This is a genomic window from Sphingobium indicum B90A, assembly GCF_000264945.2.
Taxonomy (GTDB): Bacteria; Pseudomonadota; Alphaproteobacteria; order Sphingomonadales; family Sphingomonadaceae; genus Sphingobium; species Sphingobium indicum.
In genome coordinates this window covers 1-111,969 of sequence record NZ_CP013070.1, presented here as the reverse complement: position 1 = coordinate 111,969, position 111,969 = coordinate 1, and the positions used below count along the sequence as shown (strand labels likewise).

113 protein-coding genes, 1 tRNA gene and 6 pseudogenes (1 of these 120 only partly in view) are annotated in these 111,969 nt (G+C 63.8%); 56 read left to right on the top strand and 64 right to left on the bottom strand.

Going from position 1 to position 111,969, the window contains the following annotated elements:
- The 6 genes from SIDU_RS00600 to SIDU_RS00575 form a co-directional block, all read right to left on the bottom strand.
- A protein-coding gene (locus SIDU_RS00600; protein ID WP_007687596.1) for a nitrate/nitrite transporter crosses the window boundary here: on the bottom strand, positions 1-32 show its start. It extends 1,225 nt beyond the left edge of the window; only the first 32 of its 1,257 coding nucleotides appear in the window; its start codon is at positions 30-32; its stop codon lies beyond the left edge, outside the window.
- A gap of 407 nt (positions 33-439) precedes the next feature.
- Positions 440-1,642, bottom strand: coding sequence for an ABC transporter substrate-binding protein (locus SIDU_RS00595; RefSeq protein WP_025160910.1), 1,203 nt, complete (start codon positions 1,640-1,642; stop codon positions 440-442).
- A 5-nt stretch (positions 1,643-1,647) separates the two neighbouring features.
- Entirely contained in the window at positions 1,648-2,226 is a 579-nt protein-coding gene (locus tag SIDU_RS00590) for an ANTAR domain-containing response regulator (protein ID WP_007687592.1), read from the bottom strand.
- 206 nt (positions 2,227-2,432) lie between these two features.
- Positions 2,433-3,962 (bottom strand): DHA2 family efflux MFS transporter permease subunit, encoded by a 1,530-nt coding sequence (locus tag SIDU_RS00585; protein ID WP_007687590.1) that lies wholly within the window; start codon positions 3,960-3,962, stop codon positions 2,433-2,435.
- 11 nt (positions 3,963-3,973) lie between these two features.
- Positions 3,974-5,125, bottom strand: coding sequence for an EmrA/EmrK family multidrug efflux transporter periplasmic adaptor subunit (locus tag SIDU_RS00580; RefSeq protein ID WP_007687588.1), 1,152 nt, complete (start codon positions 5,123-5,125; stop codon positions 3,974-3,976).
- Positions 5,118-6,659 carry an efflux transporter outer membrane subunit gene (locus tag SIDU_RS00575; protein ID WP_007687587.1) on the bottom strand — a complete coding sequence of 514 codons (1,542 nt, stop codon included), beginning with the start codon at positions 6,657-6,659 and terminating at the stop codon, positions 5,118-5,120. The genes SIDU_RS00580 and SIDU_RS00575 overlap by 8 nt, the downstream gene beginning before the upstream one ends.
- A gap of 88 nt (positions 6,660-6,747) precedes the next feature.
- Between SIDU_RS00575 and SIDU_RS00570 the strand changes: the two genes are divergently transcribed.
- On the top strand, positions 6,748-7,389 hold the full coding sequence (locus tag SIDU_RS00570; RefSeq protein ID WP_025161018.1) for a TetR/AcrR family transcriptional regulator: 642 nt from the start codon (positions 6,748-6,750) through the stop codon (positions 7,387-7,389).
- A 53-nt stretch (positions 7,390-7,442) separates the two neighbouring features.
- A complete protein-coding gene (locus tag SIDU_RS00565; protein WP_020821195.1) occupies positions 7,443-8,066 on the top strand; it encodes a response regulator transcription factor in 624 nt (207 codons plus the stop codon).
- 118 nt (positions 8,067-8,184) lie between these two features.
- Here the strand turns inward: SIDU_RS00565 and SIDU_RS00560 are convergent, their stop codons facing one another.
- The 5 genes from SIDU_RS00560 to argH are packed head-to-tail and all read right to left on the bottom strand — an operon-like array spanning position 8,185 to position 12,849.
- Positions 8,185-9,138, bottom strand: coding sequence for a zinc transporter ZntB (locus tag SIDU_RS00560; protein WP_007687583.1), 954 nt, complete (start codon positions 9,136-9,138; stop codon positions 8,185-8,187).
- Entirely contained in the window at positions 9,135-9,893 is a 759-nt protein-coding gene (locus tag SIDU_RS00555; protein ID WP_007687581.1) for a precorrin-2 dehydrogenase/sirohydrochlorin ferrochelatase family protein, read from the bottom strand. Before SIDU_RS00555 ends, SIDU_RS00560 begins: the two co-directional genes overlap by 4 nt.
- A complete protein-coding gene (gene lysA, locus SIDU_RS00550; protein ID WP_007687579.1) occupies positions 9,893-11,173 on the bottom strand; it encodes a diaminopimelate decarboxylase in 1,281 nt (426 codons plus the stop codon). The genes SIDU_RS00555 and lysA overlap by 1 nt, the downstream gene beginning before the upstream one ends.
- A gap of 33 nt (positions 11,174-11,206) precedes the next feature.
- Positions 11,207-11,470: a hypothetical protein gene (locus tag SIDU_RS00545; protein ID WP_007687577.1), complete on the bottom strand. Its 264-nt coding sequence runs from the start codon at positions 11,468-11,470 to the stop codon at positions 11,207-11,209.
- Positions 11,470-12,849 carry an argininosuccinate lyase gene (argH, locus tag SIDU_RS00540; RefSeq protein WP_007687575.1) on the bottom strand — a complete coding sequence of 460 codons (1,380 nt, stop codon included), beginning with the start codon at positions 12,847-12,849 and terminating at the stop codon, positions 11,470-11,472. The genes SIDU_RS00545 and argH overlap by 1 nt, the downstream gene beginning before the upstream one ends.
- 43 nt (positions 12,850-12,892) lie before the next feature.
- Here argH and SIDU_RS00535 point away from each other — a divergent pair, with 43 nt between their 5' ends.
- Complete coding sequence (locus SIDU_RS00535; protein ID WP_025161091.1) at positions 12,893-13,468, top strand: TlpA family protein disulfide reductase; 576 nt, start codon at positions 12,893-12,895, stop codon at positions 13,466-13,468.
- A gap of 76 nt (positions 13,469-13,544) precedes the next feature.
- Here the strand turns inward: SIDU_RS00535 and SIDU_RS00530 are convergent, their stop codons facing one another.
- Complete coding sequence (locus SIDU_RS00530; RefSeq protein WP_007687571.1) at positions 13,545-13,796, bottom strand: hypothetical protein; 252 nt, start codon at positions 13,794-13,796, stop codon at positions 13,545-13,547.
- Between SIDU_RS00530 and SIDU_RS00525 the strand changes: the two genes are divergently transcribed.
- Positions 13,766-16,327, top strand: a complete 2,562-nt coding sequence (locus SIDU_RS00525; protein ID WP_025161090.1) for a TonB-dependent receptor plug domain-containing protein — start codon at positions 13,766-13,768, stop codon at positions 16,325-16,327. The genes SIDU_RS00530 and SIDU_RS00525 overlap by 31 nt on opposite strands.
- Positions 16,328-16,391: 64 nt before the next feature.
- Positions 16,392-16,793 (top strand): RidA family protein, encoded by a 402-nt coding sequence (locus SIDU_RS00520; protein ID WP_007687568.1) that lies wholly within the window; start codon positions 16,392-16,394, stop codon positions 16,791-16,793.
- Between the two features lie 27 nt (positions 16,794-16,820).
- Here SIDU_RS00520 and SIDU_RS00515 read toward each other — a convergent pair whose 3' ends face one another.
- From SIDU_RS00515 to SIDU_RS00475, 9 genes are all read right to left on the bottom strand, one after another.
- Positions 16,821-17,216, bottom strand: a complete 396-nt coding sequence (locus SIDU_RS00515) for a hypothetical protein (RefSeq protein WP_007687563.1) — start codon at positions 17,214-17,216, stop codon at positions 16,821-16,823.
- A 93-nt stretch (positions 17,217-17,309) separates the two neighbouring features.
- On the bottom strand, positions 17,310-17,894 hold the full coding sequence (locus SIDU_RS00510; RefSeq protein WP_020821191.1) for a hypothetical protein: 585 nt from the start codon (positions 17,892-17,894) through the stop codon (positions 17,310-17,312).
- Between the two features lie 24 nt (positions 17,895-17,918).
- Positions 17,919-18,470: a demethoxyubiquinone hydroxylase family protein gene (locus SIDU_RS00505; protein WP_007687559.1), complete on the bottom strand. Its 552-nt coding sequence runs from the start codon at positions 18,468-18,470 to the stop codon at positions 17,919-17,921.
- Positions 18,467-18,952: a disulfide bond formation protein B gene (locus SIDU_RS00500; RefSeq protein WP_007687557.1), complete on the bottom strand. Its 486-nt coding sequence runs from the start codon at positions 18,950-18,952 to the stop codon at positions 18,467-18,469. The genes SIDU_RS00505 and SIDU_RS00500 overlap by 4 nt, the downstream gene beginning before the upstream one ends.
- A 202-nt stretch (positions 18,953-19,154) precedes the next feature.
- A complete protein-coding gene (locus tag SIDU_RS00495) occupies positions 19,155-20,504 on the bottom strand; it encodes a S41 family peptidase (RefSeq protein WP_007687555.1) in 1,350 nt (449 codons plus the stop codon).
- Between the two features lie 75 nt (positions 20,505-20,579).
- Positions 20,580-21,569, bottom strand: coding sequence for a nucleotidyltransferase domain-containing protein (locus tag SIDU_RS00490; protein ID WP_007687553.1), 990 nt, complete (start codon positions 21,567-21,569; stop codon positions 20,580-20,582).
- Entirely contained in the window at positions 21,566-22,429 is an 864-nt protein-coding gene (locus SIDU_RS00485) for an HprK-related kinase A (RefSeq protein WP_007687552.1), read from the bottom strand. The genes SIDU_RS00490 and SIDU_RS00485 overlap by 4 nt, the downstream gene beginning before the upstream one ends.
- Positions 22,426-22,707 carry an HPr-rel-A system PqqD family peptide chaperone gene (locus SIDU_RS00480; protein WP_007687550.1) on the bottom strand — a complete coding sequence of 94 codons (282 nt, stop codon included), beginning with the start codon at positions 22,705-22,707 and terminating at the stop codon, positions 22,426-22,428. The genes SIDU_RS00485 and SIDU_RS00480 overlap by 4 nt, the downstream gene beginning before the upstream one ends.
- A gap of 67 nt (positions 22,708-22,774) precedes the next feature.
- Positions 22,775-23,191, bottom strand: a complete 417-nt coding sequence (locus SIDU_RS00475) for a hypothetical protein (protein ID WP_007687549.1) — start codon at positions 23,189-23,191, stop codon at positions 22,775-22,777.
- A gap of 98 nt (positions 23,192-23,289) precedes the next feature.
- Between SIDU_RS00475 and SIDU_RS00470 the strand changes: the two genes are divergently transcribed.
- The 7 genes from SIDU_RS00470 (at position 23,290) to phoB (ending at position 30,627) form a co-directional block, all read left to right on the top strand.
- Positions 23,290-24,546 (top strand): ATP-binding protein, encoded by a 1,257-nt coding sequence (locus tag SIDU_RS00470; protein WP_007687548.1) that lies wholly within the window; start codon positions 23,290-23,292, stop codon positions 24,544-24,546.
- A 155-nt stretch (positions 24,547-24,701) separates the two neighbouring features.
- On the top strand, positions 24,702-25,754 hold the full coding sequence (locus SIDU_RS00465; RefSeq protein ID WP_007687547.1) for a substrate-binding domain-containing protein: 1,053 nt from the start codon (positions 24,702-24,704) through the stop codon (positions 25,752-25,754).
- Between the two features lie 10 nt (positions 25,755-25,764).
- A complete protein-coding gene (gene pstC, locus SIDU_RS00460) occupies positions 25,765-27,159 on the top strand; it encodes a phosphate ABC transporter permease subunit PstC (protein WP_007687546.1) in 1,395 nt (464 codons plus the stop codon).
- Positions 27,159-28,403, top strand: coding sequence for a phosphate ABC transporter permease PstA (pstA, locus tag SIDU_RS00455; RefSeq protein WP_007687545.1), 1,245 nt, complete (start codon positions 27,159-27,161; stop codon positions 28,401-28,403). Before pstC ends, pstA begins: the two co-directional genes overlap by 1 nt.
- 5 nt (positions 28,404-28,408) lie before the next feature.
- Complete coding sequence (gene pstB / locus SIDU_RS00450; protein ID WP_269466298.1) at positions 28,409-29,209, top strand: phosphate ABC transporter ATP-binding protein PstB; 801 nt, start codon at positions 28,409-28,411, stop codon at positions 29,207-29,209.
- Between the two features lie 18 nt (positions 29,210-29,227).
- Positions 29,228-29,923: a phosphate signaling complex protein PhoU gene (phoU, locus tag SIDU_RS00445; protein WP_007687543.1), complete on the top strand. Its 696-nt coding sequence runs from the start codon at positions 29,228-29,230 to the stop codon at positions 29,921-29,923.
- 2 nt (positions 29,924-29,925) lie between these two features.
- On the top strand, positions 29,926-30,627 hold the full coding sequence (gene phoB / locus SIDU_RS00440; RefSeq protein WP_007687542.1) for a phosphate regulon transcriptional regulator PhoB: 702 nt from the start codon (positions 29,926-29,928) through the stop codon (positions 30,625-30,627).
- Between the two features lie 48 nt (positions 30,628-30,675).
- Here phoB and SIDU_RS00435 read toward each other — a convergent pair whose 3' ends face one another.
- The 6 genes from SIDU_RS00435 to SIDU_RS00410 all read right to left on the bottom strand — a co-directional run bounded on the left by SIDU_RS00435 (position 30,676) and on the right by SIDU_RS00410 (position 34,747).
- The gene (locus SIDU_RS00435) at positions 30,676-30,855 is read right to left on the bottom strand and encodes a Trm112 family protein (protein WP_007687540.1); all 180 of its coding nucleotides are present in this window, start codon (positions 30,853-30,855) and stop codon (positions 30,676-30,678) included.
- Positions 30,852-31,460 (bottom strand): LON peptidase substrate-binding domain-containing protein, encoded by a 609-nt coding sequence (locus SIDU_RS00430; RefSeq protein ID WP_007687538.1) that lies wholly within the window; start codon positions 31,458-31,460, stop codon positions 30,852-30,854. The genes SIDU_RS00435 and SIDU_RS00430 overlap by 4 nt, the downstream gene beginning before the upstream one ends.
- A 13-nt stretch (positions 31,461-31,473) precedes the next feature.
- On the bottom strand, positions 31,474-32,385 hold the full coding sequence (locus tag SIDU_RS00425; protein ID WP_007687531.1) for a tetratricopeptide repeat protein: 912 nt from the start codon (positions 32,383-32,385) through the stop codon (positions 31,474-31,476).
- 248 nt (positions 32,386-32,633) lie between these two features.
- Positions 32,634-33,032: a DUF2141 domain-containing protein gene (locus tag SIDU_RS00420; protein WP_049775172.1), complete on the bottom strand. Its 399-nt coding sequence runs from the start codon at positions 33,030-33,032 to the stop codon at positions 32,634-32,636.
- A 35-nt stretch (positions 33,033-33,067) separates the two neighbouring features.
- A complete protein-coding gene (locus tag SIDU_RS00415; RefSeq protein WP_007687527.1) occupies positions 33,068-33,793 on the bottom strand; it encodes a sterol desaturase family protein in 726 nt (241 codons plus the stop codon).
- Between the two features lie 63 nt (positions 33,794-33,856).
- Positions 33,857-34,747 (bottom strand): prephenate dehydratase, encoded by an 891-nt coding sequence (locus SIDU_RS00410; RefSeq protein ID WP_007687525.1) that lies wholly within the window; start codon positions 34,745-34,747, stop codon positions 33,857-33,859.
- 186 nt (positions 34,748-34,933) lie between these two features.
- Between SIDU_RS00410 and SIDU_RS00405 the strand changes: the two genes are divergently transcribed.
- Positions 34,934-35,557, top strand: a complete 624-nt coding sequence (locus SIDU_RS00405) for a c-type cytochrome (RefSeq protein ID WP_007687523.1) — start codon at positions 34,934-34,936, stop codon at positions 35,555-35,557.
- Positions 35,558-35,654: 97 nt separating this feature from the next.
- Here SIDU_RS00405 and SIDU_RS00400 read toward each other — a convergent pair whose 3' ends face one another.
- Together SIDU_RS00400 and SIDU_RS00395 are read right to left on the bottom strand one after the other, a co-directional pair.
- Positions 35,655-36,458, bottom strand: coding sequence for a kinase (locus SIDU_RS00400; RefSeq protein ID WP_007687517.1), 804 nt, complete (start codon positions 36,456-36,458; stop codon positions 35,655-35,657).
- 1 nt (position 36,459) lies between these two features.
- Positions 36,460-37,776 (bottom strand): hemolysin family protein, encoded by a 1,317-nt coding sequence (locus SIDU_RS00395; protein WP_007687516.1) that lies wholly within the window; start codon positions 37,774-37,776, stop codon positions 36,460-36,462.
- Between the two features lie 151 nt (positions 37,777-37,927).
- Between SIDU_RS00395 and SIDU_RS00390 the strand changes: the two genes are divergently transcribed.
- Positions 37,928-38,608 carry an OmpA family protein gene (locus SIDU_RS00390; protein ID WP_007687515.1) on the top strand — a complete coding sequence of 227 codons (681 nt, stop codon included), beginning with the start codon at positions 37,928-37,930 and terminating at the stop codon, positions 38,606-38,608.
- Positions 38,609-38,649: 41 nt separating this feature from the next.
- Here the strand turns inward: SIDU_RS00390 and SIDU_RS00385 are convergent, their stop codons facing one another.
- From SIDU_RS00385 to SIDU_RS00370, 4 genes are read right to left on the bottom strand one after another with little or no spacing between them, the layout of a single operon-like run.
- Positions 38,650-40,164, bottom strand: a complete 1,515-nt coding sequence (locus SIDU_RS00385) for a Ppx/GppA family phosphatase (RefSeq protein ID WP_007687514.1) — start codon at positions 40,162-40,164, stop codon at positions 38,650-38,652.
- A gap of 5 nt (positions 40,165-40,169) precedes the next feature.
- Complete coding sequence (locus tag SIDU_RS00380) at positions 40,170-42,308, bottom strand: RNA degradosome polyphosphate kinase (RefSeq protein ID WP_007687513.1); 2,139 nt, start codon at positions 42,306-42,308, stop codon at positions 40,170-40,172.
- Positions 42,309-42,334: 26 nt separating this feature from the next.
- Positions 42,335-42,961: a P-loop NTPase family protein gene (locus SIDU_RS00375; RefSeq protein ID WP_007687512.1), complete on the bottom strand. Its 627-nt coding sequence runs from the start codon at positions 42,959-42,961 to the stop codon at positions 42,335-42,337.
- Positions 42,958-44,184, bottom strand: coding sequence for a translocation/assembly module TamB domain-containing protein (locus tag SIDU_RS00370; RefSeq protein WP_007687511.1), 1,227 nt, complete (start codon positions 44,182-44,184; stop codon positions 42,958-42,960). The genes SIDU_RS00375 and SIDU_RS00370 overlap by 4 nt, the downstream gene beginning before the upstream one ends.
- A 160-nt stretch (positions 44,185-44,344) precedes the next feature.
- Here SIDU_RS00370 and purM point away from each other — a divergent pair, with 160 nt between their 5' ends.
- The 5 genes from purM to nadB all read left to right on the top strand — a co-directional run bounded on the left by purM (position 44,345) and on the right by nadB (position 49,681).
- Positions 44,345-45,439 carry a phosphoribosylformylglycinamidine cyclo-ligase gene (gene purM / locus SIDU_RS00365; protein WP_007687510.1) on the top strand — a complete coding sequence of 365 codons (1,095 nt, stop codon included), beginning with the start codon at positions 44,345-44,347 and terminating at the stop codon, positions 45,437-45,439.
- A gap of 162 nt (positions 45,440-45,601) precedes the next feature.
- The gene (gene purN, locus SIDU_RS00360; protein ID WP_007687508.1) at positions 45,602-46,552 is read left to right on the top strand and encodes a phosphoribosylglycinamide formyltransferase; all 951 of its coding nucleotides are present in this window, start codon (positions 45,602-45,604) and stop codon (positions 46,550-46,552) included.
- Positions 46,553-46,685: 133 nt separating this feature from the next.
- Complete coding sequence (locus tag SIDU_RS00355; protein WP_007687506.1) at positions 46,686-47,627, top strand: ABC transporter ATP-binding protein; 942 nt, start codon at positions 46,686-46,688, stop codon at positions 47,625-47,627.
- Entirely contained in the window at positions 47,624-48,067 is a 444-nt protein-coding gene (locus tag SIDU_RS00350; protein WP_039980260.1) for an endonuclease domain-containing protein, read from the top strand. The genes SIDU_RS00355 and SIDU_RS00350 overlap by 4 nt, the downstream gene beginning before the upstream one ends.
- A 9-nt stretch (positions 48,068-48,076) precedes the next feature.
- Positions 48,077-49,681, top strand: coding sequence for an L-aspartate oxidase (nadB, locus tag SIDU_RS00345; RefSeq protein ID WP_007687502.1), 1,605 nt, complete (start codon positions 48,077-48,079; stop codon positions 49,679-49,681).
- Between the two features lie 130 nt (positions 49,682-49,811).
- Here the strand turns inward: nadB and SIDU_RS00340 are convergent, their stop codons facing one another.
- Positions 49,812-50,648 carry an alpha/beta fold hydrolase gene (locus SIDU_RS00340; protein WP_007687497.1) on the bottom strand — a complete coding sequence of 279 codons (837 nt, stop codon included), beginning with the start codon at positions 50,646-50,648 and terminating at the stop codon, positions 49,812-49,814.
- Between the two features lie 157 nt (positions 50,649-50,805).
- Here SIDU_RS00340 and SIDU_RS00335 point away from each other — a divergent pair, with 157 nt between their 5' ends.
- On the top strand, positions 50,806-51,975 hold the full coding sequence (locus tag SIDU_RS00335) for a serine hydrolase (RefSeq protein ID WP_007687495.1): 1,170 nt from the start codon (positions 50,806-50,808) through the stop codon (positions 51,973-51,975).
- Positions 51,976-52,092: 117 nt separating this feature from the next.
- Here the strand turns inward: SIDU_RS00335 and metH are convergent, their stop codons facing one another.
- The 4 genes from metH to SIDU_RS00315 all read right to left on the bottom strand — a co-directional run bounded on the left by metH (position 52,093) and on the right by SIDU_RS00315 (position 57,906).
- On the bottom strand, positions 52,093-54,705 hold the full coding sequence (gene metH, locus SIDU_RS00330; RefSeq protein ID WP_007687493.1) for a methionine synthase: 2,613 nt from the start codon (positions 54,703-54,705) through the stop codon (positions 52,093-52,095).
- A gap of 119 nt (positions 54,706-54,824) precedes the next feature.
- Positions 54,825-55,871: a homocysteine S-methyltransferase family protein gene (locus SIDU_RS00325; protein ID WP_007687491.1), complete on the bottom strand. Its 1,047-nt coding sequence runs from the start codon at positions 55,869-55,871 to the stop codon at positions 54,825-54,827.
- A 137-nt stretch (positions 55,872-56,008) separates the two neighbouring features.
- Positions 56,009-56,938, bottom strand: a complete 930-nt coding sequence (gene metF, locus SIDU_RS00320) for a methylenetetrahydrofolate reductase (RefSeq protein WP_007687489.1) — start codon at positions 56,936-56,938, stop codon at positions 56,009-56,011.
- Complete coding sequence (locus tag SIDU_RS00315; RefSeq protein ID WP_007687487.1) at positions 56,935-57,906, bottom strand: ArsR/SmtB family transcription factor; 972 nt, start codon at positions 57,904-57,906, stop codon at positions 56,935-56,937. The genes metF and SIDU_RS00315 overlap by 4 nt, the downstream gene beginning before the upstream one ends.
- A gap of 214 nt (positions 57,907-58,120) precedes the next feature.
- On the opposite strand from SIDU_RS00315, the gene SIDU_RS00310 reads away from it, so the two are divergent.
- A complete protein-coding gene (locus SIDU_RS00310; protein ID WP_007687485.1) occupies positions 58,121-58,348 on the top strand; it encodes a hypothetical protein in 228 nt (75 codons plus the stop codon).
- Between the two features lie 131 nt (positions 58,349-58,479).
- On the opposite strand, the gene SIDU_RS00305 is transcribed toward SIDU_RS00310, so the two are convergent.
- Positions 58,480-58,896, bottom strand: a complete 417-nt coding sequence (locus SIDU_RS00305; protein ID WP_007687483.1) for a glycine zipper 2TM domain-containing protein — start codon at positions 58,894-58,896, stop codon at positions 58,480-58,482.
- 230 nt (positions 58,897-59,126) lie between these two features.
- Here SIDU_RS00305 and SIDU_RS00300 point away from each other — a divergent pair, with 230 nt between their 5' ends.
- Positions 59,127-60,116 (top strand): esterase-like activity of phytase family protein, encoded by a 990-nt coding sequence (locus tag SIDU_RS00300; RefSeq protein ID WP_007687481.1) that lies wholly within the window; start codon positions 59,127-59,129, stop codon positions 60,114-60,116.
- Positions 60,117-60,379: 263 nt separating this feature from the next.
- On the opposite strand, the gene rpmB is transcribed toward SIDU_RS00300, so the two are convergent.
- Positions 60,380-60,673, bottom strand: a complete 294-nt coding sequence (gene rpmB / locus SIDU_RS00295; RefSeq protein WP_007687480.1) for a 50S ribosomal protein L28 — start codon at positions 60,671-60,673, stop codon at positions 60,380-60,382.
- A gap of 148 nt (positions 60,674-60,821) precedes the next feature.
- Here rpmB and SIDU_RS00290 point away from each other — a divergent pair, with 148 nt between their 5' ends.
- Positions 60,822-61,043: a hypothetical protein gene (locus tag SIDU_RS00290; RefSeq protein WP_007687479.1), complete on the top strand. Its 222-nt coding sequence runs from the start codon at positions 60,822-60,824 to the stop codon at positions 61,041-61,043.
- Positions 61,044-61,139: 96 nt separating this feature from the next.
- On the top strand, positions 61,140-61,598 hold the full coding sequence (locus SIDU_RS00285) for a nucleoside deaminase (RefSeq protein WP_039980268.1): 459 nt from the start codon (positions 61,140-61,142) through the stop codon (positions 61,596-61,598).
- On the opposite strand, the gene SIDU_RS00280 is transcribed toward SIDU_RS00285, so the two are convergent.
- Complete coding sequence (locus SIDU_RS00280; RefSeq protein ID WP_007687474.1) at positions 61,560-63,461, bottom strand: hypothetical protein; 1,902 nt, start codon at positions 63,459-63,461, stop codon at positions 61,560-61,562. The two genes, SIDU_RS00285 and SIDU_RS00280, sit on opposite strands and share 39 nt — an antisense overlap.
- Before the next feature lie 44 nt (positions 63,462-63,505).
- On the opposite strand from SIDU_RS00280, the gene SIDU_RS00275 reads away from it, so the two are divergent.
- Positions 63,506-63,922 carry a GtrA family protein gene (locus tag SIDU_RS00275; protein WP_007687472.1) on the top strand — a complete coding sequence of 139 codons (417 nt, stop codon included), beginning with the start codon at positions 63,506-63,508 and terminating at the stop codon, positions 63,920-63,922.
- Positions 63,923-64,030: 108 nt separating this feature from the next.
- Here the strand turns inward: SIDU_RS00275 and SIDU_RS00270 are convergent, their stop codons facing one another.
- From SIDU_RS00270 to SIDU_RS00255, 4 genes are all read right to left on the bottom strand, one after another.
- Complete coding sequence (locus SIDU_RS00270) at positions 64,031-64,324, bottom strand: GIY-YIG nuclease family protein (protein WP_007687470.1); 294 nt, start codon at positions 64,322-64,324, stop codon at positions 64,031-64,033.
- Between the two features lie 117 nt (positions 64,325-64,441).
- Complete coding sequence (locus SIDU_RS00265) at positions 64,442-65,242, bottom strand: LytR/AlgR family response regulator transcription factor (RefSeq protein WP_007687468.1); 801 nt, start codon at positions 65,240-65,242, stop codon at positions 64,442-64,444.
- On the bottom strand, positions 65,239-66,345 hold the full coding sequence (locus tag SIDU_RS00260; RefSeq protein WP_007687467.1) for a sensor histidine kinase: 1,107 nt from the start codon (positions 66,343-66,345) through the stop codon (positions 65,239-65,241). The genes SIDU_RS00265 and SIDU_RS00260 overlap by 4 nt, the downstream gene beginning before the upstream one ends.
- A 95-nt stretch (positions 66,346-66,440) precedes the next feature.
- Entirely contained in the window at positions 66,441-66,920 is a 480-nt protein-coding gene (locus tag SIDU_RS00255) for a winged helix-turn-helix transcriptional regulator (protein ID WP_007687456.1), read from the bottom strand.
- 111 nt (positions 66,921-67,031) lie between these two features.
- On the opposite strand from SIDU_RS00255, the gene SIDU_RS00250 reads away from it, so the two are divergent.
- Positions 67,032-69,137, top strand: coding sequence for a RelA/SpoT family protein (locus SIDU_RS00250; RefSeq protein ID WP_007687453.1), 2,106 nt, complete (start codon positions 67,032-67,034; stop codon positions 69,135-69,137).
- A gap of 82 nt (positions 69,138-69,219) precedes the next feature.
- Positions 69,220-69,519 (top strand): annotated as a pseudogene (locus SIDU_RS00245) (GIY-YIG nuclease family protein).
- Between the two features lie 142 nt (positions 69,520-69,661).
- Here the strand turns inward: SIDU_RS00245 and SIDU_RS00240 are convergent.
- On the bottom strand, positions 69,662-69,877 hold the full coding sequence (locus SIDU_RS00240) for a hypothetical protein (protein ID WP_039980257.1): 216 nt from the start codon (positions 69,875-69,877) through the stop codon (positions 69,662-69,664).
- A gap of 752 nt (positions 69,878-70,629) precedes the next feature.
- Between SIDU_RS00240 and rplJ the strand changes: the two genes are divergently transcribed.
- Positions 70,630-71,145 carry a 50S ribosomal protein L10 gene (rplJ, locus tag SIDU_RS00235; protein WP_007687448.1) on the top strand — a complete coding sequence of 172 codons (516 nt, stop codon included), beginning with the start codon at positions 70,630-70,632 and terminating at the stop codon, positions 71,143-71,145.
- A gap of 89 nt (positions 71,146-71,234) precedes the next feature.
- The gene (rplL, locus tag SIDU_RS00230) at positions 71,235-71,615 is read left to right on the top strand and encodes a 50S ribosomal protein L7/L12 (protein ID WP_007687446.1); all 381 of its coding nucleotides are present in this window, start codon (positions 71,235-71,237) and stop codon (positions 71,613-71,615) included.
- A gap of 218 nt (positions 71,616-71,833) precedes the next feature.
- Here the strand turns inward: rplL and SIDU_RS00225 are convergent, their stop codons facing one another.
- Positions 71,834-72,727, bottom strand: coding sequence for an N-formylglutamate amidohydrolase (locus SIDU_RS00225; RefSeq protein WP_007687444.1), 894 nt, complete (start codon positions 72,725-72,727; stop codon positions 71,834-71,836).
- 149 nt (positions 72,728-72,876) lie between these two features.
- On the opposite strand from SIDU_RS00225, the gene cpdR reads away from it, so the two are divergent.
- A complete protein-coding gene (gene cpdR, locus SIDU_RS00220) occupies positions 72,877-73,254 on the top strand; it encodes a cell cycle two-component system response regulator CpdR (RefSeq protein ID WP_007687442.1) in 378 nt (125 codons plus the stop codon).
- 3 nt (positions 73,255-73,257) lie between these two features.
- Here cpdR and SIDU_RS00215 read toward each other — a convergent pair whose 3' ends face one another.
- A complete protein-coding gene (locus SIDU_RS00215) occupies positions 73,258-74,592 on the bottom strand; it encodes a dicarboxylate/amino acid:cation symporter (RefSeq protein WP_025160594.1) in 1,335 nt (444 codons plus the stop codon).
- 127 nt (positions 74,593-74,719) lie between these two features.
- Here SIDU_RS00215 and SIDU_RS00210 point away from each other — a divergent pair.
- A tRNA-Val gene (locus tag SIDU_RS00210) sits at positions 74,720-74,794 on the top strand.
- A gap of 288 nt (positions 74,795-75,082) precedes the next feature.
- Here SIDU_RS00210 and SIDU_RS19590 read toward each other — a convergent pair.
- The gene (locus SIDU_RS19590; protein WP_025771631.1) at positions 75,083-75,337 is read right to left on the bottom strand and encodes a hypothetical protein; all 255 of its coding nucleotides are present in this window, start codon (positions 75,335-75,337) and stop codon (positions 75,083-75,085) included.
- Between SIDU_RS19590 and SIDU_RS00200 the strand changes: the two genes are divergently transcribed.
- The 4 genes from SIDU_RS00200 (at position 75,327) to SIDU_RS00180 (ending at position 80,106) form a co-directional block, all read left to right on the top strand.
- Entirely contained in the window at positions 75,327-76,364 is a 1,038-nt protein-coding gene (locus SIDU_RS00200; protein WP_073507104.1) for a tyrosine-type recombinase/integrase, read from the top strand. The genes SIDU_RS19590 and SIDU_RS00200 overlap by 11 nt on opposite strands.
- Before the next feature lie 728 nt (positions 76,365-77,092).
- Positions 77,093-77,227, top strand: a complete 135-nt coding sequence (locus SIDU_RS19925; RefSeq protein ID WP_007687434.1) for a plasmid pRiA4b ORF-3-like protein — start codon at positions 77,093-77,095, stop codon at positions 77,225-77,227.
- 393 nt (positions 77,228-77,620) lie between these two features.
- On the top strand, positions 77,621-79,543 hold the full coding sequence (locus SIDU_RS00185; RefSeq protein ID WP_233431856.1) for a hypothetical protein: 1,923 nt from the start codon (positions 77,621-77,623) through the stop codon (positions 79,541-79,543).
- Complete coding sequence (locus SIDU_RS00180) at positions 79,540-80,106, top strand: hypothetical protein (protein WP_007687430.1); 567 nt, start codon at positions 79,540-79,542, stop codon at positions 80,104-80,106. The genes SIDU_RS00185 and SIDU_RS00180 overlap by 4 nt, the downstream gene beginning before the upstream one ends.
- A gap of 250 nt (positions 80,107-80,356) precedes the next feature.
- Here the strand turns inward: SIDU_RS00180 and SIDU_RS20315 are convergent.
- A pseudogene (locus tag SIDU_RS20315) lies at positions 80,357-80,746 on the bottom strand (transposase); the annotation flags it as partial.
- A 278-nt stretch (positions 80,747-81,024) separates the two neighbouring features.
- Positions 81,025-81,171, bottom strand: coding sequence for a hypothetical protein (locus SIDU_RS19895; protein ID WP_200874904.1), 147 nt, complete (start codon positions 81,169-81,171; stop codon positions 81,025-81,027).
- 275 nt (positions 81,172-81,446) lie between these two features.
- Here SIDU_RS19895 and SIDU_RS00170 point away from each other — a divergent pair, with 275 nt between their 5' ends.
- From SIDU_RS00170 to SIDU_RS00155, 4 genes are all read left to right on the top strand, one after another.
- Positions 81,447-82,301 (top strand): phosphatase PAP2 family protein, encoded by an 855-nt coding sequence (locus tag SIDU_RS00170; protein ID WP_148663229.1) that lies wholly within the window; start codon positions 81,447-81,449, stop codon positions 82,299-82,301.
- 93 nt (positions 82,302-82,394) lie between these two features.
- Positions 82,395-83,903, top strand: a complete 1,509-nt coding sequence (locus SIDU_RS00165; protein ID WP_007687424.1) for an ArnT family glycosyltransferase — start codon at positions 82,395-82,397, stop codon at positions 83,901-83,903.
- 110 nt (positions 83,904-84,013) lie between these two features.
- Positions 84,014-85,492: a GtrA family protein gene (locus tag SIDU_RS00160; RefSeq protein ID WP_144240394.1), complete on the top strand. Its 1,479-nt coding sequence runs from the start codon at positions 84,014-84,016 to the stop codon at positions 85,490-85,492.
- 172 nt (positions 85,493-85,664) lie between these two features.
- Positions 85,665-87,233, top strand: coding sequence for a hypothetical protein (locus SIDU_RS00155; protein ID WP_233431855.1), 1,569 nt, complete (start codon positions 85,665-85,667; stop codon positions 87,231-87,233).
- Here SIDU_RS00155 and SIDU_RS00150 read toward each other — a convergent pair.
- Together SIDU_RS00150 and SIDU_RS00145 are read right to left on the bottom strand one after the other, a co-directional pair.
- Positions 87,207-87,932 (bottom strand): class I SAM-dependent methyltransferase, encoded by a 726-nt coding sequence (locus SIDU_RS00150; RefSeq protein ID WP_007687418.1) that lies wholly within the window; start codon positions 87,930-87,932, stop codon positions 87,207-87,209. The genes SIDU_RS00155 and SIDU_RS00150 overlap by 27 nt on opposite strands.
- Complete coding sequence (locus SIDU_RS00145) at positions 87,905-88,927, bottom strand: glycosyltransferase family 2 protein (protein WP_037508049.1); 1,023 nt, start codon at positions 88,925-88,927, stop codon at positions 87,905-87,907. The genes SIDU_RS00150 and SIDU_RS00145 overlap by 28 nt, the downstream gene beginning before the upstream one ends.
- Before the next feature lie 165 nt (positions 88,928-89,092).
- Between SIDU_RS00145 and SIDU_RS00140 the strand changes: the two genes are divergently transcribed.
- A complete protein-coding gene (locus tag SIDU_RS00140) occupies positions 89,093-90,607 on the top strand; it encodes a 6-pyruvoyl-tetrahydropterin synthase-related protein (RefSeq protein WP_158514620.1) in 1,515 nt (504 codons plus the stop codon).
- 275 nt (positions 90,608-90,882) lie between these two features.
- On the opposite strand, the gene SIDU_RS00135 is transcribed toward SIDU_RS00140, so the two are convergent.
- From SIDU_RS00135 to trbL, 6 genes are read right to left on the bottom strand one after another with little or no spacing between them, the layout of a single operon-like run.
- On the bottom strand, positions 90,883-91,107 hold the full coding sequence (locus SIDU_RS00135; RefSeq protein ID WP_007687413.1) for a DUF2274 domain-containing protein: 225 nt from the start codon (positions 91,105-91,107) through the stop codon (positions 90,883-90,885).
- 9 nt (positions 91,108-91,116) lie between these two features.
- On the bottom strand, positions 91,117-92,034 hold the full coding sequence (locus tag SIDU_RS00130; protein ID WP_335682221.1) for a TrbI/VirB10 family protein: 918 nt from the start codon (positions 92,032-92,034) through the stop codon (positions 91,117-91,119).
- Positions 92,004-92,378: a hypothetical protein gene (locus SIDU_RS20285; RefSeq protein WP_335682220.1), complete on the bottom strand. Its 375-nt coding sequence runs from the start codon at positions 92,376-92,378 to the stop codon at positions 92,004-92,006. Before SIDU_RS20285 ends, SIDU_RS00130 begins: the two co-directional genes overlap by 31 nt.
- Complete coding sequence (trbG, locus tag SIDU_RS00125; RefSeq protein WP_007687412.1) at positions 92,375-93,232, bottom strand: P-type conjugative transfer protein TrbG; 858 nt, start codon at positions 93,230-93,232, stop codon at positions 92,375-92,377. Before trbG ends, SIDU_RS20285 begins: the two co-directional genes overlap by 4 nt.
- Positions 93,229-94,005 (bottom strand): conjugal transfer protein TrbF, encoded by a 777-nt coding sequence (trbF, locus tag SIDU_RS00120; protein WP_025771640.1) that lies wholly within the window; start codon positions 94,003-94,005, stop codon positions 93,229-93,231. Before trbF ends, trbG begins: the two co-directional genes overlap by 4 nt.
- 1 nt (position 94,006) lies before the next feature.
- Complete coding sequence (gene trbL / locus SIDU_RS00115) at positions 94,007-95,257, bottom strand: P-type conjugative transfer protein TrbL (protein WP_073507103.1); 1,251 nt, start codon at positions 95,255-95,257, stop codon at positions 94,007-94,009.
- On the opposite strand from trbL, the gene SIDU_RS00110 reads away from it, so the two are divergent.
- Positions 95,141-95,605: a tyrosine-type recombinase/integrase gene (locus tag SIDU_RS00110; protein WP_335682219.1), complete on the top strand. Its 465-nt coding sequence runs from the start codon at positions 95,141-95,143 to the stop codon at positions 95,603-95,605. The genes trbL and SIDU_RS00110 overlap by 117 nt on opposite strands.
- 193 nt (positions 95,606-95,798) lie before the next feature.
- On the opposite strand, the gene SIDU_RS00105 is transcribed toward SIDU_RS00110, so the two are convergent.
- Positions 95,799-96,914 carry a polysaccharide pyruvyl transferase family protein gene (locus SIDU_RS00105; RefSeq protein WP_007681847.1) on the bottom strand — a complete coding sequence of 372 codons (1,116 nt, stop codon included), beginning with the start codon at positions 96,912-96,914 and terminating at the stop codon, positions 95,799-95,801.
- A 467-nt stretch (positions 96,915-97,381) separates the two neighbouring features.
- Here SIDU_RS00105 and SIDU_RS19120 point away from each other — a divergent pair.
- Positions 97,382-97,492: pseudogene (locus tag SIDU_RS19120) on the top strand (IS5/IS1182 family transposase); the annotation flags it as partial.
- Between the two features lie 200 nt (positions 97,493-97,692).
- Positions 97,693-98,408: pseudogene (locus SIDU_RS00095) on the top strand (IS110 family transposase).
- A 172-nt stretch (positions 98,409-98,580) separates the two neighbouring features.
- Here the strand turns inward: SIDU_RS00095 and SIDU_RS19920 are convergent.
- Positions 98,581-99,260, bottom strand: a pseudogene (locus tag SIDU_RS19920) (IS5 family transposase); the annotation flags it as partial.
- Positions 99,261-99,471: 211 nt separating this feature from the next.
- On the opposite strand from SIDU_RS19920, the gene SIDU_RS00075 reads away from it, so the two are divergent.
- From SIDU_RS00075 to SIDU_RS00020, 12 genes are all read left to right on the top strand, one after another.
- Entirely contained in the window at positions 99,472-100,275 is an 804-nt protein-coding gene (locus SIDU_RS00075; protein ID WP_025772850.1) for an ABC transporter permease, read from the top strand.
- A gap of 19 nt (positions 100,276-100,294) precedes the next feature.
- The gene (locus SIDU_RS00070; protein ID WP_025772851.1) at positions 100,295-101,467 is read left to right on the top strand and encodes an LPS biosynthesis protein; all 1,173 of its coding nucleotides are present in this window, start codon (positions 100,295-100,297) and stop codon (positions 101,465-101,467) included.
- 126 nt (positions 101,468-101,593) lie between these two features.
- Positions 101,594-102,367: a glucose-1-phosphate cytidylyltransferase gene (gene rfbF, locus SIDU_RS00065; protein WP_007682148.1), complete on the top strand. Its 774-nt coding sequence runs from the start codon at positions 101,594-101,596 to the stop codon at positions 102,365-102,367.
- Between the two features lie 37 nt (positions 102,368-102,404).
- Entirely contained in the window at positions 102,405-103,505 is a 1,101-nt protein-coding gene (rfbG, locus tag SIDU_RS00060; protein ID WP_007682147.1) for a CDP-glucose 4,6-dehydratase, read from the top strand.
- A 59-nt stretch (positions 103,506-103,564) separates the two neighbouring features.
- A complete protein-coding gene (locus SIDU_RS00055; protein WP_007682139.1) occupies positions 103,565-103,936 on the top strand; it encodes a hypothetical protein in 372 nt (123 codons plus the stop codon).
- Between the two features lie 4 nt (positions 103,937-103,940).
- On the top strand, positions 103,941-104,816 hold the full coding sequence (locus tag SIDU_RS00050) for an SDR family oxidoreductase (protein WP_073507099.1): 876 nt from the start codon (positions 103,941-103,943) through the stop codon (positions 104,814-104,816).
- Complete coding sequence (locus tag SIDU_RS00045; RefSeq protein WP_037508300.1) at positions 104,813-106,090, top strand: protoporphyrinogen/coproporphyrinogen oxidase; 1,278 nt, start codon at positions 104,813-104,815, stop codon at positions 106,088-106,090. The genes SIDU_RS00050 and SIDU_RS00045 overlap by 4 nt, the downstream gene beginning before the upstream one ends.
- A gap of 156 nt (positions 106,091-106,246) precedes the next feature.
- Positions 106,247-107,011, top strand: coding sequence for an IS6-like element IS6100 family transposase (locus tag SIDU_RS00040; protein ID WP_001389365.1), 765 nt, complete (start codon positions 106,247-106,249; stop codon positions 107,009-107,011).
- A 74-nt stretch (positions 107,012-107,085) separates the two neighbouring features.
- Positions 107,086-107,349: a GNAT family N-acetyltransferase gene (locus SIDU_RS00035; protein ID WP_231567919.1), complete on the top strand. Its 264-nt coding sequence runs from the start codon at positions 107,086-107,088 to the stop codon at positions 107,347-107,349.
- 76 nt (positions 107,350-107,425) lie between these two features.
- Positions 107,426-108,238: an RHO alpha subunit C-terminal catalytic domain-containing protein gene (locus SIDU_RS00030; RefSeq protein ID WP_233431854.1), complete on the top strand. Its 813-nt coding sequence runs from the start codon at positions 107,426-107,428 to the stop codon at positions 108,236-108,238.
- A gap of 46 nt (positions 108,239-108,284) precedes the next feature.
- Positions 108,285-109,046 carry an SDR family NAD(P)-dependent oxidoreductase gene (locus SIDU_RS00025; RefSeq protein ID WP_007682039.1) on the top strand — a complete coding sequence of 254 codons (762 nt, stop codon included), beginning with the start codon at positions 108,285-108,287 and terminating at the stop codon, positions 109,044-109,046.
- A gap of 27 nt (positions 109,047-109,073) precedes the next feature.
- The gene (locus SIDU_RS00020) at positions 109,074-109,760 is read left to right on the top strand and encodes an EthD domain-containing protein (protein WP_011627728.1); all 687 of its coding nucleotides are present in this window, start codon (positions 109,074-109,076) and stop codon (positions 109,758-109,760) included.
- Here the strand turns inward: SIDU_RS00020 and SIDU_RS19585 are convergent.
- Positions 109,705-109,998 (bottom strand): hypothetical protein, encoded by a 294-nt coding sequence (locus SIDU_RS19585; RefSeq protein ID WP_145907151.1) that lies wholly within the window; start codon positions 109,996-109,998, stop codon positions 109,705-109,707. The two genes, SIDU_RS00020 and SIDU_RS19585, sit on opposite strands and share 56 nt — an antisense overlap.
- Before the next feature lie 161 nt (positions 109,999-110,159).
- Between SIDU_RS19585 and SIDU_RS00015 the strand changes: the two are divergent.
- Positions 110,160-110,855 (top strand): annotated as a pseudogene (locus SIDU_RS00015) (IS5 family transposase); the annotation flags it as partial.
- Between the two features lie 461 nt (positions 110,856-111,316).
- On the opposite strand, the gene SIDU_RS00010 reads toward SIDU_RS00015, so the two are convergent.
- Together SIDU_RS00010 and SIDU_RS00005 are read right to left on the bottom strand one after the other, a co-directional pair.
- Positions 111,317-111,649: a BrnA antitoxin family protein gene (locus SIDU_RS00010; RefSeq protein WP_007682049.1), complete on the bottom strand. Its 333-nt coding sequence runs from the start codon at positions 111,647-111,649 to the stop codon at positions 111,317-111,319.
- Positions 111,630-111,929: a BrnT family toxin gene (locus SIDU_RS00005; protein WP_013041561.1), complete on the bottom strand. Its 300-nt coding sequence runs from the start codon at positions 111,927-111,929 to the stop codon at positions 111,630-111,632. The genes SIDU_RS00010 and SIDU_RS00005 overlap by 20 nt, the downstream gene beginning before the upstream one ends.
- Positions 111,930-111,969 lie beyond the last annotated feature (40 nt).

The following is a 111,969-nucleotide window of genomic DNA, read 5'->3' as shown; positions in this document are numbered from 1 at the left end:
CCCTCCGGGCGCTCCCAATAAGCAGTTGCCATGATGTCGTCCCTCAATCTTTATGAAATGGGCATGAAAAAAGCCGCTTCCGGACCTCGCTCCTTGCGAAATCCGGCCAGCGGCTTTGCTGTAGAATCGAAGGGAGAACGCGATCCCGACCTTGGGAAGGGCTCATCCCGGAAAACGCGCCTCGTCGCGCGACTCCGATATTATCTCGCGATTCGACCTATGTTGCAAGGCACAAATTTCGGGAAGCAGAGGGGAGTTACGCCGCAGGTCGGAAAATGGCCAATCCAAGACATTCCCCTCCCGTAAACGGGAGGGGTTAGGGGTGGGTGCGAGCGGAGCGAGCTTCTGACTTGGCCGTTGCGAAACAACGCCGATGTTGCGCCAGCCCACCCCCTAACCCCCTCCCGCCTGCGGGAGGGGGAATGACGGCAAACCACCCTTAAAAGCTCGCCAGGAAATCCTCTATCCGTTCCGGATCGAACACCCGGCCGTCGAAGAAACTGTCCGGACCCAGCGTCAGTTCGCCCCGCTTCGATCCGACCGCCAGCGGGGACGCCACCGCCCCTTCCACCTTCATGCTGGCCCCCGGCATCGCCACATCGCTGTCGGCCAGCGCCCGGCGGAAGATGTCGGGGCGGAAGACCGAGGCGGCCTTGGCGGCGTTTTCCGCGCTATGGTCCACCATCTTCCAGCGGACGAGCTGCGAATATATCCACAGCGCCTGGCTGCGCCACGGAAAGGGCGTCGCCTCCCGCGAAAAGAGCATGAAATCGGGCATGGAGAGCGGCGCCATGTCCACCCGCGGGACGATCCTGCCCGACAGGGCGCGCAGGATCAGGTCGGCGGGCTGGTCGACATAATGCGGTTGCGACAGGAGATGCGCCAGCGCCTCATGATGGTCCGGATCGTCGCACCAGGCGCCCGCCCTTACCAACGCCCGCAGCAGCCGGTCGACGCTGTCGGGATTCTCCTCCAGCCAGGGGGTGCGGAAGGCCAGCACCTTCTCAACCCCGCGCCGCCAGATGCGCTCGCCAATGGCGACCCCCTCCGCCAGGCCCGCATCCACCGCCGCGCTGCCCCAGGGTTCGCCCGCGATGAAGCCGTCGATCTCCCCGGCGCGGATCGCCTCCACCGTCAGCGAGGGCGGCAGCACGCGCAGGATGACGTCGCGATCCGGGTCCACCCCCGCGCTCGCCAGCCAGTAGCGCAGCATGACGGCATGGCTGGAATAGCGATGGACGACGCCGATCACCGGCTTGCGTTTCCACAGGCCAATGGCGGTCGCGAAGTCATGCGCGGTGCCCAGCGGATCGTCCAGCCGCGCCGCCACGTCCGGGGCCAGCGCCTGGGCGAATTCGCTGGCCATCACCAGCATGTTGCCGTTGACGTTGAGCTTGTAGGGGGCGGACAAGGGCGCGGCCTGCTGGCTCAATCCCAGCGTCACCGCGACGGCCAGCGGCGCCAGCATATGCGCCGCCTGCACCTGGCCGAACACCAGCCGGTCGCGCAACGTCGCCCAACTGGTCGTGCGGACGAGGTCGAGATGCAGCCCCTCCTCCTCCGCGAAGCCCCTTTCCCGCGCCACGGCGAGCACGGCGACGTCGGTCAGCGGCAGGAAGGCGATGCGCAGGTCGGTCGTCATCACCATCACATCCCTCCCAACAGGTCGCTGGCCGTGATGAGGGCCTGGGCGACGTCCACGATCTTCTTCCCTTGATTCATCGCGCTCGACCGCAGCAGCGCATAGGCCTCCGGCTCGCCAAGGCCGCGCTGGCTCATCAGGATGGATTTGGCGCGGTCGATGATCTTGCGGTCGGACAGCGCCGTGCGCGCCTCGTCCAGTTCGCTCTGGAGCCGGGCGAAGGCGTTGAAGCGGCGCACCGCGAGCTCCAGCACCGGCTTCACCCGTTCCTTGCGCAGCCCGTCCACGACATAGGCGGAGACGCCCGCGTCGATGGCGGCGCCGATCATGCTTTCGTCCGACTGGTCCACGAACATGGCGATGGGCCGGGCCAGAGCGCGGCTGACCGTCAGCATCTCCTCCAGCGTGTCGCGGCTGGGGCTGCCCAGGTCCATCAGCACCACGTCGGGCGCCATGCGCTCCAGCCGCGCGACGAAGCCGCCGCGCGGGGGGACGATGTGAATATCGTCATAGCCCGCCTCGCGCAGTCCTTCCTCCAGGACCGTCGCGCGCAGGCCGCTGTCGTCGATGATGACGATTCGCATGAGACCCCAAGCCTTTTTTGCCACTCAGTGACCGCGATGTCGCGCCGCGTCAATCGGGCGCGGCAGAGGGGAGACGCCGACGGCGGCGCGCCGCCCTGTTCCCGCCCCCTCCGGCGGAGGATGCCGCGATGGACAAGTCGCTGATCGCAAAGCCCGATCACGCCGCTTCCGGGGGCAAGGGGCCGTCCCTGCCCTCCGCCCTCCGTTCAGTGCGCCGAGGACGTATCGACCTTCGCCATGGGGCGCGGCGCCAGCCACACCAGGGCGGCCGCCGCGAACATGACCAGCGCGGCGATGAAGAAGACGTGGTTCATCGACACCACCATCGCCTGCGCGTCGACCAGGTTCGCCACCATCTGCCGCGCCTGTTCCTGCGTGAAGCCGCGGCTCGTCAGGTCGGCCAGGGTCGCGTCCGGATGGAGCGTGCCGACCATCTCGTTGCGCGACACGCGCTGCCCGTCGCCCCAGCCAGTCAGCACGATGGAGGTGGAAATGGCGATGGCGAGCGTGCGCAGGAAATTCTGCATGCCAGCGGCAGAGGCGGTTTCCTCCGGCCGGACCGATCCCAGGGTCAGCGTCGTCAGCGGGATCATGAACAGCGGCATGCCGAAACCCTGGACCAGTTGCGGCAGCGCGACCGTCCAGAAATCCGCGTCGGTCGTCCAGTGCGCCCGCCACAGCGTCACGGCGCCGATCCAGAGCACGCCGCTGGAAATCATCAGGCGCACGTCCAGCTTGCCGACGACGCGGCCGACGATCGGCGCGATGACCATGGCGGACATGCCGACGAAGGATGCCGCCAGGCCTGCCCAGGTGGCGGTATAGCCCATCGAGATCTGCAACCATTGGGGAATGATCACGATGCCCGCGAAATAGGCGCCGAAGCACAGCGCCAGGGTGAACACGCCCGATGTGAAGCCGATATGGCGGAACACGCGCAGGTCGACGATCGGATGTTCCTCGGTCAGTTCCCAGATCAGGAAGATGCAGAAGCCGATTCCCGCCATCAGCGCCAGCGCGACGATCATCGGATCGCCGAACCAGTCATGGTCCCGCCCGATGTCCAGCATGATCTGGAGGGAACCGATCCAGAAGACCAGCAGGGCAAGGCCGATATAGTCGATGGGCAGCTTCACCCGCTCGGTTTCCACCGGGCGCAGCAGCGTCAGCGCCGAAAAGATGCACAGGGCGGCGATGGGCAGGTTGATGAAGAAGATCCAGTGCCAGCTCCAGTTGTCGCTGATATATCCCCCGACGATCGGCCCCAGGGCGGGGCCCAGCATGGTCGTCATCGCCCACAGCCCCATCACGCGCCCGCGCTGCTGCGGCGGGAAGATGCGCATCAGCAGGGTCTGCGACATCGGCATCAGCGGCCCGCCGCACAGGCCCTGGCCGATGCGGCAGGCGACGATCATGCCCAGCGTCATGGACAGGCCGCACAGCAGCGAGAAAAGGCCAAAGCCCAGCATGCTCATGGTGAACAGCCTGACGGCGCCGAAACGCTGCGCCAGCCATCCGGTCAGCGGCACGCAGATCGCCTCCGCCACGGCGTAGCTGGTGATGATCCAGGTGCCCTGATCGGGCGAAATGCCCAGATTGCCCGCGATGTGCGGCACCGAGACGTTGGCGATGGTCAGGTCGAGCACGACCATGAAATTGCTGAGCGCCAGCGTCATCCCCGCCAGCAGGCGATGACGGGGCGACAGGAGCGTGAACGTCTCGGTCGGGCGGCTCACCGGCGGCTTCCTTATTCGCCGGAAAGGTCGATTTCGGCTTCCATGGAAAGCCCGATGCGCAACGGATGCTCGGCCAGTTCGCGCGGGTCGAGCGCGATGCGCACGGGCAGGCGCTGCACCACCTTGATCCAGTTGCCGGTGGCGTTCTGCGCGGGGATCAGCGCCATCGACGCGCCCGTGCCGCCGGAAAAGCCGACCACCTTGCCATGATAGACGACGCCGCCGCCGTAAAGGTCCGACGTGACCGTCGCCGGCATGCCGATCTTGACCCGGCGGAGCTGGCGTTCCTTGAAATTGGCGTCGACATAGACCCTGGCGAGCGGCACGATGGTCATGATCGGGCTGCCCTGCGCGACGCGCTGGCCGACCTGCACCGACCGCCGGGTCACGACGCCGTCGATCGGGGCGCGGATGACGGAGCGGTCAAGGTCGAGCCGGGCATTTTCCAGCTTCGCCTTGGCGGCCAGCACGGCGGGGTCGGTGTCGATGGTGGACCCGCGCACCAGCGCGTCATTGGCGGCAAGCTGCCCGCTGGCCGCGCCCCGCGTCGCTTCGGCCGTCGCCACCCCGGCCTTCGCCAGGTCGAGCGCCGCCTGCGCCGCGGCATAGGCCTTGCGCGCGCTGGTCAGTTCCTCGCCGGAGACGGCGCCGTTGGGGGCCAGCGCCTCGCGCCGCCGCAGGTCGATGCGCGCCTTTTCGAAATCGGCCTGCGCCGTCGCGAGCTGGGCCCGCGCCTGGCTGATGTCGGCGCCCCGCGCCTCCACCTGCGCGGCCAGCGAACCGCTGGTCGCGACGGCCTGGCGGAAACGGCGGCGGGCCTCGGCCAGGTCGGCCTCCGCCTGCGCCACGGCGATGCGGGCGTTGGTGGGGTCCAGCTTCACCAATATGTCGCCGCGCTTGACCGCCTGGGTGTCCGTCACCAGCACCTCGACCGCCTGGGCGGAAATGAGCGGCGTCACCTGCGCCACTTCGGCATTCACATAGGCATTGTCGGTGCTGACATGGTTGCGGCCGACCAGCAGGTACCACAGGGCATAGGCCGCGCCGACGGCCAGCACGGCCAGCGCCAGCCGCAGCAGCCATTTCTTCCGGGCTTCCATGCGCTGCGCCGCGGCGTCGGCCTTGCTCGCGTCGGACGTGAATTCGGGCTTGGCGTCAGCCATGGGGCGTATCCTTGGACAACTGGAGCTGTGTCTGCGCGCCGTTTCCGGCAAAGCCGCCGCCCAGCGCGCGAATGAGGGCGATGTCGAGCGTGAAGGCGCTCGCCTCCAGCTCCGCGACGGCCTGGCGGGCGGCCAGAAGCTGGTCCTCCACGTTCAGCACGTCAAGATAGGTGTTGAGGCCGCCTTCATAGCGCTGGCGGGCGATGCCATAGGCTTCCTCCGACGCGGTCAGCGCGGCGCGGGCGTCGGCCAGCCGCCGGTCCAGCGCCTGGCGGCCGGTCACGGCGTCGGCCACCTGCTGATAGGCGCCGAGCACTGTCTTGTCATAATTGGCCACCGCCTGGTCATAGACGGCGCGGGCGCCGCGATACTGGCCGCTGAGCGCGCCGCCGTGGAAGATGGGCAGGCTGATCGCCGGGCCGGCATTGCCGAACAGCGAATCCTTCTTGAACAGCGTGTCGGTGAAGGGGCTGGGGCCGCCGGCAAAGCCGCCGTTCTGAAGCACTGTCTGGTAGCCCAGCGACTGGACGCCGATCAGGGCGTTCAGGCGGATGGCGGGGAAGAAATCGGCGCGGGCCACCTTGATCCGCTTGGCCGCCGCCTCCGTCCGGGCGAGCGCGGCGGCGATGTCCGGGCGGCGGGCGACCAGATCGGTGGTCACGTCCGCGGGCAGGCCGAGGGGGCCGGGCCTGCCCAGGCGGGGACGGGCGATGGCAAGGCCGCGGTCAGGCCCCGCGCCGATCAGCGCCGCAATCTGATGCCGGCGCACCGCGATAGCCTGGTCGGCGGCGGCGAGTTGCGCCTTGGCGGAGGAGACGGTGGCGTCCGCCTGCCGCTCGCTGCCGCGGGTTTCCAGCCCGTTGGCGCGGCGGTCCGCGACCAGTTTCCGGCTGGCGGTGCGGATTTCGAGCGCCCGCGCCTGGATGTCGCGCTCGTCATGCAGGCGGGCAAGGTCGGCATAGGCGTCGGCCACGCCGGTCGCCAGCGCCAGCCGCGCCTGCCGCGCGTCGATCTCCGCCGCCCGCGCTTCGGACGTCGCCGCCGCCAGCGCCGCCCGGTTCCTGCCCCACAGGTCGAGGTCGAAGCCGAAATTCAGCGCCACCCGGCCCGTGCCCAGCCAGCCCTTGGGCACGAATTCCTTGGGCATGCCCATATTGTAGCTGGACTTGGTCACGCCGCTATTGGCGTCGAGGTCTATCGCGGGCAGCAGCGGCGCGCCCGCCTGCTGCGCGGCGGCATTGGCCTCAGCGAAGCGGGCGGCGGCGGCGGCGACGTCCGGCGATCCCTTCAGCCCTTCCTCTATCAGCGCGTCGAGTTGCGGATCGCCATAGGCCTTCCACCATCCTTCCGCCGGCCATTGGGTGGCATTGTCGGCCTGCAGGCTGCGTTCCGCCGCGATGCTGGCCGGCCCGCGCGCGACCGGCTGCGGACCCAGGTCCGGCACAGCCGCGCAGGCGGACAGCAACGCCGCGCCGGCGAGAAGCCCGGTCCGGGCGGAAAAGCGCGAAGGATTCGGATGGCGACTCGCGGGCATAAAAACCGTACCAGATAGTATGAAATCAGGCTTTGCGCCGGTTGCGAATCCTTGTCAACAGAAATAGCGTACTATATGGTACGATTTCATGACAAAGTCCCTTCCCCCGCTCAGCCGCAGAGAGGCACGGCGTAGAGATCGACGCAAGGCCATATTGGACGTGGCGTCGCGTTCCTTCATGGAAAATGGCTATGCCGCGACGACGATGTCGTCGATCGCCGCGACGCTGGGCGGATCGAAGGGCACGCTCTGGAGCTATTTCCCGTGCAAGGAGGCGTTGTTCGCCGCCGTTCTGGACGACGCGACCACCGCCTATCGGGCGCGCCTCGCCGAAATCCTGGATCCTGAGGGCGACCTTGCGGGAACGTTGCGGACGCTGGGGTTGAACCTGCTCACGAAAATCACCTCGCCCGAAAGCATCGCGCTCTATCGGCTGGTGGCGTCCGAATCGGGCCGCTTTCCCGAAATGGGCGCGATCTTCTACCAATATGCGCCCGGCAGTACGCGGCGGCTGATAGCCGAATTCCTGGAAAGGGCGATGGACCGCGGCCTTTTGCGCCGCGCCGATCCCGAGCTGGCGGCACGCACCTTCGCCGTCCTGATGCTGTCGGGCTGTCACCAGTCGCTGGTCTGGGGACAGATCGAACGGGCGACGGCGGAACAGATCGAGGCCGATGTCGAACATGGGCTGGACTGTTTCCTGCGCGCCTATGCGCCGCCGGCCCGTTAACCATTTCTTTGCCCGCCGATCCTATGCTGCGCGCCTGCAACAGGTGGGACGCCATGCAATTCTGGAAACGCGAAAGCATCAGCAGGCCGCAACGGGCGCAGGCCCAGGCAAATGGGCGGGCGCCCCGACGATTGCGCCTTCTGCTGGTCGATGAAGACGCCACGTCCCGCGCCGTCGTGGCGCGGCGGCTGTCGCATCTGGGCTATGACGTCGCGCTGGCGGAACATGGCTTTTCCGCGCTCAACATGCTGGTCACGCGGCCGGTGGACATCATCCTGATCGACATGGGGCTGACGCTGCTGCCCGCCCTGACGACGATGCGGAAGATCCGGGCGGCGGGCCTGGCCGACAATGCCTGCTTCGTCATGATCGGCGGGCGGAACGACAGGGTCTCCGCGGTGGAGGCGCTGGACGCGGGCGCCGACGACCATGTGGTCAAGCCGTTCGATTTCGACCTGCTGGATGCGCGGCTGCGCCATCTGTGCGCGCGGGCCGAGCAGGTGGGCGCGCTGGCGCGGCACAATGCCGAACTGGACGCCCGGATCGCCCGGCGCGCCCTGGAACTGGGCGAAACGCGGGACGCGCTGGCGGAAATGCAGGCGGACCGGGCGCGGCTGGTGTCGTCGATCCAGGCGCTGCATGACGAGATTGCGCGGTTGAACGCGGCGCGGAATTAGGGCTGGGGAGCGATTTTAGGCGGGTTGGGCGGAAGAGGCTCGACCTGCGCAGTTCCCCTCCACCACTCGCTTCGCGAGCGGTCCCCCTCCCCATCTGCGATGGGGAGGATTTACGCCATCACTTCAACCATTGCGTTGCCGCGAACCAGCCGCTGATGCCGGCGGCCATGGCTACGCAGACGCCGACCACGCCCCAGAAGGCCCAGGGTTCGTGGGCATAGGGGATGCCATCGACATTCATGCCCAGCAGGCCGGTCAGGAAGGTCAGCGGCAGGAACACCAGCGCCACCACCGATATGATCAGCGCCTGCCGGTTCATCTGTTCGGCGCGCAGGTCGGTCAATTCTTCATGGGCGAGCGCGGAGCGTTCGCGCACCGCCTCCAGTTCCTCGGCCATGCGGGCGCAGCGGTCGGCGGCTTCCTGCAGGTGCAGCCGGTCGTCCGGCTCCAGCCAGGGCGCGTCCGCGGCGGACAGTCTTTCCAGCGCCTGCCGCTGCGGCGCGATGAAGCGGCGATAGCCGATGGCGGTGGCGCGGATTTCCGACACCCGCCGCCGCGCCTCCGCCGGGCCATGTTCGGTCAGCGCGCTTTCGATCTCGTCCAGTCCGTCGCCCAGATCGGCGACTTCGGGGTCCAGCGCTTCGGTGATCTGCTGCGCGAAGGCGGCGATCAGGTCGCCCGGATCGCGTATCCTGCCCGCCAGCATCTGCGCCGCCACCGGTTCCATCGCGGCGAGCGGACGATAGCTGACGGAGATCACCCGCGCCTGTTCGGCCCAAAGGCGGATCGACACCAGCGGATCGCCCACCCCGTCCTCCGCCGCGCCTAGCCCGCGCAGGTTCACCAGCGCGCCATGCCCCATCAGCGTGCAGCGGGGGCGGGTTTCCTGCGCCAGCAGCGCGGACAGGGCGGCTTGCGGCATATGGTCGCAGCGGGACACAACCGTGCGGGCATCCTCCCGCCAGCCGTCGGCATGCACCCAACTGAAGGGCGCGTCCTCCGTCCGCTCGCAGAAGGCGTCCAGCGAGATTTCCCGCGCCTGCCCGCCCTCGAAAAGGAAGACCCGGCTCATGGCGCCATCTCCAGCCAGAGCGACAGGCCTGCGCCCGGTTGGCCGGGTGGTGCGCTTGCCGCGACGCGCGCCGCGTCGGCGCGGGCGCGGTCCAATATGGCGGCGGGCACGCCGGGCGCGTGATAGACGCGATCCGCTTCGCCCAGCAGGCGGGCGGCGCGCAGCGTCAGATCGTCGGGATCGGCGGACAGCAGGCGGATCGTCTCCAGCCGGTCGGCATCGGCATCGCCGCTTCCGGCCAGCCAGTCCGGCACGGCGTCCGCCCCAACGTCCGACAAGGGATCGATCGGGCCGCCAGCGGCCAGTCCGGCGTCGATGCCGCGCCGCCGCGCCGCCGCGTCGGGCCAGCGCTTGCGGATCGCGGCCCGCGCATCGCGCAGCGCCGTCGCCAGCGCGCCCAGCCGAGCGGGCAGCAAAGCCTCCAGCCGTTGCCGCAGCGCCTTGGCCAGCCCGGCCGAAGCGCCGCCGGTGCCGATGGCGATCAGCACCGGATCGCGGTCGACGATGGCGGGCAAAGTGAAGTCGCACAGGTCCGGCCGGTCGGTGGCGTTCACCCATATGCCGCGCGCCTGGAGCCTCTGCACGGTCGCCTCGTCACCGTCCGCGACGATGGCGAGCGCGGCCTCCTCCCCCTCGCCCACGATGCGCGCCCCGGCCCGTTCCAGCAGGCGGCGCTTGGCGTCCGCCGCCTCGCCCTCGCCGGTCAGGATGACGGCCCGCCCTTGCAACCGCAGGAAGACGGGCAGGCTGTGCATCAGTCCTGCACGCCTTCCGACGCTATCCAGGCGGGAATGCTGTCGCCCTGGATCAGCGCCTCTATCGGCGGACGGGCGCGGACCACGGCCCATTTGTCGCCCGACACCAGCACTTCGGGCGTCAGGGCGCGGCTGTTATAGGTGCTCGCCATGGTCGCGCCATAGGCGCCCGCGGTCATGAAGGCGACCAGGTCGCCCGCGCCCACCACGTCCATGTCGCGATGCATGGCGAAGGTGTCGCCGGTCTCGCACACCGGCCCCACGACATTGGCGGCGGCACGCTCCCCCTTCGGATGGACGGCGCGGATGTCGTGCCATGCGTCATAGAGGCTGGGGCGCAGCAGGTCGTTCATGGCGGCGTCGACGATGACGAACGGGGCCTGCGCGCCCTGCTTCACCCGCACCACCTGCGACAGCAGCACGCCCGCATTGCCGACGATCAGGCGGCCCGGTTCGAACATCAGGCGGACGTTCCAGCCCTGCGTGATCCGCGTCACCATCGCGCCATAGTCGGCGGGGCTGGGCGGCGGCGGCTGCGACGGGTCATAGGGGACGCCGAGACCGCCCCCCAGGTCGGCGGTGCGGATGTCGTGGCCCGCCGCCCGCAGCCTTTCGATCAGCGCGCCGACCTTGATGAAGGCGGCCTCCAGCGGCGTCAGGTCGGTCAACTGGCTGCCGATATGCACCGCCACGCCCTGCACGTCCAGGCCGGGCAGGTCGCGGGCGGCGGCATAGCTGGCGAGCGCCCGGTCATAGGGGATGCCGAACTTGTTTTCCGACTTGCCGGTGGAGATTTTCGCATGGGTGCCCGCGTCGACATCCGGGTTGATGCGGTAGGCGACCGGGGCCTTCCTGCCCATCGACAAGGCGACTTCGGAGAGCATTTCCGCTTCGGGTTCGCTTTCCAGATTGAACTGGTAGATGCCCTGTTCCAGCGCGATGCGCATTTCGTCCGCCGTCTTGCCGACGCCGGAAAAAACGATGCGCTCCGCCGGGATGCCCGCCGCGATGGCGCGCAGCAATTCGCCCGCCGACACGACGTCCGCGCCCAGGCCCAGCTTCGCCAGCGTCGCCAGCACGGCGGCGTTGGGATTGGCCTTCACCGCGAAGGCGATCAGCGGATCGTGGATTTGCGACAGCCCCTCGCGAAACACGGCGACATGGCGGGTCAGGGTCGCGGTGGAATAGATATAGACGGGCGTGCCGACCTGCGCGGCGATGTCCGCCATCGGCACCTGCTCCGCCAGCATCGCGCCATCGACATAGGTAAAATGGTCCAAGTCAGTCTATCCTAGAAATGCCGGCGCCAAAATCTAGCGCGGGTCGCTTTCGGGCGGCAGGTCGAATTCGTCGTCGCCGCGCACCCTGGACTGGGTCAGCAGTTCGACATTGCGTTCCGGCCGCGCCTGAATGGGGGGCGTGGTCAGCTCCGCCGCGGTCGGCGCGGCCGCAGCGCCCACCGGCACGGCGGGCAGGCGCTGACCCTGCAGGGGCTTCAACGGCTGGCGGCCGCCGCAGGACGCCAGGGTCAGCGCCAGCGCGGCGAGCGCGCATGCCTTGGCGATCCGTGCGGTCATCACTTGCCCTGCCCTTTCGCCTTCTTCCGGGCCTCGGCAATGCGCGCGCGCACCTGATCGGGCGCTGTGCCGCCATGGCTCCTGCGGCTGGCGATCGAGGCGTCGACCGTCAGCACCGCATAGATACGCTCATCGATCCGCGCATCAATGGCCTTGAGCGTTTCCAGCGGCAGATCGGCAAGCTGCACGCCCGCCGCCTCCGCCGCCGCGACGGCGCGGCCGGTGATGTGGTGCGCCTCGCGGAAGGGGACGTCGCCTTCGCGAACCAGCCAGTCGGCCAGGTCGGTGGCGGTGGCGAAGCCGCTTTCCGCCAGGCCGCGCATGCGGTCGGTGCGGAACGTCACCGTCTCTATCATGCCGGTCATCGCCGCGATGGAAAGGCCGAGCAGGTCGTGCGCCTCGAACACCGGCGGCTTGTCGTCCTGCATGTCCTTCGAATAGGCGAGCGGCAGGCCCTTCATCGTGACGCAGAGCGCGTTCATGCAGCCCATGATCCGCCCGGCATGGCCGCGCACCAGTTCGGCGGCGTCGGGGTTGCGCTTCTGCGGCATGATCGAGCTGCCGGTCGAATAGGCGTCGGGCAATTTCACGAAGCCGAAGGGCTGGCTCGCCCAGATGATGAATTCCTCGGCCAGGCGCGAGAGGTGCAGGCTGCACTGGGTCGCGGCCATCAGGTAATCGAGCGCGAAGTCGCGGTCCGACACGCTGTCGAGGCTGTTGTCGGTCGGCTTGGCGAAGCCCAGCGCCGCCGCCGTGGCGTGACGGTCTATGGGAAAGCCCGTCCCGGCCAGCGCCGCCGCGCCCAGCGGGCATTCGTTGAGGCGGGCGCGGGCGTCGGCGAAGCGGCTGCGGTCGCGGCGGATCATCTCATGATAGGCCATGAGGTGATGGCCGAGCGTCACCGGCTGCGCGGACTGGAGATGGGTGAAGCCAGGCATTACCGCGTCGGCATGTTCCTCGGCGCGGGTCAGCAGCATGTCCGACAGGCCCTGCAGGCCCGCCTCGACCTCATCGATGGCGTCGCGCACCCAGAGGCGGAAATCGGTCGCCACCTGGTCGTTGCGGGAGCGGGCCGTGTGCAGCCGCCCGGCCGCCGGGCCGATCAGTTCCGCGAGGCGCGACTCCGTGACCATGTGGATGTCCTCCAGGTCCAGGTTCACCGGCACGCCGTCTGCCTCATATTCGGCGGCGATGCGGGTCAGCCCCTCGGTGATCGCCTGCGCGTCCTCGCCATCGACGATACCCTGCTTGGCCAGCATCGCGACATGCGCCTTCGATCCGACGATGTCCTGTTTCCACAGGCGCTTGTCGAAGGGGATGGAGGCATTTATCTCCCGCATGACCGAAGCCGGACCGGCCGCGAAGCGTCCGCCCCACATGCTGTTGGAGCTTTTTCCCGTGCGATCTTCCTTGCCCTGCGTAATGACACTGCTCCTGCTGGCTGGCCTTGGCGCGTGCGATAAGCAATCCCCGCCCGCCGGGCAAGGGCCGAACGCCACCAGCGGCGAGGCGACCGGGCCGGCGCAGAGCGGGAAGGGCGCGTTCAGCTATACGCTCGACAGGTCGAAGGCGGGGACGCCTGCCCCCGGCTTCACCTTCCAGAACCCTGACGGGAGCGATGCGAAGCTGAGCGATTTCGCGGGCAGGCCGATGCTGGTCAACCTCTGGGCGACATGGTGCGCGCCCTGCGTGGCGGAGATGCCGACGCTGGACGCGGTGGCGGCGGAATATGGCAAACAGGGCCTGGCCGTCCTCACCATATCGCAGGACAGCCAGGGCGAGGCGGTGATCAAGCCCTTTTTCGAAAAGCATCCGCTGCCGCATCTCAAGGGCTGGATCGACCCGGAAAACCAGTTCGGCTTCCACTACAACACCGGCATGCTGCCCACCACGGTGATCTATGACGCGCAGGGCAGGGAAACGGCGCGGGTGGTCGGCGCGATGGATTGGAACAGCAGGGAAGGCCGCGCATTGATCGAGGCGGCGATGGCGAGTTGATCCCCCCCCCCGCTCGTCATGCCGACCATGGCAGGCATGACGGCTGAGGGCGGAATTTCATTTAAACGAACTTCGGTCAAAAATCCGCCATGCGCGCCGCTTGCAAAATGCGCAGCGCCACATGCGCCCTAATCAATTGCCATTTCGCCGCGCAGCATGGCAGCCTGTCCTGATTTTTAGCGGAAATGAAGAAGAAATATTTAATTTTTTCTATCATTTTGTGCGGTGCGGTAGAGGTTTCGTCCAGGAACTTCGTTGAGCCCCTTGTCATAAATAAATGCAGAACAGGGGGCATAGATGACAAGATTATCCGCACTTCGCCTTTCATTGGTGCTGGCCTCGTCCTGGTCGGCCTGCGCGATGGCCCAGGAGGCGCAGTCGCCGCAGGTCGATGACGGCGGCGCCATCATCGTCACCGGCACCCGCGCCGTCGGCATGCAGGCAGCCGAAAGCGCCGCGCCGATCCAGGTGCTGAGCCAGGAGGCGATCAGCCATGTCGGCCAGCCGAACCTGAACCAGGTGCTGACCCAGATCGTGCCGAGCTTCACCGCCCAGACGCAGGGCACCGACCTTTCCAGCTTCTCGCTTTCCGCCCGCCTGCGCGGCCTCAGCCCGAACCACACGCTGGTGCTGGTCAACGGCAAGCGCCGCCACGGCAACGGCATCCTGCAGGTGATCTCCGGCGCGTTCCAGGGTTCGGCCGCGCCCAGCATCGACCTGATCCCGCCGGACGCCATCGCCCGTGTCGAAGTGTTTCAGGAAGGCGCGGCGGCCGTCTACGGCACGGACGCCATTGCGGGCGTCATCAACTTCATCCTCAAGGACAACAACGAGGGCGGCAGCTTCAAGATCACGGGCGGCCAATATTATGACAGCGAAGGCGAGCTGTTCTCCGCCTCCGGCAATATGGGCTTCAAGCTGGGCGAAGACGGCTTCTTCAACCTGAGCCTGTTCCACCGCCGCCAGGATTACACCACCGTCGGCACCGGGCAGGTACAGATCACCAGGCCGGACGGCACGCTTCAGCCCAACACCCCCGCCCAATGGTCCAACCTGGCGGGCGACGCCCTGTCGGGCATCAACGGCGGCCAACCCAAAACCTACCTGACCGAAGCCTTCTACAATATGGGCTATGATTTCGGCGGGATCGAACTGTACAGCTTCGGCGATTATGCCCGCCGCATCGGCTACGCCAAGCAGGGCTACCGCCATCCCAAGCGCATCTGCTACGAAACCGGCAACCTTAGCGGCGGCATCACGCCCGCGGCCTATAATCCCAATATCTGCTACAGCAACACCGGCACCTGGGGCATGGTTCCGCTCCAGCATGTGATCGAGGACGAATATAGCTTCACTGTCGGCGCCAAGGGCGAGGCTTCGGGCTGGAACTACGACCTCAGCACCACCTATGGCTATCAGAAGGACGACATCTGGACCGAAGCGTCGGCCCATCGCGAAGTCTGGCAGGAAAGCTACGCCGCGTCGTTGCAGGGAATCGGCGTCCCCAACACGGTGGACAAGGCCTATGACGGCGGCTTCCGCCTGAGCCAGACCACGGTTACCGCCGACATCCGCAAGGAATTCGAAGTCGGACTGGCTGGTCCCCTCACCTTCGCGTTCGGCGGCGAATATCGCCGGGACACCTATGAGATCGTCGCGGGCGATTATTATTCGACCTACAAGACCGGCGTTCAGTCCTTCCCCGGCTACAAGTCGACCGACGCGGGCAAGTTCCGCCGCAGCTCGCGGGCGGGTTATATCAACCTGATCGCGGAACCCATCGAAAACTGGTCCATCGACCTTGCCGGCCGTTATGAGGATTATACCGACTTCGGCGACACGACCATCGGCAAGATCACGACCCGCTACGACTTCAGCGACGCCTTCGCGCTGCGCGGCACGGTCAGCACCGGCTTCCGCGCTCCCACGCTGGCGGAGCAGAAATATTCGACCATCAACGTCGGCCCGACCAGCGCCGTCGCGCAACTCCCTGCCGGCACGCCTGCTGCCGTGCTGTTGGGCTTCCAATCGCTCAAGCCCGAAAAATCGACCAATTTTTCGAGCGGCGTCGTGCTGCGTCCCATCCCCAAGCTCGCCATCACCTTGGACGGCTATTATATCAAGATCAAGGATCGCATCGCCGGCACCGCTCCCCGCTTTGCGGTGCAAGGCGGCGTGACGCAGCCCGGCGGCGCCGCCATCTTCAGCGCGTTGAACGCTGCGGGTATCGTCCTTGATCCGGCACTTCCTAACGTGGGCGTGGCTAGCTTCACCAACGGCATTGATACGCGCACCTGGGGAATCGACTTCGCCGCCGCTTATCCGATCGCGCTGGACTTCGGCAAACTCGACCTGTCGCTGACAGCGAACTACAACAAGACGAAGATCACGCAGAACAAAATCCCGACGGTCTTCAGCGCCGTATCCGAAAGCAATATTGAAAGGGCCTCGCCGGAATATAAGATCGTCGCCGGCTTCCTCTTCACCAGTGGTCGCTTCACGTTCAACGCGCGCGAAACATTCTATGGCAAGACCAGCGTGCTCGTCACGCCCCAGGTGTCCTGCTCCACGCTGACGGCAGCCAACCAACCCTGCACCTATGAAGGCGTCGTCAAGGCGACGGCGCTTACGGACGTGGAGGCCAGTTACGATTTCACCGATTTCGTGACCTTCTCGGTCGGCGCGAACAATCTGTTCGGCAAGCGTCCCGAAACGCCCAGCCTGTTGCAGGGCGTCACCATCCCGGCGGGCACGTCACCGTTCATCAACGGCGCCGGGTCCTACAACAGCTATTATGGCCACAGTCCCTACAGCACGTCAGGCGGCTATTATTACGCTCGCCTCGACTTCAAGTTCTAAAGCGTCACGAAGGGAGGGCCGGTCCGGAAAGGACCGGCCCTTTTTGTATCGGGGAAATAGGCATATGAAGAAATGGCTCGCCCTGTTCCTGGCCCTCGGCGCCACGCCGCTGGCCGCGCAGCAGCCCCCTTTCTCCCCCGCCGTGCGGGCGGGCGACATTCTCTATCTTTCGGGCCAGATCGGCCGGGTGCCGGACGGCATGGACCCCCATAAGGAGGGCTTCGACGCGGCGGTTCGCGGCGCGATGGATTCGATCGGCAGGATCCTCAAGGACAATGGCCTCGACTTCGGCCATGTCGTCAAATGCACGGTGATGCTGGACGATATGGCGGACTGGCCCCGGTTCAACGGCACCTATGTCAGCTATTTCCAGGGCAAGCGGCTGCCCGCCCGAAGCGCATTCGGCGCGGACGGGTTGGCCATGGGCGCGCCGCTGGAAATCGAGTGCATCGCGAGCCTCAAATAGAAGCGCCGATGGCGACGACCGAAGGCCCTAAGGTTCGCCCTTCGACTCCCGCATCCGCCGTTCCGCGAACCATTGTTCCAGCATCTTGGCGGTGCAGCCGGTGAAGCCGTTGCTGCCGATGGCGGAGCAACCGCCCGGCAGGGCCTGCCGCTGCACCTGCTCCATGGTCGCGACCTGGCTGCCCCAGCCGGGGCTGCCGGCCGGCTCCGGCTTTTCGCGCAGTTTCCGGGGAATGCGATAGCGTTCGGATTCGGGCTTGCGCGCGCAGACGATGATCTCGTCGCCCTGCCCCTTGGGGCAAGGATCGTCGCCATAGACTATCAGGTTGAAGATTTTTTGGGGCGGTTGCGCATGGGCCGCGCCGGCGAAAGTCAGGGGCGCCAGCGCGACGGCGGCGAGGGGAAGGGCGGTGAGGAGGCGCATCGATCCATATTCCTTGTTCGTCCCCTGTCCCGCCGTCCGGATTGCCCGGTTTGCGGCAGCCTTCTTCCAGACGGCGCGCCGCGGCGCATGCCGTCACTGCTGCGGCGTCGTTCCCTGCGGCGTCGCTTCAGCCGCACCTTGCTGCTGTTGCTGGGCGGCCCGCGCCTTTTCCTCCGCAACGGCCTGCGCCTCGATCGCCTTGCTTTCCGCATCGATGGTGGAGAGGCGCCGGGCCCGCTCCGCCTCCACCAGATCCTTCCAGTTCGCATTGTCCGCGGCCTGCCGCTCCGCCTTGGCGAGCCGCGCCAATTGCGCGAAGCAGCCGGTGGCCCCGCCGCCGCCGACCGGCGAGCAGCTTTCGGTGCCGCTGCGGCCGACATATTCCATCGACCTCACCCGTTCTCCCCAGGCCTGGTGGCTGGGCTGGTTCGGATCGCCGCGCAACGGTTCGGGAATGCGATAGCGTTCCTCCTCGCCCTTGCGCGCGCACACGACGATGTCGCTGCCCTGGCTCTGCGGACAGGGATCGTCGCCATAGACGATGACCAGGTTGACGCGTTCCGACCCCGCCTGCGCGGCGGGGGCCTGTTCCTGCGGCACGCTTGGTCCCTGCTGCGCCAGCACGGGGGAAGCCGTGCCCAGCAAAAGCATGGCGGCGATCAGGCTGGTCTTCATCATGCTTCTCCTCAGATGCGCTTCGCCTTAGATATACTTAGAAAGGGCGATGGCGGCACGACAGCCCAATCGGATGGCGCCCGACAATAAGGGATAGGCCGGAGCCTGCTCCGCGCCATGGGCGATGGCGGTTTCGCGATGCTCCACCTCCTCCGCCTGGAAATCCGCGATGACGGTGGAGAGTTCCGGATCGTCCTCTCCCAATTGCTCCAGCTGCTCGGCATAGTGCCGGTCGATCTCCGTCTCGATCGCGGCGGTGCAGGCCATGGCGGCGCGCGGCCCGATCGCCGCCGTCACCGCGCCCAGGGCAAAGCCCGCCAGGTTCCAGACCGGCTGCAAGGCGGTCGGCCGCACCCCCCGCCGCGCGATCATCGCGTCGAAATGCTTGCGGTGCCGTTCCTCCTGCGCGGCCATGCCGGCGATCAGGCGGGAATCGGGATGCCGATCCCCCATGACGGCCAGTTGCCCGGCATAGATGCGGGTCGCGCCGAATTCCCCCGCCTGATCGACGCGCAGCATGGAGGCGCGCTCCGCGTCGGTCACGCGGCGGCCGGGGCGCGGGAAGTCCTTTACGCTCATGCCTTGCTCCCTTTTCCGATCAGCAGCGCCAAGATGAGGAGCGCGGCCACGCCCGACAAGAGGCCGTTATAGCCCGCCATCGAAATGCCCAGCAGGCTCCAGGGCGCCACGTCGCAGCGGGTGATCGGCGTCGCCATGATCTGGTTGAGGATGTCTGCCGGATTGCCGCCGGCCGGGCTGGTCGAGCAGGCGGTGAGCCCTTCCCACCAGCCATATTCGACGCCTGCATGGAACAGGCCGATGCCGCCGCCGATGCCGATGGCAAGGCCCGCCAGGCCCGTGAACAGCGCGCTCACGCAGGCCTTGCCGCGCATCGCATAGGCGACCAGCGCCAGCGGAATCGCGGCGAAATGGGCGTAACGCTGCCACCAGCACATTTCGCAGGGGTGCATCCCCCCAACATATTGGAAGGCATAGGCGCCCGCCAGCATGGCCAGGGGAAAGATCAGCGCCAATGCGCGGGCGAGGGGCAGGTTTGTCATAGCGTTCGCTTAAACCGTCCCGCGGCTTTCGTCATGCTGAACTTGCGGTGGTGAAAGGGAGCGGGGAAGGTTCTATCCGTTTTATGTAACGTGCTCCTGCGAAGGCAGGAGCCCAGTCCCGCCCAATGAAAAACCGGGCAACATCTGAACTGGGCTCCTGCCTTCGCAGGAGCAGGTTGGTTTGTGGGGGTCGCCCTCGCTATCAGTGCGTGGCGGGTTTGCGGGCGGGAGTGGCCTGCGCCACCGCCCCGCCCGGCCTGGCCGCCAGGCGGGCGATGGTCTTCAACGCATAGTCGAGCTGGAAATCCTCGATCCCCTTCTTCTTCAACTCCTCGGCCGTGGCGGCGAAGCGGGGGTCGTCCTTGCTGTCCTCTTCCAGCGCCGCATTGTCGGTCTTGATCTCGTTGATCAGGTGCCGGCGCAGGTCGCTTTCGCGGAATTTCGGGCGATTCTTGTAATCGGGGTCGCTCAGTTGCGGCACCCTGACGTCCGGTTCGATCCCGCCTTCCTGCACGGATCGGCCCGACGGCGTGTAATAGCGCGCCGTGGTCAGCTTGAGCGCCGTGGTGTTGCTGAGCGGCAGCATGGTCTGAACGCTGCCCTTGCCGAAGCTGCGTTCCCCCATCACCAGCGCGCGATGCTGGTCCTGCAGCGCGCCCGCGACGATTTCCGATGCGGAGGCGGAGCCCGCGTCCACCAGCACGATCACCGGCAGGCCCCTCGCATCGTCGCCGGGCTTGGCATAATAGCGCTCGACATCGCCCTTGTTGCGGCCGCGCTGCGACACGATCTCGCCGCGTTCCAGGAAGGTGTCGCTGACCGACACGGCTTCGTCCAGCAGCCCGCCCGGGTTGGACCGCAGGTCGAGGATATAGCCGGTGGGCTTGCGGCCCAGCGACTTGTCGATGCTGCGGATCGCCTGGCGCACGTCGGCGCCGGTATTGGCCGAGAAGCTGACGATGTTGATGACGCCGATGCCGTTCTTCACCTCCCACTTCACCGGCTTCAACTGGATGATCTCACGCGTCAGGGTGAGGTCGATCGGCTTGTCGCGGCCGGGGCGGACGATGGTCAGCTTGATCTGCGTGCCCGGCGCGCCGCGCATCTTGTCGACCGCCTCGTCCAGCGTGCCGCCATAGATGAGTTGCCCGTCGAGATGGGTGATATAGTCGCCCGCCTTGATCCCCGCGCGCCAGGCCGGGGTATCCTGCGTCGGCGCGATCACCTTCACCGCGCCGTCCTCCTGCGTGACGGAAAGGCCAAGGCCGCCATAGCTGCCCTCCGTCTGCGTGCGGAGATTCTGGAAATCGCGGGCGTCGAGGAAGCTCGAATGCGGGTCCAGGCTGGCCAGCATGCCGTCGATGGCGCCCTTGATCAGCTTTTCGTCGTCGACCTTCTCGACATAGTCGCTGCGGACCTTCTGGAACACGTCCATGAACTCGTCGAGCGCCTTGTAGCTGCTTGCCTCCCCATCGGCGAGCGCCGCGGTGGTGGCAGGGATGAGCGCGAGCGCGCCAAGGGCGACGGCGCCCCGGAAGAAATTGGATTTCATGCGTGTCCTGAGTCCTGGCATCGAAACGGCAATATAGGGCATTTCCGTGCAGACGCAAAAATCTTGCTCGCGCCCCTAAACAGGCCGATGCCCCCTGCGCCATTTGGCGAACAGGTGCCGCGCCAGCATGGCGGGCGGCATCCGCAGCCAATGGGACCGCAGGTAGAAGGCGAAACGCAGCAGCCTGCGCCTTTCCCGTCCCCACCCGTCGCGCGCCAGCAGCCGGGCCATGACGATCCGGTCCCAGAGCGTGAGCCGCGCCCCTTCGCCATAGAACGCGTTGGCCAGCCGCCGCGCCTGCCGCACATGGGGCAGCAGGCCATGCCGCGCCGCCCGCGCCTCCAGCGCCGCGCCGTCAACGCCGTCGAGCAGGCAATATATGTCCCAGAGGTTGCGAAGCCCCCCCGCCAGATCGCCGTCCGCCAGCAGATGCGCCGCCGCGTGGCAGACCCGGTCCTCGGGCGAGAGCATGGACAATTGGTTGGCGATGGGAACCGCCTGCGCGATCATTGCCGCCGCATCCGGCGTCTGCCGCGCCGTCAGCGGCAGGACCGTGTGGTGCACGTCGATCATCCGGTCCCGCGCCGCATGGATCATCGGCGGCAGTTCATGCATCCACTGCCGGTAATAGGCGTCGTCATAGGGGTCGTCCTTGACCCATTCCCATCCGGCGTCGATCAGCGCCCGCTCCACCCGCTCCATCGCATCGCGCGGCACCAATATGTCGAGATCGCCGATGAAGCGCCCCTGCCCGGCGCGCAGCCCCGCCGCCGCATAGGCCGTGCCCTTGAGCAGCACGACCGGCACGTCCAGGCCGGCAAGCGCCTCCGCTGCGCGATCCGCCTCCCACAATGCCTGCCGGGCCTCGCGCTCCGCATCCAGCCGGGCGTCGGACAATATCGGCCGCACCGCCGCGGGCACGGGCCGATCCCCGATTCGCAGGGCGAGCGTGCCGATCAGCCGTTCCGCCCTCGCCATCGCGACAAGGGCGTTCCACCCGCCCGCATCCAGCGCCGCCACCCCGTCGGGGTCGCGCAGGGCCTGCGCCAGCCGCCGGGCATTCATGCCAGTTCCTCCCAGAGCCGCTCCACCAGGGCGATGGCTTCGTCGCCCGACGGAAAGTCGATGGCGCGCGCGGGGACATTCCCGACAAAGCGGCTCAACGCCGCAAAGCCCGGCTCGCCCAGCGCGACATAGTTGGTCGATGCCTGGGTCAGCCGCATGAAGACCTCCCCCTGGCCGACCGGACGCACGTCCGCTTCATGGCCGAAACGCGGGAACAGCAGCAGCGCGGGCGGCGCGCCTTCCGTCATCCGCGCCACCGCTTCCCCGCGGGGGACGAGGTGGCGAATATCGCCCTTGGCCGTCCCCGCGAGCATCGGCCCCATGCGCTGCGCCGGCGCCTCCGCCGCGATGACGTCGATGGCGCGGTTCTTGAGCGAGACGAGGCGGGGAAAGGGAAAGATCGCCCCGGTTTCCAGGTCGAGCAGCGCGAATTCGTCGCCCATCAGCCGCCAGCCCCGCTCGCCCAGTTGCGCGGCCAGCGTCGACTTGCCGGAACCCGATTCGCCGGTCATCACCAGCGCCCGCCCATTCTTTTCCACGCTGGAGGCATGGAGCAGCAGGTGCCGCCGCCAGCCGAGCGCCATTTGCAGGTTCATCCCCATTTCCGCCGCCAGCAGCCCGTGGGCAAGGCTCATCGGCGCGGCGTCGGCCAGCCCATGATCGCCGGTGATGAAGATGGATGGCCGAAACCAGCGCCGGAACGGCCCCGCAGGCTCCAGCCGCACGGTGAAGTCGGCTATCGCGTCGGCCGGCATGGGATAATCGGCATAGAGCCCCGCCAGCGCCTCCACCGGCTGCCGCCATGCCGATCCGATGCGGAAGGTCGCCGGACCGATCGTCAGGGTCAGGTCATGGTTCACGCGATGCGGACCAGTCCAAGCGCGGCCAGTTCCGCCAGATGCGCCTCCACCAGCGGCAGGGCCTCCCCCGGCTCGCCCGGATCGTAGCGCCGGGCCAACTGCCCCAATATCTCGTCCGCCGTCAGCGCCGCGCCATCGTCCAGCGTCGCCAGTATCTCCGGCACCGGGCTGATCGTCATATGGGTCTGCCCCGATGGGCGGTGATAGAGCAGCACCATATCCTCCAGCGCGCAGCATAGGATGGCGTCGGGGCTGTCCTGGCAATAGCGGGCTGGCATGGTCGCGGAATTCGGCCTTCGGATGGGACTGTCGCGCCATCCTTAGGGCATAGGAGTAGCCAAGTGCCTAACGCGGCATTTGCAGCGACGCGTAGCAGGTGAAGCCGCTCGTCCCCGACTGGAGGCGGCGGATATAGTTCAGATAGGCCTGATTCTGCTCATAGCCGGTGCCCGGCAGCCGGCCGCCGCGCATGGCCTGGCGGACCTGTTCCCCGCTGAAGCTCTTGCCGGCGGGGAACGCGCCCTGGGTGCCCGCCGGCACCACCTGACCGTTGGCCGCGATATAATTGCCGGCCCTGCCCTGGTCGGGAACGGGTATCGTGCAGTTGAGCACCGACGCGGCCGTGTTCGCCAGCGCCGGCCGGATCGATATGATCGCGGATGCCGCGACGGCGCCGCCCATCAGCAACTGGCGGCGCGACGGCGCGGCAGGGGCATCGTCCCGCGACTCGGCTTCCTTCTGTGGGGGGAACGGCTCGCTCATGTCATCCTGATCCGCTATCGCGCTTGCCAAATTGTAAAAATTGCCGGCTACTGCGGCCCTCTTTGCAGCAAATGCCTCAAATTTCCAGCATGGTAACCATGAATCGCCTGACCGCTTCCCAGATCACCGCCTCGCTGGCCGTTCTGCTGCTCGGCACCGGGGGCGCGTTGATGATGGGGGCGGGGCCGCTCGACATCCTCCTGCCGGTGCTGGCGGCGCTGCTGGTGCTCGCCATCTGCGCGGCCGGGCCGGATCGCGCCGAACCCGCACTGTCGACCATGCTGGCGGAGGTGCCGGACATCGTCGCCCATCCCGACGCGCGCGACCTGATGGAGGCCATGGCCGACCCGCTGATGCTGATCGAGCGGGGCCGGATCGTCGCCGCCAACCGCGCCGCGCAGCGGCTGCTGGGTGCGCATATAGAGGGGGAGGATGCCCGCATCGCCATCCGCCATCCCGCCGCCGCCGAACGGCTCGCCAGCCAGGCGCCGCTGGCCGAGCCGGTGACGATCGAACTGGTCGGCCTGGGCGCCCGCGACCAGCGCTGGCAGATGCGGATCGCGCCGGTGGGGGAGGACGGCCATGCCCGGCGGCTCGTCCATCTGGCCGACCATAGCGGCGCCCATGCGGCGGAAAAGATGCGCGTCGATTTCGTCGCCAACGCCAGCCACGAACTGCGCACCCCGCTCGCGGGCATATTGGGCTTCATAGAGACGCTGGCCGACCCGGAACTGGGCAAGGACGACGAAACCCGGCAGCGCTTCCTGAAGATCATGGACGGGGAGGCGCGGCGGATGCAGCGGCTGATCGACGACCTCATCTCCCTCTCCCGCATCGAGGCGGAGAAACACAGGCTGCCCGAAAGCGCGGTCGACCTGTCCGGCCTGGTGGCAGAGGTGGTGGGCGTGTTCCGCGCCAGCCACGGCGAACGCGGGCGCGACGTGGAGATGGAGATCGCGCCCGGCCTGCCCGAAGCGCAGGGCGACCGCGCCCAACTGTCCCAACTGCTCCATAATCTGATCGGCAATTCGGTCAAATATGGCCGGGCCGGCACGCCGATCCGCGTGTCCCTGTCCGATGGGCCGAACGGCCTGTTGCGGCTGACCGTCGCGGATGAGGGCGAAGGCATCGGCCCCGATCACCTGCCGCGCCTCACCGAACGCTTCTACCGCGTCGATTCGGGGCGCAGCCGGGCGGTGGGCGGCACGGGGCTGGGCCTCGCCATCGTCAAGCATATCGTGGAACGGCATCGCGGACGGCTGGACATCGCCAGCGTGCTGGGCAAGGGCACCACCATCTCCATCCTGCTTCCCCGCTTCGCCGCCGAGGAAAAGGCGGTCGCGGCAAAGGCCTGAACGAAAAAAGACGGCGACAGCGCGGCCTTCCGCCGTCAATGTCATAAAAGTGCAATCCCATTGTCACAAAGGCGCGACGTACCGCGGCTACGGCGCGTGCCCAGAGGGGGGCGGCGAAAAGCGAATCGCGGCCTTTTGACGAAGGAGATTTTCCGGTGAAGCATTTTGCCCTGATGACCGCGACCGCCGCCGCACTCACTCTTGCCGGCTGCGGCCAGCAGTCCGGCGGCGGGGCCGGCGCCACCCGCGACCAGATCCGCGCCGTCGGCTCCTCCACCGTCTACCCCTTCGCCACCGCGATTGCCGAGATGTTCGTTCAGGGCAATCCCGGCATGAAGTCGCCCATCGTCGAATCGACCGGCACCGGCGGGGGCATGAAGCTGTTTTGCCAGGGCGTGGGGGCGCAGCACCCCGACATCGCCAACGCCTCGCGCCGCATGAAGAAGTCGGAATTCGAGGATTGCCGGAAGAACGGCGTCACGGACATCGTCGAAATCCAGATCGGCGTGGACGGCCTGGCCTTCGCGGAATCGAAGAACGGTCCCGGCCTCAAGCTGACCCCCAGGATCGTCTATGAGGCGCTGGCCGCCAATCCCTATGGCAAGGGTCCGAACAAGACGCAAAGCTGGAAGGATGTCGACCCCAGCCTGCCCGCCACGCCGATTTCCGTCTTCGGCCCGCCGTCCACCAGCGGCACCCGCGATTCGCTGGCCGAACTGATCCTGACCAAGGGCTGCGAGAGCGACCCGGCGATGAAGGCGCTCAAGGAAAAGAGCGAGGACGAGTTCAAGGCCACCTGCACCCGCATCCGCGAGGACGGCAAATATGTGGACTCCGGCGAGAACGACAATCTGATCGTCCAGAAGCTGGGCGCCAATCCCAACGCGCTCGGCGTGTTCGGCTACAGCTTCCTGGAGGAGAACAAGGACAGGCTGAAGGACGTTTCCATCAACGGCGTCGAGGCGACCTATGAAACCGTGTCCACCAGCCAATATCCCGGCGCGCGCCCGCTCTACATCTACGTCAAGAAGGCGCATATGCAGGCCATTCCGGGGCTTCAGGCCTATCTCGACACTTTCGCGGCGAACTGGGATCCCAACGGCGCGCTGACCAGGCGCGGCATGGTCGCCGCGCCGGAGGACGTGCGCAAGGCGAGCGCGGCAACCGTCAAGTCGCTGGCGGTCCTCGACGGTTCGCAGCTCAAGTAAGACAGGCGAGATGACAGGTTCCGCCACCTTCCTGCTGCTGGCTGGCCTGGGCGCCATAGCCTGGGTCAGCGCCCGCGCCCGCGCGCTGCGGCTGCAAGGCGCGGCGCGGGCCTCCGGCCGCCGCGACGCCGTGCATAGCCTGCCGGGCTATCATGGCTGGTATGTCGCGCTCTGGACGCTGGTGCCCGCCGGCATCTTCCTGGCGGTCTGGGCGAATGTCGCGCCGGGCCTGGTCACGCAGGACGTGCTAGGCAGCCCGGCGGCGCAGGCCCTGCCCGCCGACGATTTCTCGCGCTCCGCCATATTGGGCGAGGCGCGGGCCATCGCCACGGGGATGCAGGCGGGGGCGTTCAACCCGCTGTCGCAGGGCCTGGTCGAACCATATAGGGACGCCATCGGCAAATATGGGTTGGCGGGCACGGCGCTGGCGATCATGCTGGCCTTTGCCGGGGGGGCCTATGCCTTCACCCGCGTCCGCCCCGATTTCCGGGCGCGCACGCGGGTCGAGCGGCTGGTGATGGCGACCCTGCTGATCGCTTCACTGCTCGCCATCGTTACGACGCTGGGCATCGTCGCATCCCTGCTGTGGGAGAGCTTCCGCTTCTTCTCCATGGTCAGCCCCCTCGATTTCCTGTTCGGCGCCAAATGGAGCCCGCAATCGGCCGCGCTCGGCTATGGCAATGACGACGCCTTCGGCGCGGTGCCCCTGTTCTGGGGGACCATCTTCATCGGCGCGATCATCGCCATGGCCGTCGCCATCCCGCTCGGCCTGATGAGCGCCATCTACCTCACCCAATATGCCAGCCCGACCGTGCGCAGGTGGATGAAGCCGACGCTGGAGATGCTGGCGGGCGTCCCGACCGTGGTCTACGGCTATTTCGCGGCGCTCACCATCGCCCCGGCGCTGCGCGACTTTGCCGTGACGATCGGCATCCACGGCGCCTCTTCGGAAAGCGCGCTGGCGGCGGGGCTGGTGATGGGCGTGATGATCATTCCCTTCGTCTCCTCCATGGCGGACGACAGCATCGCCGCCGTGCCGCAGTCGATGCGCGACGGCAGCCTCGCCATGGGCGCCACCACCAGCGAGACGATCCGCCGCGTGCTGATCCCCGCCGCGCTGCCCGGCGTGGTCGGCGGCGTGCTGCTGGCCGTCAGCCGCGCCATCGGCGAGACGATGATCGTGGTGATGGCGGCGGGCCTGGCCGCCAACCTGACGCTCAACCCCTTCGCCAGCGTGACGACGGTGACGACGCAGATCGTCCAGCTTCTGACCGGCGACCAGGAATTCGACAGCGCCAAGACGCTCGCCGCCTTCGCCCTGGGGCTGGTGCTGTTCATCGTCACGCTGCTGCTCAACATCGTGGCCCTGCGGGTCGTGAAGAAATATCGCGAGGCTTACGAATAATGACCGCCGAACGCCTCCCCACCGACTGGAAGTCGGACGCGATGCGCAGGCGGATCGCCCGGCGCTACGCCGCCGAGCGCCGGTTCAGAGCCGCAGGGCTGTTCGCCGTGCTGCTGTCCGCCGCTTTCCTCGCCTTCCTGCTGTTCACCATGGTCGGCAATGGCCTGCGCGGCTTCACCGGGACGGAGATCGCGGTGAAGGTGGACTTCCCCGCCTCCCCGCTGCTGCTCGACCCCAACGCCATCACCGACCAGGCGCTCGCCAACGCCAACCTGCCGATGGTGACGGGCGAGGTCGTGAAGAAGGCGCTGGGCGCCGATGCCGAACAATGGGTGGCGCCCACCGCCTGGACCGCGCTGCGCGACGCGATCAAGGCCGATCCGAAGATCCTGGCGCAGACGGTGACGATCAGGCTGCCCGCCGCCACTGCAATCGACCTGGCCGCCAAGGGCGACGGGTCGCCCGAAGCGGAAGCGGCGGTGGCACGGCTGGACAAGGCGGGCCTGCTGACGACCGGCATCAACTGGGGCTTCCTGACCGCCAGCGACGGCACCGATCCGACCCAGGTCGGCATCTGGGGCGCGTTCAAGGGGTCGCTGCTGACCATGCTGGTGACGCTGGCGCTCAGCTTTCCCATCGGGGTCGCGACTGCCGTCTATCTGGAGGAATATGCGCGCAAGAACTGGATGACCGACATCATCGAAGTGTCGATCAACAACCTCGCCGCCGTCCCGTCCATCATCTTCGGCCTGCTGGGCCTGTCGATCTTCCTCAACTTCCTGCACCTGCCGCGATCGGCCGCGCTGGTCGGCGGCATGACGCTGGCGCTGATGACCATGCCGGTCATCGTCATCGCGGGCCGCAACGCCATCAAGTCCGTGCCGCCCAGCATCCGCGACGCGGCGCTCGGCATCGGGGCCAGCCCGGTGCAGGTGGTGTTCCACCATGTGCTGCCGCTGGCCCTGCCCGGCATCCTCACCGGCACCATCATCGGCATGGCCCGCGCCTTGGGGGAGACCGCGCCGCTGCTGATGATCGGCATGCGCGCCTTCATCGCCACGCCGCCCGGCGGGATCACCGATCCGGCGACCGTGTTGCCGGTGCAGATCTTCCTCTGGTCCGACGAAGTCTCCAAGGGCTTCGTCGAAAAGACCTCCGCCGCCATCATCGTCCTGCTGGTCTTCCTGCTCGCGATGAACGGCCTCGCCATCTACCTGCGCAACAAGTTCGAAAGGCGGTGGTGACCGCGATGACAGCCATGATGCATGAACAACAGACGCTGGCCCCTGCCGCAGAGCCCAAGATGACGGCCCGCGACGTCAAGGTCTTCTATGGCGACAAGCAGGCCATCAAGGGCGTGTCGATCGATGTCGACATGGACAATGTCACCGCCTTCATCGGCCCGTCGGGCTGCGGCAAGTCGACCTTCCTGCGGACGCTCAATCGCATGAACGACACCGTGGCCAGCGCGCGTGTCGAAGGCGCGATCACGCTGGACGGGGAGGACATCTACGCCCCCAGCATGGACGTGGTGCAACTGCGCGCCCGCGTCGGCATGGTGTTCCAGAAGCCCAACCCCTTCCCCAAGTCGATCTACGAGAACATCGCCTATGGCCCGCGCATCCATGGCCTTGCCCATGCGAAGGCGGACCTGGACGTGATCGTCGAGAAATCGCTGCGCCGGGCGGGGCTTTGGGACGAGGTGAAGGACCGCCTGCACGACAGCGGCACCGCATTGTCGGGCGGCCAGCAGCAGCGCCTGTGCATCGGCCGCGCCATCGCCGTCGAACCGGAAGTGATCCTGATGGACGAGCCATGCTCCGCGCTGGACCCCATCGCGACGGCGAAGATCGAGGAACTGATCCACGAACTGCGCGGCCGCTACGCCATCGTGATCGTGACGCACAATATGCAGCAGGCGGCCCGCGTGTCGCAGCGGACCGCCTTCTTCCACCTGGGCGAACTGGTCGAATATGGCGTGACGTCGGACATATTCACCAATCCGAAGCAGGAACGGACGAAGGATTACATCACCGGACGCTACGGCTGAGACCGGGGGAGAACGGACATGGCAGAACATACGATCAAGGCGTTCGATCAGGAGATGGACAAGCTGCGCGGCCTGATCGCCGAAATGGGCGGCCGCGCCGAATCGGCCATCGAAAAGGCGATGCTGGCGCTGCAACGCCATGACGAGGCGCTGGCGGCGGAGGTCGTCGCCGACGACAAGCGCATCGACGCCATAGAGGCGGAGGTGGAGAAGCTCGCCATCGAGATCATCGCGCTTCGCGCCCCGATGGCCAACGACCTGCGCGACGTGATCGCGGCATTGAAGATCGTCGGCGTGGTCGAGCGGATCGGCGACTATGCCAAGAACATCGCCAAGCGCGTGCCCCTGATCGCCGCCAACCAGCGGACGCAGGAACCCATCGCGCTTCTTCCCTCCATGGGGCAGGTCGCGGCGGAGATGGTGCAGGATGCCCTCAACGCCTTCGCGGCGCGGGACGCGGAACTGGCCATCGCCGTGGTCGAGCGCGACACGGTGGTGGACGATTTCTACAACAGCGTCTTCCGCACGCTGGTCACCTTCATGGTCGAAAATCCCAAGACGATCAGCGAATGCGCCCATCTGCTGTTCATCGCCAAGAATATCGAGCGGATCGGCGACCATGCCACCAATGTGGCGGAGATGGTCTATTATGCCGCGACCGGCCAGACCCTGCCCGACCGCGAACGCGGCGGCGCGGCGGCGGCGGAGGGCTGAACATGGCGCGGGCCAGGATGCTGCTGGTGGAGGATGACGCGGCGTTGGCCGAACTGCTCATCTGGCACTTCAAGCGCGAGGATTTCGAGGTCGTCCATACGGTGGACGGCGAGGAAGCGCTGCTTCTGGCGCAGGAGAATGTGCCCGACATCGTGCTGCTCGACTGGATGGTGGAAAGCCTGTCGGGCATAGAGGTCTGCCGCCGCCTGCGCCGCATGAACGGCACGGCCAACGTGCCGATCATCATGCTGACCGCGAGGGGCGAGGAGGAGGATCGCGTGCGCGGGCTGGAAACGGGCGCGGACGATTATGTGACCAAGCCCTTCTCGCCCCGCGAACTGGTGGCGCGCGTCGGCGCGGTGCTGCGGCGCGTGCGCCCCGCGCTGGCGGGCGAGACGCTGACCTTCGCGGATGTGGAGATGGACACGGTGGGGCACAAGGTCCGTCGCGGCGGCCAGGTGATCCCGCTCGGCCCCACGGAATTCCGCCTGCTCAAGCATTTCCTGGAGCATCCCGGCTGGGTCTTCTCCCGCGAGCGGCTGCTGGACAGCGTATGGGGGCAGGACAGCGACATCGAACTGCGCACGGTGGACGTGCATATCCGCCGCCTGCGCAAGGCGATCAACGCGGACGGCCGCCATCGCGACATCATCCGCACGGTGCGCTCGGCCGGCTATGCGCTGGATACCGACGGAGCGGCGTGAACCGGCGCTTGGGATCGCTGGAGACGGAAATAGGCCGGTAGCGCCGCGTCACTCCGGCATGGGCCGCGCCTCCCGCACCACCAGCACGGGGACGCCATCCCGCACCGGAAAGGCAAGCCCCGCCGCATCGGACAGCAATTCGCTCCGCTCCGCATCCCAGCGCAGCGGCATGCGCGTCACCGGGCAGACCAGCTTCGCGAGCAGCGCCGGGTCGAGCGTGGCGTTCATTGCATGGTCGCGCCGCCGTCGCGTTCGATCCGCCCGACGATCTGCATCAACTGGATGATCCGGTCGGCCCTTTCGCCCAGCGTATCCGCCTCCAGCAGGGTCTGCTTGGCCGCCGGATCGAAGGGCACGATCTGGGCGATCCCGTTCACCAGCGCCATGTCGTCCAGCCGCGACACCGCCGTCCAGTCGACCACATAGCCCAGCGCATCGGCAAAGCGCCGCGATTCCTGCTCCAGCGCCGCCCGTTCCACGGCGGAGAGGATTTCATCCTCCTGCGCAACCGGCTCCACATCCGCCTCGATCTGGCGGAAGGCGGTCGGCACCGCCAGTTCCCGCACCACCCGAAAGCGCGCAATCCCCTTCAGCAGGATATTGTAGCGGCCGCCGTCCAGCGCCTCGATATGGGTGATGTGGCCCAGGCATCCCATGTCGAACAGCGCGGGCTTCACCCCTTCTTCCCTCGGCTGGATCATGCCGATGCGCCTGTCCCGCGCCATGGCGTCATGGATCATCGCCTGATAGCGCGGCTCGAAGATATGGAGCGGCAATTCCATGCCCGGCAGCAGCAGCGCGCCCGGCAGGGGAAAGATCGAGACGCGCGCCATGCCGCAGCGCCGGTCAGGAAAAGAGAATCTGCGAAAGCCTACGCCGCTGGGCCGCGACCCAGGGGTCTTCCAGCCCCGTCGCCTCGAACAGCTTGAGGAGCTGCGCCCGCGCCGCGCCGTCGTTCCACGCCCGGTCGCGCCGCACGATCTCCAGCAGTTGTTCGGCCGCGCCGTCGCGGTCGCCATTGGCCATCAGGCCGTTCGCCAGTTCGAAGCGGGCTTCATGATCGTCCGCGTCGGCAGCCACTTTCGCTTCGATGCCCGACAGGTCGGCCACCGGCTTCGCGTCGCGGGCGAGCGCGATGGCGGCGCGGGCGCGCTCCACCGCCTGATCCTTCGCCACGTCGGCGGGCAGGGCCGCCAGCGCCGCCTCCGCCTCGTCCAGCCGCCCCAGCGCCACCAGCGCCCGCGCCTCGCCCGAAGCGACGTCGGCATTGTCCGGCACCATCTGCGCGATCTGCTGGAACACGGAAAGCGCCCGTTCCGGCTCTCCGCCCGCCAGCATCTCCTCGCCCATGGCGATCAGCGGCGCGATTTCCTCAAGCTGCGCCTTCTCCTCCGATTCGATCGGCAACTGGCTCAGCAACTGGTCGAGATATTGCTTGAACTGCCCCTCGGTCCGCGCCTGGCTGAGGTCGGCGACAGGCTGGCCCTGGAACACGGCATAGACGGTGGGGATCGACTGGACGCGGAACTGGGCGGCGATGAACTTGTCCTCATCGACGTTGATCTTGACCAGCTTGACGCCCTTGGCCGCATAGTCGGCGCACACCTTCTCGATCACGGGCGCAAGCTGCTTGCAGGGGCCGCACCATTCGGCCCAGAAATCGACGATCACCAACTGGTTGCGCGACGGCTCCACCACATCGCGGCGGAAAGCCTCCACCGATGCCTTGTCGGCCTCGCTCAGTCCAAGGGTCGCCACTTCACTCATCTCCTGCTGCAAACGCGGTTTTCAAGCCGCCCTCATACAGCGCCTTATGTGGGGCGTCACCCCATTGGAACAAGGGAGGGTGGGCGCTTGATCTTCCCCTCCCCTTCAGGGGAGGGGATTGAGGGGTGGGGGCGTGCCTTACAGGCCAAGTCGGATGGTTGGCGCGCCCCCACCCCAAGCCTTCAACGAGTCACGTGCCTCGTTTGAACCTAAAGGGGAGGGGCTTTGATGGTCGTTTCTCAGAGGAAATATTTGACCTTTATGTCCTGCCGCACCGCCGCGCCCGTCACGGCGAACTGCGCCGAGCGGAAGCTGGGCGCGCCGAAGCGGATCGCGGGGTTGCGGGAAAAGCCCACGCCCTCCCGCGGGATGCCTGCGAACGTGTCCAGTTTTCCGTTGCCGTTCTCGTCGTGGATGATCGCGATGGCATAGGTGCCCGGCTCCATCCGGCCAAGCGCGACGGCGCCGGAGGTTACGGGCAGGGTGAAATGCCGTCCCTCCGGATCTTTGCTGCAATCGGGGAAATGGGCCGCCTGCCGCGTGACGCAGATCAGGAAATTGCCTCTGGCCGAGCGCAGGCCCTGCACGTCCATGCTGAGCGGCTGGCCCATGTCCGGCGGGGCGGCGGCCACCGCCATCGCCGCCGCCGCGACCAACAAGACCGTTCCGATTCTCACGCCGCCTCCCTGAAGCTGCCCAATCCCGCGTCGGTGCCGCACAGCCGATCCCAGAATCGGAAATAGAGGCCGTAATTGCACGCATATCGTTCATGGTGCCGCTGGTGATGGCTCGCGGTGATCAGCCAGCGGCCCGCAGGCCCCCGCACCATCCGGCGCGGAAACATCTCCCACCCCATATGGTTGCTGACGCCCATCACCGTCATGATCGTCAGCACCACGCCCAGCGTGCCGACATGGATGGGGATCAGGAAGACCAGCGCGGGGATCACCACAGCGCCGGTAACGGCCTCCCAGGGGTGGAAGCTCATCGCGGCCCAGGCCGTGGGCGGGCGGCTGGCATGATGCACGGCATGGGCGATGCGGAAGGGCCGGGGCCGGTGCATCCACCGATGCGTCCAGTAGAACCATGTGTCGTGCGCGGCGAGGTAGAGCAGCACCGAGAGCGGCAGATACCAGAGCGGCCGGGCGTGGAGGTCGGTATAGACCAGCGTCCAGCCATGCGCCTGCCAGCCCCAGGCGACGATGCCCGCGGGCGCGCCATAGATCAGCGCGGACGCCAGCGACCAGGCGATTTCGCGCCGGATCTGGCGGTCCAGCCCGGTATAGAGGCCCGGCCTGCGATGGCGCGTGGCCAGCGCGAAGGCCCCGCTCGCCAGCAGGTAGCGCGCGCCCACGATCAGGCTCATGGCGAGGGCGGACAGAAGGATCGCGGCGAACATGGGCCGACCATAGGCAGTCCCGCGCCCGCCGTCACGCGCCGTTCAGGTGCGGGGACGCGGATTTTAAGTGCGGGGACGCGCCTGGCGATAGCTGCCGAGGATGCGCACCCATTTGGTGTGGAATTCCAGTTCCGCCAGCGCCCGGTCTATCGCGGGATCGCCCGGCATTCCCTCTATGTCGCAGTAGAATTCGGTCGCCGCGAAGCTGGCCCCGCGCTGGTAGCTTTCCAGCTTCGTCATGTTGACGCCGTTGGTGGCGAAGCCGCCCATCGCCTTGTAGAGGGCGGCCGGGATGTTCTTCACCTCGAACAGGAAGGTGGTCATCACCGGGCCGACGCCCGCGGCCGGCATCTTCGGCTCTCGCGAGAGCACCAGGAAGCGCGTCATATTGTCGTCGCTGTCCTCGATATTCTCCGCCACCAGCCGCAGGCCATAGAGTTCCGCCGCCAGATACGGGGCGATGGCCGCTTCGCCGGGAACCTTCGTTTCCGCGACCAGCGCCGCCGCGCCCGCCGTGTCGGCATAGCTGACCGGCTGGATGCCGCGCTCGCGCAGATAATGGCGGCACTGGCCCAGCGCCTGCGGGTGGCTGACCGCGCTCGTCACCGGCGCGGTGTCGGCGGCCATCAGGCAGTGCCGGATGCGCAGGAAATATTCGTCGACGATGTGCAGCCCGGATTCGGGCAGCAGGAAATGCATGTCGGCCACGCGGCCATGCAGGCTGTTCTCGATCGGGATGATCGCCCGCGCCGCGCGCCCTTCCCGCACGGCGTCTATCGCATCCTCGAACGCGAAGCAGGGCAGCGGCACGCAATCGGGCGCATAATCCAGCGCGGCCAGGTGCGAATTGGCGCCCGGCGCGCCCTGGAAGGCGACGGCGCGAGCGGGATCGACGGCGGCCTTCGCGGCGAGGTCCGCGACCAGGTCGCGGGCGGGGGCGGGATAGTTTTCCATGGGCGCCTGCGCGCTTATTCACTTCATCGCGCCCGCGCAAGCATCCTCTCCGGCCGCAAAGCCATGAAAAGCGTGCGCGATCCCGTTCAAGCCCGCTTGCGCGTTCGCGCTTGCGCCATTATGGCAGCGCGCTAGAGGGGACGCGACACTAGCGGCCAGAACAGAAATCCAGGGGAATTCGAGCGAATGGGCGATCGTTTCAACACCGCTGCCGGTTGGGCGTTGTTCGCGGGTATCATCGCGCTGGGCGGTGCCATCGTCAGTTCCAAATTCTTCCATGAGGAACGGCCCGAGAAAATGGGCTACGCCATCGAAGGCGTCGAAGCGGAAGGCGAAGGCGGAGCGGCCAGCGGCCCCGGCCTTAACACCCTGCTCGCCAGCGCGGACGTCGCGGCGGGCGAAAAGGTCTTCGCCAAGTGCGCGGCCTGCCACACCGTCAACCAGGGCGGCGCCAACGGCATCGGCCCCAACCTCTACGGCACGGTTGGCGAGCCGATCGGCCAGGGCAAGGGCGGCTTCGCCTTCTCCGACGCGCTCAAGAGCAAGGGCGGCAACTGGACGTTCGAGAATCTCGATCACTGGCTGACCAGCCCGCGTGAATTCGCGCCCGGCACCAAGATGACCTTCGCGGGCCTGGGCAACCCTGCCGACCGCGCCAATCTGATCGCCTGGCTGAACACCCAGGGTTCGAACCTGCCGCTGCCCGCCGCCGATGCGGCCCCGGCAGCCGGCGGCGACAATGCCGCTGCCGAGGGCGGCAATGCCTCCGCCAACGCGGCAGAGGCGCCCGCCGCCAACGCCGCCGAATAAGGACTGACGGCGCGGTCCCTGCCGGCCGCGCCCTCCTCCATCCCGTCGCCTGGATCGGGTCCGGCGCGACGGGCATGCACTGCCCGGAAACAGCCCGTCAGCCGCCGCGAATCGCGACCGCCCGGCGCATCTCGTCCAGCGCGATCGTCAGTTCGGCCCGGCCCGGCATCTCCGTCAGGATATGCCGGGTCAGCCTCTCATAATGCTGGATGAAGCGCGCCACCCCGGCATCCGACATGCCGCCTCCCCTTTCCTTGCGCAGTTCATGCTCCTGCTGCGTCCGCCAGCGCCGGACGATCCCGAAGCCGGGCGCGGCCAGCAGCACCAGCCGGTCCAGCCGCCCGAACAGCGGCCGATAATCCTCCGCCAGCGCGCGATTCACGAAAGCGCGCCAGACGCCGTCCGCATCCTCCTCCCGCTCCAGCGCATTGACCGGCTCCGCCAGCGCCGCCGGCGCCTGCGGCAGCGCCCCGACGCACCAGCCCTCCAGCAGCAGCAGCCGCGTCCCCGCAGCCGCCCTTTCCCAGCGCGCCTCCGGCAAGCGGTCGTCGGACGCCTTGTCGAAGCGCGGCAGCAAGGCCGCCTCTCCCCGTTCCAGCGCGTCGATCACCCGCAGCCCCAGCGCCACGTCATGCGTCCCCGGCACGCCGCGGGTGCGCAGCAGCGGATGGATCGACCGCGCCATCGCCTCCCGCTCCGCCCGCGTCAGATACAGATCGTCGATGGAAAGGACAGCGACGGGAACCCCGCCGCTTTCCAGCCTTTGCCGCAATCCCGCCGCCAGCGTCGACTTGCCGCTGCCCTGCGCCCCGCACAGCCCGATCGCCAGCAGCCGATCGCCCGACCCCGCCAGCGCCCGCCGCGCCAATCCCTCCACCGCGTCCAGCGCAGCGCCGTCCATGCTATCGTTCCGCGATCAGCAGCTTGTCGATCTTGCGTCCGTCCATGTCCACGATCTCGAACCGCCAGCCCTGATCGTCGATGAAATCGCCCACCTCCGGCAAGCGCTTGAGCAGCCACAGCGCATGGCCGGCGACCGTCGCATAGTCGCGATCCTCCGGCAGGTCGATGCCGATCCGGTCCGCCAGCAGGTCGACCGGCATCTGCCCCGACACCAGCAGGCTGCCATCCTCCCGCTCGACCAGTTCAGGCTCGTCCGCGCTGTCCAGGTCGGACACGAAATGGCCGGCAATGGCCGACAGCAGGTCGGCGGGCGTCGCGATCCCTTCGAAATGCCCATATTCGTCATGCACCATGACCATCGGCACCTCGGCCCGGCGCAGCACCTCCAGCGCGTCCATGGCGTCGACCTGGTCGGGCACCACCTCCACCTTGCGCATCAGGGTTTCGAGGTTCAGCCCCTCGCCCCGGAACAGCGCCGTCATGATGTCGCGCGCCTGCACGACGCCTATGATGTCCTCCACCGTGCCCCGGCCCACCGGCAGGCGGGTGTGCGGCGTGTCGAGCAGCTTGGCGCGAATCGCATCCTCATCGGCGTGGATGTCGATCCAGTCCACGTCCATGCGCTGGGTCATCACCTCGCGCACCGGCCGGTCGACCAGCCGCACCACGCCGGAGATGATGGCCCGCTCGCTCTCCTCGATCACGCCGGACCTGCTGGCTTCGGCGACGATCAGGTGCAGTTCCTCCGCCGTCACATGCTGTTCCGATTCGCGGGTCATTCCCAGCAGGCGGAAGATGAGGGCGCTGGACCCGTCCAGCAGCCAGACGATGGGCGCGGTCAGCTTCGCCAGCCACAGCATCGGCCCGGCGACCAGCACCGCGATCGGTTCCGGAGCGCGCAGGGCGAACTGCTTGGGCACCAGTTCGCCGACGATCAGCGAGGCATAGGTGGTAAGGCCGATCACCAGCGCGAAACCGGCATTTTGCGCGGCGTTGGGCGACAGGCCCAGCATCTGCAATCGTTCGCCGGTCGGCCCGCCCAGGCTGGCCCCGGAATAGGCGCCCGCGACGATGCCGATCAGGGTGATGCCGATCTGCACGGTGGAAAGGAACTTGCCGGGATCGCTCGCCGCCGCCAGCGCGGAGCGCGCCCCGCGCCGCCCGGCCTTCTCCATCGCCTGAAGGCGCGGCCTGCGGGCGGAGACGATGGCCAGTTCCGACATGGCGAACAGGCCGTTCAGCGCGACCAGCGCCAGGATGATGACGAGGTCGACCCAGGGAAAGGGCGTCGGAGCGTGCGGGGGGATATTGGCCATGGCGGTCGGCGGCCACCTATAGCCTTGATTCTGTCAATTTCACAACCGTCGCATCATGTGCAGTTCAGTTCGCTTGTGGAACAAAGGCCCCGTCTCAACCATTGGGGGTGCATCCGATCCGTTCGGGCGCACGAGAAAGGGAAACATATCCATGCGGAATTTTCATCGCATCGTCGGCGCGACCGGCCTGGCCGCCATGCTGGCGACCACGGCCTGCACCACCGATCCCAACACCGGCAACCGCACCATTTCGAAGGCCGCGATCGGCGGCATCGGCGGCGCGCTGGGCGGCTATCTGCTGGGCGACCTGGTCGGCGGCCGGCATGACCGCACCGAAAAGATATTGGGCGCGGGCATCGGCGCGGTCGCGGGCGCGGGCATCGGCGCCTATATGGACGCGCAGGAACGCAAATTGCGGGAGGAAACCGCCGGCAGCGGCGTGGACGTGATCCGCGACGGCGACAATCTGGTGCTGCGCATGCCGTCGGGCATCACCTTCGCCACCGACAGTTCCGCCGTGCAGCCGCAATTCCAGCCGACGCTGAACGACGTCGCTTCGGTGCTGGCGCAATATCCCAAGACCTATATCGACGTGTACGGCCACACCGACAGCGACGGCACCGACACCTATAACCAGGCGCTGTCGGAACGGCGCGCCCAGGCGGTGGGCGATTATCTGACGACCCACGGCGTCCAGTCGGCGCGCATCGCCACCCGCGGCTTCGGCGAGACCCAGCCGATCGCATCCAACGCCACGGCGGAGGGCAAGGCGTCCAACCGCCGCGTCGAAATCAAGATCGCTCCCGTGACGGAGCAGGACGTCCGGAGCTGAGGCGCCAGCAGCCGATGCCCCGTTTCAGCCGGGGCATCGGCCTACCAGGCCAGCCGGTGCTTCACGCCCATGGCCTGGGCCAATTGCCGCTGCCGCCGCTCGACCGCTTCCCCGAAAAGGTCGGCGTCCACGCTCCGCAACCGCAGTTCGAGCACATTGCCCTCCATCCCCAGCCGGGACGCCAGCAAAGGCCCCTCCACCCCGCCGGACAGCCTTTGCCCCAGCCTGATCGCCAGACCCCATAGGGTCGCGCGGCGCAGCGCTTCGGGCGGGGCGAGCCGTTCGATGCCGGGCGGGGTGGACAGGCCGCCGCCGAAATTGCTGTGCAGCGCCTGCGCCAGCATGGCGCGCTCTGCGGCGTTGATGCCCACCCAATTGCTGTGCAGCGCGATCTCCACGCCCCGTTCGGACCGGAAATCGGGATTGGCGCGCCAACCGACATCGGCCAGCAGACAGGCGGCGCGGCGGATGCGCCGCCAGGCGTCGCCGTCATCCAGGAACAGCGGCGCGATCCAGCGTTCGATCATGTCGCCATGGCCGGTGAAGCGGGCCTGCGCCTCCCCCTCCGCCTCCGCCGCGACCAGCAGCGGGTCGTGCGCCCGGATGTCCGGCGGCAGGTCGCCGAACAGCAGGCCTTCGCGCAGGCCATAGGCCGAAACCACCAGCCTGCTCGACTTCAACTGGCGGACGATCACCGACAGCAGCGCCGCCGCGTCCGGCAGGGTGGGCACGCGCGATCCGGTGATCTGGGGAATATCCTTGAACCGCGCCTTGCCGACATGGGACACGATGCGCGTCAACTGTTCGGCGCGGGTGGCGGGCATTTCATATTGGTGGACGACCGGCAGCGGGAACCGGGTCAGTTCCATGTCGAACCGGGCCAATGCGCGCCACGACCCGCCGACCAGGTAGAAGGGCAAGTCCGCAGGCGCGTCCCAGCCCGCCTTCGCCAGCATCTTCCGCACCATCCGTTCCAGCACCGCCGGACCCTTGGCGCGGATCTGCGGCAGGCGCAGCACGCCCAGCGGCAGCGATATCGTCTCATGCACCGCGCCGTCGCGGATGCGGGCCAGTTCCAGGCTGCCGCCGCCCAGGTCGCCGACGATGCCGTCCGCGCCGGGAATGCCCGACAGCACGCCATGGGCCGCCGCAACCGCTTCCTGCCCGCCGGTCAGCAGTTCGACCTCCAGCCCCATCTCCCTGGCGCGGCGGATGAATTCGTCGCCATTTTCCGCGTCGCGGACGGCGGCGGTGGCGACGCAGCGCACCTCCTGCACCTCCATCTCCCGGCAGAGATGGGCGAATCGGCCGGCGGCGCGCAGGCCGCGCTCCATCGCCTCCGGCTCGATCCGGCCGGTCCTGCCCAGCGACGCGCCCAGCCCGGCCATCACCTTTTCGTTGAAGAGGATGAAGGGAATGCGGCGCGGCCCGTCATAGACGACCAGGCGCACGCTGTTGGAGCCGATGTCGATGATCGCCGTGCGCGCCTTCGCCTGTTGGGGCGAGGTCGCCATGCCCGGCGCGATCGCCCGGACCTGGCTCAGCATGGAATTCATGCGCGTCAGGCCCGCCCGCGCAGGCGCAGCGTCGGCACCGCCACGCTGTCCAGCGACGCGCCGCGGCCCGAAAGCGACGGGTTGGTCATGAAATAGCGGTGCAGGTTGAAGGGGCGGTCGGTCGCCTCCACCCGGCTGTAATGGCCCTCGCTGTCCAGCACCCAGCTTTGTTCGGTGTCGATCAGGTTGGCGACCATCACCTGGTCCAGTATCTGGTCGTGCACAGTGGGGTTTTCGACCGGGGCCAGGAACTCGACGCGCCGGTCGAAATTGCGCGGCATCCAGTCGGCCGAACTGATATAGACTTTCGCGCCGTTGTTGGGCAGCGCCTTGCCATTGCCGAACACGGTGATGCGGCTATGTTCCAGGAAGCGGCCGACGACCGACTTCACCCGGATATTGTCCGACATGCCCGGCACGCCCGGCCGCAGGCAGCATATGCCGCGCACGATGAGGTCGATCTGAACCCCCGCATTGCTGGCCGCATAGAGTTTTTCGATGATCGCCGGATCGACCAGCGAATTCATCTTCGCCCAGATGGTGCCCGGCCGCCCGGCGCGGACATGCTCGATCTCCGCATCGATCAGATTGCACAGCCGGTCGCGCAGGTCGCGGGGCGACATGACCAGCTTTTCCAGCCGCTGCGGCTCGACATAGCCGGTGATGTAGTTGAACAGCGCCGCCGCGTCGCGGCCATAGGCGGGGTCGGCGGTGAAGAAGCTGAGGTCGGTATAGATGCGCGCCGTCACCGGATGATAGTTGCCGGTGCCGAAATGGCAGTAGGTGCGGAACTGCTCCCCCTCCCGCCGGACGACCATCGACACCTTGGCATGGGTCTTCCAGTCGATGAAGCCGTAGACCACCTGCACGCCCGCGCGTTCCAGCGCGTCGGCCCACATCAGGTTCTGCTCCTCGTCGAAGCGGGCCTTGAGTTCGACCACGGCGGTCACGGACTTGCCCGCCTCCGCCGCGTCGATCAGGGCGCGGATGATCGCGGACTGCTTGCCGGCGCGGTAGAGCGTCTGCTTGATCGCGACGACATCGGGGTCGCTGGCCGCCTGCTTCAGGAAGGAGACCACCACGTCGAACGCCTCATAGGGATGGTGGACGACGATGTCCTTCGCCCGGATCGCGGCGAAGCAATCGCCGCCATATTCGCGGATGCGTTCGGGGAAGCGGGGGGCATAGGGTTCGAACTTGAGGTCGGGCCGATCCTCCTCGACGATGCCGCTGAGGTCGCCGATGCCGACGAAGCCCTCCACCTCCGCGATGATCGCCTCATGGCCCTGGAGCATGTCCTGGAGCATCTCCTCGACGGGTTCGGGGATGCGCTCCTCTATCTCCATGCGGATCACGCGGCCCCGGCGCCGGCGCTTGATGGCGCTGCGGAAATAGCGGACGAGATCCTCCGCCTCTTCCTCTATTTCGATGTCGCTGTCGCGGATGATGCGGAACACGCCGCTGTTGCGGACGCGGTAGCCGGGGAAGAGATCGGCGGAGAAGCGCCGGATCACCGCCTCCAGCGCCATGTAGCGCGCTATGTCGCCCGGCATGCGCACGAAGCGGGCGAGCGAGGAGGGGATCATCACCAGTTCGCGGATCGATTCCTTGTCCGACAGCCGTTCCAGGTCGAAGACGATGGACAGGCCCTGATTGGGGATGAAGGGGAAGGGATGCGCCGGGTCCAGCGCCTGGGGCGTCAGGATGGGGAAGATCTGGGTCAGGAAATGGTCGCGCAGCCAGTTTTCGCAGCTTGCGTCCAGCGGGGTCGAAGGGCCGATCACCTCTATCCCCACCCGCCCCAGTTCGCCGTGCAGCGCGCCCCACACCTTCTGCTGCGCGCCCATCAGCCGGGCCGTCTCCTCCGTGATGGCGGCAAGCTGCTGCGCGGGGGTCAGCCCGTCGGCGGAGCGCATGTCGACATCCTGCAACTGCTGCCCCTTCAGGCCCGCCACGCGGACGGAGAAGAATTCGTCCAGATTGGCGCCGGAGATGGACAGGAAGCGCAGCCGTTCCAGCAGCGGATGGGCGCGGTTCATCGCCTCCTCCAGCACGCGCTGGTTGAACGCCAGCCAGGACAGTTCCCGGTTGAAATAGCGATCGCCGGGCAGCGTCAGGCTGGCGGAGGGGTCGGCTTCGGCCACATGTCTCTCATCGTTTCAGAACCGGGTCAGTCCGGGACTATAGGCAAAAATCCCGCGCCTTGCAGGACATGTTTCGCCATAGCGGTAGAAATCTTGCGTCCTGATGACAATGCAGCCTCGTCCAGCAGGCGCGTCGCCGCCGCGATGGCGGCATAGCTGCGTTCGATGCGGCGCAGCAGCCATTCGGGCAGGTCGGCGGCATAGCTGGCCCCCGCCGAGGACAGGGAACGTTCGATCAGGGCGCGGGCCAGCGCCTCGTCCGGTTCCTCCAGCGCGACGTGCGGCGCGGCGGCCAGGCGGGAACGCAGGTCGGGCAAGGCCACCTGCCAGATCGCGGGCGGCGCGTCGGCGATCAGCAGCAGGGGGCGCTGCGCCGTCTGCGCGTCGTTCCAGGCATTGAACAGGGTCCGCTCGTCCTGCCGCTGCGCATCGTCGATCACCGCGCCGCCGCTCTGCGCGGCGAAATGGCGGCCCAGCGTCGAACGGCCGGACAAGGGCGGGCCGCTCAGCACGCTGACCGCCAGCGGCCAGCCGCGCCAGTTCTCCAGATGGCGGACGGCGATGCGGTTGGCTTCGCTGACCAGGAATTCGTCGGCCTTCGCCTGAGAGCCTGCGTGTATTGGCCGGTCGAACGGCAGGCTGATCTGTCTCATTGCGCCGGGGCGGTTCCGGCGGCGGCGCGGCGGATGCGCAGCGTGTTGCCGGACACCGCCACGCCATAGCCCCTGGCCGTCAGCGCGGCGCGCAGCGCGTCGACCGTGCCGTCGAAGCTGACCTGCATGACCGACGTGCCGCCCAGCGCCAGGCTGCTGGTCGCGGCGGAGCGGACGCCGGGGATGGAGCGCAGCGCCGCCTCCCCCTGCGCCACCGATCCAACGTCGGGCGTGTCGAACTGGATCGCGAAGCTGCCGGTCGCGGCGGCGGGCGTCGGCGCGTCCAGCATCTCCACGGGCAGGTCGGCGGCGTTTTCGATGGCCAGCGCGTCGGGATCGACCGGCTCCTCGATGATCAGCGACGGATCGGGGCGCAGGCGGCCGTCGTTCAGCGCCTGGGTGTAGAGCTGGTCGATCCGCTGCGCCGCCTGATCCATCATCTGCGGGATCGCGCTGTCGCTGGAGGCGCGCAGGGAAAAGCTGCCGATCAGGAAATTGTCGGGGCCATAGCGGGCGGTGAAGGTGCCGGTCACGGGGCCGCCGGGATATTGGCGGTCGAGCCGGGCGATGGGGATCACCACGTCCGCCGCGCCATATTGGTCGAGCAGCACGCGCCACCACAGCCGCCCGCGCCGTCCGGTCTGTCCGGCGTTCAGCAGGATCGGATCGGCGATCGACCCGGCCACGCGCACATAGTCGATGGCGCTGTCCCCGGTGCGGAAGCGCGCCCAGGCCTTCTGCCACTCATTGATCCGTTCATAGGACACGGCCGAACCGCCGTCCCACAGCACCGGGATCACCAGCAGCGGCGGCGAATGCACGACATTGCTGCCGGTGACGCCCAGCACCTGCCCGGTGCGCGCCCGGTCGAACATGACGCCCAGCGTCGCGACATAGCGGTTGGGACCGGCCTGCTCATATTCGATCTCTATGCCGGAGATCATGCCTTCAAGCTGCGAATCGGACAGGCCCGGCGCGCCGGTTCCGCCATGGGTGCGAGTCCAGAGCATCTGCCACGCCCGCCGCTGCGCCAGCCGCCAGCCCGCCTGCCGGGCGCTGAACGCATCCCTGGCGAAGACGTCGACCTTCACATGGCTGACCTGAAAATCGCCGCCGCTGGCGATGGGCGGAACGCCGCGTTCCCCCTCCATCTGCGCGAACAGGGCCGCCGCCGCGAGGCCGAGCGCGACGGCGCCCAGAATCTGGAGCGGTCGCGACAGCATCCGCATTGGGGCGCGAATCAGGTTCAGAGGCCGAAATCGAAGGCCGCGAAGGACAATGGGCAGGCTCACGCGCGTCCTTTTGGCGGGATTTGCCTGCCCTGCCAAGCGGCAACCCATTTCCCGTTCCGTTTTCCTGTACATTGCTCTAGTGGCGCTCAGCATGAGCGACACCGAATCCTACAGCTACGCCAAGGCTGGCGTCGACATCGCCGCGGGCAATGCGCTGGTCCGCGCCATCGCCCCGCTGGCCAAGGCCACCCGACGCCCCGGCGCCGACGCGGAACTGGGCGGCTTTGGCGGTTTCTTCGACCTGAAGGCGGCCGGTTACGACGATCCGCTGCTGGTCGCGGCCAATGACGGCGTGGGCACCAAGCTGAAGCTGGCCATCGATCATGACGCCCATGACGGCGTGGGCATCGACCTGGTCGCCATGTGCGCCAACGACCTGATCGTGCAGGGGGCCGAGCCGCTCTTTTTCCTGGACTATTACGCCACCGGCAAGCTGGAGAGCGGCGTCGCCGAACGGGTGATCGCGGGCATCGCCGAAGGGTGCAGGCAGGCGGGTTGCGCGCTGATCGGCGGCGAGACCGCCGAGATGCCGGGCATGTATGGGCCGGGCGACTATGATCTGGCCGGTTTCTGCGTGGGCGCGGTGGAGCGGTCCCAGGCGCTGACCGGCAACCGGGTGAAAGCGGGCGACGTGCTGCTGGGCCTTGCTTCATCGGGCGTGCACAGCAACGGTTTTTCGCTGGTGCGCCGCCTGGCCGCCGACAAGGGCTGGAAGCTCAACCGTCCGGCGATCTTCGACAATGAAGTGCTGCTGATCGACGCGCTGATGGCGCCGACGCGGATTTACGTGAAGTCGCTGCTGCCGCTGGTGCGGGCGGGGAAGATCCATGCGCTGGCCCATATCACCGGCGGCGGCCTGCTGGAGAATATTCCGCGCGTGCTGCCCGAAGGAACCCATGCGGTGGTCGATGCCGATGGCTGGGAACAGCCGCGCCTGATGGCCTTCCTGCAGGCGCAGGGGAATATCGAGCCGGAAGAGATGGCGCGCACCTTCAACTGCGGCGTCGGCATGGTGCTGGCGGTGGATGCGGATGGCGCGGACGCCGTGGCGGCTGAACTGGAAGCGGCGGGCGAGACGGTGGTTCGCGTCGGCACCGTGGAAGCGGGCGAGAAGGGCTGCACGGTCAAGGGATCGCAGGAAACATGGAGCGCCAAGGCGGACTGGACCGCGACGCATCTGGGGTAAATTTCCCCCGTTCGTGCTGAGTAGGGACTGAGCGAAGTCGAAGGCCCGTATCGAAGCATGGCTCTGGGCGCAAAACATCCTTCGATACGCCGCTTCGACAAGCCTGTCCTGAGCCTGTCGAAGGGCTCAGCGGCTACTCAGGACGAACGGAGGTCGCAAGAAATGACCAAAGCCAAAGTCGGCGTTCTGATTTCCGGGCGCGGTTCGAACATGGCGGCCTTGCTTTATGCCGCCAAACATCCGTCCTGCCCCTATGAGATCGTGCTGGTCGCGGCCAACGATCCCGAAGCGCCCGGCCTGGCGCTGGCGGCCGCCGAGGGCGTCGCCACCTTCGGGCAGAGCCACAAGGGGATGAAGCGCGCCGAGTTCGACGCCGTCATCGACGCGGAACTGCGCAAGGCGGGGGCGGAATATGTGGCGCTGGCGGGCTATATGCGCCTGCTCTCGCCGGAGTTCGTCGCGGGGTGGGAGGGGCGGATGCTCAATATCCATCCCAGCCTGCTGCCCAAATATAAGGGTCTGGACACCCACCAGAAGGCGCTGGACGCGGGCGATACCCATGCGGGCTGCTCCGTCCATATCGTCACCGCCGAACTGGACGACGGGCCGGTGCTGGGCCAGACCGAAGTCGCGATCCTGCCCGGCGACACCGCCGAGAGCCTGGCGGCGCGCATCCTGATCGCCGAGCATCAGCTTTATTCCCGCACGCTGGCCGATTTCGTGACTCGCGAGCGGCAGCCCGAATGGCTGCTGAACAAGGTGCGGGAGCGCGCCCTGGCCCTGCCGCAGGCGGATGAGGTGACGTCGCACGGCATGCCCTGCTTCGGGATCGAGAAGGGCAAGAAATTCGCCTATTTCACGCAGGACCGTCATGGCGACGGCGTGATCGCCATCCTCGTCAAGACCACCGCGCCCGAGGAGCAGGCGATGCTGATCGAAAGCGATCCGGCGCGCTATTACCGGCCCGCCTATTTCGGGGACGGCTGGGTGGGCATCCGGCTCGACCTGGGGGATACGGACTGGGACCAGATCGGCGAGCGGCTGCATCGTAGCTGGCGGGAGGTGGCGCCGAGGAAGCTCACCGCCCTGCTGGACGCCGCCGACGAATTTTAGAGGACGCCTTGGCTTTACAGCCTGCCGTGCTCCTGCGAAGGCAGGAGCCCAGTTCCGATGTTTGATCTAGGCTCCTGCCTTCGCAGGAGCACGCAGCTTTGATTTTCTGCTGTTTCGCACCAGATAGGCAGCCATGACCGACACTTTCCCCTCCCCCGCCCCGCAAGCCGCCATCGAGATCACAAACCTTTCCAAGGTCTATAAGGGCGGCAAGCGCGCGCTCGACAATATCAGCCTCTCGATCCCGCGAGGGCAGATTTACGGCCTGCTGGGGCCGAACGGCGCGGGGAAATCAACCACGATCAACATTCTCGCAGGGCTGGTCAACAAGACCGGCGGCAGCGCCAGGATATGGGGCTTCGACATCGACCAGAATCCCCGCAACGCCAAGAACAGCATCGGCATCGTGCCGCAGGAGATCGTCTTCGATCCCTTCTTCACGCCGTTCGAGACGCTGGAGAATCAGGCGGGCTATTATGGCGTGCCCAAGGACCGCCGCCGGTCGATGGAATTGCTGCGCGCCGTGCATCTGGAGGACAAGGCGGACGCCTATGCCCGCACCCTGTCGGGGGGCATGAAGCGCCGGTTGCTGGTGGCGAAGGCGATGGTGCATTCGCCGCCGATCCTGGTGCTGGACGAACCGACCGCCGGCGTCGACGTGCAGCTTCGGCAACAGCTCTGGGCCTATGTGCGGGAATTGAACCGGCAGGGCGTGACCATCGTGCTGACGACCCACTATCTGGAGGAAGCCGAGGAGCTGTGCGACCGCATCGGCATCATCAACCATGGCAAGGTGATCACCGACAAGCCGACCCGCGAACTGATCGCCATGGCGCAGGAGAAGGTGGTGCAGGTGACGGTGGACCGCGACATCGCGACGCCGCCCGCCGACCCCTGTTTCGAGAAGGTCGAACTGTCGGACGAGCGCACGCTGACCATCACCTATATGAAGAACCGCGCCAATGCCGGGCAGGTGCTGAGCGCCGTGCAGGCGAGCGGGCTTTCCATCGTCGACGTGGTGACGCGCGATCCGGACCTGGAGGATGTGTTCCTGAACCTGACCGCGGCGGCGTGAGGGAGAGCGATGCCTCTCCCCCTCCCGCAGGCGGGAGGGGGTTAGGGGGTGGGCAGGCGCGACCCTTCAGAAGCAGGAATACGCCTCGCGCAAAATCCCTGAGGAACGAGGCCTCTCCGCCTGAGCGGTTCCTTTGGCAGCGCCTGCGCAACCGCCAACTCAATGGCCATAAATTCAGCCGCCAGATGCCGCTCGGTCCCTATTTCTGCGACTTCCTCTGTCGCGAAGCGAAGCTCATCATCGAACTGGACGGCTCCACCCACGACGACAGTGCGGAATATGACGCCCGCCGCGACGCCTGCTGTCGCGAACTGGGCTTTACCGTCTTGCGCTTTCAGAATGCGGAAGTGATAGGGAATATCGAAGGCGTGCTGTCGCATATCATGGCAGCCCTCGTGCAAGCCCACCCCCAACCCCTCCCGCCCGCGGGAGGGGAGTAAGAAGACCCTATGCCCATCACCACCTATGACGTCGTCATCATCGGTTCCGGCGCGGCGGGGCTGACGGCCGCCATCAACCTGGCGCAGGACCGCAAGGTCGTGGTGCTGGCCAAGGGGGCGCTGGACGGCGGGTCCACCAACTGGGCGCAGGGGGGGATCGCCGCCGTGCTCGACGCCGGGGACAGTTTCGAGGCGCATATCGAGGATACGATGGTCGCCGGCGCGGGGTTGAACGACCGCAGCACCGTCGAATTCGTCGTTTCCGAAGCCCCCGCCGCCATCGAGCGGCTGGCGGAACTGGGCGTGCCCTTTAACGGGGGCGAGGAATTCGGGGAGCGCTGGCACCTGACCCGCGAAGGCGGCCACAGCCACCGGCGCATCGTCCATGTCGACGACGCCACCGGCCATGCCGTGCAGGTCGCCCTGTTGAAGGCGGCCCGCGCCAATCCCAACATCACCCTGCTGGAGGACCGGGTCGCCGTCGATCTGATCACCAGCCGCCATGGGGAGCGCTATTCGGGCGACGGCCATGTCTGGGGCGTCTACGCCTTCAACAAGCAGAGCGGGCATGTCGACGCCATTTTGGGCCGCGCGACCATCCTCTGCACCGGGGGCGCGGGGCGGACCTATCTCTTCTCCACCGCGCCCAGGGGCGCGACCGGGGACGGCATCGCCATGGCCTGGCGCGCGGGATGCCGCGTCTCCAACATGGAGATGAACCAGTTTCACCCGACCTGCCTCTACAATCTGGAGGTCAAGAATTTCCTGATCACCGAGGCCGTGCGCGGCGAGGGCGGGCATCTGAAGCTGCCCCCCGGCGTGCCCGGCGGCGGGGAGCGGTTCATGCCCCGCTTCGACAAGCGCGCCGAACTGGCGCCCCGCGACGTGGTGGCCCGCGCCATCGACCATGAGATCAAGCGGCTGGGCCTGGACTATGTCCATCTGGACATCAGCCACAAGCCGCCGGAATTCGTGCGCACCCATTTTCCGACCATCTATGCGCGCCTGCTGGACCTGGACATCGACATCACGAAGGAGCCGATCCCGGTCGTCCCGGCGCAGCATTATACCTGCGGCGGGGTGGTGATCGATCTGGACGGGCGCACCGACCTGCCGGGCCTCTATGCGGCGGGGGAAGTGACCGAGAGCGGGCTGCACGGGGCCAACCGCCTCGCGTCCAATTCGCTGCTGGAATGTTTCGTCTTCGGGGAGGCCGCCGCCCGGCATATCCGCGCCCATTGGGATGAACTGCCCGCGCCCCCGCCGGTCCGCCCGTGGGACGAAAGCCGCGTCACCAATTCCGACGAAGAGGTCATCGTCCAGCATAATTGGAAGGAAATCCGCCGCTTCATGTGGGACTATGTCGGCATCGTCCGCACCACCAAGCGGCTGGAGCGCGCCCAGCACCGCATCGACCTGCTGGCGAAGGAAGTGGACGAATATTACGGCCATTTCCGCGTGACGCCCGACCTGATCGAATTGCGCAACCTGCTGGAGGTGGCGCGGCTGGTCGTGCGTTCGGCGTTGCATCGCAAGGAGAGCCGGGGGCTCCACTATACGCTCGACTATCCGAACATGCTGCCGCAGGCGGTGGATACCGTGCTGGCGCCTTAGGCTGTATCAACCTAATGCACGAAAAAAGGTGGCGCAGCGGTCCATCGCGCTGCGCCATGAGGAAGAGGAGTGACGCTGCAAGCGCCGCGCCCCTTATGCGCCGGCCATGCCTCCCCCGCTTTGATCGGCGTCAAACCGTCTTCAGAAAATCGCCCAGCACCGCGTTGAAGCGCGCAGGCTGGTCCGCCATGACGACATGGCCGCTGGGACCGATGGGCACCAGCCGAACGCCGCGCTTGGCGGCATAGGCCGTGCGGAAGGTGCGGCCGATCTCGCCCGCCTGCTTCGCGTCGCCGCCCACGGCATAGACCACCTCCATCGGCGCGGTCAGCCGCGCCAGTTGCGGGCCAAGGTCGACGTTGGCGAGGTCGCGCAGCGCATTGGCGATCACGTCCGGATCGCTGCCCCTGGCCCCCGGCATTTCCGCCAGCATCTGCGCCAGATAGGCGCGTCCCGCCTTTGTCCCCGTGAAATATTGGCCTAGCTGGTCGGCCAGGAAGCCCAGCCCCTGCGCCGTGCCGCCGACCATCGCCGCCCCTTCGGGCAGCATGTCGACCACCATCAGCCGCCCGGCCAGCCCCTTCAAACCCAGCATCATCGCCAGCGTGCCGCCCATGCTGTGGCCGACGATGGCGGGCCGGTCCAGCCCCGCCGCCGCGATATAGCGGGCGATCTCGTCCGCCAGCGGCTGGACCAGCGGGCCGCTGGCGTTGGCGTCGGCGGGCAGGCCCGCGAAACCCCGCACATGGACCAGATGCCAGCGATAGCCGGGCAGCGCGCCGACCACTCCGTTCCACAGCCCCGGCCCGCTCGCCAGCCCGGCGATCAGCACGACGTCGCGCCCGGCCCCCCGCACCGTCACCGCGATCCGGCGGGAGACGAAGGGCGCCGCCCAGGCCTTCGCGGGCAGCATGCCGCCAGCGATCAGCGCCGCCGCGCCCCGCATCATGGTTCGCCGGTTCATCATGGACGCTTTCTTGCAGGCCTTCGCCTGAACCTCAACTGAGTTAAGGCATGTCCCGTTCAGCCTCCTTACATCGCATTTGTGGAATCGTTCGTCGCATGATTCTTGTCACCCGTCGCGGGTCTGAACCCTAATGGACAAGGAGAGTGCGGGGATTTCGATGATCATTTCCAAGGAAGGGCGCGGCGGGCGTCCAAATGGCGGCGGCCCGAATGGCGGCAGGGGCGGCTGGGGCCGTCCCGTGCTGTTGATGGCGGCGCTTTCGGCCTGCGTCAGCGCGCCGCAGCAACCCTATGCGGCGGTCCAGCAGCGGCCGCAGCCCTCCACCGCGACCTTCCCGATCAAGCCGGTCGCCAATCCGCCCAAGCCCTTCGAGGCGCTGAAGGTCGACCAGCGGGAAACCCCGCCGCCCGGACTGGTCAGCGTGGTCCGCAATCTGGGGCAAAGCTTCAACGGCAAGGTCGGCATCGCCGTGCGCCGCATCGGCAGCGACTGGACGGTCGCGTGGAACGGCAATCTGCTCTTCCCGCAGCAGAGCGTGTCGAAACTGTGGGTGTCGATGACCTTCCTCGACGCGGTGGACCGGGGCAAGATCCGCCTGAGCGACAGCACCACCATAACGAAGAAGGATCTGACCCTCTTCCACCAGCCGACCGCCGCGCTGGTGGGCAATTCGGGCTGGACGACCACCTATTCCGACCTGATGCGCCGCGCCATGACGCAGAGCGACAATACCGCCAACGACGCGCTGCTGCGCGCCGTCGGCGGGCCGGACGCGGTGCGCGGCTATCTGGCGCGTCGCTACATCAAGGACATCCGCTTCGGCCCCGGCGAGCGGCTGCTGCAATCCACGACGGCGGGGCTGGAATGGCGGCAGGATTATTCCATCGGCCGCAATTTCTACGCGGCGCGGGCCAGGCTGCCCATGGCGGTGCGGCAGAAGGCGCTGGACAATTATCTCGCCAGCCCGCCGGACGGGGCCGCGCCCTCCTCCATCGTGCAGGCTCTGGCGAAGTTGAAGCAGAACGACATGCTCTCGCCCGCGTCGTCGCAACTGCTGATGTCGATCATGAGCGAGGCGAAGACCGGGCCGCAACGGATAAAGGGCGGCGTGCCGGCGGGCTGGCATTATCTGCACAAGACCGGCACGGGGCAGGAACTGGGCGCGCGGTCGACCGGGTTCAACGACATCGGCATCATGACCGCGCCGGACGGCACCAGCTATGCGGTGGCGGTGATGATCGGCAGCACCACCGAGCCGATCCCCACGCGCTGGCAGTTGATGCAGGCGGTGGCGAAGGCGGTCGCGGCGAACCACGAGGCGCGGTGAAGAATGCACATCGCGTTCCTGCGAAGGCAGGAACCCAGTTCCGGCGTCCGTCTATCATCGAACCGTCTGAACTGGGCTCCTGCCTCCGCAGGAGCACGGTGTTCATAAGGCCAGGGTTCAGTCCAGATTGGGCCGCAGCCAGCGTTCCGCCGTTTCCAGGTCCACCCCGCGCCGCCGGGCGTAATCCTCCAACTGGTCGCGCCCGATCCGCGCCACGCCGAAATATTCGGCCTGCGGGTGCCCGAAATAGAAGCCGCTGACCGCCGCCGTCGGCAGCATCGCGAAGCTCTCCGTCAACGAAATCCCGGTCGCGTGATGCGCGTCCAGCATGTCGAACAGCAGCGGTTTCAGGCTATGTTCCGGACAGGCGGGATAGCCCGGCGCGGGGCGGATGCCGCGATATTGTTCCTTGATCAGCGCCTCGTTGGTGAGCTGCTCGCCCTCCGCATAGCCCCAGAGCGCGGTGCGGACATAATGGTGCAGCCGCTCGGCGAAGGCTTCGGCCAGACGGTCGGCCAGCGCCTTGAGCAATATGTCCGAATAATCGTCGATGGCGTTCTTGAAGCGGGCCAGATGCGGCTCGATGCCGTGGATCGACACGGCGAAACCGCCCATCCAGTCGCCGTCATGGCTGATGAAGTCGGCGAGGCACATATTGGCCCTGCCCTCACGCTTGGCGATCTGCTGGCGCAGCATCGGCAGGGTGACATGTTTCTCATCCTCGACATGGACGATGATGTCGTCGCCCTCCCGGCGGCACGGCCACAGGCCCGCCACGCCCCGCGCCGTCAGCCACTTCTCGTTGACGATGCGGTCCAGCATCGCCTGCGCGTCGTTGAACAGGCTGGTCGCGCTTTCGCCGACCACCTCGTCGTCCAGGATCGCGGGATAATTGCCCGCCAGTTCCCAGGCGCGGAAGAAGGGCGTCCAGTCGATATAGTTGCGCAGATCCTTCAAGTCCCAGTCCGGGAAGCGGTGGACGCCGGGCAGGCGGGGCTTGCCGGGTTTCAGGCTCTCATCGATCTCGAAGGCGTTGGCCCGCGCTTCCTCGATGTCGAGCAGCTTGCTCTGCCCCTTGCCCTCGCGCGCCTTGCGGACATGGTCGTAATCGTCCTTGGTCCTGGCGACGAAATCATCCTTCTGCGTTTCGGACACCAGCGCCGTCGCCACGCCCACCGCCCGGCTGGCGTCCAGCACATGGACCACCGGCCCCTTGAACGCGGGATCGATGCGCAGCGCGGTATGCACCCGCGATGTCGTCGCGCCGCCGATCAGCAGCGGCATGGTCATTTCCGCCCGCTGCATTTCCGCCGCGACCGTCACCATCTCGTCCAGCGAGGGGGTGATGAGGCCCGACAGGCCGATCATGTCGGCGTCATTCTCGTTCGCGGCCCTGATGATGTCCTGCCACGGCACCATGACGCCCAGGTCGATCACCTCGAAGCCGTTGCACTGGAGCACGACGCCGACGATATTCTTGCCGATGTCGTGGACGTCGCCCTTGACCGTCGCCATCACGATCTTGCCCTTCCCCTTCGCGCCCGGTTCCTTCGCCGCCTCGATGAAGGGGAGGAGGTGCGCGACCGCCTTCTTCATGACGCGGGCGGACTTGACGACCTGCGGCAGGAACATCTTGCCCGCGCCGAACAGGTCGCCGACCACGTTCATGCCGTCCATCAGCGGGCCTTCGATCACCTGGATGGGCTTTTCGGCGGCGAGGCGGGCTTCCTCCGTATCCTCGACCACATACATGTCGATGCCCTTGACCAGCGCATGTTCCAGCCGCTTGGCGACCGGCCAGCCGCGCCATTCCTGCGAAGCCTTTTCGGCGGCGGCGTCCTTGCCCTTGTAGCTTTCGGCCAGCGCCACCAGCCGCTCGCCCGCTTCGGGATCGCTGTTCAGCAGCACATCCTCGCACGCCTTGCGCAGCGCCGGGTCGATGGCGTCATAGACGTCTAGCTGGCCGGCGTTGACGATGGCCATGTCGAGGCCGGCGGGAATGGCGTGGTAGAGGAAGACCGAATGCATCGCCCGCCGCACCGGCTCATTGCCGCGGAAGGAGAAGGAGAAGTTCGACAGGCCGCCCGAAATATGGACGTGCGGGCAGCGCTTCTTGATCTCCCGACAGGCCTCGATGAAGTCTACGCCGTAATTATTGTGCTCCTCGATCCCGGTCGCCACGGCGAAGATATTGGGGTCGAAGATGATGTCCTCCGGCGGGAAGTCGATGGACAGCAGCAGCTTGTAGGCGCGTTCGCAAATCTCGACCTTGCGGTCCTTGGTGTCGGCCTGGCCGGTCTCGTCGAACGCCATGACGACCACCGCCGCGCCATAGGCCATGCAGAGGCGGGCGTGATGCAGGAAGGCCTCTTCGCCCTCCTTCATGCTGATGGAGTTCACGACCGGCTTGCCGCTGACGCATTTCAGGCCCGCCTCGATCACTTCCCATTTGGAGGAGTCGATCATCACCGGAACCCGGCTGATGTCCGGTTCCGACGTCATGAGCTTGAGGAAGGTCGTCATCGCCTCGACCGCGTCGAGCAGGCCCTCGTCCATGTTGACGTCGACGATCTGCGCGCCGTTCTCCACCTGATCGCGGGCGATGTCGATGGCCGCGGCATAGTCGCCCGCCATGATCAGCTTCTTGAACTTGGCCGATCCGGTGACGTTGGTGCGTTCGCCGATGTTGACGAAATTGGCGCGGGAAAGATCGGGGGAGGTCTCAGTCATTTTACTACCTGCTCCCCTCCCGCAAGCGGGAGAGGCTGGGGGTGGGCTTTTCCGGGGACAGCGCCTGGATCGGCCCACCCCCCTAACCCCCTCCCGCCTGCGGGAGGGGGAACATTATTTTACGCCGCGATATGCATGGGTTCCAGGCCCGCGAGCCGCGTCACCACCGGCAGTTCCGGCACCTGGCGCGGCTTCTGCCCCGCCAGCGCCTTCGCCACCGCGCCGATATGCGCGGGCGTGGTGCCGCAGCAGCCGCCGACCATGTTGACCAGCCCCTCATCCACCCACTGGCGGATCAGCTTCGCCGTCGTTTCGGGCAGTTCGTCATATTGCCCCAGTTCGTTGGGCAGGCCCGCATTGGGATAGGCCAGGATCAGCGTGTCGGCATTCTTCGCCAGTTCGCTGAGATAAGGCCGCAGCAGGTCCGCCCCGAAGGCGCAGTTCACGCCGATGGTCAGCGGCTTCAAATGCCGCAGCGAATACCAGAAGGCGTTGATCGTATGGCCGGACAGGTTGCGGCCCGACATGTCGGTGATGGTGAAGCTCAGCATCAGCGGCACGGGCCGTCCGGCCCCCGCCTCCGCCTCCCGCGCCGCCATGCCCGCCGCCTTGGCGTTCAGCGTGTCGAAGCAGGTTTCCACCAGCAGGAAATCCACCCCGCCCTCGATCAGCGCGTCGCATTGTTCGCGATAGTCGGCCTTCAGCGTGTCATAGTCGACCTCCCGATAGGCGGGGTCGTTGACGTCGGGCGAAATCGACAGGGTCTTGTTCGTCGGGCCGATGGACCCGGCCACGAAGCGCGGGCGGCCGTCCTTCGCGCTCGCGGCTTCGCATGCCTTGCGGGCGATTTGCGCGGCGGCGACGTTGATGTCCCGCACCAGATGCTCGCAGCCATAATCGGCCATGGCGATCTTGGTGGAGGAGAAGGTGTTGGTTTCGATCATGTCCGCGCCGGCATCCAGATAGGCGGCGTGGATGCCCTCCACGATGTCCGGGCGGGTCAGGCACAGGAGGTCGTTATTGCCCTTCTGGTCCTTCGCCAGGTCGAGCGACCCGCGATAATCCGCCTCTGTCAGGCCGTGCTTCTGGATCGACGTGCCGTAGCCGCCGTCGAAGATCATGATCTTTTCCGCCGCCACGGCGCGGAATTGTTGTTCGGGCGTCATTCCACCAAACTCGCTTCCTGAATAACCACCGTTCGTCCTGAGTAGGGGCTGAGCTTGTCGAAGACCCGTATCGAAGGGCGGTCCTTCGATACGCCATTTCGACGGGCTCAATGGCTACTCAGGACGAACGGAAAATTTCAAACCGCATTTGTCGCCACCGGCCGCAACCCCAGCAGATGGCAGATCGCATAGCTCAGTTCCGCCCGGTTGAGCGTGTAGAAATGAAAGTCGCGCACCCCGCCCGCATAGAGTTTGCGGCACAGTTCCGCCGCCAGCGTCGCGGACACGAGTTGCCGGGCCGCCGCATGGTCGTCCAGCCCCTCGAACAGCTTGCCCATCCAGCCCGGCACGTCGGTGTTGCACATGGCCGACATGCGCTGGACCGCCGCGAAATTGCTGACCGGCATGATGCCGGGGATGATGTCCGCGTCGATCCCCGCCGCCGCAACCGCGTCGCGGAAGCGGAAGAAGGTGTCCGGCTCGAAGAAGAATTGGGTGATCGCCCGCGTCGCGCCCGCGTCCAGCTTGCGCTTCAAATTGTCGATGTCGCTCTGCGCGCTCTGCGCGTCGGGATGGGTTTCGGGATAGGCGGCCACGGAAATCTCGAACAGGTGACGCTTGCGCAATCCCTCGACCAGTTCGGCCGCGCCCTTGTAGCCTTCCGGATGCGGTTCGAACTTCGCGCCCATTTCCGGCGGATCGCCGCGCAGGGCCACGATATGCCGCACGCCCGCTTCCCAATAGGCGTCGGCCACCTCGTCGATTTCAGCTCGGCTCGCCGCCACGCAGGTCAGGTGCGCCGCCGCCGACAGGGGCGTTTCCTTCGCGATCCGGGCCACCGTGTTGTGCGTCCGCTCCCGCGTCGACCCGCCCGCGCCATAGGTGACGGACACGAATTTCGGGCCGAGCGGCGTCAGCGTCTGGATGGCGGACCATAGCTGCTCCTCCATCTTCTCCGACTTGGGGGGGAAGAATTCGAAGCTCACATTCACGTCGCCCGCCAGATCGGCGTAGAGCGGCGCCTGCCAGGCCTGGGCCGCTTCGACGGAGGGGAAACCAAGGGTCATGCGGAAAGTCGTCCTTCGATAGGCAGGACGCGCGCGCCGCGGCGCCGCCCCAGCCATAATTGCACCGTCAGTTCCTGGCCGGGCAGCACCTCCACCCGCTCCAGTTCCAGGCCCGCGTCCGCGAACCAGCTTTCGATCTGATCGTCGGAAAAGCCCAGGCGCGCATGCTGGTCGCGCAGCCGCAGTTCCTCCCGTTCATGCGCCGCGAAATCGGCGATCAGGACGCGGCCGCCCGCCGCCGTCACCCGCGCCGCTTCCTCGATCACCGCTTCGGGCGCCTGCGCATAGTGCAGCACCTGATGCAGCACCACCGTGTCGGCGCTGCCCGGCTCCAGCGGCAGCGCGCCGAAATCGCCCAGCACCAGCGCATATTTGTCGCCCGCATCCTCCGGCAGCTTGGCGCGGGCCAGCCGCAACATGTCGGGGCTGCGGTCCAGCGCCGTCACCTGGTCCGCCGACGGGCCGAACAATTCGATCATGCGCCCGGTGCCGGTGCCGATGTCGAGCAGATGGCCGATGGGTTCCGCCGCCAGCAACGCGGTCATCGCCGCCTCCACATCCCCCTCCGGCACGTGGAGCGACCGGATCGCGTCCCATTCCTCGGCATGTTCGGCGAAATAGCTTTCCGCCGCCTGGGCGCGGTCCGCCCGCACCGCGGCCAGCCGGGCCAGGTCCGCCTTCTGCCACAGCAATTCGCCCTCCGACGGGACAAGCTGGTCGAAAAGCGTCAGGAAAGGCGCGATTTCCGCCTTTTTGCCCAGGCGCAGGAAAACCCAATTGCCTTCCTTGCGCCGTTCGACCAGATCGGCTTCGGCCAGGATGCGGACATGGCGCGACACGCGGGGCTGGCTTTGCCCGACGACCTGCGCGATCTCGCCCACGGCCAGTTCCATGGCGCGCAACAGATGGATGATGCGCAGCCGCGTGGGATCGCCCAATGCCCGGAAAATGTCGAGTGCCGCGCTCATGACAGGATCATATAAAGAAATCTTTATATACGTCAATGGCCGTTCGGAACGGCGCCGTTCGACCCCTTGCAGCCCCAAATCACGGGCTTGGCGCATGATTGGGATTGCCATGAGTCGCCGGATTCATTACGAATCGCGGCGCAGACGCAATGGGGGGTGAACTTTTCTCCGAGAGTGGTCTGCGCCGTTATTATTCTCAGAGAGGGGTTAACCCATGACCAAGTCGATTGCTCTTTCGCTCGTTCTCGCCGCGTCGCTCGGCCTGGCCGCCTGCTCGGGCGGTGCGGAAAATGCCGCCAACGCGTCGGCCAATGCTGCCGAGAACGCGTCGAACGCTGCCGACAACGCCATGAACGCCGCGATGAACGCCGCCGACAACGCTTCGAACGCCGCTTCGAACGTTGCCAACACGGCCGGCAACGCTGCCGCGAACGCGATGTAATTCCCTACCCGGGAATTGTCTGGAACGGGCCGCGCCGGAAACGGGGCGGCCCTTTTCTTTGCCTTGCCCGAACAAAAAAGGGCCGCCCCGGTGGAGCGGCCCTTTTTTTTCGTTCATCTTTCGGCGATGGATCAGCAATCCCGGTCGATCGCCCGCCCGGCCAACGCGCCCACGCCCGCGCCGATGATGGCGCCCGTGGTGCCGTCGCCGCGACGGCCATAGCGGCCGCTGCCCTTGCCCACTTCGTTGCCCAGCAGCCCGCCGGCGATCGCGCCGATGATGGTGCCGCCCGTGCCGTTGTCCCGGCAGCGATAGCCGCCGCGATAGCCGCGATAGCCCCGATAATAGCGATCGCCGCGATAATAGCCGCCGCCCCGGTAATAGCCGTCGCGATAGCCGCGATAACCCCGGTCGCCGCGATAATAGTCGCCGCGTTCATAATGGCGGCCCCAACCGTCGCGGGCCATGGCCGGCGTTGCGGTGACGGCAAGAGAGGCAGCGCCCATCGCCAGCGCCGCCCCCAGATTGATCAGAAACTTCGTCTTCATGGCGTTGCTCCTCATTAGCCCTCGATCCCGGCAGGGTCTTCCCAAGCGGGGACTCGCCATCGATTGAAGCCCTTTCTGCCCGATTCGCATTGAGCCAAGCCTGAATGGCGATGTCAGCCGCCGTTCAGCATCGGAGCGACCGCCCGACAGCTTATCGCGCTTTTCGCGTGCCGAGGCCAGCGCCGCGAAAAACCCTGCACGGCGGCCGATTATCCCCTATGGCAGGGGCGATGCGCCGAATCCTGATCGTCCTGCTGCTCGCGATCCTGCTGCTTCCCGCGCCGCACAAGAACAAGCCCGAACCCTTCGGCCCCGGCCCACTGCTGGTGAGGGCGCGCCCCCTGCCGCTGAACGCCGCCGATCCCGGCCAGCGCGACCTGGGGCCGCTTCATTATCTGGGCGGATGGCAATTGAGCAGCGCGCATCATGGGTTTGGCGGCATATCGTCCCTGCTGGCGGAACCGGACGGGCAGATTTTGGCGCTGAGCGATTCCGGCACGCTGATGGGGTTCCACGTCGGTTCCGGCAGGGGGGAGCGGCGGCCGTTCATCGCCCCCCTCCCCATCCGGCCGCAGGACCGCGACCGCCCCTGGTGGGCCTGGGATTCAGAAGCGATGGCCCGCGACCCCGCCACCGGGCGCTATTGGGTGGGTTTCGAATTGCAGCAGATGGTCTGCCGCTATTCGCCCGGCTTCGCCCGCGTGGAGGCCTGCCGCACCTGGCCGGAGATGGAGGCCTGGCCCGAAACCGGATCGATCGAATCGCTGGCGCGGCTGCCCGATGGGCGTTTCCTGGTGCTGGCGGAAATGGGCATGACCGCCGACGGCAGCCACGACGCGCTGCTGTTCGCGGGCGACCCGGCGGAGGCCGCGACCGCGCACCCCATGCACCTGCGCTATGTGCCGCCGCGGGGCTATCGCCCGACCGACGCGGTGGCGCTGGACAAGCGGCATGTGCTGGTGCTCAACCGGCGGCTGACCCTGCAATCCTTGTTCACCGCGACGCTGGCGATGGTCGAACTGCCGGAACGGCCGCGCCCCGGCGACCGACTGAAGGCGCGGGCGCTGGCCCGGCTGGCGCCGCCGCTGCTGGCCGACAATTTCGAAGGGCTGGCCGTGACGCGGGAGGGCGGGCGCCGGATCGTCTGGATCGCGTCCGATGACAATCATGAATTCTTCCAGCGGACTTTGCTGCTGAAATTCGGGTTGGATTGGGAATAAGGCCTCTTGGGAGTTGACCTACCCTATTCCTCCCCATCGGTAGATGGGGAGGGGGACCAGCCGAAGGCTGGTGGAGGGGAATGGGCACGACCTCCGGCGCCCTGCGGGCGCTCCCCTCCACCACCGCTTTCAGCGGCGGCGAAGAGAGTCACGCGCCTCTCTTCGACCCTCCCCACGCTGCGCGCAGGGAGGATTAACATCGGCCAACGCAAAAAAGCGGCCCGTCGCCGGGCCGCTTCTTCAAGCGAACGAATCGAACCGAATCAGGCCGCGACGGCAGCCTTCTTCTTCGCGATGTCGCGCTTCAGGCGGCGGGCCTTCAGCGACAGCTTGTCGTCGCTGGTCTTCAGCAGCCAGTTGTCCAGGCCGCCATTATGCTCGACCGAACGCAGGCCATGGGTTGACACGCGCAGCTTCACGGTCGTTTCCAGCGCTTCGGAGATCAGCGACACGTTCTGCAGGTTGGGCAGGAACACGCGCTTGGTCTTGTTATTGGCGTGGGAAACATTGTGACCCACCTGGCGACCCTTGCCGGTCAGCTCGCAAATGCGCGACATAGTCAATCAACCTTGTAATTCGGGTTCGTTCGGAAAGCGGCGCGGATAACGGGATTCCCCGCGCGCGTCAACCCGCCCAGCGCCTTTCCGGGCCGCAACCCTTTCCGACTCATGAGCGTTGAAGGCCCATAAGCCAAAGGAGGCGGAAATGCGATTCATTGGTGGCCTGTTGCTGATCCTGCTGCTGGTCCTGGCCGGCGGCATCGCCACCGGCTTCATCGACCTGCAAAAGACGCGGGAAGGGCGCCTGCCGGAAATCGCGGTCAAGGGCGGCTCCCTGCCCAAATATGAGGCCAGCGTGGCCAAGGTCGAGGTCGGCAAGCGCAAGGAAACGGTCGAGGTGCCGACGGTGGATGTGCAGAAGCCGTGAAAAGACCCTCCATGTTCCTGCGAAGGCAGGAACAGGTTGCTTTCCGCGGAACCGCCCCCCTCCCCTCGCGCGCGCTTATCCTCTATGGGCGAAGCCATGCCTTCCCCCTTTCCCCTGCCCGAACCGATGCGGCGCGCGCTGGACCTGGCCCGCGCCGCCGCCGACGCGGGCGAAGTGCCGATCGGCGCGGTCGTCACCCTGGACGGCCGGATCATCGGGGAGGGGGAAAATCGCAACCGGCGCGACAATGACCCCACGGCCCATGCCGAAATGGTCGCGATCCGCGCCGCGGCGGCCCATCTGGGCGACTTCCGCCTCGCCGGATGCGACCTGTGGGTGACGCTGGAACCGTGCGCCATGTGCGCCGGCGCGATCTCCCACGCCCGCATCGCCCGCCTCTATTATGCCGCGGCGGACCCCAAGGGCGGCGCGATCGAACAGGGACCGCGTTTCTTCACCCAACCGCAATGCCTGCACCGGCCGGAAGTCTATGGCGGCCTGGCGCAGGCCGAGGCATCAACGCTGCTGCGGGATTTTTTTCTCGCCCGGCGCTGAATAATCGATGCGATAGAGCGTGTAGGGCAGCGTCATCCCTGTCCTCAGCGGCACCGGCCTTAGCCAGCCGGGCACGTCGCCCCGCATCAGCCCGGCATAAAAGCCCCTGGGGCTGCGCGCCTGATAGATGGTGCCTTCGGGAAAGCCGGGGCACACCAGCAGATAGGCGGCATGGTGCTTCGCCGCGATCGGCCGGAACGCGTCGGCAGGGCCGTCATAGGCATGGTGCATGTCCAGGATCGTCGCGCCGTTGCGGTGATAGGGGCCAGCAACGGCGCTGTGATGCGTCGCGACGATCAGGCGCGGCCCCAGGTCGACCATGGTGAAGATGGTGGCGGGCGGCACCTGATTGAGCACCTCCAGCGCCGGCAGGGTGCGGCAACGGCCATTGGCGTTGGCGATGGCCTTCCGCCGCGCCTGCGCCTTGGGCTTTTGCGGCTTGGGCTGCTCGCCCGTCGCCATGACCCAGAGCCGGTTGATCTGCGGATAAAGCGGCGTCGCGAAGGCCGCGCCGGCCAGCGCCGCCGCGCCCAGCGCCGCGACCAGTCGAACGGCGGGCCTTCCCGTCGCGATCAGGCACAGCAGCCGATAGGCGGCCCAGGCGGCGGGCGGTATGGCCAGCAGTTGCGCCGCCGGACCGGCCCGAAGCTGCCAGAACAGCAGCGCCGTGGAAAAGAGCATCATCAGGCCCACCGTGGCCCAGGCCCAGAGCCGGTCGGCGTCCCTGCGCGCGTCCCACAGCGCCCAGAGCAGGCCGATCAGGCCCGCCGCCGGAATGGCCATCAACGGCACCACCAGGCTGCGCGCCTGCACCGTGATCGGCTTGGCCTCGCGGATGTTGGCCAGCCACAGCTTCTGCAATTCGGGCGAGATCTGATAGGCGCCCGACAGGCATTGCGGCCAGTTCGTCCAGGCGAAGGCCGCCACCGCCGCGCCGACCGCCAGCCCCGCGCCAAGCCGCGCAGGCCAGTTTTTGAGCGGCAGCAGCGCCAGCAGCGCCATCCCCGCCGACGCCGCCGCGAAGATCGCGACCCAGATGGGCGAGATGGCGTCGCACAGCATTTCCCGGTTCGCGTAGCTGGCGAACAGCACGAACAGCACCGACGTCGCGCCGCCAAGGCTGATCGCATAGGGCAGCATCCGCCGCGCCGCGCCGTCCTTGAACACCCAGCGCAGCGCGATGAGCGCGCCGCCCGCCGCCAGATAGACGATCATCTCCATGCCGATGGCGATGGACAGCGCGCTGCTGACCCCCGCGACGATGCCGCCGCGCAGCCAGTTGCGGTCGACCACGCCCGCCAGCATCAGCACGGTGAAGGCCAGTTGCCAGCCATGATGGTCGATCCGCATCGGCAAGAACATGCTGATGCCCATCTGCGCGGCGAAGGGCGCCAGCGCCGCCAGGAACCAGCTGTTCCCCCCCGCCAGCCGCCGGGCGATGAAGCCCAGCCCCAGCATCAGCGGCAACAGCGGCAGCATCGGCGCGATGCCGCAGGCCAGCCGGTCGGCCAGCCCCTGGTCCAGGAAGGCGCGGAAGAACAGCATCAGCCCCGCCAGCGGCAGGTCCACCAGCCGCGACCAGTGGATGTCGAACCCGGCGGGCGGATCCAGCCGATATTGCCGCAGGTCGTACCACCCCTGCCCGGCCAGCCAGTCCTTCACCTGCAGATAGCGGATATTGTCGTCGGTATCGTTCAGCGTCAGCCACTGTATCTGCGGCCAGCGGGTGGAAACCATATAGGCCATGGCGCCGATCCACAGCAGGACGGTCAGCCACTTCCAGTTCCGTTCCGCGTAGAGCGACATTTTCGCCGCCAGGGGAAGGATGCGCGCGCGCAGGGCAGGCCAGCTTTGCAGTTTCATGGTGGCTCGATTAGAGGGTCCGCATCAAAGCGCAACGGGGCGGCATGAAAATCCTTCATATCTTCACACCGGAAAAGCAGGCGCTGTTCTGGCAGATCGTCCGTTACGGCCTGACCGGGCTGTTCGTGACCGCCTGTCAGGCGACGATCTACTGGACGCTGGCCGCGCCGGTCGGGCTGCATCCGCAGGTCGCCAACGGCATCGGCTATCTGGCGGCGGTGGCGGTCGGCTATGTCACGCACAGCAGCTTCACCTTTCGTGGACATGGCGGGCGCGACAACCAGGCGGCGCGGGGGGTCCGCTTCGTCGCGGTGTCGCTGGTGAGCTATGCGCTGAACGCGCTATGGGTGTGGTTGTGCGTGACCCATATGCAATGGCCGGAATGGTCGCCCATCCCGGCCATGCTGTTCGTGACGCCCGCGCTGGTGTTCGGGCTGAATAGGCAGTGGGTGTTTCGTTAGAGTGAGTTGAACCATGTTCTAGCGCCGGCGGGAACCCGGTCGGACGTTGGAACTGGGCTCTCACGAGCCACTTGTCTCGTTCGAGTGCCTTCGCAGGAGCACGGATGCTTATTGGGCGACCTCTTCGAACAGATCGCGCCAGCCGGGGTTGGCTGTCTCGATCAGGCGCAGCTTCCAGTCGCGTTTCCATTTCTTCATGCGAAGTTCGCGGAGGCGGGCCTCCTGAAGATCGTCATAGGCCTCGTACCAGACCAGGAAATGGCAGCGATATTCGGCGCTGAATTCGCTGCCCAAGCCGTTGCGATGCTGCCAGGCGCGTTTGACGAGATCGCTGGTTACGCCCAGGTAAAGCGTGCCGTTGCGGCGGCTGGCCATGATGTAGACGTAACCGGGCTTGCTCACCGGCTTTCTCTACCGTGTTCCTGCGAAGGCAGGAACCCAGCTCTGCCTTCGACCTGCAACCGCACCGTCTGAACTAGGCTCCTGCCTTCGCAGGAGCACGTCACTCTTACACTCCGATCAATGCACGAACCGCGCCACCACGTCGCGATAGGAGCGGCTGACCTTCACCTGCGCGCCGGATTCCAGCACCAGGAAGCATTCGCCGTTGGTGTGCGGCTTCACCTGTCGCACCTGGCTGAGGTTCACGATGGTCGAACGATGCACCCGCTGGAAATTGCGCGGGTCCAGCCGCTTTTCCAGATCCTTCATCGTCTCGCGCAGGATCAGCGAATTGTCGGCGGTATAGATGCACATATAGTCGCCCGCGGCGTCGATCCGCTCGATGGAATCGACGTCCACGCGGAATATCTGCCCGCGATCCTTGATGTTGATGAGCTTTTCGAAGCGGTTGGCGGCGGGCGCGTCGCCATCGCCCGCAAAGTCGTTCATCGCGTCCGGCGCGACCTCCGCCAGCACTTCGCGCAGCTTTTCCACTTCCTGCACCTGGCGTTTTTCGGACAGGCGCTGGCGCACCCGGTCCAGCGCGTCGGCAAGCCGTCCCTCCTCCACCGGCTTCATCAGATAATCGACCGCCTGCGCCTCGAAAGCGCGGATCGCATGGTCGCTATAGGCGGTGCAGAAGATGAAGAGCGGCGGTTCCACCTCCATCAGCCCCTGCACGACGGAAAATCCGTCGAAGCCGGGCATTTGGATGTCGAGGAACACAAGGTCGGGCTTGTGCGTCTTTATGGCGCGGATCGCTTCGCGGCCGTTGGAGCAGGTTTCTACGATTTCGACATCCTCATGCGCTTCCAGACGCAGCTTGAGGCCTTGTATAGCCAGGCTTTCGTCGTCGACGAGGATTGTTCTGATGGTCATGCGGCCACTCTCGATGGTTCATCCAGGTTAAGCGGCATTTCGATCAGGACCGAAAAGCCGCCAGGCGTGGAACGCGTTTCGAAGCTCTGTCGTTCCCCGAAGGCCTGAATCAGCCTGTCGCGGATGTTCGCCAGCCCGACGCCCGTTCCTTCGCTGACGGGATTGTTCGGGCGGGTGAACCCCTCATTCAATCCCGGACCCGTATCGGATACGATGATCCGGACGTTTTCACCGGCAGGCTGCGCCGTGACGGAGATTTCCGCGCCTTCTTCCTTGGGCGTGACCGCATATTTGATGGCGTTTTCAACCAGCGGCTGGAGCAGCAGGGAGGGCAGGCGCGATTGCGCCACCGCCGGATCGATGTTGAAGACCGGCCGCAGACGGTCCTCGAACCGCATCTTCTCGATCTCCAGATAGAGTTTCAGCGTCTCGATCTCCTGCTCTATCGTCACCTGCGCGGTCGGTTCGTTGATCAGGGTATAGCGCAGGAAGGAGGACAGGCGCGACAGCATGGCATTGGCCCGGTCCGTCTGCTTCAGCAGCACCAGCGTGGAGATGCTGTTCAACGTATTGAACAGGAAATGCGGATTGAGCTGATAACGCAGCATGGCGAGTTGCGCGCTGGACGCCTGATTTTCCAGCCGCAGCAACTGGTCCGCCTGCTCCTCCACCGTCAGGTAGAAATTGATCGCATAATAAAGCGCCGACCATGCGCCCAGCAGGGTCATGCTGAGGTAGAAGGCGCCCAGGAACAGTTGCAGCCCCGCCGTGTCGCTGCCCCTATTCTGGGTCGAGAACACCCAGGCGTCGATGAACGCCACCAGCCCCGCCGCGACCACCACCGTGACGATGGACGCGCCCCAGGTGACGATGGGCCGCTGCCGCTGGAGGAAGCGGAACACCACCGCGATCAGCAGCGTCACCGAATAGCCCGACACGGTCGAGATCATCACCGGGATCAGGCTGGAAAGCGGCTGCCCGTTGGCGATGGTGGACGACCCGCGCAACAGGAACGCGCCGGCCCATCCCACGGACTGGAGGTTCCAGAAGGCGCGATTCTTGTCCGCGAAAAAGGGCTGGGGCTGGAAACGATGCACTGACATTGGCGTCAGCCTAAAGCATCATAGGCTGTCAGAACAACCGTCATGCTGAACTTGTTTCAGCATGACCGACCGATGCAGGGCGCGCGCCCATTGCGTCAGGCGACGGCGGCTTCCTGCCGGACCGGCGTTTCCTCATCGACGCAAAGCCAGATCAGGTCGCCCGGCTCCAGCACCCGGCCGTCATGGGCCTGGATGGTCATCTTGCGGATCGGCTGCCGGTCGCGGCCGTCGGCCAGCACCTGGCAGGATGCGGGGCCGCAGCCCCATTTTTCGCCCCATTGGCGCAGCGCGATCATCGCGGGGGCCAGATCCTCCCCCTTCTGGGTCAGGCGATATTCGACCTTGCGCCGGTCGCACTGCATGGGCTGACGCACCATGATGCCGTTTTCCACCAGCCGGGCGAGCCGATTCGCCAGGATGTTGCGGGCAATGCCGAGGGTCGATTGAAACTCCTCGAAATGCCGGATTCCCGAAAGAGCGCCCCGCAATATGAGGAACGACCAGCGTTCTCCCATCGCTTCCAATGCGCCGGGCAGCGCGCATTGCTCCAGATCCTGCGCCAGAATATGTGTCATCGTCTCACTTGATAGCTCAAAGCCACCCGCGTTGCAAAAGCGCATCGCTATTCACCCAAGATGGGATTTTTTTGTTGCACAGCAAGGGACATCGCGGACAATCGCAACAGGATGCTACGCCAGTACGAACTTGTTGAACGGGTAAAGCGCTACGATCCGGAAGCGGACGAAGCGATGATCAACCGCGCCTATGTGTTTTCGGTCCAGAAGCACGGCAGCCAGAAGCGCGCCAGCGGCGACCCTTATTTCAGCCATCCCATTGAAGTCGCAGGCATTTTGACCGACTTCAACCTGGACGACCAGACCATCGTGACCGCGCTGCTTCACGACACGATAGAGGATACGCTGGTCACCTATGAGGAGATAGAGCAGGCCTTCGGCAAGGACGTCGCCAAGATGGTCGACGGCGTCACCAAGCTCAGCAAGATCGAGGCCATGTCCGAAAATGAGCGGGCGGCGGAAAATCTGCGCAAATTCCTGCTCGCCATGTCGGACGACATCCGGGTGCTGCTGGTGAAGCTGGCCGACCGGCTGCACAATATGCGCACGCTGCACTTCATCAAGAATGAGCAGAAGCGCCGCCGCATCGCCCGCGAGACGATGGACATCTACGCCCCGCTGGCGGAGCGGATCGGCATGTACGACTTCATGCGCGAGATGCAGCTTCTGGCTTTCCGCGAACTGGAGCCGGAGGCCTATGACAGCATCACCAAGCGGCTGGAGCAACTGAAGGAAGGCGGCCATGACAAGGTCGACCGGATCGGCGCGGAACTGCAACTGCTGCTGGGCGGCAAGGGGCTGCCGGTCACGGTGTCGGGGCGGGAGAAGCATCCCTATTCCATCTGGAAGAAGATGCAGGAACGCCATATCAGCTTCGAGCAACTGACCGACGTCATGGCCTTCCGCGTGATCACCGAGACGGCGGAGGATTGCTACCGCGCGCTGGGCGTCATCCACCAGACCTTCAAGATGGTGCCGGGCCGGTTCAAGGATTACATCTCCACGCCCAAGCGCAACGGCTATCGCTCGCTGCACACCACGGTCATCCATCAGGACAATGCCCGGATAGAGGTGCAGATCCGCAGCCGCGACATGCATCATGATGCCGAACTCGGCCTGGCCGCGCACTGGGCCTACAAGCAGAAGGGCGACGCCAGCGACCATCAGGCGGCATGGCTGCGCGACCTGGTCGAAATCCTGGAGCAGAGCCAGGACGCGGACGAACTGCTCGAACATACGCGCATGGCGATGTATCAGGACCGCATCTTCGCCTTCTCCCCCAAGGGCGAGCTGCACCAGTTGCCCAAGGGGTCGACGCCGGTCGATTTCGCCTATGCCGTGCACACGTCGCTCGGCAACCAGACGGTCGGGGCGAAGGTCAACGGCCGGGTCGTGCCGCTGCGCACCATGCTGGAAAATGGCGACCAGGTCGAAATCCTGAAATCCGAGGGGCAGGAACCGCAGCCCGGCTGGCTGACCTTCGCCATCACCGGCAAGGCCCGCGCCGCCATCCGCCGCTATATCCGCCAGAAGCAGCGCGGCGAGGAAGTGGCGCTGGGCGAGAAGCTCTATGAGGAGATTATCGGCCGCTTCTCCCCCGAACTGGCGAGCGAACTGGGCGACAAGGCGCTGAAGGCGGCGCTCAAACGGCTCAAGCTGGACGATCGCGCCTCGCTGATGGTCGCCATCGCCACGCACAGATTGCTCGATTCGGAGGTGATGGAGGCGCTGATCCCCGGCTCCACCAGCGCGGAGGGGGTGGAGGAAGCCCATCCGCGCCAGCATGCCCCGGTGTCGATCCGCGGCCTGACGCCGGGCATCGCCTATAATCTGGGCGATTGCTGCCACCCCGTCCCCGGCGACCGCATCGTCGGCGTCCGCCGCACCGGCGAGCCGATCGAGGTCCACACCATCGACTGCCGCTCGCTGGAGGTGGATCAGGACGACGATTGGGTGGATTTGAGCTGGGACAGCAAGTCCAAGGGCGGCACGGCGCGGCTCCAGGTGATCGTCAAGAACCAGCCGGGCGCGCTGGCCGCCGTCACCAACGTGTTCGGCGCGACCAAGGCGAACATTCTGAACCTGCAACTGGTGAACCGCGAAGGCCCCTTCCACACCGACATCATCGACCTGGAAGTGGCCGACGCGCAGCACTTGAACCGCATATTGTCGGCGCTGCGGGGCCTCGACACGGTGGTGCAGGCGGACCGGGTATAAGCATGCCATCGCGTGAGATCGGCCGCCTCATTCCCGTCACCCCGGGCTTGCCCCGGGGTCCCGCTTCTTAAAGCTGTCGCCTGTGCAACGGACGAACAAGGGCGGCTGGGTCTACATCATGAGCAACCGCTATCGCGGAACGCTGTATATTGGGGTGACTTCCGACCTCGCCTCCCGGATCAGTCAGCACCGTTCCGGCACCGGCTCCGATTTCTGCGCCCGCTAAGGCCTGTCCCGCCTGGTCTGGGCCGAACATGGCGAGGACATCGCAACTTGCGTCAAACAGGAAAAACGTCTCAAGCGTTGGCGACGCGCATGGAAATTCGACCTGATCGAACGCAGCAACCCTGACTGGCAGGACATGTTCAACCTGCTCGCCTGACAGGCAGCGAGACCCCGGCTCAAGGCCGGGGTGACGGGGTTGGGTGGATAGGGGACTGTCTGCTGTGAGCGGCATCCATCAAGTTAGCGGACATGCAGTCGTCTCGCTTTTTTGGAACGGAATAGCTTTCTCAGCCTATTGGCTAACCATCCATTTCGTCCGGGCGTGAGCGTGCCAGCTGGCGTCTCGCACCTTTGTATACGCGCCAAATCCATATGGCGAAAAGAGCGAACGTGATGCTGCCTACAGCGACGCCTTCGAGCGCTGACGGTGTTTCACCCATCCGATGGAATATCAGGCTCAAAATTGCCGCGATCATCAGCGGCATGATGGGCACTAAGCTGGAAGGACCGTTCATGCGCGGCCATCCGTCGCCAAGGTCTCTATCGATCCAAGCAATATACCTTCGCCACATGCTAGCCTCAGAAATTTCCTTTGACTCTGACGTTAGAAACGAACGTCCGCAATCGAGAACAGCGCAATCACATGTCAAAGGCGAAAATTGGTCGCTTCCAGACAGCCTCCTTCCGTCATCCCGGCCTTGAGCCGGGATCCCGCTCCTTGGCCGCAAACTGCGCTGCTCTGCCGCCTGTCACCCACAGGCCACAGCTTGCGCAAAAACCATCCTATTTCCCGCAGCCTGCTCCCCTTTCTCCTGTCCTACATCCTCCGGCCTGCCTATCCCGCCCCCGTCTTTGAAATGTCGATCCGCTTCCCACCACGCCTACGCGCGCTCACGCCCGCGCGCGCATACACTGTGAACTTCGACGGAAAACCGCGCTTTTCCGCGCTCCGATCCGACCCTTCGTCAGAATCCGCGTGACATGCCTCCTGTAAATCTGTAGGGGCGCCCGCAGCAGGCCCCTGGCAGCAGTGCCGGTGGCCTTCCGTCCGAGACAGTCGGTGAAGGGAATCTGCCCTTCTTAATTTCCGGCCTAGACGGGGAAAAGTTCTTTGCCGGCCGGGCGCAAGCGCCTGTCCGGGTCTGCCTGTTCTCCTTGAGGGATACGGGCCAGTCGATCTCTCCCCTTCGGACCAATGCCCCGCGGGTTCGCCCGTGGGTTTTGCCGTTCATCGGGCCGTCCGGTGGACATGAAGTGGAGTAATGGCATGGATCGTAATCAGAAAGCTGAGGTCGTTTCCGCGCTGAACGCACATCTGGCAGAGGTCGGCGTGGTCGTCGTGACCCGCAACCTCGGGCTGACGGTCGCCCAGTCGACCCAGCTCCGCCAGAAGATGCGCGAAGCCGGCGGCACCTACAAGGTTACGAAGAACCGCCTCGCCAAGATCGCCCTTGAAGGCACCGACTATACCGGCATCAGCGATCTGCTGACCGGCCCGGTCGGCCTCGCCTCCTCGGCCGATCCGGTCGCAGCCGCGAAGGTTGCGGTCGAATTCGCCAAGACCAACGACAAGCTAGAGATCGTTGGCGGCGCGATGGGCGAAGTGCTGCTGAACGCGGAGGGCGTCAAGGCGCTCGCCTCGATGCCGTCGCTGGATGAACTGCGCGCCAAGATCGTCGGGTTGCTCGTTGCGCCCGCGACCAAGCTCGCGACCGTCACCCAGGCGCCGGCTGCCCAGCTCGCGCGGGTCTTCAACGCCTATGCGGAAAAGAACGCGGCCTGATCGCCGCGGGATTTCCCGAAAAGACTGTTTTCAACTCTCGTTTAAGGGGCCTTCCAACGCCCCGCCCAGAAGGGAATAGGTAAAGTAACATGGCAGACATCAATGCTCTGGTCGACCAGCTCTCGGCCCTGACCGTCCTCGAAGCCGCCGAGCTTTCCAAGGCTCTGGAAGAAAAGTGGGGCGTTTCGGCCGCCGCTGCCGTCGCCGTTGCCGCTCCGGCCGGTGGCGCCGCCGGCGCTGCTCCCGCTGAAGAAGCCAAGGACGAATTCGACGTCGTCCTGACCGGCGACGGCGGCAAGAAGATCAACGTCATCAAGGAAGTCCGCGCCATCACCGGCCTGGGCCTCACCGAAGCCAAGGCGCTGGTCGAAGGCGCGCCGAAGGCCGTCAAGGAAGGCGTCGGCAAGGACGAAGCCGAGAAGATCAAGAAGCAGCTGGAAGAAGCCGGCGCGACCGTCGAACTCAAGTAAGTTCGGTCAAGCCCCGCGCAAGCGGAACTGCTTTCCGGCCGCGGCCGGAGGAAATGGGGGCGGCGCCTTGTGCGCCGCCCTTTTTCCGTAGGCGCCGTTTTTGGGCGACGATGCGCCGGAAGCGCGGAAATTGAAGCGAGGCACGTGGCTCGCTTCGCCCATTTTGCAGGCCGTCATGGGTTGAATGCCGATCGGCCCTGACGCCCTGTTCTTCCCAATCACTCCGCCGCCATCGCATAGTCCGAACGCGGCAGTTCATGCGCCAGGGCGTTCACGATGGCCGCCACCACCTTCTGCATGGCGGCAAGGCCAGGCCCCGGCTGGTCCATGGCGTCGTCCAGATAAAGGCTTCGGTCGCATTCCACCTGGATGGCATAAAGCCCATGCATCGGCCTGCCATGGCGCTCCACCATGTGATCGCCCGCATAAGGATGATTCTGCGCGACCGCGATGCCGTGGGCGGCCGCCACGTCCGCCGCCAGCGTCATCAGCCGGGCCGAAGCGCTGCGGCCGAATCGATCCCCCAGCACCAGCCCGGCGGCAGCCTGGCCGGCCGTGGGCGGGGGCAGCGGCGGCATGGAATGCAGGTCGATCAGGATCGCATGGCCATAGGCATCCCGCGCCGCCCGCATCAGCCGCGCCAGCGTCGCATGATAGGGCCTGTGGAACAGTTCGATCCGGCGCACCACCTCCGCCCAGCCAAGCGAGCGCTGCCAGAGTTCATGCGCGCCCGGCAAGCGGCGCGGGATCAGGCCCAGCCCGCCGCGCAACTTGGCGCTGCTTTGCAGGGGGACGTCGCGGGGAATGCCGCCGACCATGGCCGCATCGATCTCCCGCTCATGCCGGTTGAGGTCGATCGCCGCCCGCGGCACCCGCGCCACCAGCACTGGAACGCCCTGATCCACCAGCGGATAGGCCAGCATGTCCGCCCAGCGATCCTCCAGCCTTTGCAGAACATCCCGCCGCACCCGCGCCTGCGCCAGCAACGCCGCGTCATAATCACGGCCCGCATGCGGCACGGAAACGACCACCGGCCCGGCGGGGACAGCGGGCTCGTAAAGATCGTAGGCGGGCGTGGTTTCGGTCGGAACCGGCGGCGCGCTATGTCCCAAACAAGATCCTTTCACAGCGGCCGCCCAAAAATGGTTACTCGGCTGGATAATATTTACACCTTGTCGCATATATAGTCGCTTCACGCCATCCGCGAAGGGGGCGATCAGGGGGGCGGCCGTCACAGGCCAGGGACGAGACGTACGGGGCAATGATTCGAATTCTGCTGGCGGAAGATGATGAAAGCATGCGCGCCTATCTGGCCCGCGCCCTGGAGCGCTCAGGCTATGAGGTCGTGTCCGTCGCCACCGGCGCGCAGGCGGTGCCGCATATCGACAGCGACCGTTTCGACCTGCTGCTGACGGACATCGTCATGCCGGAAATGGACGGGATCGAACTGGCCCAGCATGCCGCCGCGGTCGCGCCCGACATGCGAATCATGTTCATCACCGGCTTTGCCGCGGTCACGCTGAAGGCGGGCAAGGCCGTGCCGCAGGCGAAAGTCCTGTCCAAGCCCTTCCACCTGCGCGAACTGGTGCTGGAGGTGGAGCGCATGTTCGGTACGGAGAGCCTGACCGGGCTGAACTAGGCGTCAGCCGGCGACGACCTCTTCCATATCGGGCGTCGGCGGCAGAGGCTGCCCGGCCATGGCGGCGGCGAACCGCTCCCGGTCCAGCCCCTTCTCCCATGCCGACACCACGACCGTCGCGACCGCGTTGCCGATGAAATTGGTGAGGCTGCGGCATTCGCTCATGAAGCGGTCGACGCCCAGGATCAGCGTCATGCCCGCCACCGGCACCGAAGGCACGATGGAAAGCGTTGCCGCAAGCGTGATGAACCCCGCCCCCGTCACGCCCGCCGCCCCCTTGCTGGAGAGCATGGCGACCAGCAGCAGCAACATCTGCTCCTCCAGGCTAAGGTGCACATTGGTCGCCTGCGCGATGAACAGCGCCGCCAGCGTCATATAGATATTGGTGCCGTCCAGGTTGAAGCTGTAGCCCGTCGGCACCACCAGCCCGACCACCGATTTGCGGCATCCGGCCCGCTCCATCTTCTCGATCAGGCTCGGCAGCGCCGCTTCGGAGGAAGAGGTGCCGAGCACCAGCAACAGTTCCGCCCTCAGATAGCGGATCAGGTGCAGGATGTTGAACCCGGCCAGCCGCGCGACCAGCCCCAGCACCACCAGCACGAACAATATCGACGTCAGGTAGAATGTCGCCACCAGGCCGGCCAGATTGGCCAGCGCCCCCACCCCATATTTGCCGATGGTGAAGGCCATGGCGCCGAAAGCGCCCAGCGGCGCCGCCTTCATCAGGAAGGACACCAGCTTGAAGATCGCATGGCTGGCCGATTCGAGCACCGTCATCAGCGGATCGGCCCTTTCGCCGATCATGGTGAGGGCGATGCCGAACAGGATCGCGACGAACAGCACCTGCAGGATATTGTGCCCGTCCGCCACGGCCGAAACCAGCGTGCCGGGAATGATGTCCAGCAGGAATCCCGTCAGCGTCCGGTCATGCGCCTGCTGCTGATATTGGGCGACCTTGCCCACATCCAGCGTGGCGGGATCGATATTCAGCCCCGCGCCCGGATGGACGACATTGGCGACGATCAACCCGACGATCAGCGCCAGGGTGGAAAATGTCAGGAAATAGGCGAAGGCCTTGGCCGCGACCCGGCCGATCGCGCCCAGCTCCTTCATCCCCGCCACGCCGGTCACGATGGTGAGGAAGATGACCGGCGCGATGATCATCTTGACCAGCTTGATGAAGGCTTCCCCCAAGGGCTGGAGCGCGACGCCGGTTTCGGGAAAAAAATGCCCGATCGCCACGCCCGCGGCGATGGCGATCAGCACCTGGACATAGAGCTGGCGATAGAATGGCAGGCGCGCGATGGGCTGGTCAGACGGCGTTGGCGATGGCAGCATGGTGTTTGGCGTCCCCTTTTCGCGCCGCAACATATGGCTTGGCGGGCTGCTGTCCAGAAGAATAGCGGCACGGCTCAATTTCCCGCTTGCGCTGCCTCCCCCCCCCGCTATTGGCCCACTCCACCGTGGGCGTGTAGCTCAGTGGTAGAGCACTGTGTTGACATCGCAGGGGTCGCAAGTTCAATCCTTGCCACGCCCACCATCGAAAACCCCGTCAAATCAACGGTTTGGCGGGGTTTTTGTTTGCCTGCCGGCCGGCGCAGGTCGAACCCGGCCACCGCCCTTTTCGGCAAATTTTGGGCAAATCACCCGCTTCTTTTGGCAAATTCTGGGCGTGCGGATGCTGGGCCAGCGCAGCCAATTCCCGAGTCGCGGACACGGCTCAACGCCCCTCAGACGAAGGCGGTCGACAATCATTCGGCGGCGGCGAACAAAGCCAAAAGGAAAGCTTCGCTGAAGCCGCCAAAGCTGAGCCGACGGGGCACACCGGTCAGCGGCCAGCGCGCCGATGCCAAGCGAAAAGCCTCCCGTTCGCTGAGAGCTCGGGCACCGCCGCAAGGTCGCGGACCAATTGCTTCCTGTCTCGCGACACTCCGCCCTGGTTCGCCATGAAGCTCACGCCGACTTGGGCAACGGAATGCGCCCGACCTTCATAAAACATGACGCGCTGCTTGTTCACGCCTGCAGAAAAATCTGCCCGGCACAGGCCGCGATCAAATAGAAAGGAAACCAAGATGCTCTCCATCCGTACTCGTGGGAAGCAAGGCATCTATTACATCCGGGGCTCAGTCGGACTCGGTAAGAAAAAGATCATCGTCAAGGAATTCAGCACAGGAACGAGCGACCCCGACGCCGCAGCCCATCTGATGGCTGAACATGAGACGAAGCTGCGTCACCAACTGATGTTCGGTCCGGCCGCGACCGTGGCGCAAGGCAGAATAGCCGACGCTTTTGATAGCTACCTGACCAAGGCGAAGCCGCCTTGCCCGTCCGATGTCCTGCGCATCGGCAAACTCAACGGGTTGATCGGCGACTTTTCCCTGCGCGAGCCCAAACAGGCATGGGAACATTTCCGCCGTGCCTATCTGACCGGGCACGATCCGGCGGGCCAGGATCGCTATCGCTCCGTGTTCCAGGCCGCGATCAATGTCTATCACGAGCTGCACGACCTCCCGCCCCTGCGGATCAAGGCGATCCCGTTCAACAATGAACGGGTACGCTTCCTTAGCAAGGAGGATCGCGACCGGTTGATCGCGGCCTACTCGCCCCACATACAGCCGATCATCACCCTGCTCGCCTTCCATGGCCCACGCATCCAGACCGCGTTGCAGTTGCCCTGGGGCGTGAACGGCGTCGATATGAAGGAGGGCTCGATCCGACTCAATCACACCAAGAATGCGATCATCCGATCCGTGCCGATGCATCCACGTGTCATGGACGTGCTGCGCCCGATCTGGGAGAAGCGGGGCCAGCCGACAACGGGGCATGTCTTCCTCAATCGGTTCGGCAAACCCTATCAGGACACCCGCAAGGCCCCCATTCCCGGCGGCAACCCCATCAAGAACCAACACGCCACCGCGTGCAAGCGCGCAGGGGTAGAGGATTTCACCGTCCATGACTGGCGCCACCACTGGGCATCGCACTGCGTCATGGCGGGGATCGACCTCATCACCATCATGAACATGGGCGGCTGGAAGTCGCTCCGGATGGTCCAGCGCTATTCCAGTGTCAGCGTGGATCACATGCGTGAATCCATTAACAAATTGAGCTGAAGGGAGCGGGCCAAAAGGTGGAATCGGCTGCGGGAACCGGCTCCACTTTTTCGCTTCACATTGAGAAAAAAACCGCTCGGGACGGCAGGATAAAAGGTCAGGCTGCAAGCAGCGGCTCTATTTCCTTTATCTCCGCCGCGTCCGTCACCAGCGGGTCATGATGCGCCTGAAGGTTTAGCCAGGACTCAGCGGTCGTGCCCAGCGCCCGCGCCAGCCGCATTGCGGTATCAATGGTAACGGAAGTCTCCTAAGCACATAGCCGCTCGATCCGCGTGCGAGGTACATGGATATGCTTTGCCAGCTTTCCAGAGCTAATACCCATTTCCTCCAAAAATTCATTCAGGATTTCGCCGGGATGGACCGGCACTTGCAGCATGGTCATGGCGGTTCAAAACCGGAGCCGAGGCGAGAAAACCCCTTTCCCGGACCCCATCCCCGGCGGTTATCCCGGTGGGCCCACAGGTACCTCCCGCGGACGCCGCCGCCGGCGCTCCTGACGACGCGCGTCGGCGTCCGCGGGTCCATCCTATGGACTACCAGGATAACCACCAGCTCTAAACAAAGGTGGGCCAATGCTGGGCGCCGGTTGACAGGCCTTCGGGATGAAGGTGAACCCGCCCGAAGCACGCTGATGCTAGGTGCCCAACCACCCCGATCAATCGGATCGATGACTTCCTCTCCTGGAAATAGCAGGCATCAAGGATGACCAACGATCCGGAGAAGGCTGCGTGAGCAACGGCATCGTGGTGCGGATGAAGATTACGCTGGACGATGTCACCCCGACCGTCTGCCGGACCCTGGAGGTGCCGCTCAATATCCGGCTCGATCGTCTGCACACCGTCTTCCAGACCGCCTTCTCCTGAACGGACTCTCACCTATAGGAAATGAGCTTCGGGCAGACCGGCTTGGGCATCCCCGATCCCGAATATGGCTTCGACGGGCCGCTCGAAGCACGTAAGGCCACTCTCGCCCAGTCCTGGCGGACACGGGGCGTAAGACCTTCCAATATATCTAGGACTTCGGCGACGCTTGGGAACGCGTCAGCCCGGCCAGCCCGCACCTGACATATCCGCTTGTAATGGACACGCCGAGCTGGGCGGACATGGCGGGAGTGTGGTCAAGTCGCAACGTGCGTCGGCAACTGATTAGCGGCATGTTAACCATCAATGTCTAAGGCCGATGGAACCATGGCTCGCACCTTTCTCTCCTAGATGACTTTCCTTCTCGCCGATCTGTCGAGCCTGTCGCTGGGCATAGTGCTTGGCTTTGGCCTGATCCTTCTCCCCGGCCTGGGGTTTGCGCGTATCCTGACGCGGGCGGGCCTTGAAACGGGGCGGGGCTGGACTCGCATCGCATGGGGACTGATCCTTGCCTTCGCGGTACTACCGGCTGTCGATGCGCTTCTCGTTCGCGCATTGGGCCTAGCAGCCATGGTCACTTTCCATGGCCTGCTCGCGATTTATGGGCTCGCAGACCACAGGACCTTGCGACCGCCGATGGCCAGCCAGCTCTTGGGCGCCGTGCTGCTATGGCTGTTCATCGTCATATTCGATTCGGTCGATTTCCCGATCGCCGGGAAGCTGAACCAGTCGCTGCTCTATATCGACCTGGTCAAGCATGCTGCCACAACCCACGCGATCGTGCGCGACGGCCTGCCCTTTCAAGACCCCTTCTTCGCGCGACCTGGCGGCGTTGGCTATTATTACTATTACTACCTCTGGTCCGCCGCGATCGAATGGACGAGCGCGCTGTTCGTCAGCCCCCGCATGGCCTTTACCGCATCGCTCTTCTGGGCAGGCCTTGCACTGCCCGCAGCGCTGTGGTGCGTCGCGCGAGAAGCGGGACTGGTGCGCACGGGGCGCGAGCGCGTCTTCATGGGCCTTGTGACCCTGTTCTGCTTCGTTTCCGGCGCCGACCTTATCATGATGGCGCTGCGGTTCACAGCGACAGGCGTGGTCGATGCGCAAAGTGATTGGTGGAACACGACGGTCGGCTTCGCGGTGTATTCGGCGATCGGCGTACCGCATCATCTGACCGCCATGATAGCAGCGTGGGTCGGCTTGCTGCTGCTGGTACGCGCGCAGGCTCTGCGGGGCAGGCGAGCCGCGCTGCTTTCCTTGATGGCCGGCCTTGCCGTAGCCACCTGCTTTGGCTCTTCGGTTTGGGTCATGCTCACGATCGCGCCGGTGCTGGTCATCTGGGGAGCGATCTCGCTGTGGCGTCGCGAACCCTGGCTCACACTCGCGGGCACCGCCGCGCTGGTCGCTTCGGCGCTCCAGATATGCGACCTGCTCCACTTCCGGCATGACAGCGGCTTTCCGGTGGGCGTGACTGTGCGCGCCTTCACTGTGCTGATGCCGGAAGGTGGATGGTGGAACCTGCTTAACGCTGCTCTTCTGCCGCTCAATTATGGCATTGAATTCGGGATTTTCGCCTGGGGAACGATCAGCTGGTGGGGAATGCGTGACCGGCCGGCGCCGACCGCCATGTCGCGCCTGCTGCTGGCGAGCGCTCTGTGCGCCTTGGCCGTGGCGACCTTTCTCAAGTCGACGATCCTCAACAACGACCTGGCTTGGAGGTCGATATGGTTCGTGCAATTCGCCGCCATCCTTTGGACCGCAGCAGCGCTACAGGGACCTGTCAAGCGTCTGCGCGACACTCGATGGAGCGTCAAGGCCCTGCTCGCCCTGGGGATTGCCGCTGTGCTTTGGGACATCGTGGGACTGCGTTTCATTCGTCCCCCTTATATGGCGACCAGCGACGGCGATCTGATCGCGGCCCGCGCAGATGATGACGATCAGCGCGCCGTCTATGAATGGGCGACCCTTCACTTGCCAACGTCGGCCATCATCCAACATAACCCGGCGCTCCACCGGCGCATGTTCGATTTTGGCTTGTACGGCACGCACCGCACCGGGGTCGCCGATCGGGACGCGAACCTGTTCGGCGCGCCTGCCGCCGACGTGGCCGCGCGGATCGCGATGCTGAAACCGATCTACATCCAGGCCCTGCCTGCCGCGGACATGGTCCGCCGCGCCCGGAATGCTGGTGTGGATTATCTCATGTTCGCGTCTTCCGATCCGCTGTGGAAAAGCTCAGGCGGTCCGCCAGCAGGTCTGCGCTGCCTCTACCGTCAGCCATCAGCTTGCCTCGTCTCGGTCAAGGATATAGCTCCATGACGATAGCACTCCGCCTCACACACCTCGCCCTCGCCTATTCCGGCGCGCTGCTGTTGGGGTTCCTCCTGTATCTCGCCCTCATCGTTTCGCCGGTCTTCAGCGGCATGCCAATCCTCTTCTACCGAGGAATCGCGGCGGCGGCGGTCACCGCTCCACTGCTGGCGCTGTTACTGGCGATCGTCGGTCGCCGCGCAGCTTGGCTCGACCTTTCCACCATCGTCGGGGCGATGGCGCTGTCACTGGCATTCAACATCAGTTTCCTGATCGTGTTTCCCGTGACGTTCGACAGGTCAGTCACCATGTTCCTGCTCGCCCGCATCGAACGAGAGGACGGGCTGCTTGACCGGGCGGCGCTGGAGCAGGTCTACACTCGCGAATATGTGGGCGACATGCAGCAGATCGAACGGCGCATCGAGGAGCAGAGCTTGTCGGGCAACATCCGCGTTGAACAGGGACGCATCCACATGACGGCGCAAGGCAAGCGCCTCCTCGAAGGCGGCCGGGTGATCGGTGGCTGGTTCGGGGCCGATCCTCGCTTTCTCGATGCCGCTGCGGTTCGCTAGGATCAGGCTCTGTAATTTGCAGTTGCTCAGCGGTTGTGCCTTGAGGGTTTCAAGGATCTGTCCGCACTCGCCGACCGAGGTCAGTGGTGCTGTATCGGGTCTCGCAAGGCCGGACGTTTAATTGACTCGAAGCGGGCTTGGAGCCCATCTGATCACCTTCGCAGATCGTCCGTCCCCGCGTTCCCTCCCGGGACACCGCCTTAGGGTCAGCTCGAGAGCATCACCGCTGGCGAACTGGTTCTATCCTATCTCACGCCTCGAACAAAGTGCCATCGCGTAACATGGCGTGCATGATGACAGCCAAGCGGCGGGCGAGAGCGACCCTGGCTTTTCTGAGGCCGCGCCGTTTCGCGATCTTGAGCGCCCAGCTTTTCAGCGCGAAGCTCTGCTTGATGCGTGTCAGGATCGAGTTGGCCGCTTCATAGAGCAGCTTGCGAACGGTACCGTCGCCCTGTTTGGCGATCCGGCCCGTCCAGTCAAATTCGCCCGATTGGTGCCGCCGGGGAACCAACCCGAAGTAGGCACCGGCCGTCCGTGACCGCTTGAACCGGCTTGCGTCATCGACGGCTGCGGCGAACGCGGTTGAGGTTTGCACGCCTACACCCGGGATGCTCATCAGGGCCTGGCAGACTGGCGAAGCGGCACAGATCTCCTTCAACTGACGGTCCATCTGTCCGATCTCGGCGACAAGGCCCTCGCGGGCGCGGAGCAGCGATGCGACTGCTTCACCTAGGCCGGATCGACATTCAGGATTCACAAACGGCATGATGTCTGATTGATGGGGTTCCGTGTTGAGGCGCGGAGCGGATGGATGGGGATCATGCGCCGCCGGCGATTTGACATGCACCTCCTTGTAAAAGCCTGTTCGCGCCAACTGGGCTAACCCGGCCGCATCATGCGAATCTGTCTTGTTCGCCTTCATCGCTTCAGGCTTTGATGCGCCTGACGCGCGTCGATGCAGACGATTGCAACGCCCAACTCGCGAAGGCCCAGGGCGATCGATGGTGTCATCCGCCCGGTCTCGATCACCGCGCGTTCGATCGGCCCGTACTGCTTCAACGGCACGGAGATCGCCCCCGGCGTGCTGTCAGCCGTTGACGAGCGCGGTTAACCCCGCACCTCTTGATTAAAATCCTCATAATTAATAAACTCCTTATTTTTCTGAGGCATGTGCCGGAGATGTTGCGAAGATAAAAGGGGATCAATTTGATTATTGTAGCTATGGAGCGGCTCAGTAACCGTGCCAGCGCAATGAAACGCAGGCTGCGCTCGATCCGCAATCACGCCTCGCCTATTCGCTCTTGTTCATCTGGTGCTTATCGTGGCTGTCCATCTTTGCGTTGAGCGACTTCATCGCGAGCGACATATCGCTTTACTGGTCATTTGGTTCGGCGTGCGCGATAGCGGGCTGCGGTGCGCTCGCGCGGCGCTATCGGCATGACAGGGTCGCACTTTTTCTGGAGGCTTGTACCGTTCCTGCCATCGCGGCAGCGCTGAGCGCTGCTACGATCATCATGCTCGCCTCCGTCAGCGGTCGATTTGTCGATGTCCAGTTAATCAGGATCGACGCGATGCTTGGGTTTGATTGGAGGGTCATTTTTGATTTCTACCTGGCCCATCCTTGGATTGTGCCGATTTCCGAGACTGCATATTCGTCATTTCAACCTCAGTTTTTATTGCTTCCCGTTGCATTGTGTCTTTGGCGCCCCGAGATGCTGTGGCCCTACATCACGGCCTATATTTTCGCCCTCTTGGCAACCGCGGCGATTTTCCCGTTTGCCGCGGCGGAAGGGCCATATGTCTATTACGGCATACCGCAGGGCATTGTGCCGAACATAGGAGAGGAATGGCCCTGGCAGTGGCATTTCGGAGAATGGATCACCCAGCTTCAGAAGGGTGAAACTCAAGATATTTCAAAAGTCTGGGGCGGACTGGTACAGTTTCCCAGCTTCCATTCGGCTGCTGCTGTTCTGTTCATTTGGGCAAGCAAAAGCATCCGATTCCTGCGCTGGCCCGGCCTGCTGATCAACGTCGCCATAATCCTCTCGACCTTCATCAGCGGCGCACATTATCTCTCTGACGTTTTGGCAGGATGCGCCATCGGATTGTTGTCGATTTGGGCCGCAACCAGTGTGCCGATCCTTCGGTGGCCCACGCGCTCAAGTTTTCCAAACCTCAGCCCGCAATCTGCTTGATTCCATGTCATGCGCTTGGTTCAAGTGGTTAGCGTGATCTTCACTTTATCGATCTATTTCGTCCGCTGAACAGCTATACGGGAAACAAGGGTAATGATCGCAAGCGGGATCGGGGATAATCGGTTCTGGAATGTCCGGCTTTTAGCCGCGGTGATCGCGGCATTTGCAATACTGCTATACCTTGTCGGCAAACCCATACCGATCATCATCTGGGATGAGGGGCGAATTGTCATCAACGCCATGGAGATGCGCCATAACGGCATCGGGCTGGTGACGACCTATGACTATCATCAGGATCTTTGGAACACCAAACCGCCGCTGCTCATCTGGTTGATGACAGGCAGCATGTCATTGTTCGGGACCACCGAGTTCGCGCTTCGGCTTCCGTCTCTCGTCAGTTCACTCGGTACGGTCTTGCTGGTGATGCTTTTCCTCTACCGAATCACGTCTTCGGCGGCGATCGCAGCCTTTGGCGGCATTACCCTTGCAGCCAGCGTCGCTTTTTTCGGTGAGCATGGCGCGCGAACCGCTGATTACGACGCGCTGCTCACTTTCTTCACTACCGGTTACATGATGCTGCTTTTTTTCGCGGTGCATAGGTCGCATCCACCGCTACGCTGGCTGCTGCTCGCCGGCGCGCTGGGGGCAGGTGCGCTGATGACGAAGGGAATGGCAGGAGGAATTCCAGGCGCCGGACTATTGCTGTACCTCACGATCACACGCCGCTGGTCCAGAGTTTTAGGCAATGTGCATTATCTGATTGGCGCAATCCTTGCCGTTGCTCCGGTTTTGCTATTCCTCGTCCTACGCGAGCGGGCCGATCCTGGCTATCTGCACGCCATGATCTACAACGATGTCAGCGGCCGCTTCAACGAGGCGCTGGACGATCATGATGGCCCGCCTTGGTATTATATCGAAACCACGTTCATCACCGGGCTATTCAGCCTTGGCGTAGCGGGATTGCTGTCCCCGCTCATCCTTCCGCTTGCACGGAGCCGGGTGCGCCTCGCCCTGGCCTTTTCCTTGTGCATCGCCTTCGCCCAGCTTGTTGTCGTCACGATGACCAGCACCAAACTCACCCACTATTATCTCTCCGCTTACCCGTTCGTAGCTATCGCATCCGCTCTTGCAATCCACGCCATCCTGGTTCGCCTGCGTGCGCAGGTGAAATTGGGGACGCTGCCGCGCTACAGGCTGCGGCTTGCAACGCTTGTTGCCACATCGCTGCTCACAGTGGGAGTTGTGCGGGCAGTCGATGTCGACCGAACGCTGTTGTTCGACCGCGAACATTATCCGCGCGCACGATACGGTGCCCTTCTGGATGCGCTCTCCAACCAGCGCGCGCCGGTGATGGCGATTGAACCTGGCTGGAACATCCCCGACGATCCGCATTATGCGCCTGAGTTACGCTTCTATCTGATGGTCGCGCGCGAAAATGGACGAGTGGTCACGCAGACCGGCGACCTCAAGGCACTCGCTTCAGCCTCCCCTGGCGTGATCGTCGCGACCTGCGATGCGTCGACCGCATCGCTCCTCAGGGCGAGGGCCGCAAAAATCGTGGTTGAACAGGACGGCTGTATCGCAAGCCTTGAAGGCGCCTGAGAAATCCAATGCGGGGAACCTTGTTAAACCGGTCTGATCTGGAGGGACGAAGCAACCGAAGCCGGGCCTACAAGGTCGCAATGCGTTACCTCCCTGAGTTGCTGCTTGGCATGGCCACGCTTGCCGCGCTGACGACGCTCTACGACATTCCCTTGACCCACGATGTCGTTTGGCAGTTCTGGATCGCGCGGCAGCTCATGCATGGCGCGGTGCTTTATCGCGATATTTGGGAAATTAACCCACCACTCTGGTTCTGGTCGGCCGTTCCCATGCGTTATGCTGCGGCATGGCTATCCATGCCGCCTCTGCGCCTGCTGGTTGTCGGCGTCATCGCTGTTGGAGCCCTGTCCGCCCTGATGGTCGGGCATCTATCAACCTTTAGGTCCCCGGTTGCACGACTGGCGTTGATGATCCTGTCATTCTGGCTGATCGTGGTCGGGCCGCTTTATGATTTCGGTCAGCGCGAACATATCGCGCTGATCAGCTCTGTTGCCTACGCGGCATTGATTTCACGCCGATCAACAGGAGAAGGCGTACCAAAAACATTGGCACTGCTCGTGGGCATGGCAGCCGCCTACGGATTTGCGCTGAAGCATTATTTCGTGACCGTTCCAATCATGCTGGAATTGTGGCTGATCGCGCGCAACCCAGTACAGTGGCGGATCATCCGCCCGGAAACCACCATGCTGGCGGTGCTTGCCGTGGCTTATGGTGCTGCAGTGATCGTCTTTGCCCCTGCGTTTTTCACCGATAATTTGCCAATGGTCCAGACGGCCTATCATGGCTTCGAATCATCATGGAGGATGGTGCTGCTGCGGCCTTGGACCGTGGTTTGGGCCTTCATAGCCGCCTTCTTCCTGACCTACGGTGGTGCGTTTGGAAAGAAGGCGAACCCATTGGTCTCCACCCTGCTGATCGTCGCCATCGGCTTTGGCGCCGCATACGTTCTGCAGCGTAAGGGATGGCTTTATCACAGCGTGCCTGTGACTGGCGCTGCTGCTCTGGCTCTTGGTGTACGATTGGGAATGGCCGATATGCGCCGGCTGATACCGATGAGCGTAGGACTTTTCATGCTAAGCCTACCCATATTGATGTCCGTCAAGATCGGTCCCTATCTCAACTATTTCAGAGACGAGATCGATCCAATTTTGGCAACGCTTCCCAAGGGAAGTCCCGTCTTCATTGCGTCCGGCGAACCCATGTGGGGATGGCCTACGGTCGGAGATCATGGACTTTCCTGGCCATCACGGCTCTATGCATACTGGATGATACCAGCGATAGCACATGGTGAGGTCAGCGGCCCCAATCCTGCGCCGCTTCGCGCCCTGGCAAAGCGAATACAAGAAGAAGCAGCCTTGGAAATCCGCTGCTCCTCGCCCGCTCTAATTCTTTTCGAACGTCGGCCCAATTACATTTATCAGCCTCCCAGCTTCGACGTTCGAGGTTTTTTCCTCCGCCGCTCGGATATTCGCTCCTATCTGGCGCATAATTATCGCGAAGAAAAACCAATGCCTTGGCTCTACCTCTATCGCCGCGTCACGCCACGTGAGCCGACGCCTTTGAACCCGAAATGCCCGGATTTCTCCTAGGGTGCATGATGCGGGGCGAAGAAATGGCTACGATCCTATATCTAAATGATAGTTTCGCAGACAGACGCCTGAAACTGGCGGTGCCCGATTGCTGCCCGAGTGAATGACGTCCGGGAGCGTCAACGCCGACCCATCTATCGACCCTGGCGCGCAATCTTAAAGGACTTGAATAATGGGAGGATCCATCTCTGCTGAACATCGCGGGCCATTCACCGGCATTGTTTCTGAAGCGTCGAGAAATTCGCTCTCCATTTGCGTAACATCAGGCTGGATATGGACATCTCTTGCAGCTCTTCTGGGTAGCAGCCAGCTACTGCTTTGGCGGTTTCTCGATACCGCGCCCGCCTGGGCCTACATCCTTGGCGGTTTGGTCATTGTCGGGCTCTGCTTCTTCACCGTCAAGATCACCAAGAATAGCCGCGATATTACCCTCGGCACCCTGCTAACATGTTTCCTGGTCGCGCTCGGCCTGTTGGTGCTCAGCGGCGAAGGGCGGTTCTTCTACGCCAATGTGGATTGGCAGGTTCGCTTTGCCGTGCTGCGGGACATGGGCATCAACCCCTGGCCATTCGTCTACACGGCGCGCCCCGAGCCCGACCTGCTGCGCGCGCCGATCGGTATGTTCCTGTTACCCGCACTGGTCTTCAAGCTGCTTGGCCCAAGAGCAGCGGATATCGCCCTGCTGGCGCAGAATACGACGCTCGTTGCGCTTCTGCTCGCCCTGGGCAGTCAGCTGTTCGCAGAGCGGCGCTCGCGCCTGATCGGCCTGGCGATATTCATTCTGTTTTCCGGCATGGATGCGATTGGCGACCTGCTCATGCAGGGAATGTTGACTGGTCACATGGAAGACTGGGCCGAGATCCAATATTCCTCGACCATCACCCTGCTTTTCTGGGTACCCCAGCACGCGATCGCCGGTTGGGTGGGCGCGGTTGGCTATATGTTGTGGCGGGAGGGCCGCGCGCCTCTCGCTCCATGGCTGGCGCTGCTGCCGCTGACGGCGCTCTGGTCGCCTCTGGGGCTGATGGGAGCCATGCCCTTTGTTGCGCTGGCAGGGGTGAGAACGCTGATCGCGCGTTCGCTTCGTGCGCGCGATGTCCTGGCTCCCGCGGCATCGCTTCTCCTTTGCATACCATCGCTCATCTATCTGGGCGCCGCATCGGATGACGTCGGCTTCCATTTTCAGCCAATCCCCTTCGTCCAATGGCTGCTGTTCCAATCCTTCGAAACGCTACCCTATCTGATTCCTCTCGCAATAGCCGGACGATCGACGCGGTTCGGGCGCGATAGCCTGTGGCTGGCCTTTGCCTGGCTGATGCTCATCCCCTTCGTGCAGATAGGCTGGTCGACCGACTTCATGATGCGCGGCTCGATCACGGCCTTGGCACTGGTCACGGTCATGGTCAGCGATCATGTCGTGCAACGGGGCGAGAGGTGGCGCTGGTTCATGGTGGTGCTTGCCATCGGCAGCCTGACCGGCCTTGCCGAGATACGGCGCGCTTTGCTCTATCCCGCGGCACCCGAGGTGCGCTGCACCTTCTTCAAGGCATGGGACCAGACCTTCGCGGCCTTTCCCAAGGGCTCCTATCTGGCGCCTGTCGATAAGGTTCCAGCGCTTATCCGCCCTGCCCATCCGGCCCGCGCCTCGGCAAGCGAGCCAGCCCGCTGCTGGGACGGCACCTGGAGGTTGCCCTATGATCCGCGCAACGCTCCGTCAGACCGAGAGAATGGCGTAAAGTGACAAGCCCAGGGGGAAGGAAAGGCGACCAAGAAGATGCCGCTCTGCCGCGAACACCCGCTGAAGCGCGGCATTGACGAGCGGCGACGGACGCGCATCCAGGGGCGTGTCACGGCGTAGCAACTGGTGGGCGAAGCGCTGCGCTACGGCGAGCGGGAAAAGCAGGCTGTTGAAATGGCCTGAGGTTTCAACCTTCAACCCCGCCGCGCGGGCGACTTCGAGCAGGCCATCATGCGTGTAACGACGCTTGTGATGGTGCAGCACGTCATGCTCCGACCAGAGCCAGGGCGCAGCCGGGACAGTGAGCAACAGCCGCCCATTGGGCGCCAGACGCGCGCCCAAAGCGCGAAGCGATGCTTCATCCTCATCGATATGCTCCAGCACATCGAGCAGCGCGATCAGGTCGTAGCGGGTTTCACCGAAACCGATCGCGTCGGGCAAAGCGCCTGCTTCCACCCGGCACAGACCTCGCGCGGCGGCCAGGGCGCGGGCGTCCGCGTCATATTCCATGGCATCGAGCGCGCCATATTGCGCCAGCAGCGCAAGGTTGCCGCCGGTGCCGCAGCCCGCTTCAAGAATATGAGCATCAGCAGGCAACCGAACATGGGTGCGGACCAGGCTGTCGATGATCGCACGACGCGCGACAAACCACCAATGATCCTGCTCCTGCGCGCTCATGCTCGCATAGGCTGATCGGTCCATTCTTCCTCTTCCTTGGCTTGGGGCTGGATAGCACGCGGCGCTGTAGGCTCGCTTTCCTCCGCCACGACATAAAGCGGCCGATTGCGCACTTCCTGCGCGACGCGGCCCAGATATTCCCCGATGATGCCAAGGCTCATCAGGTTGAGGCCGCCCAGCATCAGCACGGCGACCATGATCGAGGCGTAGCCCGGCGTATCCACTCCGGTCAGCAGCGTGTGCAGCACCAGGAAGGCGGCATAGGCAAAGGCCATCAGGGCGATGCTGCCCCCGATATAGGACCAGATCCGCAAAGGCATGGTCGTCGAGGCGGTGATGCCATCCACGGCGAGCGACCAAAGCTTGCTAACGCGCCATTTGCTACTTCCGGCCTCGCGTGGAGCACGTTCATAATCGACCGTGGCGATGCGAAAACCGACCCAGGAGAAAAGGCCCTTGGTAAAACGTGCCTGTTCGCCCAGCTGCTTGATGACGTCCACCGCCTGCCGGTCGAGCAGCCGGAAATCGCCGACATTCTCCGGGATAGGGTGATCCGAAAGTCGGTTGATGAGGCGATAGAATCCTTGCGCGCTCCAACGCTTGAACCAGTCGTCGCTTGACCGGTCGGTGCGGCGGGCATTCACCACCTTCGCCCCCGCCAGCCAGTGGCGGACCATGGCGATAATGACTTCCGGCGGATCCTGCAGGTCGACGTCGATCGGGATGACGGCGTCTCCCCTCGCCCGGTCTATCCCGGCGGCCAACGCCGCTTCCTTGCCGAAGTTTCGAGATAGGGTGATATGGCGGACGTCAGGATTTCGGTATGCGAGGATGGTCAGTATATCGCCGGTCCGGTCTGTGCTGCCATCATTGATGAACAGAAATTCTGCTCGAGCATCAGGCCCGATAAGGCGAAGTGCCTGGGCGACCGCAGGACGCGCTGCATCCAGGAACAGCGAAATGCTCTCCTGTTCATTGAAGACCGGAACGACGATCGATAGCAGCGCTGGTGTAGCCATTCCTTCGAGCCCCCTGCGGGCTGGTGCCCCCTGCGGCTATCGGCGAAAATGGTTAACAAGCCGTTACCCGCACGCGTGCAAGCTATAGCATCAGGGCGGAGATGAACATAATATTTACCATTTTTGGCGATCAGGCTGCGGTCTGCTAAAAGGTGAATGGCGCGGATGATGACCCAAAACAGCCTCCGTAATGTTGGCCTCCTCGCGGTTGTGGCGGGGCTCCTCCTGCTGCCGACCTTCCTACTGGGTCCGGGCGATTCCCATTCCGTTACCTACAATTATGTCTGGACGAGTCAGTTCGGGATGGAGATCGCGAAGGGCAATCTCTATCCGCGCTGGCTGCCGGGCAGTTTCGAAGGACTGGGTAGTCCTGCCTTCTATTTCTACCCGCCAATCGCCTTCTGGATAGCCGGCGCCTTCGACGCTGGCGGCCTGTCCACTCTCGCCGCTATCAACATGACCGCATTCCTGACGTTGCTGCTGTCAGGCATTGCCATGTATCATTGGCTTTCCGCACGCGGCACCTATCCGCTTGCCGGGGCAATCCTTTACATGGCCGCGCCCTATCACCTGATGGACTTCTATGTCCGGGGCGCTCTGGCGGAATTTACGGCCTTCATATGGTATCCCCTCATCGCTCTGGCCATAACCCGCCTTCCCGAGCGCAGGGGCGTCATCCTGCTGGCGCTCGCCTATGCAGGGCTTGTGCTGACCCATTTGCCCATGGCGATGCTGACCGGCTTCTTTCTGATCGCTCCGCTGGGTGTGCACAGGATTCTGGCGGACCGGCACGTCTTTTGGCCTCTGGCCGCCAGTGGGGCCGTCGCCCTCGGCCTTGCGGCCTTCTATTTGGTCCCGGCCCTCACGATGCAGGACCATATTTCCTCCCAGCTGCTTTGGGGGCCCTGGTATCAGCCATCTTCCTGGGGGTTGCTGGCGGGTGGCCCACTTCTCCAAATGCTGCCTATTCCGGTGCTGATTGCTGGCCTTGCGCTTCTGTCGCTCTCGGCAAGTTCCATCTGGACTTTCACAAGCCTTTTGGCCGCGCTGGCGGCCCTTGGCCTCATCCCCTTCATCTGGGACATTCCACCCTTCGCCCAGGCGCAATTTCCCTGGCGGCTGCTGGGCCTTATCGAATTTGCCGCCATAACGGCTATGCTGAGCTGCCGTCCAAAACCGATCCTGTTGGGATTGGGCTTGGCGCTTGTGGCCTTCTCCTATGTCCGATGGACAGCCGAAGCGGCCGAATATCTGGCCAAGCCAGTGCCTTACGCCATGATCAAACACGATCTCCCCGATGCCGCCGAATATCTGCCTACCGGCTTCGACACGAATCGCATAACCGACTTTGAGCGGAAGCCAGACCTCACCGAATGGCGCTACGTCAGGCCGGGGAACGAGGTGGTGGTAAAGAAGCCAGGCAAAGTAACGATGCGCCGCACCGCTTTCCCTATCTGGCGGGTCATGCGGGGCGATGAGGTTGTGCCTTATCAGGGGCCCGTCATCCACTTCCAGGCACAGCCGGGCCACTATCGAATAGAACGTTTCACTATATGGCAGGAATCGGTTGGGCTGCTTGTCAGTATGGCCAGCGCCTGTCTGCTTGCGGTGATAATGCTTCGCGGCCGATTATCGCGCTTGAACGCCATGGCTGAAGATGGAAGGTGTGACGCCAAGTGAGGGTACGATTGCGTGTGCGCTGACCCTCCTCCACGATGGCATTCTTCGCACAGCTATATGCTGAGCTCCCCACCCAATGCGGAAATCGGGTCGGTGCTCCTATACACAGCGTTGAACATCGCAGGCTGTATGCGGGGCCGCATCCAGCTGGGAGCCGAACGATCTTCCCGTCCCTGGTTGTTGGTTCCATTGGTGAAGTTGCGGACGAGGCTGCATACGGTTACCAGCCTACGTGCGATCCACCTACCGGAAAACTTCAAAGCAATTATGCGTTTTCAACCGAGTTTAAGCCCATTCCGTCTCTTGGAAAACGCGCGATCACTTTCGAGAAAAGCCTCCAGCATTGCCGGTATCAACTCCGTGATGGGTTCCTCCTTCCCGTAAGCCTCGCTATACAACGCCGCATATTCGGCAATTGCCTGATGCAGGTCAGGCAGAATCGAAATTGTGAACTTGACCGGCGTTCGATCAGGAATGCGTGGCAGTTTCAGATCAGCCATGTGCTCCTCCTATTCTTTCCATGGCGGCAGGACGAGATCTCGATGGACCAGCAATCGTACCGGCGTTCCCGGACGAATGATGATCGTCGGCTGCACCTGCAGATTACGCGAAGTGATCTGATCGCCCGCCCGGGACACATTCTGCTGGGCCGCCTCGCGGACAGCCCGCACCAGATCGCTCTCACCGGAAATGGAGAGATTGGCGCCAACACCCAACAAGGTCGATATCGCCACACCCTGCAGCAATCGCAGGCTATGATAATCGGCCTTGTCCGCCAGCCCTGCGTAACCGGACGTGTCGGTCGCCGGCGCATTGTCCAGCCGGATTGCACTGCCGTCGGGCATGATGATGCGCTGCCAGATGACCAGGGCGCGGTTCTGCCCATAGCTGATGCCGCTATCGTAGCGGCCGATCAGCCGCGCGCCCTGCGGAATGAGCAAGGTTCGACCGCTTGGACTGTCATAAACACGTTCCGAGACCTGAGCGGTCACAAGGCCGGGCAGGTCGGATCGAAGTCCCGTGATCAGGCTGGCGGCAATCACACTACCGGCCGACACTATGTTCGGTGACATGGGCGGCTCCATGCTGTGCGAATTGATGTCGCTCTCCGCCTGAGACGACATCATGAAACGCTGCTTCCTTGCCTGCCGGTTTGGATCGAGATCCTGATCAGGTGCCGACACCTCTGGCACGTGTGCCGCCGACGCAACCTGCGACGTTGCAGCGAGTTCGGCGTTGGCCGCTTCTCCAGCCTTTTGCGCGGTGATCGCCAGCAAGGAAGATTGCCGGGCAGCTTCTAGATCGGCAGCGGCTTTTTCGCGGGCGGCAGCCGCAGCTCTTGCATCAGCGTCATCGGGCCGTACACCAGCCAAATCACCCTCTTCCCGTTGCCGCTTCAGGATCGGGCGTCCCAGATCGCCGGGCAATGGCGGTCCCAACTGTGCACCGCGTCATAGCTTTTGGGCAATCCCGCCAACTGATCCGATGGCAGGCGCGAAGACTCAGCCTCATTCATCGACATGCCGATATCTTTAGGTCGATACGGCGCCAGCGCCCACCACATCGTGGCCGCCATTCCAATGGCGAAAATGGCCACACCGCCCACCAGAATATTGCGCCTGAATCTCAGCGCTTTTGCCGGTTGAGCCCGCATTTGCAGCGCTGCCGGATTTTCCTTTGGCCGGACTTCTTCCGTCGATGGGTGAGCAGCGCTCTCTCCCAGCCGTTCGTCGCTCGGCGGGATCTCTGCCAGCGCCTCCGATCCGCTCATGACGCCCTCCGTCGGCGAGTTGAGCCCGTCCGTACGACCCTCACGACCTGCTGCTTTCTAGTGCCAAAGCGGAGTTCAGCCTTATCGAAGATCCTGTCGGCAATATAGAAGCGATCCTTGAGCCGATAATTGACGAGCTGCGCCTCCCCCTTGCCATCCACCAGAAAAAGTGGCGGCGCATCGCCAACGACGATCGATGCTGGAAACTCGATATAGGTCTGGCGACCGTCATCAAAAGCGCGGAGCGGACGCCACGTCGGCGTATCGCCTGAAATTGCATAATTGAAATGCAGCTGCTCGACCTGAATACCTGCGGCGATGGGTTCAGCGGCACGGGCTGCGTCATTCGCGCGGCGCAGTGCCAGCAGGGCATCTTCGGGATAGCTCCACGAAATGCCCGTGAGCGCAGTCCGTCCGGTGCTGACCAACGCCAGATGATAGGCACGGCGATCAGTCGTGATGAGCAGATTGGTCGACAGTCCCGTCAGGCTGGGCTTGACCAATATATGAGTCCGCTTGGTCGCTCCGTTACCGCTGGACGTATCGCCTATGACCCAGCGAACGGTATCACCGCTCGCGACGGAGACGAGAATTTCCCCCTGCTCCAGCGCGATGTCCGTTATCCGTTCTGGCGCGGTGATCAGCTTGTAGATCGTCCCAGCCGAATAAGGATATACCTGCACCGCATTCAGGAAGGCATCGGTTTTGGGAGCCAAGGTGGCATGGCGATTGGCGAGTTCGACATTTGCCAGGCCGCGATTCTGCGCCTGCGCCGACCTGTTTCCCCGATCGGCGATGGCGGGCGATGCGATCATGGCCAGCATGGCGAACGAAATGGTTGATTTATGGATCATGGCTGCGCCTCCATCCTGTCGGCCGATGGGTTGGAAATGGCTGTTGCCGCCGCTGTCCGGGACGGGGCCGATCGTAGCTGGGTGGCATCGCCCTCGATCTCCCGGCTCCAGTCAATCGCATCGACATAGATGCCGAGCGGATTACGGCGGAGATCATCGGCGGTTCGCGGAACCTTGGTGACGATGGTCAATATCGCCGTCCAGCGCGACGAGCCCGCCTGGCTTCCCCGCTCATATTCGCTCTCGGTCCATTTCACCTGAAAGGATCTGTTCGACGCGCGCAGGACGCTCGTCACCTGCACCGAAGCCGTCTGTTCGCCGATCCGGGAGAAGGGCTGCCGCGCCCGCGCATATTCCCCCAGGAAAATGGCGCCCCGTTCGCTGGCAAAATCATAGGCCTGCAACCAGTTCCGGCGCATCAGCACAGGGTCGAGCGACACGCCGCGTACATTCTCTATGAAGCGCGCCAGCTGATAGGCGATTTGCGGATCGGTCGGCCGATAATCCGCCTCGGCCTGCGACACCGCCCTTGCCTCACCCAGTCGATCCACCTCTACGACATAGGGCACAACGCGGCTTTGCAGCGATTGCCAGATCAGGCCTGATGCCATCGCGCTCGACAAGGCCAACGTACCGAAAGCCATCAATCGCCAGTTCCGCGCCTGCACGCGCGCGCTACCGATCCGCTCGTCCCAGAGCTGGCCCGCTCGCTGGTACGGCGTTTCGGGCGCGGGAGTCTGGCCATAACGCTGGACTGCTCGTCGAAAGATCATCTCAGTCGTCCTTTTCGTGAATGTCGGGGGTGACGGACGCGCCGCCGCGATCACCTTCCTTCAATGTCTGCGCGGCAACGTGACGGTGATGGCGCCCGTCCTGTCGGCGTTGCATCACCTGCGCCCAGTCCGGTACATCGCCCTGCTTTGCTCCGGCCGATTTTGCACCGCCCGTGCCCAGCGCCGACCAGGCCGCCTCCCGTCCACGCTCGGCGGCGGCGGCGATACCCAGGCTGCTTGCAGCCTTGTTGCGGACGGCATGTCCGGCTGCCGTGGCGACACCACTCAGTCCGGTGGCCATGCCCGACGAGCCGGAAGTCTCCTGGCCTAGCTTGTAGGCTGCCTGCGCCGCCGTCCCCATCATGGTGCCGGCCCGGATCGCGGATAGTGCGCCACCGGCAAGCGCTCGGCCGCCACCGATCGCGGCGACACCGCCCAGAACCGCGACCCCGGCGGCACCAGCCGCGCTGCCAACGGCGGCGCCCGCTCCCAATTGCGGCGCTCCGGCGGCAAGGCCCGACGCCATGGCAGGCGCAAAGATGCCAAGGCCGAACAGGGCCAGCGCCGCCAGCACCAGGCTCATAGCGGCGCCTATGTCGGGTTCCTGCCCCTTGAGGGCATCTACCATCTGCGAAAAGAAGCTGGAGCCGATCCCGACAATCACGCCCAGCACCATGACCTTGATGCCGGAACTCACGACATGACCCAGCACGCGTTCAGCGAGGAAGCTCGTGCGGTTCCAGAGCGCGAAGGGAATGAGGATGAAACCCGCCAGCGACACGAGCTTGAACTCGATCACGGTGACGAACATCTGCACGGCAAGGATGAAGAAGGCCAGAATGACGATCACCCAGGCGAACAGCAAAATGGCGATCGTCAGGAAATTGTCGAAAAAGCCGGTGAACCCCATCAGATCGGACGCCTGGTCGAGCAGCGGCCACGCCGCCTCGAAACCGGCTCCAGCCAGCCTTCCGGGCTTCAGCAGATCCTCTGCCGAGATGCTGCCTCCACCCGCCGTCAGCCCGGCCGCGGCAAAGGAACGGAAGATGATTTCGGAAAGAGAGGAGAAGCTGTTGATGATGAAGGCAAAGGCGCCAACGAAGAGGATTTTCTTCAGGAACCGCCCGATCACATCATGCTCACCGCCCATCGCCCAGAAAAGCCCTGGGGCGTGAACGGCGTCGATATGAAGGAGGGCTCGATCCGACTCAATCACACCAAGAATGCGATCATCAGATCCGTACCGATGCATCCACGTGTCATGGACGTGCTACGCCCGATCTGGGAGAAGCGGGGCCAGCCGACAACGGGGCATGTCTTCCTCAATCGGTTCGGCAAACCCTATCAAGACACGCGCAAGGCGAAGATTCCTGGCGGCAATCCGATCAAGAACCAGCACGCCACCGCCTGCAAGCGCACAGGGATCGAGGATTTCACCGTGCATGACTGGCGGCATCACTGGGCATCGCACTGCATGATGGCGGGGATCGACCTCATCACCATCATGAACATGGGAGGATGGAAATCGCTCCGGATGGTCCAGCGCTATTCCAGTGTCAGCGTGGATCATATGCGTGAATCCATCAATAGGCTCAGCTGAAGCGGGTCGGGAAGGGTTTCATTGCCGCCGAGCGGCAAATACTACGGCACGATTTTGAAGAAAACTAAGACCGATGGACCAGTATGAGCTTATGTGGGCGATGGCTGACCTTTTCGGTGGGTCGTGGCCGCCAGCCACGATCTTCCATTATTCCCGCGATCGGTCGGGCAAATGCCCATAATGCAATACCGCGTTAAGTATAGAGCTTGTCGACTATTTTCATCTTGCTTTCAAGAATCTCCTCACGCTTATCTGCAAAGGATGAAATCTTCTTTTGCCAATCGTAGTCCTCAAATGGAAAGTCGTGCATGCCAATTAGGTCGAAACCAGACCCAAGATCGACGAGCGACCGATGCTTGATATCATAGTAAGGTAGCCTTACTGACGCGCATATTCCATGAGCACCGGATACAGACGCCATCAAATGGCCATGGAACCGTGTAGTAAACACGAAATCCGCGCGTCCAATTGGAAGACCGCGCCTAAAAAGATCGATGTGATCAACTATTTCCACCGAGGCCCCGCTTAGACTGCGCACTTGTTTCGCCAAGGCCAAGTCAGCGCCTTTATCCAAAACTGGTATGATCACCCCGTTTGAAGCAAACGGGCAGCTTTGGATAAGATTAAGTAGGAATGGGAGAACAAGATCTCGGACCTCGTCCTGCTGCGCAATAATGACGAGTTTGCCACGACTTCCCTCTAGCAAGCTTTCTTCGCTCGATTCAAAGACTCCCAAGAAGGCATCATCAACCGACATAGTTATGTTGGGGTTTGTTGATCCGCTGCTGATGGCTGCGTAACTTTCTTTGTCTCTGAAATCGATCGCGTCAAAATCTTTAAAAATGGCGCGAAGTATTGTCCGATTTTCCCGACTGAGAGGCTCGATCCCGAGTCCGGTCGCAAACAGTTTGAAATTTGCTTCTTTCTTCAAAATTGAGAGAAGACGGAGAATCGCGTAATTGGGATAGTGGTAATCAGTTATATAACCCCCGCCGACGAGATGAACGATTTCTGCGCGCTTGAGCTGCTCGATCCCGAACTCGACGTTTGGTTCAGCGTCGCGAAGAAATCCTGCGCTCAAGATAAAGTCCATGTCGCGACCCAAGCAGGAGGACGCCAGCCGCCAAACGGTGTCAGTGAAGATCAAGTTACCCGACGAACTGTGCAGAAGCGACGCGACTCCGGGCATGCACGTGTCAACGTAAATTTTCTCCCCCGGATATTTTTTCGTCAGGAAATTGATCCACGTACTCGCAATAAGTTCGTCCCCAAAATTCAGAAACCCAGAATGACAAATGAGATAAATCATATTTTGTCATGATCATGCCGAGGACTGTTCGTCAAGGGCTAAGTTTCGTGGGCAAAGAGTATCCACTGTGGGGCAGACGCCAAAATGACAAAGCCGAGATAGGATTTCTTGGCTTTATCGTATCGGGTGGCGATACGTCGCTCGTTCTTGAGTTGGACACCTGCTGTAATCAGTCAATGCGCTTTGGCGTGTGAACGGGCCTCATGCTTCTGTACGCGGTCCTGTTCGGCCGCTGGCTGAGAGAGGCGAAGGGTGGTGCTGGAGCCGCAAGCTCGAAACCGTGATCGCTGATCACAAGTCGTCCAACGCGGTCATCCACCTCCACACGGTCCCGTATTCCACGGTACGCAGTGTTTGGTCAGATCATGCGGGCCTCAGGGCCGAGAAGGGCGTCTGATTGATCCACATGCGATGCATGACGACGGCCAGCTTGCGGGCAAGCGCGACCCGTGCCTTGCGCATGCCCCGTCGTCCGCACCATCGGCATCGTTCGCGCCAGGATCAAGATCGGCATGGCCAACCTGGTCTATAATTTCCAGCGCCTCACATGGCTTGAAGGCCGAACTGCGCCTGCATGACAGGAAATGGACGGCCAGAACGCAGCCGATACGATGATCACCCCGCCAATACCGCCGAAACGGCGCCCTTCATCAGAGCCACCTGTCCCTTCCTACGCCAGCAAACCAAAATCATCCGGTTTTTCGAGCTGAGTTAATCAATGCCCTGCGCCGACGATTTGCGTCAGGCTGCAAGTCTCAGGAAAGAAGGAGACTCGCTCGTGATCCATTATGCAGGACTGGATGTGTCGCTGGAGAAGACAGCGATCTGCATCCTTAATGAAGATGGCGTTGCTGTCCGGGAACTGGTTGTTGCCAGTGATCCAGCGGCGATCGCGCAGGCCCTCTACGAGGGCGCGCCGTCCTACCGGCGCGTAGGGCTTGAAGCTGGCCCGCTGGCGCCATGGCTCTACGCGGGTCTGGCTGACCTGGGCCTGCCGGCGATCTGTATCGAGGTACGGCAGATGCGCGCGTTCGCCAAAGCGTCGCCGGTCAAGACCGACAAGCGGGATGCGCGCCTGATCGCCCAAGCGATGAGGACAGGTCTGTTCAAAGCCACGCACGTAAAGACCGACGCAAGCCAGCGATTGCGGCTTCTCCTGCGGCACCGGCAATCGATGATGCGACGTAACCGGGATTTGCTCAATACCATTCGTGGCACGCTCAAGGCGTTCGGCTATACGCATCCGGCGAAGTCGAGCAACGAGGACGGATTACCAAATGCGGCGACGGCATGGTTCGCTGGCTGCTCTATGAGGCTGCCAACTCCGTTCTGACCCGCTGCAAAAGCCAGAACTGGCTAAGGGATTGGGCTCTCAATATCGCGCGACGGCGGGGCATGCGCAAGGCACGGGTCGCGCTTGCCCGCAAGCTGGCCGTCGTCATGCATCGCATGTGGATCAATCAGACGCCCTTCTCGGCCCTGAGGCCCGCATGATCTGACCAAACACTGCGTACCGTGGAATACGGGACCGTGTGGAGGTGGATGACCGCGTTGGACGACTTGTGATCAGCGATCACGGTTTCGAGCTTGCGGCTCCAGCACCACCCTTCGCCTCTCTCAGCCAGCGGCCGAACAGGACCGCGTACAGAAGCATGAGGCCCGTTCACACGCCAAAGCGCATTGACTGATTACAGAAGGTGTCCAGTTTGTTGAACGAACGCTCGATAAGATTGCGCCAGCGGTATTTTTCACGGTTGTGTGGGATCGGTTCCCGCCGATTGCTCTTGGCGGGGATGACGGCCTCGACTGCCGCTTTTTCGAGTTCCTCGCGAATGGCATCGGCATCATAGCCCTTGTCCGCCAGCAACGCCTCGATCTTGTCGGCGATCATACGGAATAACGGGCCAAAACCCTGAATGTCGTGGCTCTGCCCTGGCGTCAGGACAAAGCCGAGCGGGCGACCTTTGGCATCGCATCGGGCGTGGAGTTTGGTGCTGAAGCCCCCTCGCGATCGGCCAAGTGCCTGGGCTTCCTGAGACCCCTTTTTATGCCGACTGCACAATGATGTGCCCGGACTACAGTGCTGTCGATCATGTCCGCAGCGGTGTCACGCTCTACCATTTCCGCCAGCGTTTCGAGCATTGCGTCGAACACCCCGGTTGTCACCCATCGCCGATAACGCCGGAACACGCTGTTCCACTTGCCATATTCATCGGGAAGGTGCCGCCATTGCGATCCTGTCCGAGCAATCCACATCATGCCTTCGAAATACAGCCGGTTATCTTGCGCCGGGCGGCAGCCGCGACCTTGCTCAGACGGCAGAAGTGTGCCGATGATCGCCCATTCCTCGTCCGAAAGCCCAATTCGCTCGCCCAACGCCATCTCCAAAAGTCAGCGTTGAATCAATCGAGGAGGCCTATGTCAACCTTTGTCCACGAAACCCCGTCGAAGCATTTCTTCGACTTGCAAGTGGCCACGAATACGTTAGGACGTGGGAAAATATGCAAACCACTAGGACTTGTGGCGGAGGTTAGCTGTTGATGCAGCGGTTCATGGCATGAACAATTCAGTATCCTGGAACCAAGGGTCTTTCGTAAAAGGTCTGCCGACGCAAGGGCGAGTGATTGGCGCGCTTATTATGCGGGAGCTCCACACCCGCTATGGACGCGACAATATCGGCTATTTGTGGTTGCTCGGTGAGCCGCTTATGCTGGCTGTTGTCATTGCGCTACTGCACAGCGGCGGCCAAAAGTCCCTTGGCGACATCAATCCTGTTGCCTTTTCCGTGGTTGGCTACACAATTTTCATCATGTTCCGAGGGATTGTGAACCGATCAGAAGGCGCCCTTGAATCGAACCTCCCCCTCCTGTACCATCGTATGGTAACTGTGTTTGATATTACAGTCGCGCGCGCGCTGCTTGAAGCAGCAGGTACGATCATGGCATTCACGGTCCTATTTTCCTTCTGCCTCGTCGTCGGCTACACAGAATTTCCACCGCAGCCGCTCTTTATTCTTATAGGCATCATCTTCGTCTTCTGGATGTCACTAGCAGTATCGCTAATTATTACAGGAATTACATACGAAAATCGCCTACTTGAGCGCTTCGTTCATCCAATGACTTACTTCATGATACCTATATCCGGCGCCTTTTTTCGTGTTGGCTGGGTACCTCGGCCTTGGCGCGACTACCTACTATACAACCCTTTCCCACAGATGTTCGAGATGATACGTTACGGAGCATTTGAAAGCTGCACACTCGAATTCGTCGATTTCCAATATATTGTTGCATGCCTTCTAGTACTCACCCTCTTTGGCCTCCTCTCTGTGCGAGCCGTAACGCGGCGCATCCACCTGCACTAATTTGAGTGAACAAGCAGCTATGAACGTCCAAGGTATTATTCGTCCGGCAGCCATGATCGAGGCTAGGCCTGAATCATGGAAATCCCGCATCATCAACTGGACGGTGCGCAAACGCTACCTCCTGTTGGTAGTGTTTGCGCCGACCGCACTTCTCGCGTCCTACCTTTATTTGATTGCATCAGATCAATATCAGTCTGAAGCCCATTTCATAGTTAGCTCAGGCCGGGACAATGCATCCATTCCGCCGACTGGATTGGGGCAGATGTTGGGTATATCGGCAGCATTCACCGGTACGCAGGGGCAGGTGTTAAGCGTCACCGATTATTTGCAATCTCACGATGCGGTAGAAGCCTTGCGTAAGAAGGCGGACCTGGTTGGCATGTTTCGTCGTCCTGGAATCGATTTTTTCAACAAGCTTTGGGCCGTGAATCCCACACCCGAGAAGCTGTTGCAATATTATCGCGGCAAAGTGAGCGTCCGCTATGATCGGGACAGTGGCATCACAACGCTTAAGGTTCGCGCGTTCCGTCCTGACGATAGTTACAAGATCAGCGAGAATTTGCTGCAATTGGGCGAGGCGCGTGTCAATGAGATGAACCGCCGAAGCTATAATGATGCCGTAGCCATGGCGCGCGGACAGCTTGCACAGGCGGAGCAGGGCGTCGCTGAAATCCAGCACCGTATTACAGCATATCGGCAAATCGGCCACGATATCGACCCGCAGGGAACCGGCGAGGCGCAAACTAAGCTGGTGATTGGCCTGCGCGGCAATCTGGCATCAGCACAGACGCAGCTAGATTCGATGGGGTCAGCGATCAGCCATAGCAGTCCGCAATATGTTGCGCTTTCCAGGCACATCGAGGCGTTGCGACGCGAGCTTGCCAATCAGGCTGGAACACTGACCGGCAGCGGAAGCACAATCGCGCAAAATCTCGGCGGCTACGAAGACCTGAAGGTCCGGCAAGACTTTGCGGCAAAACGCTATGAAGCTGCGGCAGCCGCACTCGAACGAGCGAGGATGGAAGCCCAGAAGCAGCAACTCTACCTTGTTCGCGTGGTCAATCCCAACATGCCTGTGAAAGCACTATTTCCGGAACGGGAAAAGATCGTGCTTACGGTTTTCATTGGCCTGTTACTGACATACAGCATCGGCTGGCTCATCGCAGCCGGCGTAAGGGAACATGCAGCGTGAGATATCTGGAGCGGTTCAACCTTAGGGAAAATCAAATACTTTACACAGTGCCTTGGGCGCGGCCTACAAGAGCACGTAAAGCTCACGCCGCCCTCACGTTTTCCTTTTGACGTTTCCGGAGCAAGTATGAAAGCAGTACTCCTTGCCGGTGGCCTTGGCACCCGCTTTGCAGAAGAAACTAGTCTACGCCCTAAGCCGATGATCGAGATCGGCGGTCGACCAATATTATGGCATATCATGAAAATATATGCCGCAAATGGCATAAACGATTTCATTGTCTGCTGCGGCTACAAGGGATATGTAATCAAAGAATATTTCGCCAATTACTTTCTTCACATGTCAGATGTAACATTCGACATGTCTGCCAATCAAATGACAGTTCATTCTCGCCGGGCTGAGCCTTGGAGGGTCACGCTGATCGACACGGGCGAAAACGCGATGACAGGTGGCCGACTCCTCGCGGTGCGTGAACATTTGCGAGAGGAGGATGCATTTTGCTTCACCTATGGCGATGGTGTTGGCAATGTAGACATAGCGGGCTCGATCGACTTTCATCGATCGCATGGCAAAGAAGCGACTATGACAGTTGCAGCTCCCCCGGGACGCTTTGGCGCAGTTGCCATCGATGATACGCGGGTTATGCAGTTTCAGGAAAAGCCAGACGGTGATGGCGCGGTGGTAAACGCCGGGTTCTTCGTCCTTTCACCCAAAGTTTTCGACCGGATCGCCGGCGAACAAACAACTTGGGAAAAAGAACCGCTCGACGGCTTGGCCGCCGACCGCGAACTTCATGCATTCAAACACCTCGGTTTTTGGCAGCCGATGGATACCTTGCGCGACAAACAGCATCTGGAGATGCTATGGGCCGGCGGCAAGGCGCCATGGCAGGTCTGGGCATAGCAGTGACTAATCCCACAGCTGCCCTCGGAGTATAAGCATGTCATATTTTTCTAATGCCTATCGCGGCAAAAAGGTACTGGTGACTGGCCACACCGGATTTAAGGGCAGTTGGCTTGTCAGTTGGCTGCTTGATCTCGGCGCGGATGTGGTGGGCTTTTCCGATGGGGTTCCCACTTCCCCGTCGCTATTTGAACTGTCCGTCTTAGCCAATCGTATCGATCATCGGATCGGCGACGTGCGTGACCGAGAGGCGCTCAGCACTCTCATAGCTGAGGTTCGTCCCGACGTGGTCTTCCATCTTGCCGCCCAGGCCATCGTCTCGACGAGCTATGTGGATCCGCTTGGTACCATATCGACCAACGTCATCGGCACCGCAACAGTGCTAGACGCATTGCGCGACGTTACCTGGCCCTGCATCGGCGTCATCATTACCAGCGATAAATGCTATGAAAATGTCGAGTGGCCTTGGGGATACCGGGAAACAGACCGATTGGGCGGTCGGGACATCTACAGCGCCTCAAAGGGCGCGGCCGAACTGATCTTCCACGCTTACCATCATTCCTTTTTTGCAGTACCGCAGAATGTCCGCCTCGCGACCGGGCGCGCGGGGAACGTGATTGGGGGAGGTGATTGGGCGGCGGACCGCATTGTGGTCGATTGCGTCAAGGCGTGGCAAAAGGAGCGCCCGGTCGATATCCGCAGTCCGCGCTCCACCCGTCCGTGGCAGCATGTGCTGGAGCCACTGAGCGGATATCTCGCGCTTGGTGCCAGGCTGCTGGAGTCCGATGGCCTACATGGCGAAAGCTTCAATTTCGGTCCCCAAGCCGAACAGAACCGAACAGTCGTTGAACTGCTGGGCGATCTCGCGATGCGTTGGGGGCCACTGGCCTGTGAACCTTATGTCATCACCGGCGATATTCCATTCCACGAAGCCGGTCTACTGAAGCTGAGCTGCGACAAAGCACTGCTTGAGATGCGCTGGCAACCAACCCTCACCTACACCGAGTGCGTAAGCCTGACTGGTGATTGGTATCGCAGAGTTCTTCGGGAACAGGGCGACGTATTCACGATCACCGCCGAGCAAATCCGCCACTATGAAGAACTCGCAGTGCAGCGCAGTCGCGTGTGGACAGCATGATAAGTCCGGCCCCCATCGTGACACCGCTGAAGCGTATTGCCACTCCGGGAGGAGAGGTAATGCACGCCATTAAGGCGGTGGAAGACAGCTACGCCGGATTTGGCGAAGCTTACTTCAGCACCGTGGAGAAGGGGGCGGTGAAAGGCTGGAAACGCCACAACCGCATGACCCTGAACCTGGTAGTACCCGTTGGGGCCGTCGAGTTCGTCATCCATGACTCCCAGGCCGCCGCCGAAGACGAGCGCTTCCGCAGCTTTACCATCGGCGCGACCGGCGATTATGCTCGGTTGACCGTCCCACCAGGACTCTGGATGGCTTTTTCTGGACGAGCGGATGGGCTCAACCTCGTACTCAATGTCGCCAACATCGGGCACGACCCCGACGAGGTGGATCGTGCCGAATTGGACGCGTTCCCCTGGACGTTTGCCTAACGCCATGCCCGATGTGCTGATCGCAGGTCCTGGCGGGATGTTGGGCAGCGGGTTCACGCTGCGCTTTCCCAATGCGATATCGATAGGACGAGCGTCACTCGACATACGACAGACCGAAACTATTCAGGAAACAATTGCGAAGTCGAAAGCACGTTGGATCATCAATTGCGCGGCACACACCAATGTCGATCTTGCCGAGACGGCGATCGATGATGCTTGGCGGGTCAATGCTTTACTTCCAGGCATTCTCGGCACGGCGTGCCGCGCAGCGGGCGCAACGCTGGTCCATTTCTCCAGCACCGGCGTCTATGGGAACTGGAAGCAGAGCGCGTATGAGGAGGATGATCCCTTACAGCCGACTACCGTGCACCATCGTAGCAAGGCCGCTGGTGAAGCCGCTGTCAGAGATAGCGGATGTGAGCATCTCATCATTCGTACCGGATGGTTGTTTGGGGGACATCCCGGACAGCCAAAAAATTTCGTGTGGAAAAGAATCGTCGAAGCCGCGAATTGCCGGGAACTCAAGAGTGACCCAAGCCAACGCGGTAATCCGACAGCAGTGTCTGACGTTGTGACGCAAACACTTTCCGTTCTGCATTCCGGGTACCGGGGAACACTCAATCTCGTTTCACAGGGGAGCGCGAGCCGTATGGATTACGTCCGTCGGATCGTGCGCAGCGCTGGCCTCGACTGCCGCGTATCACCGGGCAACCAGCCGTTCGCGCGTGCGGCACGTGTTTCTCCAAACGAAGTCGCCGTCAACAAACGATTGCAGTTGCTTGGGCTTGATCGCATGCCGACATGGGAAGACGCAGTGGATCAATACGTAATCGAACTGCAACAATCATCGGAATGGTTGCAATTGAGGGCGCGAGCGTGACCCATTCGACTAATGCGATACTCGGCGCTGGTATCGCAGGCTTGGCCGCAGCAAAAGCTGCGCGCGATATGGGTAAACCTGCAACTGTGTATGAGGCGCGTGACCGAGCAGGCGGGCTGTTGGACAATTTCACGATCGATGGATTTCGATTTGATACCGCGGTTCATCTGTCTTTCGCAACAGAACCTGAGGTGCGCGAAGTTTTTGATCGCACCCCGTTCATTACGCATACGCCGGAGGCGACGAACTGGGACCACGGTTATTGGCTCAAGCACCCGGCCCAAACGAACATGTTTCCCTTGCCTTGGGAGGAAAAAGTCGAGCTAATCCTTGGCCTAGCAGAAAACACGGATGGTGAAATCCGCAACTATCGTGATTGGCTCATCCAGCAATACGGCTTGCCGATCGCCGAACGATGGCCGCTGGTCTACACGGAAAAATACTGGACGCTACCTGCGGAAAAACTTGGTACCGATTGGATCGGCCAACGGATGCGCCGGGCCGATCTTCGAGAGGTTCTACAAGGCGCGCTTACTGCGGAGACACCCAATCACTACTATGTTAAGGAAATGCGATATCCGGAGAGAGGCGGATATCGTGCTTTTATAGAACCACTGATCGAGGCAGCCGACGTGCGACTCGGGCATCGTCTGTCGAGGATAGATCCAGTTTCGCGGCGGCTTGAGTTTGCCCAAGGCGAGGTCACAACATACGATAGACTGGTGTCAACACTACCGTTACCGATGCTGATCAATTGCATTGAAAGCGTCCCGGACGAAGTTCGTCGTAACGCCGCCACGCTTTTTGCGACAAGCCTAGATTTAGTATCAGTCGGATTCAAGCGCGACGACGTGCCGCCTGCCTTGTGGTTCTACATCTACGATCGTGACATTAAGGCAGCGCGAGCCTATTCTCCGAGTTGGAAGTCTCCCGACAACGCACCATCAGGCTGTAGTTCCTTGCAGTTCGAAATCTATTCGTCTCCGCAAGCGCCCCAAGATCAAACTCCCGAGCAATTGAAGCAAGGAATCGTTGACGCACTCGGTACAATGGGACTCGCCAGTCCCGAAGATATTCTGGTTCTTGATCATCGAACCGTTCCGTTTGCGAACGTTGTGTTTGACCTCGGCATGGAAGAACGACGTGACAGCATCATCCGCTGGCTCAACACAATGAACATTCAATGTGCTGGCCGGTTCGGTGAATGGGCGTACCTCTGGAGCAATCAAGCAATGATGAGCGGGCTCAAAGCTGGGTTCAGCGCATTCGCGTGATACCGAACAGCCTCACGCGTCTCCTGTGTCTAGCTCCCGCTATTGATCACACTATAGCAGCCCCCCCTCTCGATTGATGCCGCCGTGGACAGCAAGGCTCTGTTGCAAAAATCGTGAAGCTTGAGCATGCTTGGCGGAGATTGGACGGACGGAACGATGACGGATTTCAAGTGGCGCCATTTCCAGGGTGATGTGATCCTGTGGGCGGTGCGCTGGTATTGTCGCTATCCGATCAGCTATCGCGACCTTGAGGAAATGCTGGCGGAACGCGGCATTTCGGTCGACCATACGACGATCTATCGCTGGGTCCAGTGCTACGCCCCGGAGATGGAGAAGCGGCTGCGCTGGTTCTGGCGGCGTGGCTTTGATCCGAGCTGGCGCCTGGATGAAACCTACGTCAAGGTGCGGGGCAAGTGGACCTACCTGTACCGGGCAGTCGACAAGCGGGGCGACACGATCGATTTCTACCTGTCGCCGACCCGCAGCGCCAAGGCAGCGAAGCGGTTCCTGGGCAAGGCCCTGCGAGGCCTGAAGCACTGGGAAAAGCCTGCCACGCTCAATACCGACAAAGCGCCGAGCTATGGTGCAGCGATCACCGAATTGAAGCGCGAAGGAAAGCTGGACCGGGAGACGGCCCACCGGCAGGTGAAGTATCTCAATAACGTGATCGAGGCCGATCACGGAAAGCTCAAGATACTGATCAAGCCGGTGCGCGGTTTCAAATCGATCCCCACGGCCTATGCCACGATCAAGGGATTCGAAGTCATGCGAGCCCTGCGCAAAGGACAGGCTCGCCCCTGGTGCCTGCAGCCCGGCATCAGGGGCGAGGTGCGCCTTGTGGAGAGAGCTTTTGGCATTGGGCCCTCGGCGCTGACGGAGGCCATGGGCATGCTCAACCACCATTTCGCAGCAGCCGCCTGATCGGCGCAGAGCGACAGCCTACCTCTGACTGCCGCCAATCTTTGCAACAGAGCCGCACATGGTATCTCGGCTTCATGATCGTAGATGCCGCACAGCGTGGTCGTGGCGTCGGACGCTCAATTTACTCGACGGTCGAAAGCTGGGCCGCTGCGAGAGGTGCCACAGAGATTCGGTTGGCCGTGCTGGAAGCGAATGAAGCGGCAGAGCGATTTTGGCGTTCTCTCGGCTTCATTGAGTATCGGCGCGTTGGGCCAGACACCTTCAAAATGCGTAGCCATCGCCGGATAGAACTGAGCCGTCGCCTTTCTGGCGCGACCGTAGAAGGCAGCAACAAGTAAGATCTCGCGCCGGCTATCTGGGCGAGCTTGGCGTAGGATTCCGCCCCCTCCCGCAAACGCCCCCATCGCCACCGATGTGTGGGAAGGCTGGATATTCCTCAACCACCAGAAGCAGCCCGAAGTCAGCCTGCAGGAATTCCTTGGAGACTTCGGAACGCGGTTTGCCGGGGTTTCTTGGGAAAATACGGATACGTCACTCTATTTCGAGGCGCATCTCGATGCGAACTGGAAAGTGCTGGCCGATGCCTTTTCGGAAACCTACCATATCCCTTCGATCCACCCGGCGACGATCGGCAAGACTTTCGCCAGCGCGGTCAATCCGCATTCCCGCCCGCTCGATGCACGCTTCTGGGGACCACACCGCCAGTTTTCCACTTTCGGCAATCCGGACTACGCTCCGCCCGAAGATGCGATGGTCGAAAAGATGGCCTATGCGAACCGCGATACCGGCAACGTGCTGGGTGCCGCGGAAACGGCGGGGATGACCGAGTATCTCGATCATCCCGCGATCAATCCCAAGCAATCGAAACACTGGGCGCTGGACATCGCCGTCGCTTTTCCCACGCTGCACATAAACCTTTCGCCCGGCGGTTTCTGGTCGCACAGGTTCTGGCCGATCAGCGTCAATCGCACGCGGTGGGAAGCCGAGTTTCATGTACCCAAGCCACTGACCGGGCGGGAAAAGCTGCAACAGGAACTCTATATCACGCGCATCGCGGAAATCCTGCTGGAGGACGTGACGAACACCGAACGCACCCAGCGCGGCATCGAGGCCGGCGCATACGATACGATGCAGTTGCAGGATGGCGAAGTACAGATCCGCCACAACCTTCACCACGTCGATCGCTGGGTGAACGCCAGGACCGTGCGCGAAGCGCTGGGCATCTGACAGGCAGCGCCCTTCACTTGCCCGTCAGTCAAAAATGGGGTCCTCAATGTCCGGATTGGAGCAACGCAGCTATATCGTGACGGGCGCAGGCGGCAGTATCGGCCGCGCTGCCGCCCTTATTCTTGCCCGTCGGGGCGCGAATGTGGTTGTCGCCGATATCGTCGAAGCCGCAGCCGAGGAAACGGTCAGACTGATACGCGCGGAAGGTGGCAACGCCGTCTACAGCCATTGCGACGTCAGTATCGAGGACAACGCGTGGTCGACCGTGGAACTCGCCATCACCGAATTCGGTCGCCTTGATGGCGCATTCAACAATGCGGGGCTGCCGCCGGTCAACGTGCCGCTTCATCAACTGACGAGCGCCGATTTCCAACGATCCCTGGATATCAACGTGCTCGGCGTTTTTCATTGCATGAAACATCAGATCGCAGCGATGCTGAAAGCGGGGAGCGGCGGTTCGATCGTGAACACGGCGTCGGTTGGCGGCACCGTCGCGATCCCCGCACATGGCGAGTACATCGCAGCCAAACATGCCGTTATCGGGCTGACGCGGATCGCTGCCGTCGATTACGGGCAACAGGGAATCCGCGTGAACGCAGTTCTACCGGGCGCTATCCGCACTCCGATGCTGATGTCGGTGATCGAGAACGAGCCTTCGCACGCGGAATTCCTGAAAACCGCCCACCCGATCGGTCGATATGGCGAACCGGCGGAGATCGGCGAAACGGCAGCCTGGTTGCTGTCGGATGCCTCTTCGTTCGTCACCGGCGCCGCCATTGCTGCCGATGGCGGCTACACCGCAATCTGAACTGCCAGAACCGTTGGGAACCGGACTATGAGCGCAATACGAATGATGGCGGTCTTCGCACGGAGAGTGGGAATGACGCCTCAGGCGTTTCACGATCACTGGCGCTATCCCCACGGCTCGCTGGGACAAGGCATCCGGATTATCAAGCGCTATGTCCAGAGCCATCAGGTCGACGTCGATTTCCTCGATGCCGATCAGAACCGCTACGAAGGCATCGCCGAAGTCTGGTTCGACAGCGAAGCGGACGCTGCCGCCTTCGTGACCGATCCTGATTATGTGGCCTATGCGCTGAAAGATGAGCCGAATTTCGTCGACATGGACAACTTCTTTGCCGTTTTCGCACGCGAAGAGGTTCTCAAAAGCCGCGCCGAAGCGCTGCGCGGTGACGAGGCGGCCTATAACTGGTCGATCGACCGACGACCGAACTTCGCCAAGCTTACCCAGGTGGTGTTCGAGGAAGGCGGCACGGCCTGGGCCGGAGACGACGATTTCGCACTTGGCGAGCGTCTTGGCGCATTTCGCCATACCCGGTGCCATCCGATCGAAAAGCTCGTCCTCCCCGGCCCCTCGGTGATCGGTGTGCGCGAACTTTATTGGCCGACGCGGACATTGGCAGAACAGGGCATAGCTGCAGCAGGTGACGCTTTCCATGCGCTGTTTAGCCGAGCGCCAAAGGCACAAACGATCTTCTCGATAAGTGAGCGCTACGTCTGACGGTGCAGGTTAACCGCCCCTGCGCCTCAAGACGCTTCTCAACCAGACGCCGCTCCTGCGCAGCCCATGGTAGAGCCAGAATGCGATCCATACCGAGCTTCAGCGGCCCTTCCAGGCGCTTCTGCAAATAGCGGCCGATCTCGAACGGGTTAGTCTTCGCCTGCCCTTCCACCACGGTCTTGCCGTCGGGATCGAGAACACAGATGCTCGTGCTGCGCTGGCTGACATCCAGACCCACGCTGTATGTTGCTTCGTGCCGGATAGGCGAGCCGTCCGATCAGGCGCAGGATGTTGCGCTCTGCCGGCGATTGTGGCGCATTGCGCAGCCAGGATAGCCATGTCGCGGCCTGCCCCGGTCGTCGGGCTAGCAAATCGTCCAGACCCTGAGCCAGCCAGCGCGGACGACGGCGATGCTGGCCGATGCGCGAAATCGTCGAAGCCATTTTCTATCTGCTACGGGCAGGATGTCCCTGGCGGCTTTTGCCCGACAGTTTTCCGCCATGGCGCACGGTATACCAGTGGTTCTGCACCTTGCGCGACGATGGGGTATTCGAAAGCCTCAATCATCATCTCGTTCGGATCGATCGCATCCGGACAGGGCGAGAACCAGCACCATCCGCGGCAGTCATCGACAGCCAGAGCGTGAAGACCACCGAAGCAGGCGGACCTCGTGGTTACGACGCAGGCAAGAAGACCATGGGACGCAAACGCCATGCAATGGTCGATACCGATGGTCGCGCCCTTATCATACTGGTCCATCCTGCCGATGTGCAGGACCGCGATGGCGCGGTGCCCTTGCTCCAGCAGTCTCACCAGCGGCATCCCTTCGTCGCGCGCGCCTATGCCGACAGCGCCTACAACAGCGATCGCGTCCGGGACGCCACCTCCATTACGATCGAAATCGTCCGCAAATTCGCCGATCAGACCGGCTTCGTCGTCCATCCCAGACGATGGATCGTCGAACGCACCTTCGCATGGATCAACCGCAATCGCCGTCTGGCCAAAGACTTCGAGCGGACCATCAAATCCGCAACCGCGCTCCTCTATGCCGCCGCTGCCATCGTCCTCATCCGACGCATCGCTCGTTACCCATGAGATTCAAGACAGACTCTTAACAAAATTTCGTTACTTGACGGATTTCTTGGACTTAGGGTTGCAGTGCGCCGCATGTAGATGGCTGTTCGTGGAGAAAGACAACGTGATACGTATGTTGGGTGAATTTTGGCCAGATATATTCGTGATCTTACTGGTCTGTTCGCTCGTATCATTTGCAAACCAAAAATTCGGAATATTTGTCGCTACTCCGATAACATTGGGATCGACTGCATTAACGCTATTGCTCGGAGCCGCTGGGGCGACATGATTCTACTCTTATCTTCCTTTTGGCCTTGGCTTGTTCCAGCAATTGCGTGGATCGGATTTTTCACCGGTCGCTATTTTAGAAGAAAGAGCATAGCGAAAAACACATGATTGCCGCAACTCTGGCGGCTTCGCGCGCCTACGCCGGGCCGGGTTACTCCCGGCCGTGAAAGCGGCATCCATCTGCGGCCTGCACGTCAAGCGTGTCGGCGCTCCTTCGCAGCCGCCAACATCTCGCGCCGAAGGATTGCGTTCATGCGAGCCTGATAGCCCTTGCCCTGGGATTTGAGCCAAGCAAGCACATCGGCGTCGAGCCGCGCCGTTACCTGCTGCTTGATCGGCTTATAGAACCGTCCACGCTCGGCGGTCTTCCAGAAATCCTCTGTCAGCGTCGGGGCATCACTATAGTCGATACCGCTATCCGGCATCGCCTGCAGGGCATCCAGCTCGGCCTTCTGTGCCTCGGTCAAGGGGGGCAGATTGCCCGGATCGAGCTGGAAGCGGACGGTATCAGCGTCTTTCTTCTTCATAACGTCGTCTTTCCTTTCGATCGGCTTTTCGGGCCGAAATGATATGGATGATCTCCACATATTCGCCGTCGTCGTCATCCTCAGCGACGGTGTGGGCCACCAGCAGGAGTAAATGTCCTTCGACCAGGCCCAAGGTCTGCCATCGTTGCTCGCCGCCTTCGATCCGATCATGCACGCTAAGCGCAAAGGGGTCTGCGAAGGCGCTGGCGGCCGTCTCGAAACTGATGCCATGCTTTCTCAGATTGCTCTCGGCTTTGGCTGGGTGCCAGGAAAAGCGCATGGATAACATGACGGGAATATAATTATATTTTTGTCGTTAT

Coding starts and splice junctions, on each gene's coding strand:
- rfbF (WP_007682148.1), top strand. CDS start 101,594: ATGAAAGCAGTACTCCTTGCCGGTGGCCTTGGCACCCGCTTTGCAGAA.
- argH (WP_007687575.1), bottom strand. CDS start 12,849: ATGTGGGGCGGACGCTTCGCGGCCGGTCCGGCTTCGGTCATGCGGGAG.
- SIDU_RS00105 (WP_007681847.1), bottom strand. CDS start 96,914: ATGATTTATCTCATTTGTCATTCTGGGTTTCTGAATTTTGGGGACGAA.
- purM (WP_007687510.1), top strand. CDS start 44,345: ATGAGCGACACCGAATCCTACAGCTACGCCAAGGCTGGCGTCGACATC.
- SIDU_RS00070 (WP_025772851.1), top strand. CDS start 100,295: ATGAACGTCCAAGGTATTATTCGTCCGGCAGCCATGATCGAGGCTAGG.
- SIDU_RS00200 (WP_073507104.1), top strand. CDS start 75,327: ATGCTCTCCATCCGTACTCGTGGGAAGCAAGGCATCTATTACATCCGG.
- trbL (WP_073507103.1), bottom strand. CDS start 95,257: ATGCATCGGTACGGATCTGATGATCGCATTCTTGGTGTGATTGAGTCG.
- rpmB (WP_007687480.1), bottom strand. CDS start 60,673: ATGTCGCGCATTTGCGAGCTGACCGGCAAGGGTCGCCAGGTGGGTCAC.
- SIDU_RS00390 (WP_007687515.1), top strand. CDS start 37,928: ATGCGGAATTTTCATCGCATCGTCGGCGCGACCGGCCTGGCCGCCATG.
- SIDU_RS00300 (WP_007687481.1), top strand. CDS start 59,127: ATGCGCCGAATCCTGATCGTCCTGCTGCTCGCGATCCTGCTGCTTCCC.
- rfbG (WP_007682147.1), top strand. CDS start 102,405: ATGTCATATTTTTCTAATGCCTATCGCGGCAAAAAGGTACTGGTGACT.
- SIDU_RS00400 (WP_007687517.1), bottom strand. CDS start 36,458: ATGGACGGCGCTGCGCTGGACGCGGTGGAGGGATTGGCGCGGCGGGCG.
- purN (WP_007687508.1), top strand. CDS start 45,602: ATGACCAAAGCCAAAGTCGGCGTTCTGATTTCCGGGCGCGGTTCGAAC.
- SIDU_RS00370 (WP_007687511.1), bottom strand. CDS start 44,184: ATGCTGTCGCGACCGCTCCAGATTCTGGGCGCCGTCGCGCTCGGCCTC.
- SIDU_RS00525 (WP_025161090.1), top strand. CDS start 13,766: ATGACAAGATTATCCGCACTTCGCCTTTCATTGGTGCTGGCCTCGTCC.
- SIDU_RS00375 (WP_007687512.1), bottom strand. CDS start 42,961: ATGAGACAGATCAGCCTGCCGTTCGACCGGCCAATACACGCAGGCTCT.
- SIDU_RS00510 (WP_020821191.1), bottom strand. CDS start 17,894: ATGATGAAGACCAGCCTGATCGCCGCCATGCTTTTGCTGGGCACGGCT.
- SIDU_RS00565 (WP_020821195.1), top strand. CDS start 7,443: ATGCAATTCTGGAAACGCGAAAGCATCAGCAGGCCGCAACGGGCGCAG.
- SIDU_RS00160 (WP_144240394.1), top strand. CDS start 84,014: ATGGCCACGCTTGCCGCGCTGACGACGCTCTACGACATTCCCTTGACC.
- SIDU_RS00570 (WP_025161018.1), top strand. CDS start 6,748: ATGACAAAGTCCCTTCCCCCGCTCAGCCGCAGAGAGGCACGGCGTAGA.
- SIDU_RS00560 (WP_007687583.1), bottom strand. CDS start 9,138: ATGAGCCGGGTCTTCCTTTTCGAGGGCGGGCAGGCGCGGGAAATCTCG.
- SIDU_RS00305 (WP_007687483.1), bottom strand. CDS start 58,896: ATGAAGACGAAGTTTCTGATCAATCTGGGGGCGGCGCTGGCGATGGGC.
- SIDU_RS00515 (WP_007687563.1), bottom strand. CDS start 17,216: ATGCGCCTCCTCACCGCCCTTCCCCTCGCCGCCGTCGCGCTGGCGCCC.
- SIDU_RS00250 (WP_007687453.1), top strand. CDS start 67,032: ATGCTACGCCAGTACGAACTTGTTGAACGGGTAAAGCGCTACGATCCG.
- SIDU_RS00410 (WP_007687525.1), bottom strand. CDS start 34,747: ATGGAAAACTATCCCGCCCCCGCCCGCGACCTGGTCGCGGACCTCGCC.
- pstC (WP_007687546.1), top strand. CDS start 25,765: ATGACAGGTTCCGCCACCTTCCTGCTGCTGGCTGGCCTGGGCGCCATA.
- SIDU_RS00595 (WP_025160910.1), bottom strand. CDS start 1,642: ATGACGACCGACCTGCGCATCGCCTTCCTGCCGCTGACCGACGTCGCC.
- SIDU_RS00285 (WP_039980268.1), top strand. CDS start 61,140: ATGCCTTCCCCCTTTCCCCTGCCCGAACCGATGCGGCGCGCGCTGGAC.
- SIDU_RS00240 (WP_039980257.1), bottom strand. CDS start 69,877: ATGAACGGTCCTTCCAGCTTAGTGCCCATCATGCCGCTGATGATCGCG.
- rplL (WP_007687446.1), top strand. CDS start 71,235: ATGGCAGACATCAATGCTCTGGTCGACCAGCTCTCGGCCCTGACCGTC.
- SIDU_RS00470 (WP_007687548.1), top strand. CDS start 23,290: ATGAATCGCCTGACCGCTTCCCAGATCACCGCCTCGCTGGCCGTTCTG.
- SIDU_RS00535 (WP_025161091.1), top strand. CDS start 12,893: ATGACACTGCTCCTGCTGGCTGGCCTTGGCGCGTGCGATAAGCAATCC.
- SIDU_RS00505 (WP_007687559.1), bottom strand. CDS start 18,470: ATGAGCGTAAAGGACTTCCCGCGCCCCGGCCGCCGCGTGACCGACGCG.
- SIDU_RS00355 (WP_007687506.1), top strand. CDS start 46,686: ATGACCGACACTTTCCCCTCCCCCGCCCCGCAAGCCGCCATCGAGATC.
- SIDU_RS00340 (WP_007687497.1), bottom strand. CDS start 50,648: ATGATGAACCGGCGAACCATGATGCGGGGCGCGGCGGCGCTGATCGCT.
- SIDU_RS00040 (WP_001389365.1), top strand. CDS start 106,247: ATGACGGATTTCAAGTGGCGCCATTTCCAGGGTGATGTGATCCTGTGG.
- rplJ (WP_007687448.1), top strand. CDS start 70,630: ATGGATCGTAATCAGAAAGCTGAGGTCGTTTCCGCGCTGAACGCACAT.
- SIDU_RS00055 (WP_007682139.1), top strand. CDS start 103,565: ATGCACGCCATTAAGGCGGTGGAAGACAGCTACGCCGGATTTGGCGAA.
- SIDU_RS00385 (WP_007687514.1), bottom strand. CDS start 40,164: ATGAATTCCATGCTGAGCCAGGTCCGGGCGATCGCGCCGGGCATGGCG.
- SIDU_RS00435 (WP_007687540.1), bottom strand. CDS start 30,855: ATGAACGCCACGCTCGACCCGGCGCTGCTCGCGAAGCTGGTCTGCCCG.
- phoB (WP_007687542.1), top strand. CDS start 29,926: ATGGCGCGGGCCAGGATGCTGCTGGTGGAGGATGACGCGGCGTTGGCC.
- SIDU_RS00005 (WP_013041561.1), bottom strand. CDS start 111,929: ATGCGCTTTTCCTGGCACCCAGCCAAAGCCGAGAGCAATCTGAGAAAG.
- pstB (WP_269466298.1), top strand. CDS start 28,409: ATGACAGCCATGATGCATGAACAACAGACGCTGGCCCCTGCCGCAGAG.
- SIDU_RS00575 (WP_007687587.1), bottom strand. CDS start 6,659: ATGCCCGCGAGTCGCCATCCGAATCCTTCGCGCTTTTCCGCCCGGACC.
- SIDU_RS00280 (WP_007687474.1), bottom strand. CDS start 63,461: ATGAAACTGCAAAGCTGGCCTGCCCTGCGCGCGCGCATCCTTCCCCTG.
- SIDU_RS00520 (WP_007687568.1), top strand. CDS start 16,392: ATGAAGAAATGGCTCGCCCTGTTCCTGGCCCTCGGCGCCACGCCGCTG.
- SIDU_RS00180 (WP_007687430.1), top strand. CDS start 79,540: ATGACGATAGCACTCCGCCTCACACACCTCGCCCTCGCCTATTCCGGC.
- SIDU_RS00110 (WP_335682219.1), top strand. CDS start 95,141: ATGCTCACCGCCCATCGCCCAGAAAAGCCCTGGGGCGTGAACGGCGTC.
- SIDU_RS00165 (WP_007687424.1), top strand. CDS start 82,395: ATGATCGCAAGCGGGATCGGGGATAATCGGTTCTGGAATGTCCGGCTT.
- SIDU_RS00405 (WP_007687523.1), top strand. CDS start 34,934: ATGGGCGATCGTTTCAACACCGCTGCCGGTTGGGCGTTGTTCGCGGGT.
- SIDU_RS00545 (WP_007687577.1), bottom strand. CDS start 11,470: ATGACCGCACGGATCGCCAAGGCATGCGCGCTCGCCGCGCTGGCGCTG.
- SIDU_RS00475 (WP_007687549.1), bottom strand. CDS start 23,191: ATGAGCGAGCCGTTCCCCCCACAGAAGGAAGCCGAGTCGCGGGACGAT.
- SIDU_RS00555 (WP_007687581.1), bottom strand. CDS start 9,893: ATGCACAGCCTGCCCGTCTTCCTGCGGTTGCAAGGGCGGGCCGTCATC.
- nadB (WP_007687502.1), top strand. CDS start 48,077: ATGCCCATCACCACCTATGACGTCGTCATCATCGGTTCCGGCGCGGCG.
- cpdR (WP_007687442.1), top strand. CDS start 72,877: ATGATTCGAATTCTGCTGGCGGAAGATGATGAAAGCATGCGCGCCTAT.
- SIDU_RS00590 (WP_007687592.1), bottom strand. CDS start 2,226: ATGCGAATCGTCATCATCGACGACAGCGGCCTGCGCGCGACGGTCCTG.
- SIDU_RS00335 (WP_007687495.1), top strand. CDS start 50,806: ATGATCATTTCCAAGGAAGGGCGCGGCGGGCGTCCAAATGGCGGCGGC.
- SIDU_RS00155 (WP_233431855.1), top strand. CDS start 85,665: ATGGGAGGATCCATCTCTGCTGAACATCGCGGGCCATTCACCGGCATT.
- SIDU_RS00420 (WP_049775172.1), bottom strand. CDS start 33,032: ATGGCGGTGGCCGCCGCCCCGCCGGACATGGGCCAGCCGCTCAGCATG.
- SIDU_RS00255 (WP_007687456.1), bottom strand. CDS start 66,920: ATGACACATATTCTGGCGCAGGATCTGGAGCAATGCGCGCTGCCCGGC.
- SIDU_RS00050 (WP_073507099.1), top strand. CDS start 103,941: ATGCCCGATGTGCTGATCGCAGGTCCTGGCGGGATGTTGGGCAGCGGG.
- SIDU_RS00260 (WP_007687467.1), bottom strand. CDS start 66,345: ATGTCAGTGCATCGTTTCCAGCCCCAGCCCTTTTTCGCGGACAAGAAT.
- SIDU_RS20285 (WP_335682220.1), bottom strand. CDS start 92,378: ATGAGCGGATCGGAGGCGCTGGCAGAGATCCCGCCGAGCGACGAACGG.
- SIDU_RS00310 (WP_007687485.1), top strand. CDS start 58,121: ATGACCAAGTCGATTGCTCTTTCGCTCGTTCTCGCCGCGTCGCTCGGC.
- SIDU_RS00395 (WP_007687516.1), bottom strand. CDS start 37,776: ATGGCCAATATCCCCCCGCACGCTCCGACGCCCTTTCCCTGGGTCGAC.
- trbF (WP_025771640.1), bottom strand. CDS start 94,005: ATGATCTTTCGACGAGCAGTCCAGCGTTATGGCCAGACTCCCGCGCCC.
- metF (WP_007687489.1), bottom strand. CDS start 56,938: ATGACCCTTGGTTTCCCCTCCGTCGAAGCGGCCCAGGCCTGGCAGGCG.
- SIDU_RS00010 (WP_007682049.1), bottom strand. CDS start 111,649: ATGAAGAAGAAAGACGCTGATACCGTCCGCTTCCAGCTCGATCCGGGC.
- SIDU_RS00415 (WP_007687527.1), bottom strand. CDS start 33,793: ATGTTCGCCGCGATCCTTCTGTCCGCCCTCGCCATGAGCCTGATCGTG.
- SIDU_RS00490 (WP_007687553.1), bottom strand. CDS start 21,569: ATGAATGCCCGGCGGCTGGCGCAGGCCCTGCGCGACCCCGACGGGGTG.
- SIDU_RS00145 (WP_037508049.1), bottom strand. CDS start 88,927: ATGGCTACACCAGCGCTGCTATCGATCGTCGTTCCGGTCTTCAATGAA.
- phoU (WP_007687543.1), top strand. CDS start 29,228: ATGGCAGAACATACGATCAAGGCGTTCGATCAGGAGATGGACAAGCTG.
- SIDU_RS00290 (WP_007687479.1), top strand. CDS start 60,822: ATGCGATTCATTGGTGGCCTGTTGCTGATCCTGCTGCTGGTCCTGGCC.
- SIDU_RS00215 (WP_025160594.1), bottom strand. CDS start 74,592: ATGCTGCCATCGCCAACGCCGTCTGACCAGCCCATCGCGCGCCTGCCA.
- SIDU_RS00075 (WP_025772850.1), top strand. CDS start 99,472: ATGAACAATTCAGTATCCTGGAACCAAGGGTCTTTCGTAAAAGGTCTG.
- trbG (WP_007687412.1), bottom strand. CDS start 93,232: ATGATCCATAAATCAACCATTTCGTTCGCCATGCTGGCCATGATCGCA.
- SIDU_RS00480 (WP_007687550.1), bottom strand. CDS start 22,707: ATGCCAGCCCGCTATTGCCAGGACAGCCCCGACGCCATCCTATGCTGC.
- SIDU_RS00265 (WP_007687468.1), bottom strand. CDS start 65,242: ATGACCATCAGAACAATCCTCGTCGACGACGAAAGCCTGGCTATACAA.
- SIDU_RS00025 (WP_007682039.1), top strand. CDS start 108,285: ATGTCCGGATTGGAGCAACGCAGCTATATCGTGACGGGCGCAGGCGGC.
- SIDU_RS00430 (WP_007687538.1), bottom strand. CDS start 31,460: ATGGCGCGCGTCTCGATCTTTCCCCTGCCGGGCGCGCTGCTGCTGCCG.
- SIDU_RS00530 (WP_007687571.1), bottom strand. CDS start 13,796: ATGAAAGGCGAAGTGCGGATAATCTTGTCATCTATGCCCCCTGTTCTG.
- SIDU_RS00275 (WP_007687472.1), top strand. CDS start 63,506: ATGAAAATCCTTCATATCTTCACACCGGAAAAGCAGGCGCTGTTCTGG.
- pstA (WP_007687545.1), top strand. CDS start 27,159: ATGACCGCCGAACGCCTCCCCACCGACTGGAAGTCGGACGCGATGCGC.
- SIDU_RS00315 (WP_007687487.1), bottom strand. CDS start 57,906: ATGAGCGCGGCACTCGACATTTTCCGGGCATTGGGCGATCCCACGCGG.
- SIDU_RS00140 (WP_158514620.1), top strand. CDS start 89,093: ATGATGACCCAAAACAGCCTCCGTAATGTTGGCCTCCTCGCGGTTGTG.
- SIDU_RS00020 (WP_011627728.1), top strand. CDS start 109,074: ATGAGCGCAATACGAATGATGGCGGTCTTCGCACGGAGAGTGGGAATG.
- SIDU_RS00150 (WP_007687418.1), bottom strand. CDS start 87,932: ATGGACCGATCAGCCTATGCGAGCATGAGCGCGCAGGAGCAGGATCAT.
- SIDU_RS19590 (WP_025771631.1), bottom strand. CDS start 75,337: ATGGAGAGCATCTTGGTTTCCTTTCTATTTGATCGCGGCCTGTGCCGG.
- SIDU_RS00035 (WP_231567919.1), top strand. CDS start 107,086: ATGATCGTAGATGCCGCACAGCGTGGTCGTGGCGTCGGACGCTCAATT.
- SIDU_RS00580 (WP_007687588.1), bottom strand. CDS start 5,125: ATGGCTGACGCCAAGCCCGAATTCACGTCCGACGCGAGCAAGGCCGAC.
- SIDU_RS00495 (WP_007687555.1), bottom strand. CDS start 20,504: ATGAAATCCAATTTCTTCCGGGGCGCCGTCGCCCTTGGCGCGCTCGCG.
- metH (WP_007687493.1), bottom strand. CDS start 54,705: ATGACTGAGACCTCCCCCGATCTTTCCCGCGCCAATTTCGTCAACATC.
- SIDU_RS00325 (WP_007687491.1), bottom strand. CDS start 55,871: ATGACGCCCGAACAACAATTCCGCGCCGTGGCGGCGGAAAAGATCATG.
- SIDU_RS00500 (WP_007687557.1), bottom strand. CDS start 18,952: ATGACAAACCTGCCCCTCGCCCGCGCATTGGCGCTGATCTTTCCCCTG.
- SIDU_RS00135 (WP_007687413.1), bottom strand. CDS start 91,107: ATGGCTGATCTGAAACTGCCACGCATTCCTGATCGAACGCCGGTCAAG.